This window comes from Terriglobia bacterium, assembly GCA_020072565.1.
Taxonomy (GTDB): Bacteria; Acidobacteriota; UBA6911; order UBA6911; family UBA6911; genus JAFNAG01.
The window spans coordinates 1-115,343 of record JAIQGI010000004.1 but is presented as its reverse complement, the minus strand read 5'-3'; the positions used below and the strand labels follow the sequence as shown (position 1 = coordinate 115,343).

The window sequence follows — 115,343 nt, the reverse complement described above, 5'->3', positions numbered from 1 at the left end:
GGAAGGAAAATGCCGGCAGCCTGCCGGAACCGGGCCAGGACGTCGAAACCGGGCCCGCGATAGCTTTCCACTCCCAGCCGGTGTGCTTCCTCAGCCACAACCTCGTCTTCATCGCGGTTCGTGGTGAGAACCACCACGCCGTCGAGCGAGCGGGCAGCGCGCAACCTCTCGATCGCACGTTCCATGATGGATTTGCCTGCAATGTGAAACAGCACTTTGCCGGGCAAACGCATACTGCCCATGCGAGCCTGAAGAAAGCCGAGAGTGAGCGTCATAGGATACTCTGGGTTTTTGATTTTGAGTCTGGAGTGCGGGGTCGTGCTTGACTTCAAATCCCCAATCCAAGATCAAAAGTTGAATGATTCCGTCCCCCTTGGTTCAGCCTAGCCTACCGCCGCGCGCAGGCTCCCGACGACCCATTCGACTTGTTCCCTGGTCATATCCGGATATAGCGGCAGGCTCAGGAGCCGCCGGCCCAGCGATTCGGTAACTCTCAAATCGGATCGGGACAATGAAAGCTTGCGATAGAAGCTGAACTGGTGCACGGGAGGATAGTGAATGCTCGATTGAATTCCGCCGGCTCTGAGGCTTTCCATGACTCGAGCGCGTTCCACGCCCTCGGCCAGCACAATGGTGAACAGATGATGGGACGATTTTCCCGGGTGGCTCGTGAAGGGGATGACCCAGCGCGAGTCCTGCTCCAACAGCTCACGGTACCACCCGACACGCATTTCCCTGCGGCGGTTCAGCTCTGGCAGCGCCGACAGTTGCACCCTGAGAATCGCAGCGCGCAAATCGTCCATGCGAAAGTTGAAACCCGCTTCCGACACGTCATAGGAAAACTGGTGCCCGAGGTGGCGATCCCAGGTCAGAGAGCTCATGCCGTGCGAGCGGAGCGCTTTGATCCTTTGTGCCATCCGGTCGCTTGCGGTTGTTACCATCCCCCCCTCACCACAGGTGAGATTCTTGTTTCCAAAAAAACTGAAGCAGCCCACGTCCCCCCAAGCACCGCAGCGGGTATCGCGCCAGCTTGCCCCGGGAGCATGGGCCGCATCTTCCACCACCCAGAGACCGTGACGCCGTGCCAGGCTCATCACAGCATCCATGGAGCACGGGTAGCCGCCGTAGTGCATCACGCAGATGCCCCGGGTGCGAGGAGTAATTGCGCGCGATAGATTCTCGGGGGAAGTCAACGGCTGCTCGGGCGAATCCACGTCCACGAAGCACGGAACGCCGCCTGCGTGCCACAGGCAGTTGGCGGCCGCCACAAAGTTCAAGGAAGGCGTGAGAACCTCATCGCCCCGCTCGAGCCCGAGGGCGGCAAACGCAAGATGGAGTGCCGCGGTGCCGCTGGAGACCGCAATGGCGTGTGACACGCCGATGAAATCGGCAAACTCCCTCTCCAGGCTGCGCGCAACCGGTCCGTAGGTCCACCATCCTGAGCGCAGCACCGCAGCTGCTTCCCGGACTTCCGTCTCCGCAAAGCTGGGCGCACAGAGGGGCACGCGCCACTCAGGCGAGGGCGAAGGCGTCGGCTCGCTCCTCAAATTCTTGCTGGGCAAGCTCATAATCCTCCCGGCGACCGATATCGAACCAGAAATCCTCGGAATGGAACCCGACCACTTTTTCTCCGCAGCCCAGGAGCCGGAGCACCAGATCCGGGAAGTCGAGGTATTCATCTTTCGTGAGGTAGCCGAGCACACGCGGTTCATAGACGTAGACACCCATGCTGACATCAAAGGTGTAAAGCGGCTTCTCGCGATACGCGACCAGTTCGTTGCTCTCGTTGGTCTCCAGCACTCCCAGATCGATGCGCACCTCCTTGCGATGCATGGCAAGGGTGAGTGCGGCCCCCGACGACCGGTGGAAGTCACACAGCGACCGGTAGTCCAGCGTGGTGAGCACGTCCCCGTTCATCACCAGGAACGTGTCATTGAGTCCGGCGATGCGGGCGAGTGGACCTGCGGTCCCAAGGGGCCGGGATTCGCGTGCGTAACTCAAGTTCAGCCCCGGGATGCTGCGGTGTCCATTCTGGAAGTACGCTTCGATCAGCTCGCCCAGGTGTCCGACAGACAAGACAATGTCACAGATTCCCTGCCGCACAAGTTGGCGGACGATAATCTCCAAAATCGGCCGCTCCCCAATCGGCACCAGCGGCTTGGGGAAGATAGTCGTGTAAGGGGCGAGCCGGGCGCCCTTCCCTCCGGCGAGTATCACCGCCTTCATGCCTGTCCTCCTCCATCTGCAAGTCGAGTTTCCGCAGCTTCCGTTGCCGCCTCTATGCTTCCATCCACGGGCCTTGAGCGACGACGTTGCTGCGCGCCGTCCGGCCGCGACCGGCAGGAGGAACCTGCGCATCGGCCTGCTTCATGCCGCCCACTGCCGCCACGTTAGAGGAGAGGAAGAGCGCGGTTTCATAACAGGTCATCAACAGGCTGTCGGTGAACTTGCCCAAAGCAGGCCGCACCCTGCGCCCGAGGCGCATTTCAATCAGCCAGGCGGGAAAGTCGGCTCCGGCAGCAATGGTGAGGTTGATCCCTCCGGAGAAACGCGGATTCACTTCAAAGACGGTACCCCGATCTGCGTACCACTTGAGTTGTATGTTGGCCGGGCCACGTATCTGCAGAGCCTCGGCCACACGAACACCCAGATCGATCAACGCCGGGTGATTCCAGGTCTGCCCGCGGTCGGTTACGCCGGAACGAACTACCAGCCTCTCCCGGGGCACGGCGCTGATGATGGCGCCATTGAAATCCGCCAGCACGTCGATCGTGAACTCGCGGCCGGGCAGGTATTCCTGGATCACCGGGTCCGCCACATAGCTCGAGAAGAAGCGCAGTTCCTTTTCATTGTTGATGGGGTGGGCGCCTACGCTGCCCCGGCCCTGCCGCGGCTTCAGAAACAGCGGATAGCTGAGGCTCCCGAAGTCCAGCTCGTGGGGAAGCCATGTGCGCGGTGTGGCGATGCCCTTCTCTGCCAGAAACTGGACCGTCCGCAGCTTGTCATTGCAGATGGTTCCGGTCTCTTGGCCTGAAACCGCCACGCGTACGCCCATCTCCAGAAAGGAGCCGGCATGAGCGCCGAACAGCGGCAGCTCGTCGTCGATCGTGGGGATGAGGAGGTGGATCCGTTCCTTGAAGCAGATCGACCTGATGAGAGGTAGATACTGTTTGTCGGTAGTAAGCGGGACGAGGTAATGGCGATCGCTGAAATAGAGGGCGGGGCTGAGCGCATTCATGTCTGAGGTGACCACATTGCCGCGTACGCCCAGTCGCCTCAACGCCTGCACGAAACCCTGGATCAGCGGTACGCGCCGGCTGGCCGCGGTGATTAGAATGTTGATTTCGCGCATGTTGTCTCCTGTCATGGTGTGGAGGCGCTTGGCTGTCCCTGAGGCATCGTCGATGCCGTTTCCCTGTCCGCCGCTTTCGCGCAGTGCGCCGGTACCAGATCCTCCCAGTACAGGATACTGTCTTTGGCGATTTTGCGGCGCGCCTGCATGCCCGTCACGCGGTCAACCTCACGCGGGTCGATGCCCCCGGCAGGGCGTTTGCACGTGAGCATCCAAGGCTGAACGGTTTGATGAATGGCGATATCCGTCGCAGCCACGATGCTGCGCCGGCTCAGCATCCGGCTCTGCTCTTCCTCTTTGGTGGGATGCTTGCGCCCTGTCCCCAGGCTCGCATCCACAACTGCGAGACGGGCGACCAGTTCGCGGAGTTCCCTCGGCTCGATGCTGACCTTGTGATCGGGACCCGCGCCCGTCCGGTCCAGGGTGAAGTGCTTCTCCAACACCCTCGCGCCCAGAGCTGCAGCAAGCAGGGAGAAAAAGATGCCCTCGCTATGGTCGGAAAATCCCGCGGGCAGATGGAAGTGCTCGTGCAGCGTCTGTATGGTCCTCAGATTCAGCGTGTCCGGCGGAGCGGGGTAAGTCGAGACGCAGTGTAGCAGCGCAATGTCCGGCGCCCCGCACGATTGCAGCGTGCAGACGGCCTCCTCCACCTCGTGCAGGTAGGACATGCCTGTCGAAAGCAGCAATGGTTTGCGTTTGCGGGCCAGGTGACGCAGCAGCGGCAGGTGGGTCAGGTCGGACGACGCAATTTTGAACGCGGGGACGCCGAGAGCGTCCAGAAAATCTGCACTGTCCTCGTCAAAGGGGGTTGAGAGAAAGAGCACACCCCGGCTGTCGGCTCGCGCCTTCAATCTCTCGTGACCCTCCCAGGAGAGCTCCAATCGCCTGAACATCTCATATGCCGACTCACCGCATTCGCCCTGCTGAGCAAACCGGCCGCGGGATTCCACCATCAGCCGCTCGGCCCGGAAAGTCTGGAACTTCACCGCGTCGGCGCCACAGCCAGCCGCAGCATCGATAAGCCTCAGCGCCTGCTCCAGGCTGCCATCATGGTTGATGCCGATCTCGGCAATCACAAGAACCCTGGAGGAAGCACCGATCGGCTTCCCTCCCAACATGAACTCATGCTGGTTCATCTGGACCCTCGAGCTGTCTCAGCACGAGTGGGAGTTGGAGCAGCGATTCGATGACAAAGTCCGCCTCCTCTCCGCTCTCGGCACCCCATATGATAGGTGGCTGCTGCACGCGCACGCACTTCATCCCCACGCCGCGCGCGCCCCTGCAATCCTTCTCGAGGCTGTCCCCGATGAAAAGAGCCTCATCCGGGGGCGCCTGCAAGCACCTCAACATCAGACGGAAGGGGAACGGATGCGGCTTTTCTTTCTCCAGGCCGTATTCCCACGTATAGATAATGCTGTCCACCGCCCCCTCCAGGCCGAGCGCCGCACACTTCGCTTTTTGCACATCAGGAGCGCCGTCGGTCACGATGCCAAGCCGATAGCGGGCGCGAAGCTCCTTCAGCAGTCCGTCATACCCGGTGAACAACCGGATCTGGGGAGTATGCGAACGGTAGATGCTGACCAGATCAGCCACCTGAAATCCCGAGTCCGGAAAACGTGCCAGCACCGCCGGCATGACGCTGCGCCTTCCCTCGCGAGCGAGCGTGGCCATCATCATCTGATGGATTTCATCGCGAGGCCGGCCACAGGTTGCCGACAGGTGTTCCGCCACGGCACGGAAACCGCTGGCAAGGAAATCGCGCTCGCAATAGAGCGTGTCGTCCAGGTCGAAAACAAGAGCCCGCAGCATCGGACCCCCTGGCCTGGACGATCGGCCATTGAAAAACAGGCTCGTAGCTGTCTCCGTTGTCATTCGTCCTCCGTCAGCTATTCGTCATCAAGTGGGATCTGCCCTTCATCATGGCATGCAGGATTCGGGCTACGCGGCGCGTGCCGCCGCCGTCGACCAGAGCATGCCCCCGCGCCGAGAGTTGATGCCTGAGATCTGGATGCCCATTCAGTTCCTGGAATCGGGAAATCAGGTCAGAGTTCTTCAGGAGCGTCCCGCGACCCAAGTCCAGGCAGGCCCCGGCACGGGCCAAAGCCTCGACAGTGCTTGCCTGGTGGCGATCGCAGGAGAGAGCGCACAGGGGAGCACCCAGGCACAGGGCTTCATAAGCAGCCAGGCCTCCCGCAGAAATAACCAGATCCGCATCGAACATGATCCTCAATGCATCCTCTTGCGGGGAGAGCCAGCGAAAGCGGACAGGGTTCCATCGGGTGCGCGTCAACTCCCCCTGCCCCCATGAGCAAAATCCAGGAAGGCCGACAACCTCCAGCTTGGCGTTGGTGGAGCGCAGGCCTCGGAGAACTCTCCCGAAAAGCCTGCGGCCGTCTCCTCCTCCCAGGTTGACTACTACCTTGCGGATTCTGGGACGGATCCGCTTGTCGTTTCGGTGAAAGCGCTCGCAGCCATCCGCCAGGACCAGATAGCCCGTCCCGGTGAAAAAGGTGGTGTCGTCCCGTGGGAACCTGTCTTTTGCAGGCAGGATGCTGCCGTCGAAAACGACATCGGACGCAACCGGCGCCAGCCCTAGATCGTGGATGCTCGCGACCGGAATCCCTCGCAGGCGTGCGGCCGCGATCAGACGGCGCAAGCCCACCCTTTTCCGTGTATCGATGAGAACAGCAGCCGCAGGCTCAGCCGCAGGCCAGGGTCTGCGCGGATCAAAATGACGGTAGTCAAAACCACAATGTCTAACGTGCGCCTGGGACCAGCGATCGTCGGGATCAAGCAGAAACATAGGCCGCACGGCGCCGCGCAGCCGGCGGGCAAGGATCAATGCCCTTCTCAGATGACCGAAGCCGATTGTGGGCCCGGCGGCAGTCCTTACCAACAGAGTTTTGCGAGACCTCTTTTCGTACGAAAGCGTCAATCTTTTGGCGCTCGAATTGTTCATCTGACGTACCTTTGACTGCCCCTAGGTTCCAGCAAGAATCCGGGCGCGCACAGACGCGAAGACCTCCTTGCAGGTCGGAATCAGAGGCGTGACCTCATACTCCAATAGATCTGCCACCAGACCGAAATCTCTCTTCTCATGTGCCTCGATGACATCCTTGAGCAGCGAGGCCAGCTTGAAGTGGTGCTCCCGCGCGTTGCCGCCGCTAACACTCAGAGTTTCAAATGAAATTTGAAACGATTGTTCCAACCGGTCCAGAAGCAGGTTGACCCAATAGAACCCCTCATAAAACTGCTTTAAACTCTCAAAGTCCGGCGGCCCGGAATGAGCACGAAAACTCGAAGCCAATGAGGCAGTTGCCGTCTCTACGCGCTCAAGATAGGTGATTGCTTCCCGGACTGAATCGAGTGCCACTTCCCGCAGTGTCGAGGTAGTAATCTCAATCTTCTCCCGGTCGTCGATGCGTTCCGGCAGGCTGGCCGCCCGGTCGTCCTGGAATAGGGGAAGCCCGTCAATTTGGACTTGCCGAATGATCATGTTCGGAGACAGGTGCGTGGTTTCCACAAGCTTGAGGACTTGTTCCAACGAAATCATATCCGGAGGGAGTGGCGCAACTTCTTGTTTGTCGATATACAGACGTGTCATGGCTTTCCTTTCCACGGATCCAAGCGGCCGGCCTGACCGACAAGGTTTCACGCAAATTCCGGGCCAGACTGCCGCCGGCGGGCGATTTCGGCTAAACCTCATGTGGCTTTGGGTCGATAGAGCGTGCGGCGCTCAACAGGCAAGGGCAGCCACAAAGGCGGGCTCACCGTTGCAGGCGAACCCGCCTTCCCGGAGGGCACCCGGGCGCATGAAAACCACTTCAATCCTCAGCAGAGCCGATGTACGCGGATAGTGGAAGAGGCCCAGATACCGCCCTATCCGGGTGCCACACTTTGTGTGCGATTTTGCGCTAATGCTTTTTGTCAGGCCGACCGATAAGTCGCACTATAGCATCCGGACTGGAATTCCAGCCCAGCAGGCCGATGGCCGGCTGGGTCTGTGAGGGCCTTGTCTGGGAAATGGTACGGATATCAAACCAAAACGAATTCAAGGAGGAATTCAAAAATGTCTTTCAGCATCCTTAATAACATCGCTGGGCTGAACGCTCAGAACTCTCTCAACCTCAACAACGTAAGCCTGAACCGGACATTGCTCCGCCTTTCCACGGGCAAGCGCATCAATTCCGGTGCGGACGATGCTGCCGGCCTGGGCATCGCGGACAGCCTGCGCGCGAATGTGCGCGCGCTGGATCAGGCGATCCGCAACGCCAATGACGGCATATCCGTCGCCCAGATCGCCGACGGCGCTCTGCAGGAAATTACCAACCTGTTGACCCGCGGCTTCTCGCTCGCGGAAGAAGCGGCTACCGATACGGTCGATACCGCAGGGAGAACCGCTCTCAACTCCGAGCTGACCTCGATCAAGAGTGAAATCACACGCATTGCAACCCAGACCAACTTCAATGGCGTGGCGCTCTTCACCTCTGCCGGTGTCAGCCTGAACATTTTCGTCGGCGACATTCACAACTCCAGCTCCATCGCGGTGACTGTCGGCGCCGTCAGTGCCACCAGCGTGGGTGGCCAGGATCTCACCAGCACTGCTCTCGATACCCAAGCTCATGCTCAGTCTGCCATGACTGATCTCAAGACCGCTCTGGGTGGCATTTCGACCAACCGGGCCGGCCTGGGTGCCTCCATGAACCGGCTGCAGTCCGCTGTGGCGGTGCTCCAGAGCCAGTCACAGAATACCACTGCGGCTGAATCCACCATTCGTGATGCCAACATGGCGGAGGAAATCGCCAATCTGACCAAGTATCAGATCCTCGCGCAGTCCGGCATCGCCGCCCTGTCACAGGCTAACGCAAGCAGCCAGTCTGTGTTGGCGCTGTTCAAATAGCAGGCAGCAGCAAGCTGCAGCGAAGGCTACAGGCGCGTCGCCGTTCGGCGGCGACGCGCCGTCTTTCGCGGCTTTTGGCTAATTGCGTGCTGCCGCTTCGTCGATATGAGTAAGGGGGGTTGATATCGGCCACCGGCGGGAGAGTTGTTGACCCGCGAATTGCGGCACTCCTTCTCGGTAAGGAGAATGGTCATGGCAGGCGAAATCAGCATAATAACGGGAGCTTTCGCGGACGCCTTTCAGTCCCCTGCTACGGCGTCTGCCAATCGCTCCGGTTCTCAGCGCCCGGTTGCTCCACCCGGAGCACAGGACGCTCCCGATACGTCGGCGCTCCATCCGAAAAATGACGTCGAAGGTTTGGAGGACGGCCAGGCAGAAGATAAGAAGCTGCTCCAGTCGAAACTGGAACGCGATCCGAGCGAATTATTGGCCGATAACACCACGCTCTCCTTCGAGCGTGACAGCGAGGATGGCAAGATGTACCTTCACGTCAAGGATAAGCGCACGGGTGAGGAAATCTATCGGATTCCCCAGAATTATCTCAAAAATGTAGATTCTCATCTGCGGCAGCTTCACCGGGTGGACGTCCGAATCTAATCGGGAGCGAGCTGAGACAATGTCATCCATTAATCTGATCAATGGCGGCCTCGACGTTCAAGGTATCGTCGACAACCTCATCACAGTAGCAAGCGCACCGATCACAAGGCTGCAGGCGCAGACCAAGACCTATCAGGACAAGATCACCGCCTACCAGACTTTCAATGCCAAGCTTCTCGCCTTTAAAACCAGCGTAGAGGATCTGCTTTTCAAAGGCGAGGACGTCTTGTTAAACATTCCTTCTGCTTTTGCAGATCGCTTCAGCAAGAGCCTCTTTGCTCTCAGGAAGGCGACTTCCTCCGACGATGCCGTCGTGACTGCGACCGCCGGCAAGGGCGTAGTGACGGGCAACTTTACCGTTACGGTCAGCAAGCTCGCTAAGTTCAATTCCTTCGCATCGAACAACTTCGCGTCCGACACCACCACGAACACTGCCACCGGGACCCTGGTCATTCAGAAAGGCACGGATGCGGCCGTCACGATCACGGTCGACGCGACGAACAACACGCTTCAGGGAATTAAAAACGCGATCAATAACGCCAACGCAGGAGTCACGGCCAGTGTCCTGAATGACGGGAGTAGCACACCGTACCGGCTCACGATCACCAGCAACGACTCAGGATCCGCGGGAGCCCTGACCATAACCAATAACCTTAACCAGGGGGCCGGGAGCGCTGTGACTCTCGGCGAGACGACGCCGGCTGACGACGCGGCATTCCAGATCAACGGCGTCAACGTCACCAGCAGCTCCAACAGAGTCACCAATGCCGTCGAGGGTGTGACCTTTGACCTCAAAGCCGAGTCGGGAACCGCCAGCATCACCGTTGAGCGTGACATCGATTCGATCGTGGCAGGCCTCAAGGACTTCGTCGCGAAATATAATGACGTCGTATCTAACATCTCATCGCAATCCCGATACGACGCGACCACAAAGACCTCCGGAATTCTTGCCGGAGATTTCACCGTGAGGCAAACCCAGGCCGACCTCAGCTCGGCACTGTCACAGAGCATAAACTTCACTGGTTCTTCGCTCAGCCTGCTCTCCCAGATCGGAATCAAGCTCGGCAACGACGGGACTCTGAGCATCGACGAGACAAAGCTTCGGGACAAGTTGTCGTCCAATTTCAGGGAGACCGCGCAGCTGATGCTGGCCGACGCCACGGATGCAGGCGGCAATACGATCAGCATGGTCCCCATGTTGCAGGGCCGGCTCAAAAGCCTCACCGATTCGTACGACGGTCCGGTCTTTCATGCCACGGACGCCATCCAGCAGAACATCCGACGGATCAACGACCAGATCGACGAAATGAACGCCCGGCTGGATGTGCAGCGGGAGCTCTTGATTGCCCAATTCTCCAAGGCCGACGAAGCCCTGAGGCAGCTGTCGGTGCTGCAAACATCACTGATCAGCCAGCTGAACTCGCTCAGCGGGCTGGCATAATGCCGGCAAGGGAGCATCGAATGCCGTACAGCCAGGCTCATCGATACCAGGAGGTCGAGATCAAGACCGCAAGTCCGACTGAGCTCGTGGTCCTGCTCTACGATGCCGCCATCGCTGGTCTCCAGAAAGCGCAGGAGCGCCTCGCCGCCCATGACATTGCCGGCCGCGTCCGCTGCCTCAACAAAGTGACATCGATCCTCACCGAGCTGCAGGCAAACCTCAATTTCGAAGCAGGTGGGGGAATTGCCTCTTCCCTGGAGCGCCTTTATCGCTACATGAAGGACCTCGTCTTTCGGGCGAACCTGCAACAGGACACAGCACCCTTGAAGGAATGCGTAAAGCTGCTGTGCAGCCTGCGCAGCGCCTGGGCAGAGGTGGCTCAGGCCGAAAAAGGCAAGGCCAGGCCCGACGGCGCCGCGGCAGCCACAACCGCACCTGCCGCTCCCGCTCTGTCCATGGCAACCCCCGGGCCAGCTGCTTCCGCACTGGCAAACCTCAACATCACGGCCTAGAGATGAATCCCATCGACTCGGAATTGCAGGGCCTGGAAAGACTCTACGATGCACTGGAATGCCGGCTCAACCAACAGTATCGTAACCTGGAGACAGACCGGCCGGCGGATCCCGACCGCGAGCGCCTGATGACCGATCTGGTACAGCGTGCCGAGGAGGCCAGCCGGCGATTCGTTCATCTCGCCCGTGATTGGCAAAGCTCCAAGCCGTCCAACAGGAACCGAAGCGAGGTTGCATCCCGCGCATCCGACCTCTCGGAGCGGGCCCGGCAACTGCTGCAACTGATCGAGAGAAATATCGCCGGCTTTGGCACATTGCAGCGCACGGCCCGGGAATCCCTCCAGGAGCTCAAGCTTGGAGAGCAGTTCCTGCAGAGCGTGCGAGGATACAGGGAGAATCGGCCGAAGTTTATAGATGCCCGTCAGTAGCCGCCCTGGCGGCACAGATTTCCCCTGGAGCAAAAAGCTCCCTTCGCCTAACGGGTAGCATTTTGGATTGCCTCGAACTCAATCTCGCAGCACTCGCACCCCGACAGCCGGAACTCGCCCGGCTCCTGAGCGGAACCGACCTCACGCGCCTGCAGCTTTCCCCGTCACGCAAAGGCCCGCCCACCGCTTTTTATCGCCGCGATGCCGGGGATCCCGTGCCGCTCCACAGCCGTTATGATCCGATGCCGGAAGCACGTCAGTCCCTGAAGGACCTTGACCTTGCTGAAGCGGACTATTTTGTCTTCCTGGGTTTTGGGCTCGGATACGGGCTGGATGCCCTGCTCGAAAGAGTGGCGCCAGAGACCGCGCACATCTTCGTGGTCGAATCGGATCTGGAGATCCTGCTCGCGGCACTTGCGGCGCGTGACCTGACATCATGGCTGGCGCTGCCGAACATCCACTTCGCCTGGCCTGCAGGGGGAAATGAGCTGGCACAGCAATGGAAACAGTTTTTTGATCCCGTGCAGGCGCGCAAGAGCGTATTCATCAGTCATCCACCTTCGCTCGTACTTAAACCGGGCCTGTTCAAAGCTGCTGCTGAAATCATAAAGAGCCAGACACTACAGATCTTCACCGACATCAACACGCTCGTGGGAAAAGCGCCCGTGTTCCTGGACAACTTCATAACCAACTTCTCCCGCGCTTCTTCGTCGCCCGGCGTCAGCGCTTTTGCACGCAGGTTCGCGGGTGTTCCCGCCGTGCTGGTCGCAGCAGGACCCTCCCTGGATCGGAACATTCACGAACTGCGCCCATTCCAGAACCAGGTGTTGGTTCTGGCAGCCGACACGGCACTGAAGCCGCTGCTCGCATCCGGCATCGAACCCCATTTCGTCTTAAGCGGCGATCCCGGTTATGAGAACTACCTCCATCTCAAGGACGCCGTTGCACGGGAGACCTATCTGGTCGCCGAAGCCACCGCGTACCCTGAAACCCTTGCATCGTTCAACGGCCGTACAATTCTCTGCAGGTTCGAAAATTCGTCGCTCCGGACTCTTTCCGAGCTTCTTGCCTCCAAGGGGACTCTGCGCGCCTGGGGTTCCGTTGCAACCATGTGCCTGGATTTCGCCCTGCTGTTGGGATGTGACCCTGTCATTTTTGTCGGTCAGGACCTCGCCTTCAGCGACGGGCGCACCTACTGTTCGGGCCTGCACTGGGAGGAACAGTGGTTCCATGAGGTCGGCAGCCCGGATGCATGGCAGCGCCGCTGGGCAGAACTCCGGGCCTCGAACAGAATCGTGGTAACGGAAGATCTCTTTGGTCGGCCGGTGGAAACCACCGACAAGCTCATGGCCTACTGGAACTGGATCGGTTCCGAGATCGAAAAACATCCGGAAGTCAATTTCATCAACGCCACTGAGGGAGGAATGCTCAGAGACAATCTGGCGGTCATGAGTCTTCATGAAGCCTTGCACCGGTGCGGCGATAAACAGCACGACTTGCGCGACCGGATCCGACGTGTGTTCTCCAAAGCGGCGAGCAGCGGCAGCATTAGGGGCACAGTCATTCTGGCAGCGCTGGAAAAGGAGTCTGGGCAGTTGGAGGCCGTCCTGGCAGAGGGAATTCAACTGTGCACTGCCGGGAATCCGGCCTTAGGGCAAGAGGATCTCGCCCGGTTGGAGCGGGTCAATGAATCGCTGCATACTTTGAGCCGGCTCGCACCGATCATCGACTCCTTCAACCAGCTTGGCAATACACAGTTCCTGAGACGACGCGCTGCGCTGGGAGTCCGATTGCACGGTCCCGCCGGCATCTCAGAGCTCCGGGGAGCCTATCTTGAGTACTTCCAGTCCGTCGCTCGAGCGCGTACCACGATCGATGATGCACTTCGCAAGCTGAATGAAGCCGTGAAGGGTTGCACAGGACGGGGAGCATTTTGATCCGCAATCCCGAACTCTCCCAGTTGCCCACCGCATCACCTGCGTTGAGCCTTTGCTTTTCAATAGTATTTTCGAAACAGAACAGTCAGAAATGGCCGTATGAACCAGGGGAGTCCTCAGGGGTCGCCGGCAGTGGCTGCACGCCCAGCGTGATTCTTCGGCTCTACTCAAGCAGCTTTTTGAGGACGTCAGGAGGTGGGAGCTGAGATTTGGACGCAGCCACATTTTCCCGCTTGATTGCCTCGTAGACTTCCTGACGGTGCACGGAAATGTGGCGCGGCGCGTTGATACCTACCTTGACGCTGCTACTTCCTATATTGAGGATAGTGACTTCGATTTCGTTGCCGATGATCAGGCTTTCTCCCTTTTTCCGCGTGAATACTAGCACAGGTGTCTCCGACTCAAGTCCTTCCACCCGTATGTTGTGGCGCTCAGAGACATGCCCTACACCGTTTCCGCACTGTGGCGCTCCGAGGAGCCGAAGAGCGGGTGGCGCACGGAATATTGGCTGTCCAGGAGAATCACCTGCTTGCCGCACCGATTCTTCTGGTTGATCAGGATCGGAGCCATCAGGTTCAGCGTCGCCTCCGAAGGGTTCTCAGGTATGGTAGCCACCGCGAATACCGACACCTCCTCAGGCTTGTCCGTTTTCAAATCGCACATATCCGCGTCCCCCAGCTCAAATGCGTAGGCGGGGTGGAGCAGGAAGGGATTTACCACCAAAAGAGCGATGGGAGGATCGTCAAGAGACTGCAGGTATTGGAAAGGTTTCAGATGCTCGAATTCCAGGATGGCAAACTTGTGGATCTGAGGAAATCCTGGAATGCCCTCGTCAAAACCGATGATGCTGGCGACAGGAACTTCAATTTCGCCGAAATTGGTTGTCCGAACGGTCAAAGCTTTCGATTCAGTCATCATGGAACCGCGATCAAACGAATAACTGCAATTGCATGAAAACGAGGTCGGAGTACCGGGCTTTTTGCGGCGCGACGCCGCGGAAAATCACTTTCAGCCCCTATGAACCCAAAGCCAGGCCGGCAACCTCGCACATTCTACATTTGCCCTGAGGGCGCTGTCTACGAATTTAGTGGGGAGAGCACCGGCCCTGTTGTCTGCGGCCGGGCGCGGCGAGCGGCGCTTCATGGTATGGCAGAAGCGAAGGGTCTGGCAACGCACCAAGCTCTCCCTTCGGCCTCGGATCTGTAAGACATTGCCACCTCCTGCATACGATTACAGCGTTCCCCCAGGTCACCCTAGAAAATCGAACAGGTTCTTCTGATGAATGAGCGATCCCGCAGTGAGTGCGGCTTGCATTGCAGTCTGCGTTTGGGAAAGTCGGGAGATAGCCTCGGCCATGTTGGCATCTCCGATATGCGATTGGCGCGTCTTGATGTCTGTTTCCTGCGTCTGGCGTGCCAGGGCAGCATCCTGCAGCTTGCTTAGATCCACTCCCAGCGACGTGCGGACCCGGCCCAAGGTGGCGAGGGCGCCGGAGAATCCGGCGAGGGCGGATTGGATGGCAGTTTGATTGCCGCTGCCGATTGCTGTCAGCAAGGTCTCGACAGTATTGAACACCGGTGCGAGGACGGCCGCACCCGGAATGTTTTGGTTCACCTTGAGGCCGTTGCTGATGTCGATCGTGTTGACGTCGGCATTACCGAGGTAGGTGACGGTGTCACCGGTAATTGAAAACGCGGGCGTGGTGACACTCGAGCCCGCAAAAATGTATCGACCTCTGACCTGGGTGTTGGCCAGCGAAAAGATCTGATCGCGCTGGGATCGGATGTCGGCCGCGAGCGTGGCGAGGGTGTTGGCATCGTTGGGACCGTTGGCAGCCGCGCTGCCGCGGGTGAAAATAGAGGTAACCAGATTGTATATGGAGTTAAGAGTCGACTCGCTGACTTGCAGAAAGAAGCCGCTGTTGTCGGCATTGGTCTGGTACTGATCGAGCTGAGACAGTTGATCGTTGAGCTTCACCATCTCGGCACTGTCGGCCGGCGCGATGTGCAGATGATTGAGCCTCTTTCCGGAAGACACTTCCTCATTCGCCTGTTCCGCCCTTTCGTTGAGCATGTTCAGGTTGTCGAGGAGGCTACGATAGCTGATCGAGTCGGAAATACGCATGATTATGCTCCAAGGATATTGATCACGTCTTCAGTCAGAGTGTCGATGAGGCTGATGAATCGGGCGCTGGCCTCAAAGGCCTTCTGGTAACGCATCAGGTTGATGGCCTCCTCATCCAGGCTGACGCCGGAAGCGGCATCCCGCTGATTTTGCAGCTGTGCAACCAGATGATCCTGGGTCGCAAGTCCGTCCACGCTGTTTTGCGTATCTATTCCTATCTGGAAAATGAGGTTGGAGTAAGCCTGGCTCACGGTCGCGCTGTTTCCTGACAAGAGCAATCGGTTCTGGATGTCTGCAAGGCTTTGCGCGTTGGTGTTGGACCCCGGCCCGCCACCGGCGCCGGCGGCGGCAATCTTGTCGGTATCGATGATCGCAACATTGATGGCGCGCGCAGCCCCGAGATTGGAGCCCGGCGTCACCGGCACAAATGGGACAAAGAAATCGCCCCCGGCATTACCATTGAGATCGGATCCCAACGCATGCTGCTGGTTCACGCTCCCGATGATGGTAGCCGCCATGTCATCGAGTGCCGTCAGGTAGGAAGGCAAGTTCGTATCACGCACTTTGAGCTGACCGCCGAGCTTGCCGGACTGAATTGTGGCAGTGATGTCCGCGCCGCCGGCGTGAATCTCAAGCAGACTGCTGGCAGGAGACGTTACGGCCTGCCAGGGATTGCTTTGGTTCCCGGCGACCAGGAGGGCTCCCTGGCGCGTCGTGATCGTGAGACTCCCGGAGTCGTTTTCGAAATAGGATATGTCGACAAGCCCCGCCAGGCGGTCCACCAGTTGCTGTCGCTGATCAACCAGGTTATTTTCGTTTGCCAGGGCACCGCGGGCAGCTTCAACCTCGACGTTCAGCCTGGCGATATTCGCTGAAACTGAGTTGATCTCGGCAACCGTAGCCGAGATGGCCTGATCTTGCTGCGACTGCACCGCCTGCACCTGCGCGTAGAGATCACGAAACCGAGAGCCCAACTGTTCGCCGCGCGCCAGGACCTGTTGCCGCAGCGTTGCATCCTCGGGCGCATTGGCCAGCGAGCTGAAACTGTTGAAGAAACCGGTAATTGTCGATTGGAGCCCCGAACCGCTGCTCTCGTTGAAAAGAGCCTCGATCTGCTGCAACGCTGAAGAGGACGCATCATACTCGCCCTGGTGCTGAAGCTCATCGTTGACGCGATGGTCGAGAAGCCGCGAGCGGTAGGATTGGATTGAGGCCAGCTGCACACCGGAACCATTCTGGTATGTGTACTGCAGCACCGCGGCGCCGGGCACGAACTCGGCCCGCTGGCGCGCGTAGCCGGGTGTGTTTACGTTGGCGATGTTGTTCTGGGTGACGTCGAGGCCCATCTGCTGGGCAAGGAGGGCCTGGCGGGCAATTCCCAAGCTGCCGAAAAGTGAAGACATGATGAAAATCTCCAGCCTTCCTCGACAGGAACGGCCGAAAGGTGAAACAGCCTCTGATGGGCAGAGGAAACCCTTCACCCTGTCGAAATCCCGCGGCTACGCCTTGTCGGAGATCGTGTTGGCCACGGCGGAGTAGGGCTTGAACAATCCCGTGCTTTGATAGGAACTGGTGGCATTGGAGATGAAGTCGAGGAGACCGTGGGAATAATGGAGCGAGTTTTCGACCAGCTTGCGGTTCCGCTGGTTGACGCTCTTGAGCTGGTCCACCATGTGCTTGAACAGCGTCGATTGCGACCTGATCTCGGCAGCCACAGATTGTTCAACACCGTCGGCAAGTTTCAACAGAGTAAACTCTTCGCGCGCGATGTGAAGCGCCTGGCACAACTGCTGGCAGAGCCGCGCCACTTCATTCTCCAACAGCCGCAGCTTGACATTGAAAGTCTCATCGATTTTGTTGCTCTCCAGAATCGCTTCCAGGGGACCGCGCACCAGAAGCGCGGTCTTCCTGCGCGCATGATCGATAAGATCACGGTAGAGCGCGATCTCTTCCCGGACTATGTTCATCAAAGCGGCGATTTGCTCTTCCATCGCTCAAATCCTGAGGTCGATGTGATTCCCGGCTGCGGGCGCATCCGCGGCCGATTCCTCCGCAACTTCATCCGCGACCACGTCGGCGCTGTCCCCGACGTGCCCCTGGTGCTTCTTGGAGTGTCGCCCCTGGTACGGCTCCTCCCGGGCACCGCGATCCAGAAAGTGGCGCGAAACGGGATTAACTCTTCCGAAGTCGTCAGCCATGGCGACCTCCAGGAGCGGCTAGCTAGAAAATCTGGTCGATCAAACTACCGCCCAAGATTTTTTCAGCAACCTGTTCGGCTTTCACGTTGTACGTCCCGTTTTCGATCGAACGCCGAACTCGTTCAACCAAACCCTCTCGCACATCCGGTGTGGAGCGGATCAATTCATCAATATGCTGAATCTCGCGACTGCGAACCGAAAGTTCGACCCGGTCCGGATCGGCGGCAACCGATCCACGATCAACTTTCTGCTGGCGCTGTGCCTGCTGATCCTGGAGTTCGAGCCTGTTCGTTCTTGTTCCCAGGTCGATCAGGGGGGATTTGCCGTTAATTTCCATAGTGTCCTCAAGAGTGTACCCTTCTCGAGCGCTATATCGTCCTCTTGAATGTAACACTTTAGGGCTTCCTGACTTAGCCTCCGAGTCCCAAATCGGGAAAAGGGGAAATTCTGACCTTCCTCACCACGCTTTTGCGTTCATTGCGGTGATCCCGGAAAACTGGACTGCCCCCTGTTCCCTCACTCAGGCAACAACGGTTTCGGATCGATCCGATCCCCGTAACGGCTCACCTCGAAATGGAGGTGCGGCCCCGTTGACCGGCCGGTGTTGCCCACAGTGCCCAGAACCTGCTCTGTCTGCAGCAAATCCCCGGCGCTCACCAGGAGCTTGCCGAGGTGGGCATAGCGGGTCTCGAATCCGCCTGGATGCTGGACCACAACGGTATTGCCGTAACCCTTCTCATATCCGGAAAAAACCACCTGCCCGGCGCAGGCAGCGCGCACTTCCAAGCCTTCAGGAGCGGCGATGTCCACCCCCCGGTGCATGCGCATCTCGTGGGTAAAGGGATCCTTGCGGATGCCGAAGGACGAGGAAAAATGCGCCTGAACGGGCATGCGGAAATCAGGGACCTCGTCCAACCCGCCGCTGTGGAGGCCTGGCCCGGAGGCAGGCGACAGCCTCGGAGCAGACTCATGTTCTGTACCCGGCCCCGCGGCCGGCGCCTGTCCTGATAGTTTGCGGACCAGAATATCCGAAATACCCAGAGCGCCCCTCGCAGCCAGACTTCGGGCTACCTCCTGATCAAAAAGCTCGGTATAGGTGCTCTCTCCCAGGCCTTTCTCGCTGAGGCCCGAATCCTCAATGGTCTCGCGCATCACATTCAGCAGATAGTTAAGGAACAGAGCCTCGAATTCCTTTGCCGCCGACCGCAGCCGGGCGGCATCGTCACCGGTCCCGCTTGCCTTCTTTTGCGCAGGCGACAGGGTCGAGCGGTCAAGAGCATCCATGCCCGCGTGGTTCAACAAGCGGGCAGCCAGCGCATCCTGCATCCCCGGCCTCCTTTCCGCGGTCGTGTCGATGTCAGAGACCACGTGTTCATCAGATAATCTCCAGCTCCGCCTGAAGTGCCCCCGACGCCTTGATTGCCTGGAGGATTGCGATGATGTCCCGCGGCGAAGCGCCGATCGAGTTCAACGCGCGCACGACCTCCTCGACGCTGGCTCCATCCCGAAGGGCTACCGCTTTGGCCTTCTCCTCCTGCGCTGCGACCGTCGTCTGGGGAACCACGGTCGTCTTGCCCCCTGACAGGGGGGCGGGCTGGGAAACGTCCAGGATGGTACCCACCTGGAGGGAAAGGCTCCCGTGAATGATCGAGACCGAGGAAATCTTCACTTCCTTGCCGAGGACAATGGTGCCGGTGCGTTCATTGAGCACGACACGGGCGGGGGAATCCACATCCATCCTGGCGTTTTCTACCAGGGCCATGAATTCCACGACACGATTGGTATACTCCTCGGGAACCTTGATCGAAATCGTGCGGCCGTCCCGAGCCGCAGCCACCTGCCTTCCGACCGAATCGTTGATTACGTGCTCGGCCCGGCTGGCGCTGGTGAAGTCGCTGTCGTGCAGCACGAGCGTCAGCTGGGTTTTGCCGACAAGGTCAACCTCCACTTCTTTTTCGACCAGTCCGCCATTGGGAATCCTCCCGACGGTAGGATGGTTGGTCTGCACCCGGCTTCCTCCGGCGCTCGCGCTGAAACCGCCGAGGGCGAGCTGTCCCTGGGCTACCACGTAGGTGTCGCTGTTGACCGCTTTGAGCGGCGTCATGATGAGCACGCCCCCCTGGATGTTCTCGGCATCGCCGATCGAACTGACCGTGACATCGATGCGGCTCCCCTTCCGTACAAAGGGGGGCAGGATCGCCGTGACCATCACCGCCGCAATGTTCTTGACCCGGATCTGGTCGGGTAAGACAGTGATGCCGCTTCGCTCGAGCATGTTCGTGAGCGTCTGAGTGGAAAAGAACGTCTGGCGCCGGTCCCCGGTGCCATTGAGGCCGACAACCAGTCCGTAACCCACAAGCTGGTTGTCACGCACTCCTTCAAATGACGCGATGTCTTTGATGCGGCTGGCGCCGGGCACCTGGGAATACAGGGCCGGAGACAGAAGGAGCACGAACAGAAAGCCGGTGGCACAAAAACGCTTCATGTCGCCCTCGTCCTAGAAGGGTAGAACCCCATTCAATATTCGATAAAGCCAGCCCGGTTTCAGGGGTTGACTCACAATCCCTCGGCCCTGTACCCGGATTTCCATCTGGGCAATTGCGCCGGAGGAGACTACGTTCCGGGCATTGATATCTTCGGGACGGACAATCCCGGTGAGGTAGATGGTCTGGTTCTCGTTGTTGAGGCGAACCTCCCGCACCCCTTCGATCAGGAGATAACCGTTGGGCAAAACTCCCTTAACACGGGCGGTGACCGTGGTCGTGAGCGTGGTGGCGCGTGTGGTCGAACCCGCACCTTTGAAAGTCGTGGTGCTCTTGCCGTTGACGGCGTTGGAGAGTTCTTTGATCTTCTTTTCGGCGCCGAACAGATTGCTGAATCCTACCTGGGCAGAGCTGTCTTTGTTGCTCGTCGCATCCGCGGCGGAGTTGGCCTGAGTGGCTTCGGAGACGACAATGGTCACCACATCGTTCACCTGGCGCGCCTTGAAGTCGCGGAACAGGTTCGAGTATGATCCCTGCCCCAGCCACAATGAACCATCGCCGGCCTGTTGGGCCGGAGCCCCCGCGTTCGCCTCGGCAACGTAGCTGCCCAGGCTGCCGGCAGCGGTCGTCCGCACCGTCTTCGGCCCACAAGCTGCCGCCAGGATTGCAAGGAGTAAAACCGACAAGAACCGGCAACGAAGCTTTCCACAATCTGAATACATGCTCACCCCCTAATTCGCGACCCGCACTTCGCCCTGGCCCGTAACCACGGCCGTAATCGCACGATCGGAATCGATGTTCCTGACCTTGACCCGGTCTCCCAACTTGCCGCTCTGGAGGGCGCGTGCGAGAGTCGTGACGCTGATGCCGTTGATCTGCACCAGCAGTCTCACCGTCTCTCCGCTGCGAACAAGCCTGACCTCATCCACCCAGTTCCGGCTGAGAAGTTCTCCCGGCCCGAGCGCGCGTTTGGCCGTCTTACCCACCGCTTCGGCAAAGGTGCGGATATAGTCGGCGCGCGGGTCCGCGATTTCGCACATGACTTCCCGGAGGTCGTCGGCCTTCAGCACACTTCGATACGGTACCGGTTTCGCCACCTGGACTACCTGAGCGCGCACGCGCACATCCGCCTTGACCCAAAAGGTCCGGATGGGCTGTCCATCGAAGACCGCCTCGACAGACAGCAGCGTGCTTCTGAAATTCGCGGGCGTCCCCCGGCTGGCGACACGCAGCTGAATATCGACCTGGGGCAGCGCGATCATCTTCAGGTTGTCGATGGCGCGGACCTCGATTTCATCCTCCCGCCACGGAGTTACCGAGGCCAGATGTGCCTTCACGACGGCGGCGATTTCCCCGGCCTCCGCCGTGCGCGTCGCGATGGAGACCCGGGTGAAGTCAGCCCCGGTCATCAGAACATCATCAGGATTCGGGATCTCACTCCGGATCAGGGAAAGGACTTCCAAGCGGCTCAAAACACGCACATCCTTGATGGAGCCCAGCGGCATCCGGGCCAACTGCGTGACGAGCGTTTCCTCTGCCCCACTCAGGTCGGCGATGTCGGCAAGGACCAGCGCGGTGCTCTTCACCGTCGCCTGCGGCCGCAATCGCACGGTGCAGGACGCGGCAGGCGCATTTGCTGAAACGATCCGAACACAGGCCAGGAGCGCAAATAGAGCGGCGCCAGCGGCCAGCAAGCTTCGAACTCTCCCCTCAACCACGGGACGGCAGAACACAGTTTCAGGCAGCAAGGGACGAGCCGGAAGCCGCCGAGACGCGCTCGACGGGCTCCCCGGGCCCGATGGGAATAGAGTGTTGAAGTGACCATCTCTCCGGCCACAGCTTGCGCCAGAGGCAGTCCGAATCGATGGTCGGAGTGCAGAACAGGCAGGGCGTGGTCCGAGGAGAGGGTTCGGAGCTTGCATGGTTCCGGCTTTTACCTCACGACATTGTTAGCTTGAGAGAACATTTCATCAGCGGTCCGGATGACCTTGGAGTTCGCTTCGTAAGCCCGCTGGCTCACGATCATGGCGACCATCTCTTGCACGACGCTCACATTGGATTGTTCAATGAAACCGGAGAGCAGTGTCCCCAGCCCGTCCTCGCCGGGTGTGCCCGTGATGGCGTCACCCGATGCCTGGGTCGGGGTAAAAAGGTTTTTGCCGAGGCTTTGGAGCCCGGCAGGATTCTGAAAAAGTGCGATCTCGATCTTGCCGACCTGTTGCGGCTGCGTCTGGCCCGCCTGGACGACGGAGACGGTGCCATCCGCCCCGATCATGATGCCAACCTGATCCTGCGGAATGGTGATCTGGGGATCGAGCAGATCGCCATCGGAGGTGACGAGCGAACCCTCTCGATTCATGTGAAAATTGCCGTTGCGCGTATAGGCCAGCTGGCCGTTTGGCAGACGCACCTGGAAAAATCCCTGTCCCTCGATGACCAGATCGAGAGGGTTGTTGGTAGACGAAAAGTCTCCCTGGGTGAATATCATCTCCGTGGCGACCGGCTTGGTTCCAAGCCCGATCTGCAAGCCGACCGGAATCTCCGTACTGGCGGTATTCGACGTGCCTGCGTTGCGGACGTCCTGATACAGCAGGTCCTGAAACTGGGTCCGGCGCTGCTTGAAGCCGCCGGTATTGACGTTGGCAAGATTGTGCGCAATTGTGTCGATGTTGAGCTGTTGCGCTTCCATTCCGCTCGCGGCGGTGTACAGGGCACGTAACATAGGTTCTCCTAGCGTGAGAGTCTTTCGATCGCCTTGGCGTCCATATCGTTAAACATCAGGCTGATGCTCTTCTGAATGGCCTCAAAATGGCGCAGAATCTCCACCATGCGCACGGTAGCCAGCACCGGATTGACATTCGACTGCTCCTGATACCCTTGTCTGACAGTCACTCCCGACGCAGGCCTGGCAACCAGGTCGCGTTGGGCAGGCACGAACAGCGAGCTGCCTTCGCTGAGAAGCGAGGCCGGATTGTCGAAGGATGCGAGTTTGAGACGGTCGGTGCGCGTGCCGTCGACGAGGATCTCGCCGTCCTCGTTGATGTTCACTTTCCCGGGACTGAGTACGATGCGCCCGCGCTCGCCGAGGACGGGGAATCCCTCCGATGTACACAGCACCGATCTGGCGTCGGTGGTCAGATTGCCGTTGCGCGTATAGCGCAGGCCGCCTGGCGTCTCAACAGTCAGAAAGCCGTTGCCCGTGAGGGCCAGATCCAGGTCCCGGTCCGTTTTGACCAGATTACCACTGCTGAAATTCGTTGCGCTCTCGGTCAAGACGGCATTGTTGATGGCGGCATCGAGCGCCGGTGCGTCGGGCGATCCCAGCGCCAGGTTCAAGGCGGTAGAGAAGGACTTCTGTTCCTTGAACCCGGTTGTATTGACGTTGGCCAGGTTGTTCGCCAGCGTGTCCAGCGTATCCATCTGAGCCTTTAGTCCGGAGTAGGCTATATATATGCCGCTATGCACGTCTCATCTCCTGTGCTCCCCGCCGGAAGCCGCGTCTTATCGGTGTCGCCACCAGAGCAGTAGCAAATTCCGTGCCATGGGTCTGAATCCCGAAATCGCCTGTTTTCACTGCCATTCGCCATCGCCCGGGCCGGAAAAGCGTCAAGGTTCCGACAGGAACTGGCAGAATTTTCCTACCCGGCTGGGCAACTTTGGAATATGCACGCTCGCCTGCAGATCCGGTCAGGGCTGCCGCGCTCCGTAGCTCACGTCCCGATCCGGCAGTCCTATGCCCGCGCATATCCTCTGAGCACGCCATGAGCCGGTTCCGTCGGGGTCTTGGCATCTACATACTTGCGCAGGCTCAAGATCAGCTCCGCCTCACCCCGGGGCATATTAAGGCGGCGGGCGATCTCGTCGACGGCAACGCCTTTGCGGGCGAGCGTTAGAACCTGATGCCTGCGTTCCAAGGGAGGCGGCACATCCGACGAGGGCACCGACAGGTCAAGCACCTTTTCCTCGACGTCATTGAGGTCGCGGCAGAGCCTGCGATAGATATCCGCCTGCAATTCAACCACCTGGGCCAAATCCTCGGAAACCCGTGCCACCTCTTCACTGAGGGCTTGAAAGCGACGCCGCCAGTGGCGCTGCAGGAGGTAGTACCCGCCTGCCGAGAGCAGTGCTGCCGCACTGAGCAGGCAAAGAAAACCGTCAAGCCAGTTCATAGATACCTCGGACCGCCCGTAGCGCGCCTCATGCGGGCGTGCGGCCGGGCAGCGTAGGAATCATGGTCTGCACTTCCGCAGCCATTCTGTTCAATGCCTGAGCCGTCAGCTTCAAATACGCAGCCGACAACTCGTGTTCCAGGATCAACGACTTGTCTTTTCGGAAACCCACTTCGAGGGCCACCATCATGGCGTCGGCCAGCGACGCGATGGCAGCCAGCCGGCAGTAGCCGGGCGCCTTGGCGAATTCGTGATGGTAAAGGATGCCTTCGACCAGCTGCGGAGGGAAATTCCATTTCAACGCCAGCAGTGCACCGAGGTCGGCATGTGAGAATCCGAAGGCCTGGAGCTCCGCTTCGCAGAAGTCGATCTGGCCACGATAGACATCGTTCAGAATCTCATGGTAGAGATGGCTCTGGTTCTTCAACATCACCATTTTCCCCATGTCGTGGAGCAAGCCGCAGGTGAAAGCCTCTTCCAGCACCGGATACCCGGTGTGCGCAGCAATGGCTTTGGCAGCAACCGCGGCCCCCCAGGAGTGCTCCCAGAACAATCTGGTCGTGAGGTCCCGGGCTGCTGCCGGGCCCATATGAAAGATCTGCTGCACCGACGCGGCGACAATGACGGAGCGGACCGTATCCAATCCCAGGATCGTAATCGCATGGGAGAGGGTGGAAACCTCCCTTTCGAAGCAGAACATCGCAGAGTTGACGATCTTCAGAATGCGCGCCGTCAAGGCCTGATCCTTGGCGATAACCGCTTGGAGCGCCCGCACGCTGACATCGGGATTGTCAATCAGTTGCATGGCGGTCATGGCATTGCCGGGAAACGCAGGCAGATCGCCGGCCTTTCGGGCGATCTCCTGGAGATTCAGCACCGATGTTTGTGTGGTGAAATTCTGGGTTTTTGACGACATCCCCGACTCCTGCCCCTGTGATGGGAGGGTCTTTAGTCCAGCCATTCCGGGATGGCGGCTTTACTCACGCCGGCTTCAGGGTATGGGATTGGTTTTCCACCGGCAGGCTCGGGCTGCAGCCCGCCCGCGCCGCACGGGTTTCCCATGATCGCGAGAACCATGGCGGCATCCTCCTACCCTAGCGACCGGATCCGGTCCGCAGTGCTCTCCACCTCAAGAACTTTCACCCCGTAATTGCCGTCGACCATGACCACCTCGCCTCGCGCAATCGGCTTTTCGTTGACGAGGACGGTGACAGGATCGTTGACCCCTTTTTCCAGTTCAATTACGGATCCGACACCAAGCTTGAGGATGTCGCGCAGTGGCAGCTGGGTCTCGCCGAATGAAACAGCAACTTCGAGCTCCACGTCGAGAATCAGGTCGATGTTCCATCGGGCCTGCGGCTTCTTGCCGGAGCCATTGGCGCCTCCGGGCAGGACACCGGACGCCGCCGATGTCTCATAATGAGGGAGCTGAGCATTAAGAGACGCCAGCAAGTCGCTATGCACAAGCAGCCGGATCTGGGAATCAGGGTGGCTTTCCACTCTCAGCTGAAGGGTAAGGCCGATGGCACTCGAGTAAGAGTCTGCCAGCGTCAGTAGCGCATCGTTGTGTCCGTCCGGAGGGACGGGCGTGGGTGCAGTGGCATGGATCGCCAGACCGCATGACTGCGCAAAACTCTTGCCGGCCGCTTCCAAACCGCCGGCAAAAAACTTCAGACAGGCATCCAGGGTCTCGGGCGCAATCGCCGTGTCCTCCGTACGCTCCCTGCCTGAAAGCAGCCCTCCGAGCCGGGCCAGATCTGTCTGGACCATGACGAGCAGTACGCAGCCGCTGATACCGGAGTCGAATCGGGTCTCCATGCCGGTCACGGCGGCTTTTAACAGCGTTCGCAAGGGAGTCGGCTCAATCGAGATGCAGGCCGCCATCGCCGAACTATGCAACGCGCTCCGGGCCGCCTCGGAAAAGCCCGCGGCCAGGGAGAGCGCCAGCGGCTCAAGAACTTTCTCTTGATCGGTCAGGTTGTAGAGCTTGGAGTTATTCACGAGTACACCTCAGGAAACATATCTGTGGGAAATCTCAAATGCGCGCTTGCCTCGGCTCATGACGAGCCGTCCATAGAACTTGGGCACGCCGCCGACGTTGAGCTGGATCGGGTCGCCCACCGCATGATTGAGCTGGATGACATCGCCTACACCCATGCTGAGGAGGTCTTCGACTACGAGCGCATGATCATGGATCTCGCTGGCCAGAGTTATGCGGGCGCTGCGCAGAATCTCGCTGATTCTCTCCGTCTCGCTCCCCTCCGAGTCAGGGCGACGGGTTCGCCGCTGCTGATCGAAAATCGCCCGGTTGCTCTTCAGTATCACGGAAGGTATGCACAGGTTGAGCCTCCCGGAGTTCTCGCCCACCTTGATTTCAAAACCGATGGCGACCACCGCCTCGCCGGGAGCGACGAGCTGCAGCATCTGCGGTTTGGTCTCCGTCGCTGCCAGCTGCGGATTCACCTCCAGAATCGGGCGCCAGGCTTCCTTCAGGTCGCGGAGCGCCAGCTTGATGATTCCTTCAACGACCTGCGTTTCGATTTCGGTGAGGGTTCGATTTTCCGCGGCCGGCTTCCCAGACCCGCCCAACAACATGTCGATGATCGGGAAAACCAGAGGAGGGCTGAGCTCCATGGCGAGGTTGCCGTGCAACGGGTGCAGCGAGAGCGCGCACAGGAGGGTGGGATCCGCCACGAGCTTGATGAATTCCAGGTAGGAAATCTGGTTGACCGAGTTCAGGGAGACCTCTGCCAGGGTACGGAGGTAGGCTGAGAGGGAGGAGGAGTATTGGCGCGCGAAGTTTGTGTGGAGCTGGTGAATGGAGCGAATCTGATCTTTGGCAATGCGATCGGACCGGCAAAAGTCATATTTGGAGACATTGCGCTCCACTACACTCCCCTTGTCGGTGGAATCCTCCAGCGCAGCCCCTTCCGAGGACATGGTCGAAAACAGCGCGTTGATTTCGTCTTGAGAGAGTATCTTCTCCATGCGCGGCTCCCTAAGCGTTGTCGTCCTGCTTGATTTTGCGCAGCTTGTTCCGCAATCGAAGCATTGCCTTGGTATGAAGCTGCGAGACGCGCGACTCGTTGACGCCCAGGACCTTGCCGATCTCCTTCATCGTGAGCTCGTCGTAGTAGTAGAGGGACACGACGAGTCTCTCCTTCTTCGGCAGGGCATCGATGGCACCCGAAAGCAGATTGCGGATCTCCGATTTGTGAAAGACGAAGAACGGGTCCAACTGCGGCGCGTCGGGGACGTACTTGATCAGTGGCTCGCTGTTGCGATCGTCCTCCTGCGATGCCATTTCATGAAAGCTCCCCAGGTTGAGTCCTTTGATCTGGTCCACGAGTTCAAAGAATTCTTCCAGCGTGATGCCCAACTCGTCGCAGACTTCTTTGTCCGAAGCGGGGCGTCCAAGACGCTGCTCGAGCTCTTTGTAGACTTTCTCAAGGTCTTTGCTGCGCTTGCGCAGCGACCGCGGCGCCCAGTCGAGGTTTCTCAAGCTGTCGAGAATGGCCCCCTTGACGCGCAGTTCGGCATAGGTCTTGAATTTTACACCACGCCCGGGATCGAACTTCTCGACGGCGTCGAGCAGGCCCAGGACACCCGCACTTACCAGATCGTTGAGTTCCACATGGGACGGGAGTTTGGCTGAGATCCGGTGCGCGATGTACTTGATCTGCGGCAGATGCTCCAGGATCAGCGCATCACGGCTCGCATCGTGTCGGATTGCCGCCTCGTAGGCTTTCACCTGACGTGCTGCTTCATGCATGGCATTTCCTCTGATGGGCAAGGCGTTGCCGCCATCGGCCGCCTTGCAGGCTATTCAAGGTTTAGAAACGTATATCCGCATTCGAGAAGACTTCAGTTGATCCAATGGTTGAGAAGCTTTTCCCACACAAACGTCTGCGCCGCCCCGGCGGATTCACTCTGCAGGGCAATCGCATGCGCAAGCTTTCGGAAGCACCGGCTGGCCGGGGCGCTCGGGTAGGAGTCTGTGACCAGAACCTGGCTGCGGACCGCCTTCACCACGTGCGGATCGCGCTCGACATGTCCCATATAGATCACCTCGCGGTTCAGGAATCTCCTGACCACGGAGTTGATCTGGCGAAATACATCCCGCGATTCGTCTTCGTCGGAAACCGAATTGATGAGAACCCGGATCGTCTTGCCCGGTTCCTCCGCCAGGATGATCTTTATGACAGCGTAAGCATCCACGATGGCAGTCGGCTCCGGTGAGCTGACCACCAAAACCTCGGGCGCGGCCAACAGGAAGTGGAGAACGTTGCTCGAAATGCCGGCTGCCGTGTCGATGAGGAGGTAATCCGCATCTCCTTCCAATTCGGTGAAACTCTGCACCAGATAGTTCCTCTGTTCGAGCGTCAGCTCCGACAGACACTGCAGCCCGGAGCTGGCCGGGATGACTCGAATGCCGTTCGGGCCTTCGACCATGATCTCCGTCAGCGTCTTTTTGCCGTACAACACATGGCCCAGGTGGAAGCGAGGGTTCAGACCCAGCAGAACATCGATGTTGGCGAGCCCGAAATCGGCATCCAAAACCACAACCCGCTTCCCCATCTCGGTCAGGCCGGCCGCGAGGTTCGCCACCACGTTGGTCTTCCCCACCCCGCCCTTGCCGCTGGTCACGGCCAGAATCCTGGTTTGGCAGCCCGGGCGTCGGCTGCGGTTAGCGGGTCTGCCCCGGGACAGGTCGGGCACGGCGGCGGGTTTATCTGCCTCGCTGCTCACGGTAGTGCTGGGACAATTCAGCTTGCGCATGCTCTTCAAGTGATGCTCCGAATCAATGGGCGTTGAGAACGATGTCCACGATCTGATCGCCGCGCACGGCATGGAGATCTTCGGGGACCCGCTGGCCGTCCGCAATGTAGGACAGGGGCTTCTGCGTGCGGACCAGTTCGTTGAAAATCGGCCCGAAGGTCGACGTTTCATCCAGCTTGGTAAAAAGCAAACAGTCGGGATTACAGACTCCGAAGCGATCGACGATCTCTCTCATGTCGAGGGGCTTGGTCGTCGCACTGAGCACGAGGTGGCGCTCGATCTCAGTCGACCGCTGCAGGAGTTGCATCAGGTCCTGCACCGCCGCCAGGTCGCGCTGGCTGCGTCCGGTGGTATCAATGAGGATGAAATCGCGCTGGGTGTGCTCGCGGATCGCTTGCGGCAGGTCGGAAGTCTGTGCCACAACACGGAACGGCAGGCCCGTGAGTCCTGCATAGGTCTTCAGTTGCTCGACGGCGCCGATGCGGTAGGTGTCTGTGGTCAGCAAGACGACTTTTTTCTTTTTTTCCAGCGCGAGGCATGCAGCCAGCTTTGCCGCCGCCGTGGTCTTGCCGACACCGGTGGGTCCCACAAAAGCAACCACTTTCCTGGACGGCAGCCCGTCGCCCGCAGCATCCGTACGAATCAGCCCCCGGGCAACATCGGTCACGGCCTTGGCAAGGGCAGGTTTCTGACCGCGTTCCTCGGGGGCAAGATTCAGCTGGGCCTCGTCGAGCAGTTTGTAGGCCAGCCACTCGTCGACCTCATTTGTCACCAGCGCCTGGTAGAGCTCATAAGCCGCCGCATCGGAGAACAGAGAGGCGGAAGGGATCGTCGGTCGAGCCAGTGAGTACAAGGCACGGCGCATTTCACTGTATTCTTTGTCAACCTTCGGCCCTGGTAGCCGGTGCTGAGCCTCCAGCGCCGCGGCGCCTGCCTGGGCGGCATCCTGATGAGTCGGGGCGAACAGATCGGCATCAGAATCGCTTCCAGTGTCGATGGCAGCCACAACCTCGACACCCGGCTTTGCGCGGAACCATGATGAGGACCGGGCGGGGGCCTCTTTGGTGGACAGGATCAGCCCATCGCTGCCGAACTCTTCCTTGACGCTTCGGAGGGCCTCTGCCATTGTCCTGGCATAGAAAGTCTTTATCTTCATCCTAGCTCACCATTCCTACCGAAGTGACGCGGACATTGGGCGGGATCTCGTTGTGTGACAGAATCGTGGCAGCCGGCAGGTAGCGCTCGATCAGCTGACGGACATACATGCGGACATTTGCCGAGCACAACAGAATGGGATTCTTGCTGCCGGCAACCGACTCCACGGTGCGTCGGATGCGCTGCATGAAGTCCTTGGCCAGCCGCGGCTCCAGCGCCAGATATGAGCCCTGTTCCGTGTGCACAATCGCATCTGCAATGCTCTTCTCGATTTCCGGGCTCACGGTGAAGACGATCAGATCGTTCTGTTCATTCTGGTACTGCCTGCAGATCGAGCGCGCCAGGGCCTGCCGGCAGTACTCTGTCAGGATATTGACGTTCTTGGTCATCGAGGCGTAATCGGCAAGCGTCTCGAAAATGCTCACAGCATCACGTATCGAGACGCGCTCCTTAAGTAGGTTCTGCAGGACTTTCTGAACTTCTCCGATCGAAAGCACCTTGGGCACCAGCTCTTCAACGACCTTGGGATGAGTTTCAGCGACCGCATCAAGGAGCGTTTTCGTTTCCTGCCGACCGAGCAGTTCATGTGCATGCGACTTGATAATCTCGGAGAGATGGGTCGCGAGAACCGTCGTGGGATCCACCACCGTGTAGCCGGCAAGCTGGGCCCGTTCGCGTTCCGCAGGCTTGATCCAGCGCGCTTCGAGTCCGAACGCAGGCTCCATAGTGGCCGTACCGCCGATGTCCTCATGCGCCGTGCCGGGATTGATCGCCAGACAGTGCTCCGGGAGCAATTCGCCGCGGGCAATCTCAACCCCCTTGAGCAGGATCGTGTAGGCGCGCGGTTCGAGCTGGAGGTTGTCGGTAATATGGATGGGCGGCACTACCACTCCCAGGTCAAGTGCGATCTGTCTGCGGATGGATTTGATGCGATTGAGGAAGTCGCCGCCCTGGTTGGCGTCGACATAGCGGATCAGAGCATAGCCGACTTCAAGGCCAAGAGGATCGACCTTGAGGAGTCGTTCGATGCGCTCCTTGGGCTTGTCCGCTTCTGCCTTCTCCGCCTTCTCCTTGTCGAAGATGAGTTGCTCACCGTCGCGGAGCCTCTTGGTCCGGTAAGCCATGAACCCCGCCAGTCCCGAAAGGAGGAAGAAAGGAAAAGACGGCAATCCCGGGATCAGCCCGAAGAAAAACAGGAAGCCGGAGCTGATGGCCACGGGCACGGGATTCTTGAACAGCTGGTGGACCACGTCTTCGCCCAGGTTCGACTCTGCGGCCGCCCGCGTGGTGATAATGCCCCCAGCAACCGATATGAGCAGCGAGGGGATGGCAGTGACCAGGCCGTCGCCGATGGTCAAAATGGTGAAACGCCTGGCCGCGTCCGCCAAAGGCATGTCGAACTGAAAGACTCCGATGAGCAGGCCACCCACGATGTTAATGGTGAGAATCAGCCCGCTTGCGATCGCGTCACGGCTGGTAAACCGGATGGCGCCATCCATGGCCCCATAAAACTCGGCCTCGTCGGCGATCAGCTCCCGCCGTAGGCGCGCTTCCCTCTCGTCGATGAGCCCCGCGTTCAAATCGGCGTCGATGCTCATCTGCTTGCCCGGCATGGCATCGAGTGTGAATCTGGCCGTAACCTCGGAGATGCGCACGGCGCCGTGATTGATCACTATGTATTGAATACCTATGAGAACCAGGAAGACTACGATGCCGACCAGATAGTTGCCGCCGACAACAAACTGGCCGAAGGCCTGGATTACCCGGCCCGCAGCATCCTCACCTTCCGAGCCGTGGAGCAGTATGAGACGGGTCGATGCCACGTTCAGCGCGAGCCGGAACAGAGTGATGATCAAAAGCAGGGAGGGAAAAACTGAAAAATTCACCGGCTGGAGTATATACATTGAAACCAGCACGACGATGATCGACACGGTGATGTTGAGGCTGATCAGCATGTCCAGAAGCAGGCGCGGCACAGGCAAGATCATCAGCAGCAGGATTCCCATCACCGAAATCGGGATGACCAGATGCACTTTGCCCAGGAGTTGGGGAATGTCTTGCTTCTGCGCGATGCTCGTCACCTTCACGTTCCTCCGGGCTCAAACTCCTTTGGTCTGATACAGGTCAGGCAACTTCCATGCCACGGTTTCCGCATCAACCGGTTGTTTGAGAGGAAACGGGAGCGAGTGTGGAGAGACTCAGGAAAGGGAGGTGAGACTATCCCCGCCATTTGTTGCGTGTCTTATAGATATAGGCCAGAATCTCAGCGACCGCTTTGTACAGGGAAACGGGAATGTAGGCACCAACCTCGACGGTTTTATACAGCGTCTGGGCCAGCGTGCGGTTCTCGACCATGGGAATGTCGTGTTTTTGTGCCAATTCTTTTATTTTGATCGCCAAAAATCCGACACCCTTGGCGACCACCTGCGGCGCCTCCATCTCCTCCAGTTTATAGGAGAGCGCCACGGCGTAGTGTGTAGGATTGGTAATGACCACGTCTGCGTCGGGCACGGCAGCCATCATGCGCTTGCGCGCCATCTCCCGCTGGATGCGCCGGATGCGCCCGCGGGTAAACGGATCGCCTTCCGTCTCTTTGAACTCGTCCTTGACTTCCTGTTTCGTCATCTTCAGTTGCTCGAGGAACTGATATCGCTGGAAGGCGTAGTCGGCTATGGCCAGGAGCAAGAGAAAGATGCCGACCCTGAGGCAGACCTGATAGCAGATCAGGCCGGTCCAGTAGAGAAGCTGCTTTACGTCCATCAAAACCAGGCGCGGGTAGAGGGGGAGGTACTGCATGATAACCTGATAGCTGAGATACGTGATCACAATCACCAGCGCCAGGCTCTTGACCAGCTCCATGGCCCCGTTCTTGGAGAAGATACGTGAGAGTCCGTTGGTGGGCATCAATTTTTCGAAGTGAAATCCGAGTTGGTGCCAGGAAAAGGTCGTTCCGCTCTGCACGAGGTTCGCGGCCACACCGAGGACGCCGACAACCATCATCAGCGGCAAGACCAGCAAGCCCATCCTCAGCAAGGCTTCGTGCGCGAGGGCACGAACATAGGTGATGGAGAAATCCGGCGGCGGGGTGATCCGCAGGAATTCGCTCAGTTGCCCCTGCAGATCCTGGAGCATTCGATTGCCTGCGAATGAAAGGAAGAGGAGTCCGCCCATGAGAATTACCGCAGCAGGCACCTCGCGGCTGCGCGCGGTCTGGCCCTTCTCGCGCGCCTTTTGCAAACGCCGGATTGTGGGCTTCTCTGTCCTGCCGTCTCTCTGAGCCATGGGTCACATCACCTCATGTGGTGCACGAGGCCCATCAGGTCGCGCGACAGCTGGAAAAACGATTCACCCAGAAAGGTGGGAAGAAAGTAGAAGGCAATGCTCAAGCCGGCCAGGCCGACCAGAGTTTTTACCGGCATGCCGACAATGAGAATGTTGATCTGCGGCGCAGCCCGTCCGATCATGCCGATGACGACATCGGAAATTGCGGTTACGGCCACCACCGGTCCTGCAATCCGCAGACCGGAGACAAAGATCTGTCCGCTGAGCCTGAGGACCTCCTCCACCAGCGGGCCCTTCAACTGCACTCCACCCGCGGGCAGGTATTGCAGGCTCTCGCTGATGGCCTGGAAAAACCAGTGGTGACCGTTGACAAGCAGAAACAGCGTCAGGCCGATGAAGTTGTTCAGGATGGAGATGACCGAGGTTTCGACCGCACTCTGCGGGTCGATGACATTGATGAGAGAAAATCCAAGCTGGAAGCCGATGATCTGGCCCGCGAGCTGAAGCCCGCCGAATATGAAGGAGGCAGTCAGCCCCAACACCATTCCGATCAGCGCCTCTCCAAGCGCAGCAGCAATTACCTGCACCATACCGAATTCAGAAGGAATCAAAGACTGAGGCACCATTGGAGCCAGCGTCAGCGCCACGATCAGGGGGAGGATTACTTTGATCTGCGCCGGGAATGCGCTGCTGCTGTAAAACGGTGCAAAGACCATGATCCCCGCGACCCGAAACAACACGATCACAAAGCTCATGATCTGCGGAATGGAAAACGAAATCGAAAACATCATGCATCCCGAGTGTCAGTGATCCTTGAAGGGTTGTGAGTGATGAGTGGCAAGTGCAGAGTATCAGGTCTTCTCACCCCTTCACCCTATTCAATACGCATCACTCATGACTCATCACTAGCTTTAGAGTGCGAATTTTTCCAGATGTCCGAGAAGTTGGACGGAAAAACTGATCAGGAGATGCATGACCCAGGGAAGCAGGAGGAGAAAAACCAGGAACACGGCCAGCATTCTGGGAATGAGCGACAACGTCATGTCCTGAATGGAAGTAACGACCTGGACAATGCTCACCGCGACTCCCACAACCAGCGACACCAGCAATAGCGGTCCGCTCACGAACAGTGTGATCTGAAGCGTGTCCCTGGCCAACTTCATAACGAGATCCTGGCTCATGTTTTTTCCCGGCTAATAAAAGCTTTTCACTAAAGATCCGATGACGAGGTTCCACCCATCCACCATCACAAACAGCAGTATCTTGAAGGGGGTGGAAATCATCGCCGGAGGCAGCTGCATCATGCCCATGGAAAGCAGGACCGATGCCACAACCATATCAATGACCAGAAACGGAATGAAAAGCACAAAACCGATCTGGAAAGCGGTCTTGAGCTCCGAGATCATGTAGCTCGGGATCAACACGCGCATGGGAATGTCCTGGCTCCTCTGCGGGCGGGGCTCTTTGGCAATGTTCAGAAACAGGAGCAGATCCTTCTCCCGCGTATAGCGCAGCATGAACTCACGCAGCGGCACGCAAGCCTGGTCGAGCGCCTGCATCTCGGTAAGCTGGCCTTTAATCATCGGCTGGAGGGCTTCGCGATTTATCCTTTCGCCGACGGGCTGCATGATAAAAAAGGTCAGAAACAACGACAGACCGATGATGATCTGGTTGGGCGGCATGGTCTGGGTACCGAGCGCCTGGCGTAAGAAGTGGGAAACGATGACGATGCGCGTGAAAGAAGTTACAGAGACAAGAATGGCAGGAACCAGTGACAGAATGGTAAGGAGGGCCAGTATCTGCAGGGGCAGCGTGAGGCCATTTCCATTGGATCCTCCACCGATGCGCAGCTCGATCCCGGAGAAGTTCTTGTCCTGGGCCGCGGGTGCGGCATGAGCGGCAGCAGCCAGCGCAAGCAGGACCAAAACCACGAGGATCGCCACCTTTGTTTTCATTGCAATGTCCAGGTCAAGGCAGATTCCGGCGGTTCGCCGGCAGCTGCTCTCGCGTCAGCCTTCCAGCGCCTTGCGCAGTTGCTGCATTTTGCCGCGAATATCAGGGGGAAGCTCCTGCCGCACAGCGGGGCGGGCAGGAGGAGATTTCTTTTCCAGTTCATAGAGGTTGCGGAAATTGCCGGCCTGGTGTGCAGGAACTTCGGCCTCTGCCTGCCCCGAGGGGCTGAGGGAGTCGGGCACGGCGGCATCCGGCAGCGACGTCAGCAGCGTGATGTGGCCGGGAGTGCTGGCCAGAAGGAACTTTTTGGCCCCAGCCTGCATCATCACAATGCTCCTCTTATCTCCAAGGGGAAGCGTCTCTATGAGCCGCAGGAGGCGTTCGTTGGGACGCTTCACGACATACTGTGGTGCAAATCTGCGGAATAGCAGGTAGCCTGCCAGAATCAGACATATGACCAGGCCCACCCCCCCGACAGTCTTGACCAGCTCTGCCCATCCTGAGCCCGGAATAGAAGCCAGGGCCGCCGTTGCCACAGGCTCGGCCTGAGTGTTCGCTGGGGGCGCGAGGGGCGGAGTTGCGGGCGCGGGCTGCTCTGTCGGGGCTGGAACGGCCGGCTCTGACGAAGCAGGGGCATCCGATTTGGTCACCGCGGGAACAGCCGGTTTTGGCCGGGATGCGTTAGCCCGCTGAGCCGGACGAGGTGGAGCCGGCTCCTCGGAAGTAGACCCGGCCTGTTCTCCCCGGGCTGATGCCGTGGACTCTGCCGGAACAGCCGCAGGATGCTCCGCCGAAGTCTGCGCGCCCGGCGTCGGCGCCGCGGCATCGGACGCCGGGGCCGGCGTCTTGGGTCGGGGCTTGGTTTTCTGTGCCAGCGCTGGAAAGCCGATGAGCATCCCGATAATCACGATAAGCGTCCCGAGACTTGCATAGATCGGAGACCGCTTCGGGAAACGGACCACTACGCCTGCATGCATGACTTCTCTCCTCCTAGGTTTGCACAAAGAAGTCCGTCAACCGGACTCCCGTCTTGCTTTCGATGTCGAGAATTTCGCCAAATGCGACGAGCTTTCCGTTGATATAGACGTCGATGTTCTCGCCGGCCGATTTGGGCACCTCCACAATCGATTCCGGCTTGAGCAGCAGGATTTCGCGCACTCTCATGCTTCGGCGCCCGACCTCGAGGGTGATGCGCATGGGAACATCGAGAACCTCGGAGAACTCTTCCAGTACACCTGCTGTGGTGCGGGCATCCGGACGGACCGGGCTTTCCGCCATTGGGTGGTACCTCCTTAGAGCTGCACAACGAAATCCAAAATGAAGACCTCCACTATCTTCCCCTTGGGTAGGATCGGGTTCACGCTCACCATGATTTCGTTGCGAATCCGGTCTTTTCCTTTGGGAGTGAGTACTTCGTCGGCGGTCTTTGTGCTGAGAAGCGAGAGGATCCTGTCCCGCGTTGCCGCGAGAATGACAGGGTCGTTTGCATACTCTTCTCCCGACTTGGGCTCATCAAGCCCCAGGCGAAACGTGACCTTGACGAAGCGCGTGGAGTCCACGTCGGCAAGATTGACGAGGAAGGAGTCCAGGCTCATGATCGACTTTATCCTGGCGGTTGGGCTGCCGCCTTCACCTTCGCCTTGCCTGCCGGCGGAGCCTTTGAAATATCTCGTTGCCAGAAAACCGCTGGCGGCAAGCAGAACGACGGCACCAATGATGATCCACAATCCCAGCTTGCTCTTTTTCTTGGCTTTCGGAACTGCTGCGTTTTCGCTTTCGGCCATCTCCCCTATTCTCCCATCGGCATAATGTGATTGACTGCCCCAAGCGCTAAAGCAAAGGCCATGCCAAAGGAACCCGTTACCGGAGGGACGGCGAGGCGGTGCGCCCGCAGGCGTGGGCGCAACAACTAAATGGCAGGCGTGGAATGGCTTTGCAGATAATGCCGAGAAGGCACTTAAGTGCGTCAGGCAATGTCGGAGGTGATCATTCAGTCACTGAAAGCCCAGGGTGTCAAAGCGGTCTCATCGGGTTGACAAATTCTTGACCCCGCAACCAGCGGGCCGGCTGCGAAAACGCTATCGCCCCCGGCCCGTTCGGCACAATAATTTAGACAATTCCGACTACCGCTTCAGGTTGATGGCTTCCTGGTAGAGCTCATCCGTCGTGGTAATGACGCGCGAGTTCGCCTGATATCCGCGCTGGGAGATGATCATGCCGGTAAACTGCTCGGCGATGTCCACATTGGAAAGCTCCAGGGCACTGCCGTTCACGGTTCCTCGCCCGCCGGTGCGCGCGACACCCACGGAAGGGGCACCGGATGAAAACGCCTCGACGAACGTGTTTCCTGTGAACTTCAACAGCCCTTCGGGATTGTTGAAGTTGGCGATGCCCAACTGCGCCAGCGGATGCACCTGGCCGTTGTCGTAGATCCCGCGGATCACGCCATCGGCGTCGATGGCCAAGTCCCGCAGAGAACTCGGAGCATATCCATCCTGTGTCACAGAGGATACGGCGGACGCTGCCGCGTTCCCCGTCAAACGAGGATTACCACTCGGGTCAAGCACCCCGAACGTAATATTCAAATTGGAGGCGCCATTGGCAAGCCCGGCAACCGCCAGGGTGGGATTGGTGGCGGGTGCGGTCAGGACGCCGGCGCTGTTGAAAGTGAGGTTTCCAGTACCGATCGATACAGGGGGGGCAGTGGCCAGGCCGCCCGTGTCCACTGCCGGGATCGTGGCATCCCATGACCAGTCTGTGGGACCGGTCTTCGTGAAGGTAAATGTCACTGTGTGCGCCGATCCCAGCGAGTCATAAACCTGAACCGCAGTGGCAAAGGTCGCGTTTGCTGCTGTCTGGCTGTCCAGATTGGCGGTGATGCCAAGGGTGGTGGTAGCCTGGGGAGGGAGACTTCGGTTCCCCTGGATGGTGATAGGTCCAAGGGGTGCACTTGGACTGATGACGCCGCCGGTGGCCATATATCCGGCGACTTTGAAACCTTCGCCGCTGACCAATTCGCCCATACCGTTGATTGAAAAGTTTCCCGCACGCGTGTAAGCATAGCCGGTGCCCGTGCTGACAATGAAAAACCCGTTGCCGCTCACGGCTGCGTCGGTGGAACGCCCGGTATTCATTATGGACCCCTGTGTGAACAGGGGTGAAACCCCGGCGCTGATGGCGCCTAATCCTGTCTGGATCGGGTTGCCGTCCGACGAGTACGATATGCCTCCCAGTAACTCCGCGAACATGGTTCTCGATCCCTTGAAGGCGGTCGTGTTGATGTTCGCCAGGTTGTTGCCGATGACGTTGATGGCCTGGGAATTCGCGCCGAGGCCGCTCAGAGCGGTATAGAACGAGGTTAGCATACGAGTTATCCTTTGGTCTAAGAATTCGTTTGAGGGTCTGTGCCGCTTGTCTTTCCATCCGTCGTGATCGCCGCCAGCTTGTTGATTCCATCCTTGATGGCGATTAGTTGCTCGAGCGAGCTAAAAGTAGCCAGTTGGGCCAGGAAGTCTTCATTCTTGACCGGCTCCATTGGATCCTGGTTCTTCAGTTGTGCTACCAGAAGTTGCAGAAATTCGTCCTTGCTGACATTCGGATCGGAGCCAGTACTTATTGCCTGCGTTTGGCCAGTCGCGGCTGACATCGATCCGATTGGCCAACCCACATTGTTTGAGGATACGACGCTCATCATGACCTCCCGTTGCTCCGTTGCGATATATGCAGCGATCCGGGACTACCGGTTCCTCTGGTGCCGAGAATCAGAAACCGAGGTCCGATTTTTCCGGGTGCGAATCGCCGCCCGCACCCTCTCCCTGTGCACGCCGCGTGCCAGTCTTATTGTCGCTGCGAGCCATCTGCTCCGGACGACAGATCTGCCATTGTTTTCATCATGTTGGAAGAGATGAGGCGCAGGTGTATCTCGTCCGGCGCACGCATGTGGGGTGAGCAAGTTTTGCCGGGTAGGAAAGCCCTGCATCACATGCCCCCTGCAGGACTCGCACATATTTGTTCACGACTATTCTCATTTCGCCCGCAGGGCGCTGCGATCGAAAATAATCGAGGAGAGATGTAAGAACACCTTGAGATCTCCTGGGACTTGACGGATGTGGCGGTAAAGGCTTCGTGACGTTTGGGTCGAAAGCGGGGCCCCGGCATTTCGGCGACCCGGGTCGGCGGCCTGTTACGGCGGAATCAAGCGATGGTGTGGAATGTACTGTGAGGGTTTAAAACCGCAATAGTCTGCGGATCCACGATGAGTTCCTCACCCGGCATCTCCAGCGGCTCGCCCGGCCAGACGGGGAGCCCGGACTCACCTTGCTGTCCGGAGCCGGAGCGCGACTCCTGATGCCCCGGCGACGTGTGCTGGGGCCAGAATCCTTCCTGGACCGCAACGTTTATGCGGTCGACTTTGAGCCCCTGATCCTGAAAGCTCTGCTGGAGCAGATGCAGATTGTGTTCCAGGTAGTCCCTCACGCTCGCGGATTCAGTAGTGATGGTAGCCAGGACGCCGGCTCCGGACGTCTCCGCCCTGATCTCCATCCGTCCGAGCGTGCCCGGTTTCAGCTGAACTCTGATGATATTCTCGCCATCGCGCAGCTGCATCTGGATGCGCTCGGCGAGCTGTGAGAGAAAATCAGGTCCCTGAGAAGGCCCGGATTGTCTCGGCGCCAGAAGCGCCGAGAGCGATTTGAGTTCTGCTGCGGCCGCCTGCTGAGGCCCCTGGGTTCCGGCAGTCCAGGACGTTGCGGTCATGGCTGCCCCGCGTTGAAAGGGCCGGAATGCCACATAGGCCTGTGTCTCGGATGCACTCGTGCGTATCGGCTGGCTGCAAAAAAGTGCACGCTGGCCATCTTGTGAATCCACAAACGCGGATTGGGCAGAATCGAGAGTCGCCAATGGGCGCGCGCCCGATTTGTCCTTGCCCGCTTGGGGAACATCAGGCTGCGCATCGGGAGGAACGCGATGCGAGCTTTCAGATTCGCTCTTGCCTTGCCGCGGATCGGCAAATACCTCAGGCGCTGCCGGAGCTGGAACTGCCGCGCGGCGAAGATCGGCCGGATGCTGGGGCGCTTGGGTCAGAATCCCGGCCTGCTCATTTGCCTGTCCGCGCCGCGGCGAGGGCCGGGTTTCTCTCGCGTTATCTCGACTCTCGAAACCGACAAGAGTGGTCTTGCCGTTCTCACAAAGACTGGGAGCCATGATATCCGGGCTGAAGGCCACGGCCCGAGTATTGGCGGCAATCGCAGTCTCTTCCGAGGAGGAACCCACCGGAGCGACGCCGGTCTGCGGTTGTAGCTCACCTGTTGCGGCCGCGTTTGCAGGCGCCTGTGGGCTGGGCGTCCCAGGGCGGCCTGGTGTGGGATTGACAGCGGGAGGGTCGATAGGAGCTGCAGGACCGGCTGCAGTCTCGGAAGGTGTCATGGAAAGAATGCCGGCGACATCCGTGACAGCCGGAGACGCCGAAACGAGATCGGGCTGCGGTGCCGCTTCCGCCGGCGCCGCTTCCGGCTGTGCAGGAACCTGCGATCTGGATGTGACGGTGCCAGCGGGCGCGGCAGTCGCAGGCGGAGCGGGCAAGTCAAGCGGCACATCGGCATCGGTGGCCGGCACAAGAAGTGTGCTATACAGGTCGTCCTCGGTCGCATCCGGCAAGGCGACGGCTGGGACAGAACGGGTGCTGACGGAAGCCGTCAGTTTAGCCGGCGGCGGGGCAGAGCCTGCCCAGCCTGCTGTCCCGGGATCTTGCGCGGCATCCTCGATCTTGATGTCGACTGATGCGAGAGCCGGCTCGAATTCGCAACGGATGGGAGCCTGTTGAGGTTCGGGAGTCACCAGGGGAGACGGCAGCAGCGGTGCCGTTAAGCTTTCGCACAGGTGATCATTTTTCTTCTCCACGTCACTGGAAGCATTTTCTTTTCCCGCCTGTTTCTGTGGCCCGCCGGAAGCAGCCAATTGATCGATGACCTCCAAGAAGGTGCTGCCGCCATGCTCCTGCTCGGCTTCCGGCATCTGGCTCTCTCGGCCCGATATGGGTGCGGCGTTGTTCGGGAGGATGTCGATTCTCATGCTTCTACTCCGTGTGCGCGCGCAGCGGACATTATTGTTTGAGTGGGAAGCGGGTTACTACGATCTCATCGATCGCCTTCTGCTCTTCCCGTTCCAGAGAAACCACAAACTCTTTCTCCCTTTTGTTCCTGAGGTTCTCGATCATCTTTTTGTCTCGTGACGCCTCGATCATGATCTGCTTCTGCGCCTCCAGCTGTTTCTCGAGCTGCACGATCCGTTTCGCAGACTGTTCCAGCTCCTGCCCCAGGCGGTCGAGAAAGCGGTAATACCATGCGATCTCCCGGGAATCGCAATCCCCCAACTTCTTCAGTGCCAGCTCGGATAACGTCTGGGCCTGCCTCAGGTACAGTGATTCCCGGCCATCGAGCTCTGCCCGGAGCTTGGCACGGATGGTTGAGAATGCAGTGCGCTCCTTTTCCTCCAGGTTGCGCCGGTGCTGCAGCAGAGTTTCGAGACGGAACAAGAACTTCTTCATGTCAGCAGTCCTGCGTGATCTCGATAACCCTGGACATGGCACTCTCTGCGCTCGCGTGCTCGTCGTAGCGCTGCTTGAGAAAGGCGTTGACATGATCAATCTTTTTGAGCGCGATATCGATTTTGGGGTTGCTGCCTTTCACATAGGCGCCGATGTTAATCATGTCCTCAGCCTTCTGATAGGTTGAGATCAGCTCCCGGATTTTGCCGGTTTTCTCGTTGTAAGGTGCCGGGACGAGGTCGGGCATCAATCGGCTGACGCTGGCGAGGACGTCGATGCAAGGGTAGTGGTTACGCCAGGCGAGCTCCCGCGACAGCACGACGTGGCCGTCGAGAAGCGAGCGCATGGCATCCGCCACGGGATCGTTCATGTCATCCCCCTCGACGAGGACGGTGTAGAAACCGGTGATGCTGCCGCCGGAGAGGAAGTTGCCGGCACGCTCGACCAGTCTGGGCAGGAGCGCGAACACAGACGGGGTATAGCCTTTTGAGGATGGAGGCTCGCCGGCTGCCAGACCCACTTCCCGCTGGGCCATGGCGAAGCGCGTGATCGAATCCATCATGAGCAGCACGTGCTTACCCTGGTCGCGGAAATACTCGGCTAGTGTGGCTGCCATCAGGGCGGCACGAATCCGCAATAACGGGGGCTGATCCGAGGTGGAGACAACGACGACCGAGCGGCGCAGCCCCTCCTCTCCCAGATCTTTCTCGATGAACCCGCGGACTTCCCTGCCACGCTCGCCCACGAGGCTGATCACATTGACATCGGCGGATGTGTACCGGGCCATCATCCCCAGCAGCGTGCTTTTGCCGACACCGCTGCCTCCGAAAATTCCGATGCGCTGGCCTTTCCCGCAGGTGAGCAGACCATCGATCGCCCGAACGCCGGTCCCCAAAATGCTCTCGATGTTCTTGCGTTGCAGCGGATTGGTACCGTTCGGTTGCAGCGGATACTCCGAGCCTGCCGTGATCGGGCCGAGAGTATCGATCGGCTGTCCCATTCCGTCTATGATCCTGCCGAGAAGAGCGGGAGATACCGGCACGGTTGCCTGTTTCTTCCTGCAGATGATCTTGTCCCCCAATTTGACGCCGTGCACCTTGAACAGCGGCATCGAGAGCACGTAATTGTCGCGGAACCCGATGACCTCCGCCGGGATCGGATCGGTGCGTCCCTGACCGACGATTTCACACAACTCTCCGACAGATGCCGGCGGCCCCTGAGATTCCACTACCAGTCCGACAGCCCGCTTCACCGAACCAACGGTCTTGATCGGGCTCATGGAACGGAGCCTTTGGCAATACTGATCCAGGTTGAGGGATTCCTCGGTCACGGTGTGCTATTCCCCGCCGCTGAAAAACGCGCGTTCGACTTCACGGAACTCCTCTTCGATACGGGCGTCGATATCGCCGCAATCGGTCTCGATGAGGCATCCGCCGCGTTCCATGGATTTGTCGGCCAGCAAAACCATTTCCCGCTCATTTTCGGCAGGCCGCATGGAAGCCGCGCGCTGCGCGACCACAAAGTTGTAATCTTCCGGGTGGAGATGAATAGTCACCGCTGATTTTACGGCCACATGGCTCAGGGCGACTCTGATCAGTGTCTGAACGATCTCACGATCGACCTGCACTTCACGGTGGACGATTTTTTTCGCCACCTCCAGCGCCAGCTTCACCACGCCCTGCTCCACTTGCGCAAAAAGCGTGGGCTTGAGCCTGCCCAACTCGAGGATGGTGTCGGCGTAGCGCCTCATCATCACTTCAGTTTTTTTATCCGCAGTTTCCAGTCCCGCCTTCTCCCCTTGGAGAAAGCCGCTTTCATAAGCGGCTTTCTCCATGTGGGCAGGGTCGGCAGCAGACTGCGGCCCCTCAAGCCTTCTCCTGGCTCCGGCCGCTTCCATCCAGGCCGGGATGGCCTTCGTGGGGGCAGATTCCTGCTCCTCGGTTAAGGAGAGTTTTGTGAGTCGGGTGTCGGCCAGATCCTGTTTTTTGATGAGTCTCACGGCATTCGTCCGAAAATGTCAGAAATTGGGGGGACCGGATTAGTTCACGTATTCGTCCCCTCCGCCTCCCCTGAGGCTGATCACCCCGTCTTGATCCAGCTTTCGAATCACGGCAACGATCTCCTGCTGGGCGGCCTCGACATCCTTGATTTTCACGGGTCCGAGGACCTCCATATCCTCCTTCAACATCTCGACGGCGCGCTGGGACATGTGATGGTAGAACCGGCCCTTCAGTTCCTCACTCGTGCCCTTGAGGGCGACAGTAAGAGTCTTCTTGTCCACCCGCTGGATAATCTCCCGCATGCCGGCATCATCGATGAGCAGAATGTCATCGAAGACGAACATGAGGTTGCGAATGCTCAGGGCCATGTTGGGGTTGTCGTTCTCGATCTTTTCGAGGATGGCGACGGAAGTGTTCGAATCGAGGCGGTTGATCAATTCGGCCACTGCCCGGACGCCGCCGTAAGACTCGCGACTGAAGTCCCCCAGAGACTGAAGCCTCTGGGACAGGACGCTGGTGATCTTGGTGACAATCTCGGGTGAGATCTGCTCGAGGTTGGCCATGCGCATCACGACATCGGCACGCAGTTCGGCGGGCAAGGAGTTCAAAAGGGCGGCTGCCTGCGGGGTCTTTAGATGGGCCAGCACCAGGGCAATCGTCTGGGGATGTTCATTCTGGATGAACTTCGAGAGCTGGGCTGGGTCCGCTTTCTCGAGGCTGTCGATCCCCACGCTTGCGCTCTGCAGTGCCAGAGTGACGCGGTCCAGAAGCTTCCTGGACGTGTCTGCCCCGAATGCCTTGACGAGAAGCTTCCTGGCGTAGTCGGCTCCGCCTTGCATGAGATAGGAACGCGCCAGAGTCATCTTGTAGTAGTCGTCCAGCACTCCGTCGGCCATTTCGGGATCAATTCGGCCCAGCCGTGAAATTTCCTTGGTGATCTCCTGGATTTCATCCTCCTGGAGATACCGGAAGAGACTGGCACTGATTTCGTCTCCGAGGAGCACCATCAGGATGGCTGCTTTCTTAATGCCGGATATCTGTTCTTCCATATTCAATTATGATTTCTCGTGGATCCAGGCGCGAACCAACTGCGACACCTGTTCCGGATCTTTGTTGGCATGTTCTACAACTCTCTTCTTCAAGACGTCATACTTGCGGAAATCCGCCCCGGCCGCCTCGGTTTCCTTCAAAAGCTCCTGTTCGATGTCGGCCTCGAGTGAGCCTGCGGTGGCCGTCGGAATCTGACCAGGCAGGGCCGCAGCGGCATTCAACGGGGCCCCGGCGGGAAGAGCCTGGGCTTTGCCGCCGCTTTCTCCCAATTGCCTGGGTTGTCCCGGCGTCAATGCCGGTGCGGCAGATGCTATGCCCTGGAAAATCCGCTTGCGCACCGGCCGGACCAAAAGCAGATAAGCGAGCAGGAAAAGCACGAGATAAGCCGCATACTTCATGGCGGGGATCAGGTAATACTGATACCGGATATACAGCGGGAGGGGTTTCCCATCCTCTTCTAGGGCGGGCTCGGTGAAGAAAGGCATGTTCTCCAGGGTTACCGTGTCGCCGCGCTTATCGTTGTACCCGATTGTCGCCAGTACCAGCTTGCGATACGTATCGAGTTCCTCCTTGGTGTGCGGTGCAAAGGTAGCGGCCTGCTTCCCGTCTGCCGCCTTGCTGTAAACGGTCTTGTAGTCGAGGAGAACTGCGAGCGATACCCGTTGAATGGAGCCCTTGGGCTGCACGGTGTGGCGCACGAGCTTGCTGACTTCATAGTTTGTCACTTCGCTCTGGCGCGACCGGTCGGGCGCCCCCGGCACAACCACAGCAGCCACACCCCCCTGGTTGGAGCGTGTCCCGGGAACTCCTGCGGGCGTGTTGGCGCTTCCGACTTTCTCTTCGCTCTTTTGGTGGCTGAGGATTACCGGCGGTGGAGTCGGGCTGAAGGTTTCCTCGGTCTGTTCGGAGCTGTTGAAGTCGACATCGACCGAGGCGTTGGCGTGCACCTTCCCTTTCCCAACGACGGGCTCAAGCATCGAGGTTACCTTCGCGACCATATCCTTCTCAATCTGGGCCTGGACGCCGGACTCATATTCCGAACGTGTCCCTTCGCCCGACGGCAGGCGCGACAGCACTCGCCCCTCGGAATCCACAACCGACACGTTATAGGTCGGCAACCCCTGCACCGCTCCTGCGACCAGGTTCACGATGCCGGAGATACTGCTCTTGGGCAGTTCTTTGCCCTTTCTCAGGCGCACGAACACGCTCGCCTTGGCTTCCTCCTTCTTCTCTTCGAAAAGGGAGTCCTTCGGCAGGACCAGATGAACACGGGCTTCGGTGATTTCTGCCAGACTGTTGATGGTGCGGCCCAACTCGCCCTCGAGGGCACGCTTGTAGTTCACCTGTTCGGTGAAATCGGTCATGCCGAACTGGCTCTTGTCAAAGATCTCGTAGCCGATTCTGCCGCTGTGCCTCAAGCCGGCGCCCTCGATGTCCATCCGCAGCTTGTTGAGATCCGCTTCGGAGCCGGCTACTTCGATCGTCGATTGATCGGCAGAGACCTGGTAATCCTTTTTGAGCTCTTTGAGTTTCCCAACAATCGCTTGGGCGTCTTCGGGATTCAGGTCCCGATAGAGGGCGACATACTCGACCCGGTTCATGAAAAATACGAGGGATCCGAGGCCGACGAGCGCAAGGACGGTGCTGAGCAGGAGAGTCGCGCGCTGGGTGGCCTGGAGGCGAGACCAGATGGCTAGTAACTGATTCTGCAAGCTTGGTTGTGTGCCGGGCACTTCGAAATCTCCACTGGGCAATGAAGTTTCATTCGCAAAATCTCACCACCGCGGTTCCAGGCGCTAGACCTGCATGCGCATGATTTCCTGGTATGCCTGCACGATCTTGTTGCGCACCTGCATCATCATCTGGAACGAGATGTCGGCCTTCTGCACGGCGATCATGGTGGTGTGCAGGTCCTGGGTTTCGCCGGTGATGAGCTTCTGAATTTCGACATCGGACTGCTTCTGCAACTCGTTCGCCGTCGAGATGGCGCTCTTCAGCATGTCACCAAAGCTCGCACCCTCCTCGGTCTTGCCGGGGGCACGCGGCCGGGTGATCTCGGGCAACTGCAGGTTGGGATTAATTTGACCAATCAGGTTTTGTGCCATGAAAATCCTCTTACCGGATGATATCCAGCGTCTTCAGAGCCATATCCTTGGTGGTGTTCACCGCCTGGAGGTTGGCTTCATAGGAACGTGTGGCGGAGAGCATGTTCACCAGCTCTTCCATGGGGTTGATATTGGGATAGGTGACATAGCCATCCTTGTCCGCGTGAGGATGGCCGGGCTCATAACGGCGAATGGGCGCGGATTGATCGGTGACGACCGCCGTCACCTCCACTCCGTTCACAGCTCCCATGGCATCGTCGAGCGCGCCGCCGAAAGTGGAAGACGGCGGGGTCGCGGTGAAGACCACATCCTTGCGCCGGTAAGGTTCCGTTCCCGCGGGGCCGGTGGTGCTTGCGTTCACCAGGTTGCTCACCAGTACCTCGAGCCGCTTGCGCTGGGCTGAGAGGCCCGAAGCGCCTACTTCCATTGCGGTCATCAGACTCATCAGCTAACCCTCCCTTCGTTGATGCTGCTGGCAATGGTCCTGAACTTTGAGCGCAACAGCATCGCCATCATGCTGTAGCCAAACGACGTTTCCCCCAGCTTGAGCATCTCCCGGTCGATGTCCACGTTGTTCTGGTCCGGCCTCATCGTGAGGCCCGGCACTTCGAAGACTTCCGGCTCAGGGGCAAAGGTCCATTCCTCTATGTGTTCGGGGCGCGTAGCTCTCAAGCCTGAAGAGGGGCCGGACAGCAGCTCTTCCATGGTGGCGTGGAAGGAAATGTCACGGGTCTTGTAGCCGGGGGTGTCGATGTTGGCGATGTTCGACGCCACCACTTCCTGGCGTCTCGACAGACGGGTCATGTAGTTTCCCATCGCCTCGATGGTCGCATCTTGAATGAGTCCCACCTTCAATTGCTCCATCCTTCCTGCCTCATACAACGAGGCCCTTCATGGCTTCAAGCAATCCCATTGCCAGAACAGCAAGGTTCAGAAACCAGCCGTTTTTCCGCGATGTGCAGCTGCGACAGGACCGGAAGCGCTCACAACGATGCCCGGGCCTGGGCAACTTTTGCCTGCCTGTCCTGCAGGCCGAACTCGTTCAACTTGTTGCGCAGCGTGCGCAGGCTGATGCCGAGCAGGCGGGCGGCATGAGTGCGGTTGCCGCCGGTGTTTTCCAGCGTCTTCTGGATCAGCTGTCGCTCCATGTCCCGAACGGTCGTGCCTACCGCCGGCGCCGCATCTGCCGGCGCGGAGGGACCTGCCGCGAGCAGGTCTGCGGTCTCGATGATCGTCCCCGTCAACAGCGCCACCGCCCGCTGGATGGCATTCTCCAGTTCGCGCACGTTGCCGGGCCACTGCTGCCGGGCCAGGTTTTCCAGGGCGGCGGTGCTGCACCTCACGCCCGCCTTGCCGAAGGCCTTTGCATACCTCCGGCAGAAGAAATCCACGAGCAGCGGGATATCCCCGCTGCGCTGCCGCAGCGGCGGAATGTTGAGGCGTATCACGTTCAGCCGATAGTAGAGGTCCTCGCGAAAACCTCCGCCGCGCACCAGCAATGCCAGGTCGCGGTTCGTTGTGGCAATCACGCGCACGTCGATCCGCACCGGCTCCTTTCCGCCGATGCGGTCCACTTCATGCTCCTGCAGCACCCGCAACAGCTTCGCCTGGAGGATTGGAGCCATCTCTCCAACCTCATCCAGCAGGAGGGTGCCGCGGTGGGCCAGTTCGAATTTGCCCGGTTTCGAAGCCGAGGCGCCGGTGAATGCACCCCGCTCAAAGCCAAACAACTCGCTTTCCAGCAGGTTCTCGGGCAAAGCAGCACAATTGACGGCCACAAACGGTCCGGAAGCGCGCGGGCTTTCCTGATGAATCATGCGCGCCAGCAGTTCTTTCCCCGTCCCGCTCTCCGCTTCCACCAGGACCGTCGCCGTGCTCGCCGCAGCTTGCCGCGCCCGTTCCAGCACCACCGAAAAGGTCGGGTCCTGGGTGACAATGTCGTAGCTCGGGGCCGCTCCCCGCTCCGGCGCGCTGTCCAGCGCCCGGCGCACTACCGTCTCGAGCGACTCCGAAGAGAAAGGCTTGAGCAGATAATCGAATGCGCCCTGCTTCATGGCATCGACCGCATTCTGGACCGTTCCGTACGCCGTCAGGAGCACGACGGGAGTTTGCGGCGTCGACGCTTTGACCTTCTTCAGGAGGTCGAAGCCGTTCATTTCAGGCATGCGCACATCGGTGATCACCAGGTGGTAGTACCTCTCCCTGAGGCGGCACAGCGCCTCCCTGGCACTGCCGGCGGTCGTGATCGAATAACCCTCGCGGCGCAGAGTTTCGTTGATCGCAATCAGCATCTGTGGTTCGTCGTCCACCACCAGGACTTCTTCCTGCATGCAGACCCTCGCTACGCGGCGCCGGAGACCAGATCCGCCCCCGGCAGAACTATGGTAAAGGTGGTGCCCATGTTCACTGCGCTCTCCACATGAATGAAGCCCGAATGCTGTTCTATAATCTGGTGCACTACCGACAGCCCGAGACCAGTTCCATTCTTGTTGGTGGTAAAGAACGGGTCGAAGATGCGCCCGAGATTCTCGGGTGGAATCCCCAATCCGGTGTCCCGCACTGTCAATTCAACCCCCGCGCACAGAGAACCACCGGGAAGCGTGCTGACATCGCGCGTCCCGACCGTCAGTGAGCCCTTGGCGGGCATGGCTTGGAGAGAGTTCAGGACGAGGTTCAGGATCATCTGTTTGAGCAGCTCGCGGTCGCCGGAAACCCCGCATGCATGCGCCGCCAGCCGGGTTTCAACCCACACCTCGCGCTGCTTCAGAATCGGTTCGGCAAAGCTCAGAATTTCACGAATCAGAACGTGCAGATCTACGTCCTGGAACTGGGGCGCGAGGGGATTGGCGAAGTGGAGCATGTTGGAAACGATGTTGTTGAGCGACCGGCTGCCGATGCGGATATTCTCCGCCCAACGGCCGGGATCGCTTTGCCGCGGCAGTTCCTTCTCGAGAAGCGAGGCAAACAGCTCGATGCTCCCCAGCGGATTGCGGATTTCGTGGGCCAGTTCCACTGCCATCTCACCCATGGCGGCCAGCCGCTCACCGCGCTTGTTGCGCACTTCCATGGCCTTCATTTCCGTGATGTCCCGGATGATATGAAGCGTGCCGGCCTTGGCTCCCGAAGCGCTCTTGAGCGGCGTGCCGGCCGTGGCAAGCATCCTCATTTTCCCGCGTGAGACAAAGGGGATTTCGACTTCTTTATCGCCGGTTTCCCGGGCCTCGAAAGCATCAAGATACTTGCGAATTGCTGCAGACCAGCGCCCGGACCTCTTCCCTTTGGAGGCCGGAGACTGGCCGAGGATCTGGGCCGCTACCGGATTGCAGAGGGTGACTTTGCCGGCCCCGTCCAGGACCAGAACGCCGCATGGGAGGCTTTCCAAAATTCTCGTCAGGTAGTTCTGGACCTCCTCTTTCTCTCGAAGACTCTTCTTTAACTCGCGGTTTTTGGCAGCCAGTTCGTTGGAAAGGCGGCGAGTTCGTGCCTGCAGTTTCTGAAACGCGGTCTCCAAAGATGTGGAGGCCTGGGTGAACATCTGGAAGGCTTCCAGCAGCAGATTTGCCTCCCCGGCTTCCTTATTCTGCGGAATCGCTTCCAGGTTGATCGACTGCCGGTCGAATTGGCAAATCGTCCCGTTCGGACTCGTTCCCATCGGTGCAGCTCCCGTGAAGCACCGGCCCGCCCGGCTCAGTGCTTCTGCATCACAATATCCCGAGCCCCGTATCGCAAGCCGCATGCCAGTGGCGGTCGCCGTGGCAAAATACGCGATCAATTCCTGTAAATGTTGGAAAGTTTTGGCTTAGAGAATCTATCGGATCTCAATTCATCCGAATGTGAGATGGCTGATAGGGAGAATTAGTCAATTTGTTGACAGCTATGAGCCCGAACGGTTGACGTACAGTGATTGAATGGTCCCACTCTTGGAATAGCAACTTGCCACCACCTCTTTCATGTCATTTTTTTGTTATATGAAAATATTGACAAATGTGAAAAATGTGAGATATAAGAAATCCGCTTCAGATGTTGAATCGCAGTGATTCACACAGTCTTGCTTTTGACGCTCAGAAAAATTGATCCGTATGCCGTGACGAATTTCCGCGCCTTAAGTGTCATTTTTTGGTTGTCTGTTCAATATTGGAGGCTGGAATGCGCAAACTCGGACTGGAGGATGTCAAAATTCTGGTTGTCGACGATGAAGCCTACATGCGCGAGATCGTGCGTCAGGCTCTTGAGGGGGCAGGATTCATGGTAGAGGAGGCGTCTGACGGCGCCGCAGCCCTGGAAATGATGCGCAGGTATCCTTATGATGTGATCATCACCGACCTGCGGCTCCCGAGCGTGCAGGGTGAAAAACTGCTTCAGGAAGCTCTGACCATTTTCCCCGAAACGATTGTGATCATCATGACGGGCTATGGAAACATTCAGACAGCCGTGGAGGCCATCCGCGTGGGAGCTTACGACTACCTGCCCAAGCCTTTTCAGCTCGAAGAGATGGTGATGCGGGTTGAGAAGGGGCTGCAGGACAGGCGCCTCAAATCGGAGAACTCCCTGCTTCGATCCGAGTTGCAGGATAAGTTCCAATTCACCAACCTGATCGGCAGCAGCCCCGCGATGCAGCAGGTCTACCGTATGGTGGCGATGGTGGCGCAGAAGACCAGCACGATCCTGATCTCCGGAGAAACCGGGACGGGAAAGGAGGTCGTTGCGCGCGCCATCCATTACAACGGACCCCGCAGAGACCAGCCACTCGTCTGTGTCAATTGTGCGGCAATTCCCGCTAATCTCCTAGAAGATGAGCTCTTCGGCCACGTAAAGGGGGCGTTCACAGGAGCGCATCAGCACCGGCTGGGCCGCTTTGAGCAGGCGAACCGCGGCACCCTGTTTCTTGACGAAGTCGGGAGCATGCCCCTGGACCTTCAGGTCAAGCTGCTTCGGGTTCTGCAGGAGCGCGAATTCCAGAAGGTCGGGGGAACGACGGCCGTCAAGGTGGATGTGCGGATCATCGCTGCCACCAACGAGGATCTGATGGATAAGGTGCGCGGCGGCGAATTTCGTGAAGACCTTTATTATCGCCTGAACGTGATTCCCATCCATATCCTGCCGCTTCGTCAGCGGCGCGAGGACTTGCCCCCTCTGGTCTCCCACTTCGTAAAGAAGTTCTGCGCGGAGCAGCAGGTCCCGGTCAAGAGGGTCTCCCATGAAGCCATCAAATACTTGATAGCCTTCGAGTGGCCTGGAAATGTCCGCCAGCTGGAAAACGCAGTGGAAATGGCCGTCGCGCTTTCCGGAGACCGCGAGCTTCTGGAGGTGACCGACTTCCCGGTCGTGTCCCGAATACCGGGCGAGGACGAGATCTTCCGCAACATCGACATTCCGGAGGATGGGGTAAACTTCAACACCCTGATCTCTGAACTCGAGCGGCGACTCATTCTGCAGAGCCTTCGGGTGACCGGCGGAAACAAAAAGCGCGCGGCTTCTCTCCTTCAACTCAAGCGCACGACCTTCGTGGAGAAGCTCAAGCGCATGGGCCCCGAATCCGATCTCGTGAATTGAGTTCCGCAACCCGTTTCAACCCAGGAAAGGGACGAAGTATACGAAAAGATTCGCGCATGTTTATTATCTTTCGAGGTCAATGTTTTGGTTGCCGATCCCGCACCAAATTAGGCTTCGACGGACGCCTGCTCAGGTCTATCCTATTATGAGAGGGGACTGTTGCGGGACGGCAAATGAGATCCGGATTGGCTTCGACTTTCCATCTTCTTGTATTCTTCTGCCTGGCGGCATTCCCGTCCGGCGCTTTCCGGGCAGGTCAATCGCCACGCGAGGACGCTGCGCCGCAGATCCAGGACTACCGCGTCGGGGTCAAGGTCGAACTGGTCAGCCTGTTCGCCACTGTTCATGACCGGAGAGGCAAGGTGGTCACCGGCCTGAACCAGGACGACTTCATTATTTATGACAATGACGCACGACAGCCCATCAGTCAGTTCAGCCGGGAGTATATGCCGCTGAGCATAGTGATTCTTCTCGATACCAGCAGCAGCATGTCCGGCAAGAAACTCGATAACGCCAAGAAATCCCTCATTCAGTTCCTGACTCGTCTCAATCCCGGCGACGAAGCGATGTTGATGACGTTCAACTCCCGCCCGCTCGTGATTCAGGGTTTCACCCAGGATCTGGACAGGATCAGGCGCTCGATCCGTCGACTGGAAGGTAACGGGTCTACGGCGCTCTACGATGCGATCCTGCTGGGCTTAAAGCAGTCTCAGAACGCTCACAACCGCCGGCAGGTGCTGCTGCTGTTGAGCGACGGCGTCAACACTTATGGCAGTGCCGAGTTAAAGGGGACGATCGCCGTGTTGCGCCGGAGCGCCACGGAGTTGTTTGCCATCGGTCTCGAGACGGATCTGCTGGAGGAACTCCAGTACAAGGCGATCACCGAAACCGTTCTCGATCAGCTCACCTCGTCGGCGGGCGGCGAGTCGTTCATCGTGGTCCAGTCGAAGGAACTCGGCAAGATCTGCGACGAGATCTCCGAGAGGATGCACCATCAGTACACCTTCGCTTATTATCCGCCAAAAGCGCCCGACGGACGGTGGCGCAATGTCAGAATCGAAACCCGGATTCCCGGCCTCACGGTTGTAGCCTCAAAGACCGGCTACTACCCCGCTATGGACGTTGCCAGATAAGATTCGCGGATGATTGGTGAATCATGAGTGAGGCTGTTGCGGTGGAAGCCCATTCAGGACTTATCATTCAATCTTCGAGGTAGGTGTAGGCTTCGAGGGTGGACTGGTAGAGCTCGGTAAGCGAGCCGCTTTCCTCGGCGCTGATTTTGCCCTGTGCCTCTGCCGTCGCGATCATTTGCTGGAAGCCCTCGATGAGACCCGGCGTCTCGTATCCGGCGCCGGCGAGCACCTGCGAGAGGTTTTGCCCGCGCACGACCTTGTCGAGGTGAGCCCTGCCCGCATCATCAACCAGAAAATGCGCCTCGTTGGCCGACCCGAGCAGGTTGTGGTTCATGCCCAGCGACTCCTGATAGGCGCCCACCAGCGGGATTGCCAGGTAATAGGAGTCGTTGATGCCGCCGTGCAGCTCAAGAGCCAGCTTGACGTCCCGGAGGTCGACGAATTTGTCGATTTGCCCGTCGGAGTCACACGTGATGTCGCACAGTGTGGCGCGTTCGGTTGGCTCTTCCGTAAGCCTGGTGACGGGAAGGATGGGGAAAAGCTGATCCAGAGCCCAGGCATCGGGGGTGGATTGAAATACGGAAAAGTTGCAGATGTACTTGCTGGCGAGTATGTTCTCGAGGTCGGCTAACTCCTCGGGGCGCTCCTTCAGCAGGTGGGAGAACTTGATGGCCTTGCGGCAGATTTCCCAGAACAACCATTCGCCGTGCGCGCGATTCTGCAGGTTGAGGTAGCCGAGGTTGAAGAGCGATTGCAGCTCCTCGCGGTGCTGAAGTGCATCGTGATAATACTCCGTGAAGTTTTTCTGGTTGATGTCCTTGTGGAGGTCCATCATCTCCAGGACCACTTCGGAGTCGATCTTGGACAAGTCGACCTCAGGCCCTCCCAATCCCGGATTGAGCGTCCGGATCACATTGGTGATGAAGGTGGCGTGGTGTGCGGCGACGGCGCGTCCGGATTCCGTTACGATCGTCGGGGGCGGCACGTTTTCCGACTCGCAAATCTCGTCGATGGTGTAGACGATGTCATTGGCGTATTCCTGAATGCTGTAGTTGACACTGCAGTCCGACGCCGTGCGGCTGCCGTCGTAATCGACGCCGAGACCGCCGCCCACATTGAGATACTCGACCGGGTATCCCATCTTGTAGACCTTGGCATACACTCGGGCGGCTTCCTTGATGGCGCTTTTGATTCTGCGGATGTCGGTTATTTGTGAACCGATGTGGAAGTGCAGCATTTTGAGCTGCCGCGCCATCTGGGAATCGGTTGCGGACTTGAGGCAATCCAGCAGCTGTATGGTATTGATGCCGAACTTCGAGGTCTCGCCGCCGGATTCCTCCCATTTCCCCGCACCACGGGAAGATATGCGCACCCTGACACCCAGAGCCGGCTTGGCCTGCAGCGCAGTACCTACCTCTGAGATCTTCTTGAGATCGGAAACCTCCTCCATGACAATGATCGGGTTCTTGCCGAACTTGGCTGCCTTGATCGCCCACTCGAGATAGCGCCGATCCTTCACGCCGTTGCATATCAAGAGCGCGTTGGGATGAACCGTCAGCGTGAGCGCTGCCGCCAGTTCGGCCTTCGTACCAACTTCCAATCCATACTCGTAGCGGTGGCCGGCAGCCATCAGGCGCTCGACCACGCTGCGCCTCTGATTCACCTTCATGGGGAAAACGCCGCGGTGGCGCGCGCCGTAGCCGTATTCCGCAATCGAATTGCGGAACGCCTCATGGAATTCCTTGATCTGAGTATCGAGGATCTGGGGAAACCGGAGAAGAAAGGGAGGAGCGACCCGGCGCTGCTGCAGGGTATTGATGAGAGAGATAATTTCGACCCCCATGAGGGGATTGCGCGTGGGGTGGACCGTGAGGCACCCCTGCTCGCTCACCCCGAAGTATCCTGCCCCCCAATTTTCCAGCCCGTAGATCCGCTGCGGAATCTCACTCGGAGACAGCCGCAGGCTTTGCGTTAGTTCTCTCATGGCTCAGGTCACCTCGTCGCGCACCGGTCGGTATCACAACCAGAAAACTAGGCAAGCGATTAGCGGTGAAACTTACCAAACGTGAGGGGCAAAATCAACAGAGGAACGTATACACCCTGATTTTGGATTGCATGTTTTGGATCGGTGCCGATCGATCCAGATCAGGACGAGTGAAATGAAAAATCCCCGATTCAAAGGAGAGATCCGTTCAGGATTTCACGCGCTCCAGGTATTTGCCTTCATTCGTGTCTACACGGATCACTTCCCCTTCATTGACGAAGGGGGGGACCTGTATGACCAGGCCCGTCTCGAGCGTGGCAGGTTTGCTGACATTGCTGACGGTCGCGCCCCGCAGCGCGGGCTCGGTGGAGACGACTTTGAGCTCGACCGAAGGGGGCAAGTCAATTCCGATCGGCCTGCCCTCGTAGAACTCCACCTGGATCTGGATATTGGGAGTCAGGTAGGGGATCGAATCCTCCAGCAGGTCCACGGGAAGGTGGATCTGTTCGAAGGTCGCGGTATTCATGAAGTAATAGTCCGTCCCGTCCGTGTAGAGATACTCCATCTGGTGCATTTCCATGTAAGCCTGTTCGACTCGATCCTCGGAGCGGAAGCGGTGCTCGATGATGGATCCGGTCTTCACCGATTTCAGCTTGGTCTGGACCATGCCACGCCAGTTCCCGGGCGTGATGTGCTGAAAGGAGAAGACACGATACAGCTCACCGTTGAGTTTAATGGTCATCCCACGTTTAATCTGGGTTGCTGCAATCATGAAAAATAAGCCTCAAATGTTTGCCAGGTGTTTATGTTACTCGAATCCCAGGCGCCCCATCAAGATCCGGCATTGATCGGCACTTCTGATGAAAAGCGGCAAGATCCTCACGAGCGTTCCTGTCATTTTTGGCTGCCGGGCGACGGCTCGGGCACGGCTCGCTTGCGGCCTCGGTTGCGCAGCACCTCGATCACGGCCGGGAGCACGGACAGGAAAACGACGATGACGATGACCATGTGGATGTGTCTGTCCACGTCCGGAATTGCCGAGGACAGAAAAAAGCCGGCCAGCAGCATGCTCCATACCCAGAGAACCCCACCCACTACATTATAGGTGACGAAGCGGCGATATTTCATGTTCGCGGCTCCGGCGACTGCCGGGGCAAATGTGCGCACGATCGGCACAAAACGCGCGAGCACGATCGTCTTTCCTCCGTACTTCTCGTAGAAATCATGGGCCCGCTGCAGGTGTTTCCTGCGGAAAAAGAAGGAGTCTTCGCGCCGGTAAAGGGTCGCACCGGCCCGACGGCCTATCCAATAGCCGACCTGATCCCCGGCAATCGCGCACAGCGAGACCGTGGTCAGCAGCAACGGCAAATTGAGATGCCCCATGGCGGCGAAAATGCCTGCGGTTACCAGCAGCGAATCCCCGGGCAGAAAAAAGCCGACAAACAAGCCCGTTTCCGAAAAGATAATGATGCACACGAGCACGGTCCCACCCCACTGGATGAGGCCCTGCACGTCAGTCAGCAGGTGGTACGCGTAACGAATGAAATCCAACATACGATCGTCATTCCGAAACTGCGAATAGTAACCGCAACCTCACGAATCCGATAGTGTCAATTTCGGATTCGGGTTCGAGTACGAAATCCGCAAGCCAAAATATGCAAAATTGCCGTGGAATCCACACCTAAGCTTTATCGGTGGAGCCTCGGATTTCCGCCATGATTTCGGCTTCGCTCAGAACACAGTCCGAGGACTTGGCCTTGGCGAACAGGCGCGCGACCAGGTCTTCGTCGGGCGCAAACCCACGTTTCTGCAGCCAATACTCGATGTTGGACCGCCCGCTCATCGGTCCGATTTCGATTTGCTGCTCGAGCCCGAACCACTGGGAGGGGACTCCCGAATAGACCAGGTTGGCCAGTTCGACGTCTCCCTTTTTCAGCGCCTTGATGACCGCCGCGGCATGCACGCCGGTGGCGGTCCGGAAGGCGTCGGCGCCCAGGATCGGGTAATTGAGGGGGATGGGCAATCCTGTCGCCTCGGAAACGGCCGCACAGTAATCCTTCAGTTCCGTAAGATCCTGTTCCAGGTAGCCCATCAAGCGCATGTTGACCAGGAGCTGGTCCATGGCCACGTTGCCGACGCGTTCGCCGATCCCGAGCGCACAGGCGTGGAGTTGGTCTGCACCCGCTTCAAAGGCCGCGATGGCGTTGATCACGCCCAGGCCGCGGTCATTGTGACCGTGCCAGTCGATCCGAATCGGCAGACCCGATGGAACCACGATCTCGTCGCGCAAGAACCGGATCAGGTTCCTGACCCCGGCCGGGGTCGCATGTCCAACAGTATCGCAGACGACCAGAGCCCGCGCGCCCCAGGAAATCGCATCGGAGTAGAGCCTGCGGATGTCCTCTGGGCGGGTTCGTGTCGTGTCCTCGGTCACGAACATCACCGGTAGGCCTTCCTGGACGGCGAAACGGATCGCCTCCTCACTGCGCTTCAGGATGGCCCCGATATTCCAATCTTCCACATACTGGCGCACCGGGCTGGCGCCGATGAAGGCGGCGACCTCGATGGCAATGCCTGCTTTCTGCGAGATCTCGACGATCGGGCGGATGTCCCAGTGCACGGTCCGGGCCGCGCAGTAAGGCCGGACGCGCATCTTCCGCGACGCGACCTCGACCGCCAGCCGCTCGGTTTCCGCAGCCACCTTCGCACCAGCGCCCGGTAATCCGATATCCGCGGATTGAATCCCCAGCGCCTCAATCAGGTGCAGTATGCGGATTTTTTGCTCGATCGAGGGATTGCGAATCGAGGGCGACTGCAACCCGTCGCGCAACGTCTCGTCGGCAAAACTCGGCTGCCGGCCCGTGAAGAATCGCTCTCCCGCAGAGTTCCAATCGTGAATCAGATCCGATTTGCTGTCCACTACCGGCCTCGGGTTTCCGAATTCCAGTCATCGGGTCGCGTCTCGCATTCGTCCGGCGTTACCCGTTCAATAATAACTCCAATCGGCAAGAGCCGGAATGCACCATTGCCCGCTTGGCGGATTTGCCGCCAAGACACCAGGACGCCAATGCGCCAGAACCATCCTGTCTTGGCGTCTTGGCGTCCTGGAGCCCTGGCGCTGATGAGCCGACCATTCACGTATAGCCCATCAGATTTCGAGAATCTCCGCCTCTTTCTTTTTCTGCAAGTTGTCTACGCGGGTAATGAAGTCGTTGGTCAGATCCTGGACCTTCTTGAGCCCTTCCTTCTCCTCATCCTCGGAAATGCCCTTGTCTTTGAGCAGAGTCTTCAGCTGGTCGTTGGCATCGTGCCGCACCTGGCGGATCGCGACGCGGTGTTGCTCGGCCATGTGGCTCACCGTTTTGGCCAGCTGCTTGCGGCGTTCCTCCGTCAGCGCGGGAATGGGAAGCCGGACCACCTTGCCGTCATTGGTGGGATTCAGGCCCAGATCCGACGACAGAATGGCTTTTTCGATGCTCGAGATCGTCGACGGATCCCATGGCTGTATGACGATCAAAGTGGGATCCGGCGTCGACAGGGATGCCATCTGATTGAGTGGCGTGAGGGTACCGTAATAGTTGGCCTGAATATGATCCAGAATGCTGATGGAGGCTCGACCGGTTCGGATCGCAGCCAAGCCGTGCTGCATCCCCTCGATGGACTTCTCCATCCGCTTTCGCGCCGTTTCGAGAATCTGTCGGATCATTGGAATCGATCTCCTTATGGGATGAACCGGGATGTGTCGGATCGGGCCGGGGAGATCTAGCCGTGCACGGTAGATCCCACTCTGGCACCGAGTACGACGTCCCTGATATTACCATGACGGAGCAGATTGAAAACCACTATGGGAAGTTTGTTTTCCATACAAAGAGTGACGGCAGTCGTGTCCATGACGCGCAGGCCCTTTTCCAGGACTTCCTGATACGTAAGGTCCTCGATTAACTGAGCGGAAGGATTGGACACGGGGTCGGCATCATAGATGCCGTCTACCTTGGTGGCTTTGAGGATGGCCTCGGCGCCGATCTCGATGGCACGCAGGGCCGCGGCGGTGTCGGTCGAAAAATATGGGTTTCCGGTGCCGGCGGCGAATATGACCACCCTGCCCTTCTCCAGATGCCGGATGGCTCTGCGGCGAATGTAGGGTTCGGCAACCGTCCTCATTTCGATCGCCGATTGGACGCGGGTAAACACGCCTCGCTTCTCAAGGGCATTCTGTAGCGCCAGGGCGTTGATGACCGTGGCCAGCATCCCCATGTAATCGCCGCTGACGCGATCCATGCCTGCTGCGCTGACGGAGATCCCGCGGATGATGTTGCCGCCTCCCACGGTTGCGGCCACCTGAACGCCAATGCCGTGAATCTCTTCGATCTCCCCTGCGATGCGGTCGGCCATGCGCGGGTCCACGCCGTATCCTTGCCCTCCCATGAGTGCCTCGCCGCTGAGCTTCAGCAGGACTCTGTGATACCGGGGCGTGCACTGACCTGCCTCCATAAACCCTCCCGCGCGGCCTGGCACCGCCGCACCTATTCGCCGAGCCGGTAGCGCACGAAGCGGCGCACCTGGATATTCTCGCCGATCTTCTGGACGTGGCTGGCGATGTGATCTTTAATGGATATACCCGGCTCCTTGACAAAAGGCTGCTCCAGCAGGCAGGCCTCGGCATAGAATTTTGCCATGCGGCCTTCGACGATCTTGTCCAGTACGTTATCAGGCTTTCCGGTGGCGCGAGCCTGCGCCCTGAAGATTTCCCGTTCCTTGGCCAGCACGTCCTCGGTCACGTCTTCCTTGCGAATGAAGCGCGGATCGCTCGCCACGATCTGCATGGCGATATCATGAATCAGCGCCTGGAACTCGGCGTTGCGTGCAACGAAATCGCTCTCGCAATTCACTTCCACCATCACCCCGATCTTCCCGTTGTGCACGTAGCAGCCGATCAGACCCTCCTTGGTTTCGCGTTCGGCTTTTTTTGCCGACGCGGTAAGGCCTTTCTTGCGCAGGATTGTGACGGCGGCTTCCAGATCGCCGCCGGCTTCTTGAAGTGCGGTTTTGCATTCCATGAAGCCGACTCCGGTCTTTTCCCGAAGCTTCTTGACAAGTTCTGCCGTAATGTTCATCGCCTACCTCCAAAATCTGAACTGAACCCGGCCGCACTGGGGCGCCGCGCAGTCCGACCCGATGGCCTGCTGCGGTGCGAGCCCCAGGCAGCGGGGCCGCCTCCGAGGGTGTGTGATGTGAAGATGACGCGAAGTCGGCGACTGCTAACAGCCTGAGGCCCTAACTCCCCTGTCCGCCGGTCGTCGGACCGCTTTCGTCGACCGCTGGAGTGACGGGCGGTTTCGTCTCGGCATCTTCCGCCGGGGTCGCTACGGGCTCGGCTGACGTGGCCGGTTCGGCAGGCGCGGCAGCGTCAGCTTCCACCGCGGGCCCGGATGGCGCATCCGAATCAGCTTGCGCCCTCGGCTCCGACTTCTTGGGCCGGGCTTTGCGCTGCAGGGTCTTTTTAAAGGTGGTCTTGGGTTTGCCGCCCGCCTCAGTCTGAGGCACGCCGCCTTCTCCCGGCGCCGGCGGCGCTTCTCCGGCTTCTTTCCCTTCAGCTGCCCTGCGCGCGGCTTCAGCCGCAGCCGCTTTAGCCGCAGCTTCGCGCGCAGCCGCGGCCTGCTGGGCCTGAAGCTGTCGCTGTTTCTCCTGCTGTTCCGCCAACTCCTTCTGCTGCGCCTCGAACACGGCACGGCCGTCGAGGTAGGCCTGGGCGATGGTGTTGGTGATGAGGCGGATGGCACGCAGAGCATCATCATTGCCGGGAATGATATAGTCGATCTCGTCGGGATCGCAGTTGGTATCCGCTACGCCCACGATCGGGATTGCCAGCTTGCGTGCTTCCTGAACCGCGATCGCTTCTTTCTTGGTGTCGATGACGAAGAGCGCCTCCGGCAGCTGGGTCATTTCCTTGATGCCCGAGAGGTTCTTCTCGAGCTTCTTACGTTCGCGCTCGAGGCGGGCGACTTCCTTCTTGGAAAGGAGGTCGTACTGCCCGTTGGATTGCATTGCTTCCAGTTCTCGAAACCGCTTGATGCTTTTCTGGATCGTGGTGAAGTTGGTGAGCAGCCCGCCCAGCCACCGCTGATTCACGTAGTACAACCCGGAACGCTGAGCTTCCTCCTGGATGACCTCCTGCGCCTGGCGCTTGGTGCCCAGAAAGAGAATGGATTTCCCCTGGGAGCCGAGTTCAAAAACGAACTGAACCGCATTCTTGAAGAGTCTCAGGCTCTTCTGCAGATCAATGATATAGATGCCGTTTCTTTCTCCGAAAATGTACTCCTTCATTTTCGGGTTCCAGCGTTTTGTCTGGTGACCGAAATGGACACCTGCCTCCAGCAGTTGCTTCATGCTAATCGAGACCAAATAGAACCTCCCTCAGGTTACCGCTTGGAGAACTGGAACCGCTTGCGGGCTCCTTTTTGACCGTACTTCTTCCGTTCCTTGATTCGGGAATCGCGCGTCAGCATACCCGCCCGCTTCAGCTTGGGCCGCAACTCGTTGTTGAACTCCAGCAGCGCCTTGGCAACTCCGAGCCGTATGGCCCCCGCCTGCCCGGCAATCCCGCCCCCGTCGACCGTGACCTTCAGGTCGAATTTTCCCACGTTGTCGGTGACGGCGAGAGGGGAGCGAATGACCGTGCGATGAGTCTCGTTGCGGAAGTAATCGGCCAGTTCGCGCTTGTTCACCTTAATGTCGCCGATTCCCGGTATCAGATAAACCCGAGCGGTGGAACTTTTTCTTTTTCCGGTCGCGTAATATTGAACTGTGGCCAAACTCGAACTCCTTGCCTTAGGTGGAAGCCAGCTCTACCCCATCATTTAAGATATACCTCACAGCGCGAGCACGCTGGGCCGCTGGGCCTGATGCGGATGGTGGGGACCACGATATACCTTCAACTTCTTTCGCATCGCCCGGCCGAGCTTGGTCTTGGGCAACATGCCGAATACAGCATCCTGCACCACCCGTTCGGGGTTCAGCGCCATGCGCACACCGGCCGACACCTCGCGCAATCCGCCGGGATGCCCGGTATGGTGACGATAAAGCTTGCCGGTGAGTTTCTTGCCCGTCAGCCGAACCTTGTCGGCGTTGACGACAACGACATGATCACCCGTATCCAGGAAAGGCGTGTACACCGCCTTGTCCTTTCCCGTCAGCAGCCTGGCCACACGTGTGGCAAGCCGCCCCAGAATCTGGCCCTCGGCGTCGACCACGTGCCACTGTTTCTGCATTTCCTTCTCGCCGGGTATATGACTCTTCATCATCTGCTCCATGGAATATCCGCAGCACAGGATAATCTTTTAGGCTAGCGAACGGAAGCTCAACTGTCAAGAGAATTTGGCCGAACTGACGGAGCGGATACTCTGCTTGGAAAGAACGGCGCCGGGAGGCATCATCCGTGCCCGGGACGCCAAAGAAGAAGATCCCGACGGACCTTTATAATAGCACGCCCCATGCTCCGTGCAAACTTCATATAGAAAAAATTCGGCGCAAAATAAGGCAAAAAACCGGCAGAGGATGAGGCGAAAATCCGGCGCAAAATGAGAGAATCTTGTGACCCATTTCACTGTATTGCGGCGCCAGCACCTCTCTGCGCCGGTCCCGGGAGTTTTTCCAGAAATAGCGGGCGACCTGCCGAAACTATATCTCTGAAAAAAAATGTGAACGTTCCGCCGGGGTTCGAACGATAAGAGAGTCTGAGACGGAACGGCCTGGCCGAGAACATCGGAATCATTGGAAACAAACACCTTGAACACACGCCGTCTCCGGATGTTGGCGGTCGCCGTAAAGGTCATCCCCCTAAAAGGCTTTTCCATCATGAACCAATGGGCTGAATTCTGAGACCTCATGGCACTGACACTATTGAATCGATCTAAACAAGTCGTCGGCCTGGACATTGGATCCAGCAGCATCAAAGCGGTAGAGTTGCGTCCCATGCGCAAAGGTGGATTCGAGCTGACGGGCATGGGCATCGAGCAACTCTCGCCCGATTGCATCGTGGACGGTGTGGTTATTTCCAAGATTCCCGTTTCCGATGCCATCAACCGGATCTTCGTCCAGCAGTCCATCAAAAACCGCCGCGTGGCCACTTCGATATCCGGGCACTCGGTCATCGTCAAGAGGATCGCCCTCCCCATCCAGAGCGATGAGGATCTGGCCGAATCCATCCGGTGGGAAGCTGAGCAGTACATTCCCTTCGACATCGCCGACGTCAATCTGGACTACCAGGTGCTCGGGGAGAGCACGGCTTCTGGAAATCTCGACGTTCTGCTGGTGGCCGTCAAGAAAGAGAAGATCACCGACCACACGAGCGTGATCTCCATGGCGGGAAAAACCCCGGTGGTCGTGGACGTCGATGCCTTCGCCCTCCAGAACGCCTACCAGCTCAACTATGAGCCGGTGACACGAACCAACGTGGCGTTGCTCGACATTGGCGCCAGCATCATGACCATCAATATTGTAAGCGGGAACGACTTCCTGTTCACTCGCGACGTCGGAGTCGGCGGGCGGCAGTACACCGACTTCATCCAGAAGGAGTTCAACCTGAGCTTCACCCAGGCCGAAGCCCTCAAACACGGCGAATCCGTGGAAGGGGTCGGGCCGTCCGAGGCACAGCACGTCATCGAATCCGTGACGGAGATCATCTGCCTCGAGATCCAGAAGACTTTCGATTTCTTCAAATCGGCCACGACGGTCGACCACATCGACCGCATGCTGGTAAGCGGCGGCGCAGCGCACACCCCGGGACTGTTGGAGATGCTGGGCCGCAAGTTCGAAATTCCGGCAGAGAGGTTCGATTCCTTCAAGAACGTCTGCTACGACCCGAAGCGCTTCCCGCAGATTGCGGACCGGTCCCCGGACCTGGCCGTCGCCATCGGGCTCGCTATGCGGAACACCGAGGAATAGAGCAGCCATGATCAAGGTAAATCTGCTCAGAGATCAAACCGTACATACGCAACAACGTGTCACACTCAAACCGAAGACCTCGCCTCTGGGTCTGCTGATGCTGGCGGCGCTGGTTCTGGTCGGCGGGGGCCTGTTCGGAACCTGGTTCTTCCTGCACAGACAGGTGGCGGAATTCACGGCGTACCGAGACCGGCTTGCGGTCGAAAACAACCGCCTGCAAGACCTGCGAAAGCAGATCGTTCAGTTTGAGAAAATGAAGCTCGAGCGCCAGAACCGCATCGACGTCATCGAGCAGCTCAAGAACAACCAGACGGGACCGGTATACCTGCTCAATCATGTGATCCATAGCATCCCGACCGATGCCGTGCTCTGGCTGTCAGCCGTTGAGCAGAAGGGGGATCAGGTGCGCATCACCGGCTTCACGGTGCGCGGCGAGAACATCCCGGATTTCATGAGTAACCTGTCGGCCACGGGCTTCTTCAAGACTGTCGACCTCGAACTCTACGAGGATCAGCAGAAGGACGCGGCGAAATTCACTCTGGTTTGCGTCAGTGCGCGTAAAACGTCCACGGAGTAACTCTGCATATGGCCTTCGAAAACTTCAAACTGGAAAACCTTCCGCGCAAGATACAGATCGCTGTCGTGGCAGTTCTGGCGATCGGTGTCGCTGTCGCCGGCTACTGGTTCCTCCTGAAGGATCTGGTGGAAGTGCGCGGCAAACTTCAGACGGAAATTGCCGGGCTGGAAAAGGCGGTTGCGCAGGCGAGTGACGTCGAAAGGCGGCTGGATCAGTTCAAACGCGACCTGGCGGCACTCGATGTCCGGTTGGACGAACTGCGCCGCATCCTCCCGAGTCAAAAGGAAACCCCCGACGTTCTGCGCGCCGTTCAGCTCATGGCATCCGAAAGCAAACTCAAAATCATTAAATTCGCACCCAAGCCCGTGGCGCCGCGCACTTTCTATGCCGACTGGCCCATCCAGATGGAGGTCCAGGGATCTTACAACGCCCTGGGCGGCTTCTTCGAGAAGGTGGGGCAATTCAGGCGCATCGTAAACGTCGACGATATCAACATAAAAAACCTTGAGGGCTCGACAGATCCCACGCGAACCCTCAGTTCCACTTGTACAGCCACAACCTTTGTATATCGGGAAGATCAGGGCACCGTTCCCGTCAAATAGGATAGAAATGCTCAGGAAATCATTGCATTTATGGTTTGCAGCTCTGGGATGGGTCGCCGTTCTTGTGCCCACTGCGGCCATCGGGCAGACTCCGGCAATGAACACCGGAACCGCCGGAAAACCTGCGTCGATCGTGGAGGCCAAGACGATCTACCGGGGGGCCCGCTATGAACCGAGCAATCGCCCCGACCCATTTCTCAATCCCCTCCTGAGAAAGAAGGGTGGTGCCGCCGACGAGGAAGTCCCCAGAGGGACCCCGCCCCCCGGCATCGCCGGCATGTACAGCAACGAGGTGGAATTGCTCGGCATGTCGTTGGCCACCGCGGGAAAAACGGCAGTTTTTAAAGGAACCGATAAACGAGTCTATTTCCTGCGCGAAGGGGATCGCTTGTTTGATGGCTACATAAAGGCCATCAACATCGACTCCGTACTGTTGATCCGCGAGACCAAGCTGAGAAGCGGTAAGGTCTTGACCCAGGAAATAACCAAGCGTCTCAGAACTTGATAGGAATAGCCGCCATGAGAATGCGATCCTTCGATATCAGGGGCCTGGCCACAACCATCAGAACCCATCGCAGTGTATGGGGCACCGTTCTGCTCGCCCTGCTGCTGCTCGCCTTATCCCCTCGGGGATTTACGCAAGAGCAAGGCGCCGCCCTAAAGCTGCCTAAGGGGGTCGAATCCCTCGACCTGCCGTATCTGGGAGATAAGGGGGTGATGGAGAAGCTGTCCAAGGCGCCGAGTGGTCTCATCACGAATGTCACGACTTCCCAGGAGGGCAAGAATCTGGTGGTCGCCGTCAGCAGCAGCTGCCAGCCGGCATACCAGGAGTTCAATCTCAGCAATCCTTCGCGGCTCGTCGTGGACTTTCTGAATGTCGAGAATAGAGCGTCCGTCCAGAACTACCCCATCGCAGCTGCCGGAGTAAAACAGCTCCGCATTCGTCAATTTCAGAGCACAGATCCCAAGATCGCCCGGCTGGTTTTTGATCTCGATAAGAGCTACGGCAGCCATGAGATCGCAGCCGACAGCCAGGGTGTGCGCATCACGTTCCACCCGGGCGCAGGCCCCGCGGCCGAAGCTCCCAAGACCGCGGCACCGGCTCCGGCACCCACTACCCTGAGTGCCGATTCAGGCTCGAAACGCCCGGTGGCACCCGAAGGGCTCAAGGCCCCGGCCCCGACTCCGGCATCAACCGCCGCAAACGTCGATCCAAGCTCGAGGCGTCCGGCCGCACCACAAAAGCTGGAACAGACGCCGGCCATTGCCGCGCAGCCGCCCGATACCTTGCCCGCCGTCATCCCGGTGATCAGCGATCTTTCCGCGTCTGAAATTCCACAGAGCGCCCTGGCTTCGGCTTCGTCCCAGCCGTCGGTTCACGTTGCACCGCCTCAGCCCCGAGCGAAACCGGCTCCGCAGCAGCCCGCAGCGCTCCCGGTTCAGCCCCCTCCCGCCCCGGCAGCCAATGCCCTGCAGGACGGGTGGGCCGGACCTCCCTTGACACTGGACCTGGTCAACATCGCTCTCGTCGACTTCTTCCGCCTGATGTCAGAAGAGGGCGGCATCAACATCGTGGTCGATCCCGAAGTCAAAGGGACTACTTCGATCAAGATGGCCAAAGCGCCCTGGGACCAGATCTTCGATGTCGTTCTGAGGAACAACAGCCTTGAAAAACAGATAGACGGCAACGTTGTCCGCATCGCTACCAAGAAGACCATCCAAGCCGAGGCAAAACAGGTCGAAGATCTCAAAAAGGCGCAGTTGCTTGCGGCAGACGTGGTAACACGCGTGCGGCGCTTGAATTACGCAGAAGCGGACGCCTTGAATACGGCCCTGAAGGACCAGATGACCGTCCGCGGCACCCTCCTGGTGGACAAGAGAAGCGGTTCGCTCGTGATCACGGATATTCCGAGCTCCGTCGACAACATCATGCATCTCGTCGACCAGCTCGACACCCCGGAACCCCAGGTCGAGATTGAGGCACGCATCGTTTCAGGAACCCGGGATTTCGCGCGCGACATCGGAGTCCAGTTCGGGTTTGTGCAGGGGAACCTGCAGCGGGTTACTGTCGGTGGACCCAATACCTTTGGTACCATCGGCGGAACTCGGCCGTCTGCGACACCAACGAACACGTTTGCCGCCGGGAATCCGAACAATGGCCGGGGCGCTTCGCAGGATACGTCGAGCCAGTCCGGCGGTATAAGCACCGGACCCAACGCAGCCAACAATCCGGGCAATTTCAACGTAAACCTCCCCTCGAAGTTGCCGTTCGGAGGCGCGGGCATCTCGGTGGGAAACATCTTTGACACCTTCCTCCTCGACGCCGCAATCACGGCAGGAGAGAGCAAAGGGCAGGCGAAACTGATTTCCCAGCCGAAGCTGACAACCCAGAACAACAGTCCCGGCTCGATTACCCAGGGTTTGCGTTTCCCAGTTCAGGTAATCGCCAACAACACCGTAACGGTTCAGTTCCAGAACGCCGCTCTTACACTGACCGTCACCCCGCAGATCACCTCGGAAGGCAACATCGTCCTCGACCTCAAAGTTGAAAACAATACGCCCGACTTCACGCGGCAGGTGCAGGGGATCCCCTCCATCCGTATGAGTGAATCCACCACGCGCGTGCTGGTGAGCGACGGCGGGACCACGGTAATAGGCGGCATCCTGATCGACAACGAGCAGACCCAGGAGGACAAGGTTCCAGGGCTGGCTTCGTTGCCGATCTTCGGAAACCTCTTCAAGCACACATCGGTCTCCCACAACACGCAGGAGGTATTGTTCTTCATAACTCCGAAGATCGTGAAGTAGGGCGGCTCATGTTTCAATCCATCCTGTCGAAACTCGTGACCCGGACGGGTGCGCGCTGGGCCATGATCGTGGGTGTCGACGGCGTCCTTCTCGAGACCAACAGCAGGTCTTTCCGGACCCAGGCCGAAGGTCTGGCAGCGGAATACGGCCTTTTCTATCGGGCTTCCCGCAAGGCAGCCGGCGACACCGACATGGGTGGACTTCTCAGTTCCCTGCTCGTCACCCAGCAGGGAAAACTCCTGTTCCAGACCTTGACCGGCGACTACTTCCTCATCCTGCTGCTGGAACCGGATGCGCATGCCGGAAAAGCACTCTACGAGATGTCTCGTCTCACCGAGACAATCGAGCGGGAATTGGTATTCTGACATCGTCGCACCGCACTCGATGCACGACCGCTTCAGACCTCCGGCATCCGACCAGGCGCAGTTTCATCCTTGGCCGGGTGCCGGACGGTACCGGCTCGCGGCAGTGGGTGTTTCGTGGTTTGATTTCATCAAAACTATTGAAGAGATTGAAGAAATCAAGCGCGGCTGGGTTTGACAACCCTCACCTTTGATGCTATCATCCCCGCCGTCAAACCGGGCATCCGGGAAGAAAGCTGGCTGCCGGACAGGAACACCAGTGGCCGGGGCAAGCGCCCGAACAACATCCTTCGATACACTCGCAGTCCAAGCTCGACGTTCCGTCATGCCCCACGTTCTCTGAAAGGTCAAACCATTGGGAACCGAGGAGATTTTGGTTGTCTACTACATGAGGGCACGCAGTTCGAGTCTGAGGTGGTCAGAAGACCTCCAAAGGCCATAGGAAGCGCTCCATGAACATCAAGGAAGTGAAGGATCTCATCCAGGATATCCTGCAGAGCGACATCAGCGAATTCGAGTTGGAACACACCGGAACCAAGGTGAGGTTGCGCCGCGGGTTTGCCCCCGGCGAGGGCACCACCATTTCACATCCTCATGTCCTCGCCAGACCGTTGCCGGCCGGACGTGAAGCCGACGCCTCTGCAGCCGGAGCCCTTGCATCCTCCGCCGCCAGAGAAGAGGCGGCTTCGGAGGAGGGACTTCACATCATCACTTCACCGATCGTCGGCACATTCTATCGTGCACCCGCACCGGGGGCGGAGCCTTACACCAAGATCGGCGCCAAGGTCGAAGTCGGCACGATCCTGTGCATCGTGGAAGCGATGAAACTCATGAACGAGATCCCATCCGACGTCGCCGGCGAAATCGTTGAAATTCATACCGAAAACGGCCATCCTGTCGAATTCGGGCAGAAGCTTTTTGCCATCCGGCAGCGCAAGTAGGCGAGCTTTTCATGTTCCGTAAGATACTGATAGCAAATCGTGGTGAGATCGCGCTTCGGGTCATCTGCGCCTGCAAGGAGATGGGAATCCCAACGGTTGCCGTGTACTCGCAGGCCGACCAGAACTCGCTGCCTGTGCGCTTCGCGGACGAAGCAGTCTGCATCGGCCCTCCTCCCAGCGCGGAGAGTTACCTCAATATCCCGGCCGTCATCAGCGCCGCGGAGATCACCAACGCCGACGCCATCCATCCCGGCTATGGTTTTCTGGCGGAGAGCGCGTACTTTGCCGAGGTGTGTGAGGCCTGCGGATTGACCTTCATCGGCCCGTCACCCGAAGTCATCCGACTCATGGGCAACAAGGAGGCCGCACGCAAGGTCATGCGCGAGGCGGGCGTCCCCATCGTGCCGGGAAGCGAAAAGATCAAGGGCCCGATTGCAGCCGTGCTCGAGCGCGCGGAGGAGATCGGCTATCCGCTCATCCTGAAAGCATCTAACGGCGGTGGCGGCAAGGGAATGCGGATCGTGAATTCGCCCGCCGAGCTGCCGGAAGCCATTGAGGTGGCTCGCAACGAGTCTCAGGCCGCATTCGGCTCTTCAGATATCTACATGGAGAAATATCTGCCGGCGGCCCGCCACATAGAATTCCAGGTGCTCGCCGACCATTACGGGAATGTGGTGCATCTCGGTGAGAGGGAATGCTCCATCCAGCGCCGCTATCAGAAACTGATCGAGGAGGCGCCCTCAACCTATGTCACACCCGAATTGCGCTCGGAAGTGGGAAATCTAGTCGTGACGGCAATGCAGCAGGTAAACTACACCAACGCCGGAACGCTCGAGTTCATTTTCGACGACCGGGGCAAATACTACTTCATGGAAATGAACACTCGCATCCAGGTCGAGCATCCGGTTACCGAAATGATCACTGGCATGGATCTGGTAAAGCAACAGATCCGGATCGCAGGGCACGAGAGATTGGGCTTCCGCCAGGAAGACATCGTCTTCCGGGGCAGCGCCATGGAGTGTCGCATCAACGCAGAATGCCCGGACACCTACCTGCCCTTCCCGGGCAAGCTCACAGCCTTCCATCCGCCGAGCGGTTGCGGGGTGCGCGTCGACACGGCCGCTTACGACGAATGTGTCGTGACTCCCCATTACGACTCCCTGATCGCAAAGCTGATCAGCTACGCAGAAAACCGCAACGACACCATCTGCCGGATGAAGCGTGCCCTGGACATGACAATCATCGAAGGAGTGAAAACCACGATCCCCCTGCACCAGCGCATCCTCAGCGACCAGGACTTTCTTGACGGCCGCATCACCACACGCTTCCTTGACCGCTACGCGCAACGCTGACGCCGATGGCATGGAAGCTTCCCCCGGTTTACCCCATTACCGATCTGAGGCTGTCGGGCAGGACAAGCCACCTGTCAATCGTGCGCGAGCTGGTGCGGGGCGGTGCTTCCCTTGTCCAGATCCGTGACAAGCAAACCCCGGTGCGTGAGCTGCTTGACGACATTCGTCGCTGCGTGGAGTACGCCGCCCGGTTCGGCGTCTCCATCATCGTAAACGATCGCTGCGACCTCGCTATGCTCAGCGGAGCCGCGGGGGTGCACCTCGGCCAGGACGACCTGCCGCCCGCCGCCGCGCGGGTCGTATTAGGGGAAGAAGCGCTGCTGGGGTTCTCGACTCACTCGAGGGCACAGGTGCGGCAGTCAAACAGTCTGCCGGTTCAATACATCGGTTTTGGCCCGGTCTACGCCACTTCCACAAAGCGCAACCACTCTCCGGCCGTCGGGGTGACAGAGTTGCGGCAAGCGTGCCGGCAATCGAGCCGGCCCGTCGTGGCCATCGGGGGCATTGAATTGGAGCACATACCCCGCGTGCTGGAAGCAGGAGCCGCCAGCGCCGCCGTCATTTCGACCCTGATGCAGGCAAAGAGCCTGGCCCGCCGGATGGAGCAGCTTCTGAAGGCTGCGGCCCGGGCATAGATTCCGCTGAGAGTCTCAATCCCAGGCGTTGAAACCACCGATGTACGCTGCGGGTCGCCAAACATGCACGTGCATCGGCGTCCATGGCGGTTCTGTTCCGATGCCATCACAGATTACCCGGCGCAGGCAGCTTCGACTTCCTCGATCGTGCTCGGCGCGTGGGTGCCGAGGATCCGATACCCGGTCTCGGTCACCAGGACATCATCTTCCACGCGTATACCTCCGAAGTCGCGGTAGCGCTCGAGCATGTCATAGTTGATGAACTGCTCGTGTTTGCGCTCCGCCTTCCACTGCTCGATCAGCGCCGGGATAAAATAGATGCCCGGTTCACAGGTGATCACAAACCCCGCGCGGAGCGGCGCGGCCAGACGAAGGTAACAGAGTCCGAATTGCGGACTGCGCTGCGTCCCTGCATAGCCGACGTGCTGTTCGCCCAGGTCTTCCATATCGTGCACATCGAGCCCCATCATGTGACCGAGTCCGCACTGGAAGAACATCGCATGCGCCCCGTGTTCCACCGCTTCGTTTACATCCCCTTTCATAAGTCCGAGCTGCTTCAGCCCCGAAGCCAGAGTCCGGCAGGCCAGCAGGTGGATTTCACGGTGTGGCACACCCGGTTTGATTGCCAGGAGTGCCTTCTGCTGGGCATCGAGGACGATGCGGTACACCTCGTGCTGACGATCGGTGAACTTGCCGCTTACGGGGAATGTGCGTGTCAGGTCACCGGCGTAGTGGAGCTCCGACTCCGCGCCGCAGTCGTTGACTATGATGTTGCCGTTCTGCATCACGTTGCCATGATAGTGATTGTGAAGCGTCTCGCCGTGGATCGAAAAAATGATCGGGAATGCGAGATCCCCTCCTCGCGCCAGAGCGATTCCATGCATGGCGCCGGCGATTTCGCGCTCGATCATGCCTGCGCGCGCCATCTTCATGGCATATGTCTGCATCTCGCAGCTGATATTGATAGCCTTTTCGATTTCAGCGATTTCTTCCGGCGCCTTGATGGAGCGCTGTGCCACGACCGCCTTCGTAAATTCCACCGAGGCATACGCTTTCGCAAAGGAAGGGTGGATCCCGAGCAAGTGCTCAATCTTCAAGATGTTTTCAGGCCGGTAGGCGGGGAGGTAGTGGATCGTGCGCCCTTTGCGCATTGCTTCCTCAATGCTCTCTCTGAGGCTCGCGGCCCGCAACGCCAGGCTCACCCCGACCGATGCCGCCCGGTCACGCAAAAGCGGCTGTGGTCCCGTCCAAACTATGTCCGCAACCGTCGGATCATCGCCGAACAGGGTTTCCGTCCCGCTGTCGACATCCAACGCGGCCGCCAGCCCCGGAGAGTCGAGGCCCCAGTAGTAGAGGAAAGAACTGTCCTGACGGAATGTGTACTGGTTGGCCGGGTAATTCATCGGGCTTTCCTCATTCCCAAGAAACAGGAGGAGTCCCGACTTGACGGATTTCCTGAGTATCTCTCTGCGGCGAACATAGATTTCACGGGAAAACATAAAGGGTCCTTTCAGCTCTGGGTCCGTTCTCCCAGTGGAGAAACGGACGATTTTGTAACAGCAGGCCAGCGGTTGGCAGAAACCGGTTATTTCACCATTCTTTCCAGCACCTCGATCTGTTCCTGAGTCCCGAGGACAACCAGGACACTCCCCTTTTCGACCTTCGAGGCTGCCTTCGGCTGCAGATTAAAAGAGCCATCCGCTTTCCGCATGGCCAGCACCAGCGCACCGGCCACGCCGCGGATGTCGGCTTCCTCCAGACTCTTGCCGACCAGTGCCGAATGCTCGGAAACAGCCAATTCGAAGAGGCTGTATTCGACCTGGCCGCCGTGTGTGACCAGATCAAGGAAATCGCTGGTCACGGGCCGGGTCGCAAGCGCGGCCATCCGGAGGCCTGAAATGAAATAAGGCGAGATGACACGGTCGGCGCCTGCCATGAGGAGCTTCTTCTCGGTATCCCGGAGTCCCGCCCGGGCAACGATGCGCAGGCCTGGATTCAGGGCGCGGGCAGACAGGGTTACATAGACATTGGCCACATCCGAATCCGAGCAGGCGACCAGGCCCTTGGCGGTCTTAATGCCCGCCTGCAGGAGCGTTTCGTCCGAGGTAGCGTCGCCGATGATGTGAGGCGCGCCTTTGAGTTCGAGCTCGGCGGTGGTCTCCGGCTTGCTGTCGATCACGACGAATGGAACCTTTGAGGATGCAAAGACTTGCGACACCTGGTGGCCGACCCTGCCGTAGCCGCAGATGATGTAATGTTGGCTCATTTCTCTGATTCTCTGGTTCATCCTTTTCCTCTTCCGGTACCCGGACATCTCGCCTTCAACGATGATCTCGACCGCACGCCCGCCGGCGTAAACGGCGGTGCCCACTCCGGATACGGCGATAAACATGGTAAAGATCTCGCCCGCGTGCGATAAGGGGTGTACCTCCTGGAAGCCGATCGTGAATAAGGTGATGACTACCATATAAGTAGAGTCGAGAAGGTTCCAGCCTTCGATGAGGATATAGCCGCTGATACCCACCACGACGATGATCAGCAGGAGCAATCCCGCAGGCAGCAATCTCCGAAGGGGATGCATGGCAGTCCGATAAAATCAGCAATCAGGAATAATCATGCCGCCGAATCAGCGGCGCGCCCATTCTATCTGGGAATTCGGCGACAGGATATCAATTTCCAACTCTCCACCCGGCCCCGGATGCCCGAGCCCCTTGCGCGCCCACTGAGACCGCGGTTCATCGTGCCAACGTTTCCGGTCAGGCACCTGCAGGCGTGCGTGTGCGGATTTGGGCGCGATTGATTCTCGGCGACGGTCAGCCGACCGGATGTACGATTCCAGACCGAGATCATGTCGATCTGTCGAAAACAGTAAGCCAGGGAGAGAGGATCGATCTTGAATAGCTGGGGTAGGCCTCGAGGATCAGGTCAGGACCGGCCTGCAGGCTGCGACTGATGCGGAAGCGCGGCGCTTCTCCCGCCGACGGGTAGCCCGCGCCACCTACCGACGGCACCGCCTGCCTGCCGCCGAGGACCATGGGAGCGATGATAAATTGAAACTTGTCGACCAGACGCGCTGACAGGAACGACCAGTGAACCTCACTGCCCCCCTCGACGAGCAGTCCGAGAACCTTGCGCTCCCCCAACTCCCGCAATACTCGATTCAAGTCCAGTCCTTCGGGGCCGTGCTCCACCGGGACGATCTCGGCTCCAGCGGCTTCGAGTTCCCGCCTGCGCTGCAGGGGTGCATCCGGCCGGCAGAAGATCAGGACATGCGGCGCCGGATCCGATCGGAAAAGCCGGGCGCCCGGTGGAGTACGCAAGAGGCTGTCGAGCACCACGGTTATGAGTGGACGGGCCTTGGGCAGCTTGCCCCGGTAGGTGAGTTGCGGGTCGTCCGCCAGGATGGTGCCGATGCCTACCAGCAGAGCATCCAGCTGCAGCCGCAGCTGCTGGCCGAATTTGCGGGCTTCGTCGGAGGTGATCCGGGCACCGGGATTGCCGGCGGCCGCAATCCTGCCGTCCAGAGACATCCCCACCTTGCCGACCACGAGCGGCAGGCCCGTGGTCACATGGCAAGCAAACGGCTCGATATTGCGCCCGGCCTCGGCCTGCAACAATCCCAGTTCAACATCGATATCCGCGGCGCGCAGCGCACCGATTCCTTTGCCGGACACGATCGGGTTGGGATCGACCCGCGCCACGATCACCCGACGGACACCCGCGGCAATCAGTGCCGAGGCACAGGGTGGCGTCCGGCCGTAGTGGACACAAGGCTCGAGGGTCACGTAGGCGGTGGAGCCCCGGGCCTGGATCCCAGCCTCCGCGAGGGCGCGCACCTCGGCATGATCGCGGGTTGCGTATTCGTGCCAGCCCTGTCCCACCACCTCGTCTCCTTGAGCGATCACACACCCGACGGGGGGATTCGGGCTGGCCAGACCTAGTGACTTCCCGGCGAGCGCCAAGGCCCGGCGCATGAACTTCCGGTCTTGTGGATTCACTCTGTTCACCAAAGTCCCGATGCCTCAAAGGCAAAATCTCAACCCGGAGGAGGCTGAGGGCACGTAGGCGGACTATATCGGCGTGGTCTGCGCCCTCCGCGTTGAGATTCTCAGCCGGAGAGCTGGATCCGCAGTCTCCGGACCCGCTTGCGGTCGGCGTCGAGGATTTGGACCCGCATGCCCTCGAAGTCGAACTCCTCACCCGGCGCAGGAATGCGCCCCAGGTAGGACGAGATCAGTCCCGCTACTGTGGAAGCATCGGAGCCCGCGAACTTTTTCCCCGCCAACTCCTCCAAATGGTAGATTTCGGTGCTTCCCCGGAAGACGAAGCTCTTCGGACTCTCCTCGACGATCTCGCTCACTTTCGCCTGGTCCTCATCGCGGATCTCCCCGACAATCTCCTCCACCAGATCCTCGATGGTGACGAGTCCGGCGACGCCGCCGAATTCGTCGATGACGATGGCCGTGTGATCCCCGCGCACCTGCAGCTCCTTCAGCAGCGCCGAAACGCGCTTGGTCTCGGGAACAAACAACGCAGGATGAACCAGGCCGGTGATCAATTCAGAGTCCTTTCCTTGCGAATATTGCGCCAGAAGCTGCCGGATGTAAGCGATCCCGATGATGTGATCGACATCGCCCCGGTAGATCGGGATGCGCGAGTGGCGGCTTGCCACCATGATGTCGCGCAGTTCACCCATCGTAGCATCCTCGCTGCAGGCCGCGATCCTCGTGCGCGGGGTCATAACTTCACGCACGAGGGTATCCCCAAATTCGACAACCGACTGGATGAGCCGGGTGTCCTCCTTTTCAAGGATCCCCTCGTCTTCCCCGATCTCGAGGTAAGCCTGGATCTCCTCCCCGGTGGTCTCCTCGCCGGCAGGGCCGGCGGGGGGTTCAGTTTCATGATAGAGGCGCTGGAAGAGGTTCAATACGTGCGACAAGGGCAGGGCCAGAAGGCGGCACGCTGCGATGAGCGGATTCAGAAAGCGCAGCAGCAGGATCAGTTTCTTCTCGGATTCGTTCTGGGTCATCAGCCGCGGCAGCAGTTGCCGCAGGAGAACGGAGGCTGCCAGTGCGATGGCGATCGCCCAGGCCAGACCCCAGACTGGCCAGCGCTTCATGCTCACGTGGGTGATCAGAATCGCGACGATGATGAGTGCGACCTGGATCCCGAGATGCAGAGGGAGAAAAAGATGGCTCTTGTTTTCGATGACCAGCTCCAGCAGCGGCGGTGTCTTCTCGTCTTCGCGCTCGAGGCTCATCCGCAAGGTCACCGGGCTGGCAGCAAGCAGGGCGCCCTCCAGCATCGACAGCAGAAACAGACCAGTGGCGCCGGCCACGATGCCCGCGATCTCCAGATAGAAGAGTATCATGTCGCGTCTCTCATTTCGGCCAGCGGCCCTTCGTACTCCCTGGTCCGCCGGCGCAGCAGTTGTTGCTGCAACCGGTTCATCCCGCCTGCGTCGGCCTCGTGATTGTAACCCAGGAGGTGCAAAATCCCGTGCACCAGGAGCTTGCGCATCTCCCGTTCCGGCCGGTTGCGCCAGCGGCGCGCCTGGCGCCAGGCGATCTCAGGCGCGATCACGATCTCCCCAAGGAAGGAGGATCCTTCCACTACTTCGCCTTGATAGCCGAAGCTAAGAACGTCGGTCGCGTAGTCACGGCCCAAATACTGCCGGTTCAGACCCCGCATCCTGCGCGCGCTCACGAAAACCACGGCGAGCGTACGCTCCCGCACCTCCAACGCGCACAGGACTCCGTCGCAGAACGCAGACACGGCATACCGGAAGATCTTAAATCGCCTTTGCGTGTTTAGGACTTGAGTTCGTGAGGGGGATTTTATCTGGTCTCTCTTCGACAGCTTTGAAATCATAACCGGGATAGTCGAGGCGATGATGATAGAAGCCCGTCAGGATCTTGAAGAACGACTCCTTGGCCAGACCGATTTCACGCAAAGTGATATCGCATTCGTCGAGCTGGTTGTCGGCCAGAACCGAGTCGACCAGGCGATCTATCATGCCTTGAAGCTGTGCCGGTGACGGATCGGTCAGCGTCCGGGACGCGGCTTCGATGCAATCCGCCATCATCAGGATGGCCGCTTCTTTGGTCTGCGGCTTCGGACCCGGGTAGCGGAAATCCACTTCGTCGATCTCCTGCTCCTTGCCATTGATCGCGTCGAGCGCCTTGCGATAAAAGTAGGACATGATCCGGGTGCCGTGGTGCTGCGGAATGAGGTCGCAGATATCCTGAGTCAGGCCCATTTCCTTGGCCAGTTCGAGCCCGTCCTTGACATGGCTCGCGATGATCAGGCAGCTCATGTTCGGCGACAGCGCCTCGTGCTTGTTGATGCCAAACGACTGATTCTCGACGTAGTACTCGGGCTTGAGCATCTTGCCAAGATCGTGATAGTAGGCCCCGACCCGCACCAGGAGAGAGTTCGCTTCGATTGCCTCGGCGGCAGTTTCGGCGAGCGTTGCCAGCATCAGGCTGTGATGATAGGTGCCGGGGGCTTCCACTGAAAGACGGCGCAGCATCGGAGCGTTGAGGTTCGACAGCTCCAGCAGCCGGATATCGGTGGTGATCTTGAACAACGACTCGAGAGTCGGCAGCAGGGTGGATGCCAGGGCGGACGCCAGTGCGCCACTGATGAACCCGGAGCTCAGCTGCAGGGTTGTACCCCAGAAGGTCATGGGAGCCTGGCGCAGGCAATCGATCCCCAGGATGCATGTCATGTTCACGACACCGATCGTCAGGCCCGCCTTCAGAATCGCAGCCCGGTCCTTGTAGTGCCGGACGCTGTAAACTCCCGCGAGGCTGCCCAGCACGGCATAGGCGGCAATATAGCTGTCCCCGTAAAAGAGGCCGGTAAGCGTCGCCACCAGCAGCGAGGTCATGATTCCCAGATTGACGTCCACGAGCAACGCGACCAGGATCGCACCGAATGCGAACGGGATCATGTAGTAGAGCTGGAACAGCCCTGGGAAAGCCTCCGCCGGCAAGCGCTCGCTCAGGATGTCGGAGAGCCCGGTGAGCAGGCGGATGACGACAAAGACGGCGACCAGCACCAGCAGGATCAGAAGCGTCTGGTGCCGGATCTTCCTGTGGCGGTGCTGGTAAAGAATGAAGGAGCGCCAGAGGCCGTAAAGGAAGGCAGCAATGAAAAAGAAAAATCCGACGAACTGTGCCAGGAATGAATGTGGTCTTTGTTCTCTCCGCAGCGCCTCGAGTTGCACGACCATCGCCGGGGTGACTATCTCCCCCTTGCGCACGATGGGCTTGCCCTGTTTGATGGTAATTTCCACGGGCGCGACCCGGGAACCCGCGGCTTCGCGCCGCACCTCCGTTTCTGTCTGATTGTACAGGAGGTTAGGGACCAGCAGGGTGTCCAGGAAGCCCAGCAACTGTGCGCGGTCACGCGCTGAAAGCTCGGCGAACTCGGATTGGAGCTGCCGCAGGTACTCGCGCGCTGCAGTGCGATTGCGCGCCATGTAGGCTTCCGCCAGAGTGCGCTCTGCAGGCTGCGTATTGTCGCGCACGACGATGCCCCTGCGTTGATCCCGGAGAAACTGTGACCAGCCCTCGTCGTCGACGATGCAACCGCGAAGCACCGTATCCAGGATCCGGACGATCCGCCCTTCGAGCGAAGCATTGAACCTCTCCTGCAGCAGGAGCGGCAAGACCTTGGGGGGCACCGTTCTGCCTAAGCTTGATTCCAGCTCTGGCAGGAGTTCTGCCTTCTCGGCTGCCTCCAGCACACCTTTGGACGGCACTTTTTTCTCGGCCAGGATGTTGCGCGCTGTAGAGAAGGCCTGACCAAGGTCGCGCTCGATCCGGACAATGAGCGCCCCGTTGAAGTCATAGACGGCCTGGCTGCGCTCACGCGCCGCTGCCCGCTCTTGCGCCGTGGCTGGCTGGTCCTGATAAATAACATCCTGCAGGGCGCGAACTTCCGAGGTAGCGACATCCCCTGCCTGGTATTCAGGAACGGAATGATAATGGAACACGACGAGAAGGACGGTCAGCACGACCGCTGCGCCCAATCCCACCAGTAGGTCGATCCGGGTCAGTTGGCTGCGGAGGTTTTCGGAGATCTTTTGAAGAGAATTGTGCCCGGGCCGGTCCCGTTTCCCAAATTTAGCTACTGCAGGCATTTGTCACCCGCCCAAAACCTCATAGTATAACATAACTACGCCAAGCCGGGTGTGCCCCGCCGGCACGTCGCATCCAGCTTTCATCCAAAGCCCTAACGCAGACGAAACAGAGCGCAGCCGGCACTCCCCGCTGCCCTCCGCGCCCTCTGCGTCATTCATTTCTTCTAGCAAATAATCTTGGAGCAGAGCACGCGCGGGGGCTTCCCTGCCGTCAGCCTTGGGACCGCAGTTTTCTTATTTCTTTGGCGAGCGCGGGGACGACGGTGAACAGGTCACCGACGATCCCGTAGTCGGCGAGCTTGAAGATCGGTGCTTCGGGATCTTTGTTGATGGCAACAATGTATTTGGACGACGACATGCCGGCCAGGTGCTGAATCGCTCCGCTGATGCCGCATGCGATGTAAAGTGTGGGCGAGACTGTCTTGCCCGTCTGGCCGACCTGGTGCTGATGATCGATCCATCCCGCATCGACCGCTGCACGTGAGGCGCCGAGGGCAGCGCCGAGCGCATCCGCCAGATCCTGCACAATCGGGAAGTTTTCGGGGCCCTTGATCCCGCGCCCGCCGGAAACCACGATATTGGCCTCCGTCAATTCCACTTTCGCCCCTGCCGCAGACTGGATTCCGACGACCCGAGCCCGGATTTGTTCAGGCTTCAACTCCGGCGTGAAAGCAGCCGTTTCGGCGGTGCGGGAAGTATCGGGCGCACCCAGAGAGAAGACATTGGGCCGCAGTGTCGCGACCGCAGGCAGCATCGCAGGCCTGACCCGGGCAAACGCCTTGCCGGCATAGATTGGGCGCACGCATTCGAGTTGCTTTCCCTCGATGATCCGGATGTCAGTGCAATCCTGTGCCAGGCCGGCGCGCAACTTGGCGGCAACTCTCGGGAGGACATCCCGGCCCATCGCAGTTGCAGAGCCCAGGATAATGCGTGGATTCACCTGCCCGGCGGCCTGACCGATGGTCGATGCAAATCCCTCGGTCGAATAGGAGACGAGCAGTTCGTGGCGTGCCAGCAGGATCTTGTCGGCACCGTGATGCGCGAGATTCATCGCAGGTTCTTTCGGCCCGATGAAGAGGGCCGTGACGGGTTCCTGCAGAGTGTCCGCCAGCTTTCGCGCTGCGCCGACCGCCTCGAGAGAGGGTTTTTTGACCACTCCTTCCCGCTCCTCAACGAAGACCAGAATCCCCTGTGCCATCAGCTTTCCCTCCATCAAATCCCAATAACGAGACACAGATCATGAATGACAGACGAACGGCCGGTCTCTCATCTGTTTTCATTCGTCATTCGTCACTCGCTTCAGATGATTTTCGCTTCCTCGTGCAGCAGCCGGACCAGTGCGGGGACCGTTTCCGCGACATCGCCGGTGAGAATCCTTCCCGGCGGACGCGCCGGCGGCAGTGTGACCTCTTCGACAGCAAGCCTGGGCTGGAGGTCTTGCGGCATCAGCCCCAGGGAATCCGGAGTGCGGACGGCGATGGTCTTTTTCTTGGCAGCCATGATACCCTTGAGCGATGCGTAGCGCGGCGTGTTGAGGTCTTTCTGCGCCGTGAAAACGGCCGGCAGGCTTCCCTCCACGATCTCGCGCGCTCCTTCGATCTCCCGTTCGGCTCGGAACCTGCCTTCTCCGATTTCCAGCTTCACGATCACCGACACCTGCGGCAGGTCCAGCAGTTCCGCGACCACGGACGGCACGATTCCGTTATCCACGCCAATGGCGTGCTTTCCGAAAAGGATTATGTCGGGGCTGAGCTCGCGGCAGACACGTGCCAATGCAGTTCCGATGGCAAGGGAGTCGGCATTCTCCATCGCCTCGTCCTGCACCAGGATACCCGAGTCGGCGCCCATCGCCAGGCAGGTCCGCAGTCCGGCGGTGGCTTTTTCACTTCCAGCGCCGAGGACGATGACCTCACCGCCTGACTTTTCCTTGATTCGGAGCGCCTCTTCCACAGCGTACTCGTCGTAGGGATTCACCACGAAGGAGACATCCGCAATATTTACCGCCTTGCCGCCGGGAGCGACTTTCACCTTGATGGCAGTATCGGGGACGTACTTGACACAGACGATAATTTTCATGCAGCAAGCCTCCTATCTAATGTCGAAGTCCGGTGACAGGCTACCTGTTTCCTGATCTTCAGCGCTCGAAGCGCCTCAACAGAATGCAGGCATTGGTGCCGCCGAAGCCGAAGCTGTTCGTGAGCGCATAGCGGATATGCGCCCGGCGCGCCTTGTTGGGCACATAATCGAGGTCGCACTCCGGGTCCGCGTTGTCCTGGTTGATGGTCGGGTGCATGATCTGATCCCGGATGGTCAGTGCTGTAACCCCTGCTTCCATCGCGCCGGCCGCACCCAGCAGATGGCCGATCATGGATTTAGTGGAGCTCACGGCAAGCTTGCCGGCGTGCTCTCCGAAGACGGTGCGGATCGCGGCAGTTTCGGTTCTGTCGTTGGGCTGCGTGGAAGTCCCGTGCGCGTTGATGTAATCGACCTGATCCGGAGTGACGCCCGCGCCTTTGAGTGCCATGCGCATGGCCCGCACGGCACCGTCGCCCCCCGGCGGGGGTGCTGTAATGTGATAGGCGTCGCCGGACATGCCGTAGCCAACCACTTCGGCGTATATCTTGGCGCCCCTTCCGAGAGCGTGATCGAGCGCTTCGAGGATCAGAATGCCCGCGCCTTCGCCCAGAACGAAGCCATCACGGTCCCGGTCGAAAGGACGGCTGGCCCGTGTCGGCTCATCATTGCGGGTCGACAGCGCTTTCATGGCATCAAACCCGCCCACGCCCAAAGGAGTGATGGCGGCCTCGCTCCCCCCCGCGATCATGATTTCCGCATCCCCGCGCTCGATGATTCTGAAGGAGTCGCCGACTGCGTGACTGCCGGCAGAACAGGCCGTGCACGGCGCCGAATTCGGCCCGCGCGCGCCGAACTGCATCGACACGCGGCCCGCGGCAAGATTCACGATGCTCGATGGAATGAAGAAGGGAGAGATCCGCCTCGGGCCATGGGCGAGCAGGGCCAGGTGTTCGGCCTCGATGCTGCCGAAGCCGCCGATGCCCGAGCCTATGATCACCCCCACAGAGTCCCCTGCCACGCCGTCCCAGCGCGCAAGCCCGGCATCCCGCATGGCGTACTCCGACGCGGCCACGGCGTAGTGGATGAAGGTGTCCATCTTTTTTACTTCCTTCTTCTCCATGAACAGCGTGGGGTCAAAGCTCTTGATCTCAGCTGCAATCCTGGTCGGAAACTGAGAAGCGTCGAAGCGCGTAATCGGCCCGACTCCCGATCGCCCATCCAGCAGACCTCGCCACGTCTCCTGGGTACCGTTCCCCAGAGGAGTCACGAGGCCAACGCCGGTGATGACTACGCGCCGCTTCACAGTCGGGATTTCTCCAGCTAATTGACGTGGGATTCGATATAGTCGATCGCGTTCTTGACGGTCCGGATCTTCTCCGCATCCTCATCGGGGATTTCGATGCCGAATGCCTCTTCGAACGCCATCACCAGCTCGATGGTATCGAGCGAGTCGGCGCCGAGGTCGTCGACAAACGATGCCACGGCCGTGACTTCCCCCTCACTGACACCCAACTGATCCACGATGATGGACTTCACTTTCTCTTCAACAGACGCCATGTAACCACCTCCTTTGAAGGTACAGAAAAGCGGACCGGGACACCCCTATGGAAAAACCCACATTGTAGCATCCGAACCTGCAGAAGCAAGCGCTTCGATTCCTCGGATCTGCGATTCCGACAATGGGGGAAAAGCCAGCCACGGAAGAGATGGATGAGGACCAGAATTGCCGACGCAACGGGCGGGGCAGAGAGCTGCCGAGCAAGCGCTTTCGCCCCATCTGCATCGCCGGCCTCCGGCCAACATCTGGGCGCGAGTCGCGCAGAAGAGCGCATGGCACCGTTTGCCGTGGGACAGGGTGATCCTCGCTCTGGAAACAGGAATGCGACTTTCCCCATCATCCGCTAATCCGGCACACAGCCCTTGGCATAGCTGCCCACTTGGCTCAGCTCGGTTTCCAGTTTGGCGTTGACCTGATTCTCCGCGAACTCCTTTGCGACCCGGATCGCGTTCTTGATGGCGTTGCTGCTGGACCTTCCGTGACAGATGATGGAAACTCCTCGGAGGCCGAGCAGAGGAGCCCCGCCATACTCCGAGTAGTCGAGGCGTTTTTTCAGACGCTTGAAGGATTGCTGGCTCAACAGGGCGCCCACCATGGCCTGAAGAGTGCTGGAGAGCTCTTCTTTGAGAAGCAGCACGACGGCCTCGATTAGCCCCTCACTCGTCTTCAGTGCCACGTTTCCGGTAAAGCCGTCGCAAACGATCACGTCGGCCCGGCCGTTGTATATGTCCCGTCCTTCCACGTTGCCGATGAAGTTGAGGCGGATTTCCTTCAGCGCCTTGTGCACTTCTTTGGTGAGATCGTTGCCCTTGGATTCCTCCTCGCCCACCGACATCAAGCCCACACGCGGGGAGGAGACGCCCACGATCTTCTTGCTGAACAAATGCCCCATGATGGCGAACTGAACCAGGTGGTGCGGCTTGCAGGAGACGTTGGCACCGACATCGAGCAGGACGGCGTGACCCTTGAGAGTCGGGAGCACGGCTGCCAGTGCGGGCCGATCGACTCCCGGGACCGCCCCGATGACCATCTTGGAAATCGCCATGACCGCGCCCGTGTTGCCGGCGCTTACCAGCCCGCTCGCCAATCCCTGACGCACCAGGTCCGCAGCCACGCGGATCGAGGAATCCTTCTTCCTGCGCAGCGCGGCGGTGGGCTGCTCATCCATGGCAATCACTTCGGAGGCATGCCGCAACTCAACGGAGGCGCCGCGCGCCGGCGCCTTCAGGAGAGGGCCCAACAGCGACTCCTTGCCTACCAGGATAACGTGGACGCCATAGTCCCTGGAGGCCTGTATCGCGCCCTCCACTTCACTCCGGGGCGAGTTGTCGCTGCCCATCCCATCAACGGCTATCTTGATCATGGCGGCAAGGGAAGAGTCCCGCGAAGAGCCATTCTGCCTCCGCGGCTAGATCTCTTCCTCTCCTTCCATTACCTGCTGGCCCTTGTAGTAACCGCACTTGGGGCAGGCCTGATGCGGCATCTTCGGTTCCAGACACTGCGGGCAAATGCCCGGGGTGACAGGATGCAGGAAGTCATGCGCCCGGCGCTTGCCGCGGCGCGCTTTGGAATGTCTGCGTTTCGGGTTTGGCATAAATACGGTTTCCCCCTTCCCTCCAAGGTAGCCCGAAAGCCGGCCGCTTCCCCGGAGCTGCTCGCCGGACCTTCGCGGCGGCTTTGACGGATTACTCTTTCATCTTGCTGTGGAAATCCCGGAGCACGGCAAGCCTGGAATCCGTCGTGTCAACCTTGCAGAGGCACTGCCCTTCGTTCAAGTCCGCGCCGCAGGATGGACAGAGCCCTTTACACCCTTCGCGGCAGATAAACTTCATAGGCATTGCCAACTCAATCTGCTCCAGCACCATCAGGTCGACATCCAGACCAAGGCCGTCATAATAGCCGACCTCCATGTCTTCATACTTCAGCTCGACCTCCTCATCCTTCTTCCAGTCAGCCTGAGGAAGGTAAAAAAGGTCGAAGCTGCCGTCCAAAGGAGCGGAAAACTCCTTGAGACATCTGGAACATTGATACCGGATCGCAGTCTGAATCGTCCCTACAACGCGAAGATCTTTCTCTTTGTGCGTCAGGATGAAATCCGTGGCAACGGGCTCCTCCAGAGCGGCGTCCGCATGCTTGAACTGGAGCTCACCGATACCGTACACATGCTGGACGTGCAACGGTTCCAGTGTCAAGCGCTCGATTTCGATGAACACGTACCAGGCTCCTACTCTGGACGAAGGTGCTTATTATAGTCGGGATGCCCCTCTTGTCAAGGTGCCTAAATTGCAGGCACTTACGGCATCGCCGGCACCGGTGTCAGGGTTACGGTTCGTTCCCAGAGCTGCCTTGGATGCGGCTCATCTCCTGGAATACCAGCGACTGAAGCATGCCCCCGCTGCCCGCTTCCTGGGCGTCCCGCAAAACCTTCAGGGCCTCTGTCCGATTACCCTGGGCCATGTATGCCCGGGACAAATCAACCTGGAGATCCTCTTTCGGCAGATCGCACTGGGGATCCTTGAGCATTGCCTGCAGGATTTCCTGCCCCCTCTTAGCGTCACCGGTCTCGACATAGTAGGATGCCATGACTTTCTGGGCAAGGTATCCGACCGTGCGATCCGAAGTATTGATCGCTACCGCCTGCAGCGTCGCGATCGCCTCGCTCTTCAGCCCGAGCTGCTTCTGGCAAAGTCCCAGGTAATAGCGCCCTATGACCCCGATCTTAGACGAGCCGTGGCGGGATGCCACGGAGCTGAAAAACGTGCTGGCAGCACGATACTTGGCCTCGTCACTGCGGAAAATCGGCACCACTCCGTTTGCGTAGGGATCATCTTTCGCGTTTGCGGCATCCACCATCCCATGATAGTAATCCATACCCTTGGCCAGTTCCTGCTGAGCGGCGTTGTCACGGGCATCGAGATAGTGCAGGCCAAAATAAATCCCGACAAGCAGCAGCACAAGCGCGGCTCCTGCCAGGCTGATGATCTTGGCGCGTGCGCGCAAAATCTCGACAGTACTGATCAGCGCATCATGAATCGGATCTGCAGCAATCTCTTTTCGGGTCAGCTTGGTAGTGCTCACAACACCATCCTCGTAAAATATGGGAGTTTAAGACAAGCAAAAAAATATAGCACAGCACGCTGCCTGGCGCAATTTCGATCAATCGGTACGTGCGACTCAGACACTGCGGGCAAAAAGCAACATCGAATGACGAGAAAAACACGCATGGGGTTTGCGCAGGCCGATCGCCCCCGTCGCAGCGGCGGGGGCGAATGCGCTTGCTTGGTATTTCTCGGACCCCCGTCCCTGGCGCGCAGAAAGGGCAAATGTTCTGCGGCTTCTGCGATCCCGGCAAACCCTGCGTTAAGATTTCTTAGATGCGGCTACGCCGCGCCGTGTCCTTCGCTGCTGACTCTTGCTGCCATCGTATGAGTGGCAGGATTGGCATGGAACCGTGCTACAATAGCATCAGCAGATGTTTGCTGGAAGCGCTTCGTTCGAATCAGGACGATGAAAAGCCCCGGCGGCTTGTCATAATTCTGACCCTAAGGCGAAAGCCGACTTCAGCTTCATCCAAGGCGGAGGACGTCCTCGTCGACAACCTGCATTCTCAGCGTGACCTGGCGCGAGAATGGAATGGAAGCTTGGATGGTATTGGTGCCGGACGTCACGTATGAGCAACGGCCGGGCACCGATGAGGCATCATCAGGCTTGATGGGAGCAATTCTCTTTCCGGAATACGCCGGGCGTGGGGCATGCCCGCTCCACCTTGCCGGCCACCATGCGAGAGGGCAGATATGACGGCCACAGGCAGCAACGCGAAAACGATTCTGGTCGTAGAAGATGAGCCGGTTGTCCTGGATCTTGTTAATAACATTCTCCAGGATGAGGGCTATAACGTAATTTCCGCCCGCAACGGCGAGGAAGCTCTGCAAATCGAGGAGAAGCACACCGGCCCCATCGACCTTGTCCTGACGGACATCGTAATGCCTGGCATGAGCGGCGGCGAGTTGATTCAAAGACTCCAGGCTCGGAAGCCCGGGGTTCATGTCTTATATATGTCGGGATACACAAAATATACCGTGGTCAACCACGGCATCCTCGAAAGCGTGGATTCCTTCATTTGGAAGCCTTTTTCTCCGGCGGAGTTGCTGCAAAAAATCCGCGAATTGCTCGACGGCCCAGGGGAAGCAGACTGAGCCCTGTCCGCCAAGACCTCACAATCACCAGTGAACAGTCCATACCGGGGGGCCGCGCGGCGGCGCGGGCCAGGGGCTGCGCGATTTGCCCGGACGGCACAAGCAGAAACTGGTATAATTATTTCGTCACACCCCGGCAAAACTGCTGGTGTTCGCTTTCTCTTGCCGAATGCCATCATGATGCGTGGGCCAGATCGCCGAGACACGCGGGTGGCATACATAACAAATGGTGGATGCAATCCCGGCCGAGGAGCAAACATAGTCCTCTGCACTGTTGCAAAGAGCCGAGGCTCATTGAGGTAGATAACTTGAGTGAAGAACGTTTAAAGATCGCCGTCTTTATCGATTTCGACAACATCGAGATCGGGGTAAAGAAAACGCTTTCCAGGCACTTCGATGTCGGGACGGTTCTGGAAGCGATCAAGGAACGCGGTGAGGTGGTGACAAAGATCGCATACGGCGACTGGAAGCATGCCGCAGATTACAGCCGGGCCATGACCCAGCATGCCGTACACATGGTTCAGCGCAACCTGACGCCGGGCGGGGACAAGAATGGCGCCGATATCACGCTGGCGTTGGACGCCCTCGAGATGGCGTTCACAAGAAGCCACATCAACGCTTTTGTAATCGTCGGCGGCGACAGTGATTTCATCGCGCTCGTGGAGAAGCTCAAGCAGTACGACAAGATGGTGTTCGTGGTAGGAGGACGCTCCTTTACCAGCAGCATCCTGCAGAAGAACTGCCACGAGTTCATTGCCTACGAGAACCTGATCGGCATCCATCCGGTCGTCCGCAAAGCCGCCGGGAAGACGCCTGCCGTAAGTACTGCCCAGTTGCGGGACGCTTTCCCGCCCCTGCGTCGCGCTCTCGAGATCCTGGCGGATCGCGAGGTGTCACCTCAGCTTGGCCTGTTGAAGAGCACTCTGTTGCAGCTCGATTCAACATTTTCCGAACGTGACTACGGCGTCCATTCCTTCCGCGAGTTCATCCAGAAAATGGCCAATGCGGGCTTCGTCAACCTCAAACAGGTGGACCGCAGCCTGCTGGTGGGGCTTAACGATGGTGAGAACGCACCGACGCCGGCTGCCCCGGTCGTGGCCCCCCCTCATGCCGCCGCCGCCGTTCCCCAGGAGGCCGAGCCGGAGTCGGCTCCTGCGCCTGCCGGAGAGCCGGCGGCGGCTCCGGCTCAATACGCAGGAGCGGTCGTTGCCGTCCGCCGGATCCTGGGGCAGATGGGGTCCAAGTCGCACTGGCCCATGTATCTGCGCAGCTTCAAGCACTTGCTCCGGTCAGCCGATCCCTCGTTTGATGAGCGCCGCTTTGGCATTTCCAGCATTCATGACTTGGCCCGCCAGGCGCAGCGCGAGGGTCTGCTCCGGATCGAGCGCAATCGTCAGGGCATCCTCCGCATCTATCCTGGCGACCAGTTCCCGCAAGCCGATCAACCTGAGTCGCCCGGGGAGGCGGAGGAGGCGGCGTCTGTAGAAACGACGGTTCCGGCAGCTGAGGTCTTTCCCGGAACCGATGCGCCGCATCCCCTGGAACCAGCGATCGAGGCCATGGTCGAGTCTCCGGTAGAAAGCCTGAGCGAAGAACCACCTCAGGATGCGCCGGCGGCCGCTGCCGAGGAGAAACCAAGGCGCAGGAGAACAACCGGAGCTCCGTTGACGGCCAGACGCACGAGAGCCACGGCCAGAAGGCCGAGAACGGCCAGGAAAACCGCCGAAAGCGAGTAGCCGGCGCCGGCAGCGCAAACCGCGGCCGCCACAAGACAAATGACGGGCAGGAATGGAACCGCCTGTCGCTCGTCATTTGATGCGCGGCTCTACACCAATCCCCATGCCGGATGTATAATGCGAGGTCCGCGCCTTCCCGACCACACGGCAGAGAGGCCGGCGATAGTCATTACCAGGGCAAGTCATCATGCCTTTCTTTTTATCCGGGTCCTCCCCGGGCCTGATTACACGTGGAGATGAGAATGAGCAATAACTCTTTTAGTGCATTTCAGATGGCACAGACGCAGTTTGACCGTGTAGCCGACCAGCTTAACCTCGATAAGGCAACCAAGGAATTGTTGCGAAATCCGATGCGTGAGTATCAGTTCAACATCCCGGTCCGGATGGACGACGGCAGCGTCAGGATTTTCCGCGGTTTCCGTGTGCAGCACAACGATGCGCGCGGCCCTTCCAAGGGCGGCATCCGCTTTCACCCGCAGGAAACGATCGACACCGTCCGGGCCCTGTCCATGTGGATGACCTGGAAGTGCGCCGTGGTCGATATTCCCCTTGGTGGCGCCAAGGGCGGAGTGATATGCGATCCGCACAATCTGAGCCAGCGCGAGCAGGAGGCCATCTGCCGCGGCTGGGTTCGGCAAATCGCGCGGAATGTCGGGCCGCTGGCGGACGTGCCCGCACCCGATGTCATGACCAATGCCCAGCACATGCTGTGGATTCTGGATGAGTTTGAAGTCATCCATGGCGGCAAATATCCCGGATTCATTACCGGAAAGCCCGTGGGCATGGGCGGCTCGCTCGGGCGCACCGAGGCTACCGGTTATGGGGTGGTCTACACGCTGCGCGAGGCGCTCCATGAGCTTGGCGCCAATACTGAGAAAACAGTCGCAAGCGTGCAGGGCTTTGGCAACGTTGCACAATACGCGATCCGCCTTTATCAGCAGATGGGCGGCACGGTCATTTGTGTCTCCTCCTGGGATCAGAACGACCAGACCTCGTACGCCTTCAAGCTCGCTTCCGGCGTCGACGTGGATGCCTTGCTGGCCATCACCGACCGCTTCGGCGGCATCGACAAGGACAAGGCGCGCAAACTGGGCTATGAGGTGCTGCCCGGAGAGGCCTGGCTGGAGCAGAACGTGGACATCCTCATCCCGGCCGCGCTGGAAAACCAGATCACGGGCGAAAATACCGGCAAGATTCAGAAAAGGGTCAGGATCATCGCCGAAGGAGCGAACGGACCCACAACACCCGAAGCCGACGCAGCTTTGAAACCGCGTGGGATTTTCGTGATTCCCGATTTCCTGGCCAACGCCGGCGGCGTCACCTGCAGCTACTTCGAGCAGGTGCAGAGCAACATGAACTTCTTCTGGGAAAAGGATGAAGTCCTCAACCGGCTCGACACCAAAATGACCTCGGCCTTCCACGCGGTTCATGAACTGGCAAAGAAGAAGAAGCTCTATATGAGAGATGCAGCCTACGTCATCGCGATCAGCCGCGTGGCTCAGGCATGCAAAGACCGCGGCTGGGTCTAAATGAACGACCCGGCTTGAGCGGACCATGACAGAAGTACTCTAAAGGACAGGGAGTCCGGAGTCAGGAGACGGGAGTCAGAAGAAAAGCTCAACAGTCCAGCTTCCGAGCATGGACACATGAGTATGATTTCATCCTTCCGACTCTTGACTCCTGACTCCGGACTCCTGACGGCAATGGGCGAATCAAGGCAGGAACCGGCAGCCAGCGATCGAATCACGCCTCTCGATAAAGTCCTGAGCGTGCTGCAAGAGCGCGCCAAAGAGCTGAAATCCATCTACACGATCGACGAGATCCTTCAATCGGACAAGCCCTTTAGCGAACTGCTTCGTCTGATCACCGAGGCGATCCCCGCCGGATGGCAATATCCCCAGTTCTGTCAGGCAAGAATTATCTTTCAGAACCGGACCATCAGCATGCCCGGTTTTTATGAAACACGCTGGGTACAAAGGGCGCCCATCTTTGTGCAGGGAGAAGAGGTCGGCAGCATTACAGTTGCTTACACGCGAGAGTTGCCGGAGGCGGATGAGGGACCGTTCCTCAAAGAAGAATATCAATTGATCAAGATGATCGCAGATCGGATCGGCCAGGCTGTGCTTCAGCGCGAACTCAGGAACGCAGGGCACGTCAAGCAGTGGAATACCTCGGCAACCGACGTGGCACGGCAAGACTGGCGCATCATCCTTGACCTTTTAAAAACGACCGATCCGGACCTGTTCAAACAGATCGCGCGCAAGATGCTCAATTACCTGTCGATCAACGGCATCGGCAAAGCCAAGGATTTGCTGCGCACCCTGTCGGGCGCACGGGAGCAGGACGAGATACCCTACGACGAAAACCGTCCGCTGCAGAAGGCCGAACCCAGGGACCTGGACGCGATCACGGAAGAGACATTCCTCATTGCCGCACATTACCTCGCCGAGCAGGAACTGCTGTCCTTGATCCAGATCTGGATCAAAGAGGACCGGGTCAACTTCCTCGTTCAGGCGCTCGAGGCCGCTGACACTTCCCTGGTCGAGATCGCGAACGCCATGGAGCGATTTCAGCACACAGGCATCAATTCACGCGAACTGTCGGTGGCAACGCAGGTCGGCCTGAAGACCTCCCTCGTGCGCCGCCTGCTGACCGATGATCTCGACTTCATCGAAACGTCGCGCAAGCACCTCGAGGTGGAGGATTTCTTCGACCTCCTGAAACATACCATCCTGGTGCCGAAGAGCCACGGCAAACTGGGCGGCAAAACCAGCGGGTTGTTTCTCGCTTCGCATATCCTCCAGGGCGCGAAGGACTATTCCGATCTGCTGACCGACATCCGGATTCCGAAGACCTGGTACCTTCCTTCGGACATGCTCCTGCACTTTCTCGCCTACAACAACCTCGACGACGTATACAACTGGAAGTACCTCGATATCGATCAGATCCGGGAGGAATATCCGCATATTCTCCAAGTCTTCAAGAGCTCCAGGTTCCCGCCGGACATCCTACAGGGTATTTCCACCGCTCTCGATGATTTCGGCGACCACCCGCTGATCGTCAGGAGCTCGAGCCTGCTCGAGGATCGCATGGGCGCGGCCTTCTCGGGAAAGTATAAGAGCCTGTTTCTGGCCAACCAGGGGGAGAGGGCAAGCCGGCTGGCAGCACTGCTCGATGCGCTCGCCGAGGTGTACGCCTCGGTTTTCAGCCCGGATCCGATTCAGTACCGCGCCGAGAGAGGATTGCTCGACCAGCATGAAGAGATGGGCATCATGATCCAGGAGGTGGTCGGCACCCGGGTGGGGCGCTATTTCTTCCCCGCCTTTTCCGGCGTCGGATTCTCCAACAACGAGTTCCGTTGGTCGCCCCGGATCAAACGCGAGGATGGCCTGCTGCGCCTTGTGCCGGGCCTCGGAACTCGTGCCGTCGATCGCGTGGCCGACGATTATCCGATCCTGGTCGCTCCGGGGCAGCCCCACCTGCGCGTCAACGTGACGCCCGAGGAGACCATCCGCTATGCTCCCAAGAAAATCGACGTAATCGATCTCGCCGACAATGCCTTCCGGACGATGGAGCTGTCTGATGTCCTGGCCGATGTCGGAGCCCAATACCCCGGCATAGGCAATCTCATTTCCATCTTCGAGGACGATCGCATGCGCACTCCCAACGCGTTCAACCTCGATTTCGAGAGAGACGACGTCGTCATCACCTTTGAGGGCCTGATTGCGCGGACCCCTTTCCTCAGCCAGATGAAGAGTCTTTTCGCGCTGCTGCGCAACACGATGCGCACGCCCGTCGACATCGAGTTTGCCTGCGACGGCAGCAACTTCTACCTCCTCCAGTGCCGCCCGCAAAGCTACTCGCTCGAAAGCGTCCCGTCTCCCATTCCGAGAGACATCCCGGAAAGCCAGATCATCTTCTCTGCCAATCGTTATGTTTCCAACGGCAAGACTGCCGATATCACGCACGTCGTCTATGTGGATCCGGACGGCTACAGCCGGCTCACGAACCTGGCCGATCTGCAGGCCGTCGGGCGTGCCGTAAGCAACCTGAACAAGATTCTTCCCAAACGCAAGTTCATCCTCATGGGCCCGGGGCGCTGGGGCAGCCGCGGCGACATCAAGCTCGGGGTCAGTGTCACCTATTCGGACATCAACAACACTGCGGTCCTCGTCGAGATCGCACGCAAGACGGGCGGTTACGTTCCCGACCTCTCCTTCGGCACCCACTTTTTCCAGGATCTGGTGGAATCGGGCATCCGGTATCTCCCGCTCTACCCCGATGACGCCGGGATCATATTCAAGGAGTCATTCCTGAGAAACTCCCCGAACATCCTGCCCGCGATATTGCCGGAGTACGCCGCTCTTGCCCACACGATCCGCGTAATCGATGTGCCGCGTGCCACCGGCGGACGCGTGCTCCGCGTGCTCATGAACGCGGACCAGGAGGAAGCAGTGGGCATGCTCGCCATGTCGGGCGAAGTCGAGAGCCCGCCCGCGCCGCAGGCCGAGCCTGCCAGCCGGCTGCCGGACGACAACTCGCGCTGGCGCATCCGCATGGCTCAGAAGATCGCCGCTGAACTCGATGCCGGCCGGTTTGGCGTCAAAGGCGTTTATGTCATCGGCAGCACGAAGAACGGGACGGCCGGTCCCGAGGCAGACATTGACCTCATTGTTCATTTCGACGGTACACCGGCGATGAAGCATGAATTGGAGATCTGGCTCGAGGGCTGGAGTCTCGCGCTGGCAGAAATGAATTATTTGCGAACCGGCTATAAGCGCAAGGGTCTGCTCGACGTCCGCATCGTCACGCAGCAGGAGATCGCAAAACAAACCGGCTTCGCTGCCAAGATCGGCGCCGTCACCGACCCGGCCCGCTGCCTGACCGCCAGCAGAAATTGATCCTGTTTTGGATTTCAAGACATGCCGTGCAGAGACGGTCCCCGTGCGGCAAACAACCGTAAATGAACCATCCAAAATCAGGGGGCCTGCATGTCCCACAAAGGCGGCTTTAAGAACATAAAACTGGGGAAAAACGTTTACCGGCAAATGAAACGGCGTGGTCCGCCGGCACCCCCGCCCTCCAATCGCCGGCCGGCCAAAGCTCCGCCTAAGCCGCATCCATAAGATCTCAACGCAGCAAACGCTGAGGCGATAGAGACCGCAGAATGTTTGAGGTTCCAGGGCACCGCTGCGGAGAGGGCGAAGGCGCTCGCTTCACTTCTCTCTCCCATTCGTGTTCTTCGCCTCATTCAGGGCGGCTTTCTCCCAATATCGGAATCGTCACTGATCCCGGACTTTTCTCCCGGTTTCGCGCAAAGTAATGCGATAATTGAAAATTTAGAGGACGCTCCCGCTTAGGTCAGGAAAACCATGAAAGACTCTCTAAAGGTTCTCGGTGTGATCCCCGCGCGGCTGGATTCCAAGCGCCTGCCCGGCAAGGTTCTGCGCCCGATTGCCGGAAAGGCGATGGTCCACTGGGTTTATGAAAGTGCCCGGCGGTCGCCTCTCTTGAGCGATCTGATCGTGGCCACCGACAGCGAAGAAGTGCAGCACTATTGCCTGGACCATGACATTCCCGTGACGATGACCGGCAGTCATCCGTCGGGAAGCGACCGGCTGCACGAAGTAATGGAGCGGACCGACGGGGATGTTTACGTGAATATCCAGGGGGACGAACCTACGTTGCGCCCGGATCACCTCCAGTTGTTGCTGGGGCCGATCCTGGCAGGAGACACGGAGGTGGCGACCCTGATGGTTGCGATCGGCGATGCGGCTGCCCGGGATCCGAACAATGTCAAGGTGGTCACGGATGCCAAGATGCGCGCGCTCTATTTTTCGCGCTTCCCGATACCCTTCGACCGCGACGGGAGTGGCCGAATACGATATTACAAGCACATCGGCCTCTACGCATACACGAGGGCAGCACTGGCTCTATTTCACCGCCTGCCGCAGTCGTCGCTCGAACTCGCCGAGAAACTCGAGCAGCTGCGCTTTCTGCAGAATGGCGTTCCGATCCTGGTTGTGGAAACGCAACATGACACGGTCGGAGTCGACACTGAAGCCGACCTACGGCGCGTGATCACATTATTCGACAAACAAGGGATGACCTAAAAAACTCGGCCACGGATTGCGACGGCAGGCGCACCCAAGCCCCGGTCGCACTCGGTGAAGTCCGTGGCAAGCTCTTGGTCCGGCGGCCTATGTATTTCGTTTACAGCTTCCTGATGGTGATCTGGGGCGCTTTTCTGATACCGGTGTTGTGTCTGAGAGCGTGGCGCCATCGGAGGTCGCCCGAAGGCCTGCGCGAGCGCCTTGGGCGCCTCCCCGACAGCCTGCGCTCCGACGGCCGCCCGACCATCTGGTTTCACTCCTGTTCGGTCGGCGAGACGCTGAGCGTCCAACCGCTGGCCCATGCGCTTCATCGGCGGTTCCCCGAAATACGCTTCGTCTTTTCGACGATTACCCTTACGGGGCAGGCTATCGCAAGGCAGCGCTTCGCAAAATACGGCGAGGGCAACACGTTCTACTTTCCCATCGACCTGGCGTCGATCGCCAACGGCGTAATCGACTGGATCCGGCCTGTCATGCTGGTCATCGCCGATACCGAGATCTGGGCGAATGTCACGCGCCAGATGTGCCGGCGCGGCATGCCTGTGGTTCTCGTCAACGGTCGCATCTCAGCCGCGTCGTTTCGGTACTATCGCTGGCTGCGGCCGGTGCTGGGCCCCGTCTTTCAAAGCTACAGTATTCTTATGATGAAATCCGAGGAGGATGCCGAGCGCATCCGGCGCATGGGTGCGCCGGCGGACAGGGTCCTGGTAACGGGCAATATCAAGTATGACCGCGATCTGGTTGAAAAAGAAATCGCCGAAGCTCAAGCACACGCTCTCCAGGAAGCACTCGGACTCCACTCAGGCGCCGGCCCCTTGATCGTCGCAGGCAGCACGCATCCAGGCGAGGAGCAGACGCTGCTCGAGGTTCTCCGTCGGATCCGCGGGACGCCGGGGCTGGGAAAAACGCGACTGCTCGTAGCACCCCGCCATCCGGAGCGCTTTGATTCCGTGACCGCTCTGGTTGAGCGTGCCGGCTTCGGCGTCCGGCGCCGATCCAATAATGCCGGCCCGGTCCAGGACGCGGAAGTGCTCATCCTGGATACGCTCGGGGAACTTGCGACGGCCTACCGCTTCGCGACGGTCGTATTCGTCGGGGGCACGCTCGCCCACCACGGCGGGCAGAGTATCATCGAGCCGGCCCTTTATGCGAAGCCGATCGTGATCGGGCCGTCGATGGAGAACTTCCCGCAGATCATCGACGAGTTTCGCTCGCGTCGCAGCATACGGCAGATCACCGCCCGAGAGGAGGACGGAAACTCGCAGGTCCGGCAGCTCACCGAGACATTCGTGCGACTGCTCCGGGACCCGGCCGCGTGCGAGGCGCTGGGTAAGGCAGCGTATTCGGTTTTCGAAGGCAACCGGGGCGCAGCCCGACTCACCTTCGAGAGGATGGCAGCTCTTTACGAGGAGGTGAGGGCACGATGAGTGTCGTCGGCCGCATTTCCGTGCGTGAAACCCGGGGGATCCGGCGTTTTTTATATCCGCTGTCGACGGAGCTGCATCTGCCGGAAGTATGTCGGGCGCAAGATCTCGGATTGATCGGCCGGGACGGACAGCCTGTCCCCATGCAAGTAACGCCGGCCGGCGACAACGATGCCGCGCTCTTTCGCCTCGACTTTGCGGTCTCCATGGCGCCGCTGGAAACCGTCGAACTGCGGCTCGGCACCGGGCAGCCTGCATTCCTCTTCGATGACCCGTTGCGGATATCCACAAGGGAACGGTTGCGCAGTGAGCAGCTGCGCTTCGCGATCGAGCTCGACCTGCACGGCAGAGTGCACGATGTGGTCTATGATGAGGTGCGCCACCTGCGAGCACCGAGCCTGCTGACGCGGAACGGGGCGCAGGCCGAGCTACTCAGTAGCTCTGCCTGTGCTGCAGGCCTCTCTCTAGCCGCGCGCATCACCGCCGCCCACCGGTACGCGGACGGCTGCCACGCCCAAACCCGGGCGGAAATCACTGCATGCAAATCATGGCTGTCGCTGGTACACGTCCTCCAAGAACCGCAGCCGGGTGATGAGGTTGTCTTTGCATTGCCGCTCGCAGTCGGCGCGCAGGTCCTTACCTGCGACTTCGGCGTCGGCGGCGGGATCTATGGAAAACTGCAGAGTGGCGTCGCAGCAGAAATCGTCTGGCACACCGATTTTTCCGCCGGCGGCGCTGCCCAATGGTCGCTGTTGACTGCCGGACGGATCGACCACCGCGGCTCGGCAACAAGCCCTGAGGAGTACCTCCCGCAGCGCTGGTTTCATTGCATCGACCGCAATAAGGCGCTGGCGGTTGCCATCACCGCCATCCCGAATGATTGCCGGACGATGACCGTAACCCTGCGCGCCACTGGGGATGTAGTCGTTTCTTGTAAGCTCGGAGACCTCATCTCGGGCCCTGCTGCCTTCGGCGTCTGCTACCATTTCCTCAACGACATCCCGCCTCTTGCGGCCGCCACCAATCCCCAATCGATCCTGCTCCCCCCTCAGGTGCATTTGGATCTGTAGGCTTCTCAAATTCTCACCGCACAGGCCGCGGAGAACGCAGAAAAAATATCAGGAAAACATCTCAATTCTCCGCATTCTCCGCACCCTCAGCGTCGAGCTTCCGGCCCTCAGCGCTTCGCCGAAATCAGGTTTTTGCCGCGCAGCACGGGGCGTGCGAATTCACCGTTTCCGGTCACGTCCCAGACCTGTGGCTCGATCAGGAGTGTGCCCCCAAAGGTGTCGTCACAGCTCATCGCGTGATCGCGTTTGCGGTAGAGAAAGTGATAGCTGATCAGCAGTGTGTCGTAGCTTCGCTGCCAGACGGTATAGTACGGATTGTCAGAGCCGATCCTTGATCCCGCCAGGATCTCGCTCAGCCAGAAGACGTCGTAACTCTGCGGCAGAATCGTGCGATAGACGCAGTGCATCTTCCCCCTGGCGTCGAACACTTCAAGGCGGTAGGTGCATTCCCGCGCATATTTACGGTAGAGCGAGCAGTTGGTGATGAGGTAGAGCGTGTCATACTCGTCCGACACCATGCCGGGGCCGAATCGGTCTGTAGTCAGAACCGGGCAGTAGTCATACTGTTGCTGGAGCGGGACCGGCGGGTCGATGTAAAAAGGCAGATTCGGATCCTCGAAGCCCGCCGCGGGCGCCGTGCCGATGTACTTATAGTTTTTATGCTTGAACCCGAGCAGAGAGATTGCCCGGCGCGGCACCTCGGGCAATCCCTTGCGGGGCGCGAGTCCGAAAAGCCCCGATTTGAGCGCCACGCCGTGACGGTGCGCGTATTCATTGAGATTGAGGAATTCCGGGCTGGTCCCGTCCAGTGTCTCATCCCGGGTAAACACCACTTCCCCGCGCTCGTTGCGAAAAATGAACGTGAAATCGTTGATCCGGGCAATTGTCGACGAGAGCAGACCCAGATAGGTGTCGATCTTGAACCGTTCTTCGAGAAGCGGGAAGGCAATCACCCACGGATCCACGCCGGCCTCGTCGAGTTTCTGCAAATAATCAGAGTTATAGGTATCGGCGGGCACAGCCCAGTGACAGGCATCCGAGCCGGTCTGGTGACTGGTATTGATGTATTGCCGGGTCCCTTTCGGAGCCATATAGTAGTTGGGCCGGTGCAGCGGAGTGTCGCATCGGATCAAATAGAAAGCGCTCTTGACTCCCTCCAGAGAGATATCGCGGAACAACCTGGAAATGTTCTGATAGGACATGTGCCGGGCAGGAACCGGATCGGCTGCTTTCTCAACAACGATCTCCTCCCCGTCCTTGTTGTAGTGCAGCAGGATCCTGGGGTGCGTCTCGCGGTCGTTCTCATTGTAGAACGAAAGTGTGAGTTCCAGTTCCGGTTCAACCGGGTAGTAGCCGCGGGCAAACACCGAATTCGGCGCCCACTGGTCCCATCCCGACTGATGGTTGCGGGTCAATCCCGCCTTGCTGATGTAGTCGGCCCAGAAATGGATGAACGGCTGAACGCGCGTTTGCAGATTCTCGACCTCGAGCTCCAGCCGGAGATAACCGGCAAACTCTCCCAGATTCAGCTCCCGGGTGTCGATTACGGTCAATCCGCCCGGCGGGATGATCCGTTGCCCGGCGGCTCTCACCGTGCCGTCGCACGCACAGATCGTATATCTCACGTCAATGGGAAAAGTAATCCGGTACTTGCGTTCATAGTAATGACTGATCTGCACTACCGTCTCGGTCTCCCCCGAGAATACATCCATGTACGCATTGATCGCGGATATCTGGCCGCCGTAAAGACGGGTGATGACACGGTTTTCGTTCCCCGTGTTCATGAGCGCATGATTCAGCACGATCACAGCGGCGCGGGATGTGGAGGCAACCAGCCACCCGTCGCAGGCAGGAATGGGACCATCGAGCGTGACCGGCTTCACGCGGTCCCCGGCGAAAACCGTCCCCACTACGTTGAGTTCGAACGTGTAGAAGCCCGCCATGGAGCAGTCAGATAGAGCCGGGAGATCCTCCGCTACGCTCGTGTGATCGACCAGAACCGCGTAGCTTCTGACCCCGTACCTGTTGAAGGCACTCCGGACATATTCGGCGCCCCGGCTCACATCTCTTTCGCCTGACTTCAATAGAATGTTGGTCAACACCTTTTCCTGCATCATGGCCGCTTTGCCTCCGTCATGCCCACGAGCTTATAGGAACCCGACGTTGTCCGTCAACCGACGCGGACTTCCGAGTAAAGGAAAGAACATTGGCTGGATGCCAAACGGGACGGAGGCCTGTTTTTCCCTTTGACATTCTACAAAGACTCAGGATAGTCTTGACTCACTTGTAGAATCTCTAGGAGAACCAATGAGCAAAGCAAACGTGGATTTGCTTCAGGGCACGCTTGATCTCCTGATTTTGAAAACCCTGGTGCCTGAACCCATGCACGGCTGGGGCATTTCCCAGCGCATCCAGCAGATCTCCCGGGATGTGTTGCGGGTGCAACAAGGCTCCCTTTATCCGGCCCTTTACCGGCTCGAGCAGCAAGGGTGGATCGCGGCCGAATGGGGAGCCTCGGAAAACAATCGCCGGGCCAAGTATTACCGGCTGACAAAACTCGGCCGCAAGCAGCTCGAGGAGGAAACCGAGAACTGGAACCGCCTTGCTGCCGCCGTCGCCCGCATCCTCCAGACGGCCTGACGCGTGCGCCCGATCTTCTAAAGAGTGGTTCGGCACATCGCAAGAGGATCGCAGCGTCGTCGTATCATTGCGCACGGAAAGCGCTTCGTTAATTGCGGCACTGCCCCTTCTCAAAGGAGGGAATGATGAGCGGATTCTGGATTCGATTGAGGGCGTGTCTTCAAAAGGGTCGCAGCGAACGGGACATGGATAACGAGCTGCGTTTCCACCTGGAGAGGCAGATCGAAGAGAACGTAAGACACGGCATGAACCAGAAAGAGGCACGTTTTGCCGCTCTGCGCAGCTTCGGGGGGGTCGAACAGGTCAAGGAAGTGTGTCGCGAGACGCGAGGAATTCGGTGGCTCGATGAACTGTGGCAGGACCTGCGTTATGGCCTGCGCATGCTACGCAAAAATCCGGGATTCACAGCAGTGGCGGTGATCATTCTTGCGCTCGGAATCGGGTCCAATACCGCGATATTCAGCTTCGTGAACGCAATTTTCCTCCATCCCCTGCCTGCAGCCATCCGAGATCCCGCAAGGCTGGTGTGGGTTTTTGCCACCAGCGAAAAGGAATCCCATCTTCAGAACCTCTCGTATCCTGAATTCCAGGACTATCAGGACCAGCACCGCGTGTTTTCCGGCCTTATGGCCTTCAAGCCTATGGTCCAATTCAGCCTGCGGGTCGAGAATCAGACGGAGCGTGTTTGGGGGGCCCTGGTGTCGGGCAATTTCCTGTCTGTGCTGGGCGTCGCAACCGCTCCCGGCCGCTCTTTCCTGGCAGAAGAAGATCAAACGCCCAATGAGAGTCCGGTGGTCATAATCAGTCATCGTCTTTGGCAGCGCCGGTTTGGCGGCAACCTGGCGGTGATCGGGAAAACGGTCGAGCTTAACCGGCATCCTTATGCGATCGTCGGCATAGCTCCCGAGGGATTCACGAGTCCCATACCCGGCGTTTTGTTTGACGTATATGTCCCGCTGATGATGCAGGCGCAGGTGGCGCCGGCCGCGAATCTCCTTCAGGACAGGAATCAAACGGATCTGGAAGTCATGGGGCGACTCGCCCCGGGAGTGACTTTGGAACAGGCCCAGGCTGCGCTCCAGACACTGGCCCACCGGCTCCAGTCGGACTATCCCAAGACCAACCAGGGCCGACGCATATTGGTCACCGCCGCCACACGAGGCAATCCAAAACTGATACCCGCGGGATTGGCTGCGGCAATGTCCGGTCTCATCATGGCTGTCGCTGGACTGGCTCTGCTTACCGCGTGCGCCAACATTGCGAACATGCTGCTGGCGCGCGCGGCAGCGAGGCAAAAGGAAATCGTCGTGCGCGCGGCGGTCGGCGCCAGCAGGAGCCGGCTGGTCCGCCAGTTGCTCACGGAGAGTTTTTTGCTTTCGCTGTCGGGAGGGGCGGCGGGCATGTTGCTGGCATTTTGGACACTCGACCTGATGCCTGTCGTTCAAGCACCCATCAATTTCCCCCTGGGTTTGGAACTGCGGTTGGATGGAAGGGTACTGGGATTTGCTGTAATTTTATCGCTGCTCACCGGCGTAGTCTTTGGGCTGACCCCGGCTTTGCATGCTTCCAAACCGGATCTGGTTGCGGGGCTCAAAGAGCATCCCCCGGCCTCGGCTCGGCGAACGCGCCTCCTTGGCAGGCGACAGATACGGGTGGCCTTGCAGGTCGGCATGTCCTTAGTGCTGCTCGTCGTGGCCGGCCTGTTCCTGCGAGGGCTCTGGCATGCCCGAAACATACACCCGGGGTTCGAGGCGGAGAACTGCCTCATGGTAACTCTTGACCCAAAGCTCCAGGATTATTCTTCTTCGCGGTGTCAGAGGTTTTATGAGCAATTGCAGGAGCGGCTTCGGGTGCTGCCGGGTGTACGCGCCGCCTGTCTGGCGCGGACCCCGCCCCTGATGATGGGCTGGGGGCGCGATCCCGTGTTCATTCCGGGATACCAGGGTCCCGACAGCCAGCTGCTCGAGTTGGACTGCACCAGTGTGGGGCGGGACTATTTTCGCACTCTGGGAATTCCGCTCCTGAGAGGCCGCGACTTCTCGGCGGATGAACTACGAGGAGAGCCGGCTGCGGCGATCATAAACGAGACGATGGCGCGCCGCTATTGGCCCAAGCAGGATGCGCTTGGCCAGTCCATACGATTTTTTGGTCCGCACGGTCCCTTGCGCCGAGTGATAGGGATTGTCAGGGACAGCAACTATTACAGTCTGGGTGAAGCGCGCATCCCGTACGCCTTCTTACCCCGGCCGGGAGATACCACTGAAGAGACCATCCTCTTTGTCAGAACGGCGAGCGATCCAGAAGCAGCCGTGCCGCTGGTACGCAGGGAGGTTCAAGCACTGGACCGGAACATGCCGCTGTTTGAAGTCAAGACTCTCGCCGAGCATGTCAGTCGGTCCCTGGATGTACCTCGCGGAGGGTCCGTCATCCTGACTGTCTTCGGATTTCTGACTTTGGCGCTGGCCACGGTTGGGATCTATGGCCTGGCAAGTTACTCTGTCAAACAGCGGACACACGAAATCGGGATCCGCCTGGCTTTGGGGGCGCAGCAAAACGAGGTTCTCAAGCATTTACTAAGAGAGAGCATGGTGATGGTCCTGGCGGGAATCGGCTTCGGTCTGGTCGCCGCCATCGCCTGCACGCGTTTCCTGGCCAGCGCCCTGTATGGAATCAGCGCGGCCGATCCGCTGGTGTACGGAACGGTTACGTCGGTCTTGTTTCTCGCAGCTCTTGCGGCCTGCTACTGGCCCCTGCGCCGCGCCACCCGGGTCGATCCCATGGTCGCGCTCAGAGTCGAGTGACCATGTCCGAGCGGGTCGCGGCTGCCGGAGCCAGGTCGGTTATTGAAAGGCGATCCCTGGTATCGGGACGCTGGAGACTCATCCAGCGGCCCAGGCCGGTTTCAGCTCAGGAGGATTCCTTATGTGGCTCAGCAAGATGCGCAATCTGTTCCGCTTCACTCGGTCAATCCGGGATTTGACCAGAATGTGTTGACCCTGAATGTCGGCAAGCCATTTCGCGGTTTCGATGTGGCAAAAAGCATAAGTTATTACCATCAGGTATTGGCACGAATCCGCGCGCTGCCCGGTGTTCTGTCTGCAAGCTTGGCCAGCGATGTTCCTCCGGAGCGGGGCTCCCTGGGAAGGAGGATGCGCGTCGACGAGGCCAACGCATATGACAACAAATGGCACTGGTCAGACTGCATTTCGGGTGATTCGTGGTTTAATTCACGCGATATCTTTCGGTGACGAGGTGCGCTATGAAAAGAACGCGGCTGTTCTTCTCGCTTGGCGTCACGGCGCTGCTCGCAGGCGCCGCAGTTCAACTTTCATCACAGGAGGCCTCCATGCCCGACCTGGCGCGGCTGCAGGCAATGACGGCCCGATTTGCCCCGGTGGAGATCACCGCCGACATTTCAAGTCTACCGGCCGGCGAGCAAAAGGCCTTGGCCAAAATGGTTGAAGCCGGACGGATCATGGACACGCTTTTTCTGCGCCAGGTCTGGTCGGGCAATGAAAACATGCTGTCCCAGCTTCAGAAAGACAACTCACCGCTGGGCAAGGCGCGGCTCCACTATTTCCTCATCAACAAAGGGCCCTGGTCGCGGCTCGACAACAACGCCCCGTTCATCCCCGGTGCGCCGAACAAGCCGGAAGGTGCAAACTTCTATCCGGCCGGTGCTGCCAAGGCGGAAGTGGAGGCCTGGCTCAAGGCACTTTCTGAAGCCGAACGGGCGCGTGCGACCGGCTTTTTCACCGTGATCCGCAGGCCGGCAGGGGGAAAACCCGGTTTTGCCGTCGTTCCATACAGTGTGGAGTATCAGAAGGACCTGGCTCAAGCAGCCGGGCTTCTGCGTGAAGCTGCGGCGCTTACGGCGCAGCCGACGCTCAAGGCCTACCTGACAAGCCGCGCGGATGCTTTCGTGAGCAACGAATATTATGCAAGCGATGTGGCATGGATGGAGCTTGACGCCGGCATCGAACCCACGATCGGACCGTACGAAGTCTACGAAGACGAGTGGTTCAACTACAAGGCTGCCTTCGAGGCGTTCATCACGATCCGCGATGAAGCGGAAACGGCCAAGCTCGCAAAGCTCGGGGCTCAGCTGCAGGACATCGAGGACCATCTGCCCATAGACCCGAAGTATCGCAATCCAAAGCTCGGCGGGCTCGCACCGATCCGGGTCGTCAACGAAATCCTGGCCTCGGGCGACGGCAACCGCGGCGTCCAGACGGCGGCGTTCAATCTCCCGAATGACGAGCGCATGATCAGGGAAAAGGGCGCCAAGCGGGTCATGCTCAGAAACGTTCAGCAAGCCAAGTTCCAGATCGCGCTCATGCCCATTTCACGGAACGTGCTCTCGGCCGCCGATCAGAAAAACGTCTCCTTCGACCCCTTTTTCACCCACACCGTGATGCACGAGTTGATGCATGGGCTCGGCCCGCACGAGATTCACGCCGGCGGACGCACGACCACGGTGCGCCAGGAGCTGAAGGACACTTACAGCACCATCGAGGAAGCCAAGGCCGACATCTCCGGACTTTTCGCACTGCAGTATCTGGTCGACAAGGGTGTGCTCGGTAAGGGACTGGGGCTGACCATGTACGACACCTTTCTGGCTTCCGCATTCAGGGCGATCCGATTCGGCCTCGCTGAGGCGCACGGCAAAGGCATCGCGATCCAGCTCAACTATCTCCTTGACTATGGCGCCTTCAGGACGGCTCCCGACGGCACCTTCGCCGTAGATCCGGCCAGGATCAAGGAGGGAGTGATCGCGCTGACCCGCGAACTCATGACCCTGGAGGCCGAGGGGAATTATGCCAAGGCCCGGGACCTGCTGAAGAAACTGGTTGTTGTGCGCCCGGAAGTCAAGCGGGCATTGGACAGGCTGCAGAACGTTCCGGTCGACATCGAGCCGAAGTTCATCACCGCGGAACGATTGTTCACCGGAGTTAAAAAAAACTAGCCGGAAGCGTGGATCGAGGCAGACTGGACGCGGGTAGCTGGCGGCTCTTGTCTGCGGTTGCCTTTTCGTTTCACGGCATCGGCAAGGCAGGGGAAATTGCCTGCCCACCCATGGCAATTCGGAGTTGCGTAGACGGCATCAATTCTATAGTCTGTATGGAAGGCGAAAGGATACCAAGCATGGAAGAGAGCGAAAAGGAATCCTGCCGGGCTTGCCAGGGGTCGGGAAAATGCGCAAGGTGCGGCGGTGCAGGGAATGTGGTGCAGCACATGCCAACCCCGATTGCCGTAGTTTCGGGTGAGGTTCGCGGCAAGTCGCAATCGTCAAGGACGTGCAGCAGTTGCTATGGAAGCGGATTCTGCCAGGCCTGCAAAGGCTCCGGAAAAGCTTCATAAGCAAACGCTGCCTTCAGGCGCAATGATTGCGGCTCCGAAAAGGGGAATTGTATCGCCCCTGGTGAAGGTCATAGGCGGCATTCGTAGTAGCAGGGCCTCGGTTTTTTGAGGCCTGTGCGACTTCCTACACTGTGTGCGCTCCCCATAGACAGGATAATTCAACAGGAACGAAAGCGCGAAGAGCTGTTCCGGTAACAGCATTGTAAGGAGAATCTCGCCATGGAAAGAAATATCGGATCCCGCCGTTCCACCAAGCCGGTCGTTTTGGCCCTTGTTGTCCTCTTCGGCCTGATGGCATCCTCGACAGGAGCGATGCAGAACTCGCAGAGGAAGCAGCCGCCGGACCCCAGGGTCACCACTCCCAAGGCTTTCTTCGGCTACAACATCGGCGACGACTACAAGCTCACACCCTGGCTCAGCCGCGAACTGGCCGGGGAAGGGCCGCGCAAGGGCATCGTGGACTATGACCGGGAGTTGCAGCGCACCTCGAACCGGGTGCGCGTCTTCTCGAACGGGACGAGCGAGATGGGGCGGCCGCTGATGCTGACGGTCATCACCGCGCCGGAGAACTGGGCCCAGATTGACAAATTCAAAGCCATCAATAAAAAAATGGCCGACCCCCGCCAGGTGGCCTCGGACGACGAGGCCAGGCTCCTGGCACAACAGGGCAAAGCGGTGTATTGGCTGGATGCCGGCATTCACGCCACCGAGCGCACCGGGGCGGAGACGTTGACCCAACTGAGCTATGAGCTGGCTTCGGGCCGGGACGAGTGGACGCTCAGTCTGCTCAAAGACGTGATCGTGGTGATCGAGGGCACCATTAATCCCGATGGGCTCGAGATCGTTACCGACTGGTACTATACCTATAAAGACACGCCCTTCGTGAGCTCTTCGCCGCCCTACTACAACAAGTACAACGGTCACGACGACAACCGGGACTTCATCCGCCTGTCGCTGAAGGAGAGCCAGGCGAGCACCCAGGCCCGCTTTGAGTGGAATCCCCTCATGTATACCGACCTGCACCAGGCCCAGGATCTGCTGTATTTGGGCATGTCGCCGGACCCTTCGAACTTTGCGGAAAACCCGATCTCCAACGCCGAGCTGGGGAGCATGTCCTTCTATGTCATCAGCCAGATGATCGCAGCGGGCTATAAGGGAGTCTTCACCTACGACTACGCGGACATGTGGGATCCCAGCTACAACCACATGTACACCATGATGCACAATGCCAATGGCTCGTGGTGGGAGCTGACGGGTGCGAGCTATGCCACTCCGCGCACCATCACGGGGGGCTCGCATGCGAACAGGCGTACATGGTTCAACCCGCAGCCATACACGGTGCCTCTGCAATGGCGCCTGATCGATGCCGTGAATCTGCAAAAAGACGCCATCAAGAACAGCCTGACCTGGATGATGCGCAACAAGAATGACCTGCTGTTCAACTTCTACCTGAAGGGCAAAAACAACATGGCAAAGGCATCCGGCGAGCCGCCCACCGCCTTTGTCATACCCGCCAAAGGCGGCAACAACGTTAATGTCACCGACCTGATCAATACGTTGCACGTAGCGCAGCACATCGAGGTGGATCGTGCTGCCGCCGCATTCACCGTCGATGGGCAGCAGTTCGCCGCCGGCGATTATGTGGTCCGCATGAACCAGCCGTACGGGCTTTATGCCAAGCTGTTGCTGACGCGCCAGGATTTCCCCATCAACGCCCTGGACCCGCGGAATAGAACCACCACCTACGACATGCAGGCCTGGACCTTGGGGCTGATGTCCGATGTGAAGGTAGCTGCCCTCACCTCCCCATTGCCGGCAGATCTGAGCCTGACTCCGCTCTCCGGCAAGTTGCCTTACGCGGGGACCCTGGCCGGTGTTGTGGCGGCTTACTATGCCGTCGAGCACCAGGCCAGCAATGGCTGGGCCGTGGCGTTGCCGCGGCTGTGGCAGGACCCGGACATGAGCGTTTCTCAGGCGGACGCATCCTTTACCGCTGCCGGGCACACCTTCCGGGCGGGCGATTTTGTGGTGCACACCAAGGGTACCCAGGCCGATCACGATAAGCTGAAGGCTCTGGTCCAGGAGACGGGCCTGACGGCCTACGCGATCAGCGGGGAGGTGCCTTCCGTAGCGCTACATGCCGTCAAGGTAGGGCTCCTGAAGCCTAACGGATCCACCATGCCCGAAGGCTGGACCCGCCTGCGCCTGGACCGCGCCGCCTTTCCTTACACTTCGTTGTCTGTCACCGACATATCAAGCGGCAACCTGGCCGGCTACAACGTCGTCATCATTCCATCCGTCTCTGCCAATGGCCTGATCAACGGCTCATCCGGAGGGAACACTCCTCCGGAGTACCGGGCGGGCATTGGTGCTGCAGGTGTGGCCAATCTGAAAAGTTTCGCTGAAAAGGGCGGCACTCTGGTCCTGATGGGCCAGGCCACGACTCTGCCTATTACGCAGGGCTGGGATATAGGTGTCAGCCAGGCCACAGTCCAGAGACCTGTCTGCAAAGGTTCGATCGTGCGCATCCGGGTGGACCCCACCTCGAAGGTCGGCTATGGCTACGACGTGGAGGAGGCATGCTGGTTCCTGGACAGCGGAACGCCGATTCTCATGAAAACGCCGGGCAGCAGGGCCCAGGTGGTAGCCGCCTACACGGAAAGAGGGGATCTACTGCTGAGCGGCTACATCGGCGGCGGTGATGTACTGCGGGGCATGGCCGCCATTGTCGAGGCCCCTCTGGGCGCCGGTCGCATAATCCTGCTTGCGCCCGATGTGCTGTACCGCTCCGAATCCACGGGCGATTTCATGTTCTTCTGGAATTCCCTGATCGCAGGCGCCAGATAAGCACTCTCGGAAAAAGTCCAACGCTGAGGACACAGAGCGCCACAGAAGACGCAATGCATGCTTAGTGCTGTGGTTCATGAATGCGGCGAGGTATTTTTCGGGACGCGGATGAACGCAGGCCAACGCGCCCGGGGCTTGCCGGCTTCTGCGGCCCGAAGGGCAGCGCTACGCGCTGATTGATTCTTCATCTATTCCGCGATGACCCATGCTATGTTTCTGCCGGCGGCAAGAAGCGATCTATAACCTAATTGTCAGGGAGCAAATGCGATGAGAGTCGAAGGCACCCCTCGCCGTTCCGCGTGGACTGTGCTGCTCGGAGTGAGTTTTATTCTGCTGGCCGCCCTCTTTACCCCGGCCCAGCAGATCACCGACACACGTGACCCGAAGCAGACCCAGGATGAAGAATTTGCCAAGCTCTACAAAGACTGGACGGGCGACTCGCGATACGGCAGCCCGCTCGTGGATCACCTGCCGCGCGTTGAGGGAATCCCGACGCCCAAGGACGTGCTCGGCTACTATATCGGCTCTCCACAGAAACTGACTTATTACGCGGACATGCTGAAGTTCTATCGTGCGCTGGCGGACGCGACGCCTCGTGTCAAAGTGGAAACCATCGGCAAGTCCGACGAAGGCCGCGAACTGATCGTGGTGTGGGTTTCCTCGGAAGAAAACATGAGGGCCTTGCAGCAGAACCGCGACAACCTGGCCAAGCTCGCTGATCCGCGCGGATTGACGGACGAGCAGATCCGGCAACTGATCGCGACGACGAAGCCGAACTACCATGTGATGGGCGGGCTGCACAGCGGCGAGACCGGCCCGTCGGAAATGCTGATGGAGCTCGTCTACCGGCTTGCCACGGAAACGTCAGCGTTCATCACTCAGATTCGCGACAACGTCTACGTGTCGATCACCCCGGCCGCCGACGCGGACGGGCGCGACCGCAACGTCGACTGGTTCTACCGCGGACTCGAAATGTCACAGGCTGCGGCCAGCCCTGCAACAGCGACTGGGCAGGCGGGGCCACCGGCCACCGCTGCCGGCACCACAGCAGGCGGCCAGGCCGGCGGCCAGCGTGGCGGACCGGGCGGCGGACCGGCTGGTGGCGGCATCGGAAGCCTTCCGTACTGGGGCAAGTACGTGTATCACGACAACAACCGCGACATTAACGTGGCACTGGTGCAGATGCGCGTGCTCACGGATTGGTATTACACTGCGCATCCGCCCATCATGCATGACCTGCACGAATCGATGTCCCTGCTTTACACTTACAGCGGCGGTCCTCCGCAGAATCCCAACCTGGATCCGCTCCTTTTCTTTGAGCTGCCCTGGTTTTCCGACTGGGAAGTGGCCCAGATGACCAAGTGGGGCATGCCAGGCGTGTACACGCATGCGTTCATGGACGGCTGGTCACCGGGCTATCTCGGATCGGTTGCCTACAATCATAACGGCATCATGAAAATGTACGAGACGCAATCAGGCCGTGACGGCGGCGCGGGAACCAGGGGTGGCGGCGCGGCCGGAGGTCCCCCCGCCATCGCGGCTGGTGAGGCCAGAGCGGGCGGCGCGGGCGGTGCCCGCGGTGGGGCTGCTGGACGTGGCGGCGCGGCAACCGGTGGCGGTGGTGCGGCCGCAGGTGCGGCGGGGGCAACAGCCGGCGAAGCAAGAGCCGGCGGTGCCGGAGGTGTGAGTGGGGCTCGCGGTGGGGCTGCCGGCCGAGGCGGTGCAGCTGCGGCAGGTGAGGCCGGAGCGGGCGGCACCGGCCGAGGCGGTGCAGCCGAAGCGGGCGGGGCACCGGTATCCCAGGGGGCGGGTAACCGCGGGGGTGCGCCCCAAATCGGCGACCGCGGCGGCGCAACCCCGGGCGGCGGTCGCGGAGGCGGCGAGCCGACCGGCCGTGGCGGGACGCAGGATCGCGAGTGGTATCGCGGCCTTCCCGTGCCGCCCAACGCGGCGGCCACGTTCAGCCGGCGCGATAACACAAACTACATGGAAACCGGCATCCTGTCATCGCTGCAGCTCACGGCCATGTTTCCCAACATCATCGTCGAGAACTTTTACATCAAATCCAGGAATTCGATCGAAGAGGGCAAGACCAAGGCGCCGTACGGCTACGTGATTCCGGTCCAGCGGGACATGACCAGGGCGGCCGAACTCGTCAGGATTCTGCGCATCCAGGGCATCGAAGTCGGGCTGGCGACGAGCGAAATCAAGGTGGGGGACATCACGTTTCCGGCGGGCTCCTATGTCATCAAGCGCGATCAGCCGTACGGCCGCCTCGCCAAGAACCTGCTCGAGAAACAGGTCTATCCGGATTCGAGGCTGGCCACTTACGACGACAGCGGCTGGACCATGGGTCTCGAGATGTTGGTGGATGTAAAGGAAATTGCCGATCCCGCCATTCTGAAAGCAGCGACGGCACCGGTCCCGCAGGTCGTGCTCAAAGGAAAGATCACGGGTGCCGGCACGGCCGGCCTCGCAGTCGCGCACTACGGCTCGAACAACATGATTTCCTTCCGCTACAAGCTCAAAGCGGTCCCGATGAAGATCGCGGAAAAGAGCTTCACGGCGGAGGGCGTCGAGTTCCCGGCGGGATCCTTCGTCGTCACCGGGCCGGTCGGCGCGGATGTGCGCGCGGCCATAGAGGAGTTCGGATTGACAGCAGCGGCGCTGTCCGAAGCGCCTTCGGTGCCGATGCACGACGCCGAGGCGCCCCGCATCGCGATCTACTCCCAGTGGAGCGGCACGCAGGACCTCGGCTGGTACCGGCTCACATTCGACAATTTCGGCATCCCGTATGACCTCATCTTCAAGGAGCAAGTGAAGCAAGGCAACCTGCGCGACAAGTATGATGTCATCCTGATGGCCGCCCAGAACAACATCAACCGGCAGTCGGTGTTCCAGCAGCCGGCCGCTCGCCCGCAGCCCTACCAGAAGAGCGACAAGTACAAGTTCCTGGGCATGTACGGGGAGACACCAGACATGTCGGGCGGCTTCGGCCAGGAAGGCATCGACGCATTCGCGAAGTTCCTGGAGTCCGGCGGCACCTTGATTGCGGCGAGCGGAGCGATCCGGTTCCCGATCGAGTTCGGATGGGCCCACACAATCGACGCGGAACAGGTCACCGGCGTCACCGCACAGCGCCCGATCGTGCAGGCGGAGATCCTGCGGCCCGATCACCCGATCTTTTATGGGTACGCGGACAAGACGATCCCGATCAAGTATGTCGGCGGAACCGTTCTGCGCGTGGGGGTGGCCGACCAGGCCAACATCCTCGGCCGCTACGTCGGCGGCGACGCATCGGTCCTGAGCGGCCTGATGGTCGGCGCCGACAACCTGCGGCTTAGGCCATTCGCCGTCGACGTCCCCAACGCCAACAACGGCAAGGGCCGCGTGATCCTGTTCGCCAACAACCCGATCTATCGCTGGCAGAACCACGGCGAGTTCAACATGATCTTCAACTCCATCTTGAACTGGCATTACGTTCCGCCTCCGCCGCCCCTCACACCAGCCGCAGGAAGCGGGCGCGGCACCGGACCGGGAGGCCAATGATATGAGACAATTATTCTGGTCGTTGGCAATGGCCAGCTTCGTTTTGATGAGTTCATCTGTGATTATGGCAAGAGCCCGTGTGGGCCATGGCAATGAACAGGCATCATATGATGCGATTATTAGACGATATTTCAGCGACTCAACAAACCGAGGCAATCAAGAGGAGTTTTTTAAGCTCTTTGCGACGCTGCCCCCCTCGCGTCGAGTCGAATTATGGCTCAGAGACGAGAAGGAAAATCCCTTGGATGGGGGAAACATAAGAGATGTAATGATAATTCAGGGTTTGGATTGCGTGCCCTGCCTGATGGACATTTGCCTAAGGCGAAGAAACGAGGACCGAGCGCTCGCCATGCATCTCTTAAGCGAGATGGATCGATTCGTAGCAATGAAGGACGCTCCTTTGAGGCTAGATTTCGGAACAGTGCGAGATTACAGCCGTCGCGATTCCAAGGAACGAGGGTGGAACGGAGGCATGGTAGATAGATTCATGCAATTGGATGGACGTAGGATAGGAATTCAGGCGAAGGATCTGCTTTACGGAATCGCTGAACAAGAGAAGGATGAAGATCTCCGTGTTTTTGCCCGTGAGGAGATCGGACTCTTATATGCTGATCTGAGGAAGGCCTCGCTGTCCGAATTGGTTGAGCGTTGGAAGTCCCTCATCACAAAAGTAAGTACCTCCTTTGTCAGGAAACCATTATACTCCAAGGATACCAGTGAATTGCGGCAGCTCAGACGAGTCCTGATGGAATCCGCGAGGGAGTTAATCCCTGTGATGACGAACATCCTTTCTAACGACGGCAGTGCAGCGATCCGCAACTCAGCTTTTGACTTTCTAATGAGAGCAGATGTAGAGGGTATTCGACTACGCCGGCTGCCGGAGGGACGTGAGGCTATCAGGATGATGCGCCAGGCGTTGGCGTCAAAAAGACTAAGACCTGAAAACCAAACGCAAGATGCGCAGTACTACATTTGGCAAAGTCTGGCCGCTCAGGTGTTTGATGATGAGGAGTCGATTGCGGATTTCATGTTTAGGTATGTAATCGGTGAAGCATTCAGAGTCTATTGCGGCGAGGCAACTACGATACCCACGGACCCAACTAAGGCTGTGCCCAAGATCACTCCTGAGATGAAGCGGTTTTTCTCATACCTGACGGCCGTAGATCCCTCCTATCCGAGCTGGGAGTACACTATTGATGGCATCGATGGCGCAGATGCAATCCTGCATTCGCGTTTCAAACAGAAGATAACGCGATACTATGAGTGCTGGAAACAGTTCAAAGCCAATCAGTTTGTTGTTCCTCAAGAGAAGCTGGACCCGGAATTGCTAAACCTTAAAATGCCGATTGCTGAACCCACGAAAAAAGTCGGCAAGGATGGCACTCCCCGCTGAAGCCACGGTCCTGCGATGCGGCTTGGTGGCCCGACATGAGGAGGCGCTGCGGAGCTTGCATCTCAAATTCCACGCCCTTGGCGATACCTTTGGCAAGCAAGCATAAGAAAGCCCCTTCGGGCGGATCGGGGACGGACCAGGGGAAGTGCCTGAAAGCTCGGAGGATAAGGTTCGGCAGAGGCCTCACGGACTTACTTAGCCGCGGTTTTTGCCCCTGTTTTCTGGTTTTAAGGTCTTGGTCGTGGCGGGACGCCTCGGCAACAAGCATTCACCCGGCAAGCTTTGCTGCAAATCCGGTGACCGGAAGACGAGCCCAATATTAGGATCCGTCTTTCCGCCAATTCCTTTCGTTTTTTCTCAGTACCGCGACCGGCCTCGACAAATCGCCCTCTGAGAAGCCCCAGGACCGTTGATCTCCCGAGGGTCCATATCCAGGATACCTCCTCGATCGAAGCATTTTTCGGGATCGTGATGAGTGAGCCTCCGATACATTCCATGAGGTGTGCAGCGTCAAGCTCTTTCTGCAGGTGAGCGGACTCTCACATAGACGGTGGCAACGACGGCAACACACGCGGCCGGGAAATAGGGGACGGCACCCGTTTAGGAAATAGGGGAAATAGGGGACGGCACCCGTTTAAGAATTAAAAGGCTACATAGCCCATTTTATATTTGATGACGTTCTGGAATCGGCGCCGGACCAGGCGAAGTCTTTCTGATGGGAGGCATGAGCATCAGGGAGGGCCTACGAGTCGGGCTTGCGATCGATTTTCGGCCCTATTATTTAGTGCCAAGTAAGAAACGTGGACACCCATTATTTCTATGCATTTCTGAGCCTCAGCGGCAGGAGCTGAGATTTAGGGTTGAGGAAATGCGCGGCGACAATTGGGTGAAACAAATCCGCTGGATCAGACTGGTTGGGCTGTCACTGGCGGGTGTGGAGGACATCGTAGAAACGATGCCGAAATCGGTCGGGCGGCTTAAAGCAGATCTGTAGAGGATCGCACTGCTGGGTGCAAATGGCGTCAGGCCAATTGCAGCGGCGAGGATGCGAAGGCGGCTCGTGCCGTCGCCTCGCCTTGGAGCCAGCGCCTGCCGAGCTGATCTGCGAAATTATGTAGATTGGAAACCAGGCCGGCGGCGAGACGGAATTTGGATCCGAAGCGGGAGACGGTTTCAAGCCACGCGTCGGGATGGGCACCGATCCGCAGCAGCATCGGCGCAAGATCCGCATCGATGGCTCCCCGTTTATCCGACCGCGTCATCCGCCCCGACTTGTCCACCAGATCGAAATATTCGGCTGGAGTCATCTGCAGAATGCCGCGGCGTCCGGAT

Annotated in this window: 105 protein-coding genes and 1 pseudogene (1 of these 106 running past the window's edge); 31 read left to right on the top strand and 75 right to left on the bottom strand. The window is 59.1% G+C overall.

Features of this window, described 5'->3' with window-relative positions; all coding sequences use genetic code 11:
* The 8 genes from LAP85_03645 to LAP85_03610 form a co-directional block, all read right to left on the bottom strand.
* On the bottom strand, positions 1-275 hold the 5' end (the start) of the coding sequence (locus LAP85_03645; GenBank protein ID MBZ5495472.1) for a spore coat protein. Its footprint begins 418 nt before the window's first position; only the first 275 of its 693 coding nucleotides appear in the window; it begins with the start codon at positions 273-275; its stop codon lies off the left edge, out of view.
* A 108-nt stretch (positions 276-383) separates the two neighbouring features.
* Positions 384-1,562: a DegT/DnrJ/EryC1/StrS family aminotransferase gene (locus LAP85_03640; protein ID MBZ5495471.1), complete on the bottom strand. Its 1,179-nt coding sequence runs from the start codon at positions 1,560-1,562 to the stop codon at positions 384-386.
* Positions 1,513-2,226 (bottom strand): NTP transferase domain-containing protein, encoded by a 714-nt coding sequence (locus LAP85_03635; protein ID MBZ5495470.1) that lies wholly within the window; start codon positions 2,224-2,226, stop codon positions 1,513-1,515. Before LAP85_03635 ends, LAP85_03640 begins: the two co-directional genes overlap by 50 nt.
* A gap of 52 nt (positions 2,227-2,278) precedes the next feature.
* A complete protein-coding gene (locus tag LAP85_03630) occupies positions 2,279-3,352 on the bottom strand; it encodes an ATP-grasp domain-containing protein (GenBank protein ID MBZ5495469.1) in 1,074 nt (357 codons plus the stop codon).
* 11 nt (positions 3,353-3,363) lie between these two features.
* On the bottom strand, positions 3,364-4,488 hold the full coding sequence (locus LAP85_03625) for an N-acetylneuraminate synthase family protein (protein MBZ5495468.1): 1,125 nt from the start codon (positions 4,486-4,488) through the stop codon (positions 3,364-3,366).
* The gene (locus LAP85_03620; GenBank protein ID MBZ5495467.1) at positions 4,475-5,224 is read right to left on the bottom strand and encodes an HAD hydrolase-like protein; all 750 of its coding nucleotides are present in this window, start codon (positions 5,222-5,224) and stop codon (positions 4,475-4,477) included. The genes LAP85_03625 and LAP85_03620 overlap by 14 nt, the downstream gene beginning before the upstream one ends.
* A gap of 10 nt (positions 5,225-5,234) precedes the next feature.
* On the bottom strand, positions 5,235-6,194 hold the full coding sequence (locus LAP85_03615) for a hypothetical protein (GenBank protein ID MBZ5495466.1): 960 nt from the start codon (positions 6,192-6,194) through the stop codon (positions 5,235-5,237).
* Between the two features lie 138 nt (positions 6,195-6,332).
* Positions 6,333-6,956 carry a hypothetical protein gene (locus LAP85_03610; GenBank protein MBZ5495465.1) on the bottom strand — a complete coding sequence of 208 codons (624 nt, stop codon included), beginning with the start codon at positions 6,954-6,956 and terminating at the stop codon, positions 6,333-6,335.
* A gap of 465 nt (positions 6,957-7,421) precedes the next feature.
* Here LAP85_03610 and LAP85_03605 point away from each other — a divergent pair, with 465 nt between their 5' ends.
* From LAP85_03605 to LAP85_03580, 6 genes are all read left to right on the top strand, one after another.
* Positions 7,422-8,252, top strand: coding sequence for a flagellin FliC (locus LAP85_03605; GenBank protein MBZ5495464.1), 831 nt, complete (start codon positions 7,422-7,424; stop codon positions 8,250-8,252).
* Between the two features lie 192 nt (positions 8,253-8,444).
* Positions 8,445-8,849, top strand: a complete 405-nt coding sequence (locus LAP85_03600) for a flagellar protein FlaG (protein ID MBZ5495463.1) — start codon at positions 8,445-8,447, stop codon at positions 8,847-8,849.
* Positions 8,850-8,868: 19 nt separating this feature from the next.
* A complete protein-coding gene (fliD, locus tag LAP85_03595) occupies positions 8,869-10,290 on the top strand; it encodes a flagellar filament capping protein FliD (protein ID MBZ5495462.1) in 1,422 nt (473 codons plus the stop codon).
* Between the two features lie 20 nt (positions 10,291-10,310).
* Positions 10,311-10,802: a flagellar export chaperone FliS gene (gene fliS, locus LAP85_03590; protein ID MBZ5495461.1), complete on the top strand. Its 492-nt coding sequence runs from the start codon at positions 10,311-10,313 to the stop codon at positions 10,800-10,802.
* A 2-nt stretch (positions 10,803-10,804) separates the two neighbouring features.
* Entirely contained in the window at positions 10,805-11,230 is a 426-nt protein-coding gene (locus tag LAP85_03585; GenBank protein MBZ5495460.1) for a hypothetical protein, read from the top strand.
* A gap of 62 nt (positions 11,231-11,292) precedes the next feature.
* Positions 11,293-13,167 (top strand): DUF115 domain-containing protein, encoded by a 1,875-nt coding sequence (locus LAP85_03580; protein ID MBZ5495459.1) that lies wholly within the window; start codon positions 11,293-11,295, stop codon positions 13,165-13,167.
* 163 nt (positions 13,168-13,330) lie between these two features.
* On the opposite strand, the gene csrA is transcribed toward LAP85_03580, so the two are convergent.
* The 41 genes from csrA to LAP85_03375 all read right to left on the bottom strand — a co-directional run bounded on the left by csrA (position 13,331) and on the right by LAP85_03375 (position 50,661).
* Positions 13,331-13,555: a carbon storage regulator CsrA gene (gene csrA / locus LAP85_03575; GenBank protein MBZ5495458.1), complete on the bottom strand. Its 225-nt coding sequence runs from the start codon at positions 13,553-13,555 to the stop codon at positions 13,331-13,333.
* 56 nt (positions 13,556-13,611) lie between these two features.
* A complete protein-coding gene (locus LAP85_03570; protein MBZ5495457.1) occupies positions 13,612-14,085 on the bottom strand; it encodes a flagellar assembly protein FliW in 474 nt (157 codons plus the stop codon).
* Positions 14,086-14,415: 330 nt separating this feature from the next.
* The gene (locus LAP85_03565) at positions 14,416-15,291 is read right to left on the bottom strand and encodes a hypothetical protein (protein ID MBZ5495456.1); all 876 of its coding nucleotides are present in this window, start codon (positions 15,289-15,291) and stop codon (positions 14,416-14,418) included.
* A gap of 2 nt (positions 15,292-15,293) precedes the next feature.
* Positions 15,294-16,694 (bottom strand): flagellar hook-associated protein FlgK, encoded by a 1,401-nt coding sequence (flgK, locus tag LAP85_03560; GenBank protein ID MBZ5495455.1) that lies wholly within the window; start codon positions 16,692-16,694, stop codon positions 15,294-15,296.
* Between the two features lie 96 nt (positions 16,695-16,790).
* Complete coding sequence (locus LAP85_03555; GenBank protein ID MBZ5495454.1) at positions 16,791-17,282, bottom strand: flagellar protein FlgN; 492 nt, start codon at positions 17,280-17,282, stop codon at positions 16,791-16,793.
* Between the two features lie 3 nt (positions 17,283-17,285).
* Entirely contained in the window at positions 17,286-17,489 is a 204-nt protein-coding gene (locus LAP85_03550; GenBank protein ID MBZ5495453.1) for a hypothetical protein, read from the bottom strand.
* Positions 17,490-17,511: 22 nt separating this feature from the next.
* Complete coding sequence (gene flgM / locus LAP85_03545) at positions 17,512-17,826, bottom strand: flagellar biosynthesis anti-sigma factor FlgM (protein MBZ5495452.1); 315 nt, start codon at positions 17,824-17,826, stop codon at positions 17,512-17,514.
* A 179-nt stretch (positions 17,827-18,005) separates the two neighbouring features.
* The gene (locus tag LAP85_03540; GenBank protein MBZ5495451.1) at positions 18,006-18,815 is read right to left on the bottom strand and encodes a peptidoglycan DD-metalloendopeptidase family protein; all 810 of its coding nucleotides are present in this window, start codon (positions 18,813-18,815) and stop codon (positions 18,006-18,008) included.
* Between the two features lie 49 nt (positions 18,816-18,864).
* Positions 18,865-19,974, bottom strand: coding sequence for a flagellar basal body P-ring protein FlgI (locus LAP85_03535; GenBank protein ID MBZ5495450.1), 1,110 nt, complete (start codon positions 19,972-19,974; stop codon positions 18,865-18,867).
* 12 nt (positions 19,975-19,986) lie between these two features.
* Complete coding sequence (locus LAP85_03530) at positions 19,987-20,694, bottom strand: flagellar basal body L-ring protein FlgH (GenBank protein ID MBZ5495449.1); 708 nt, start codon at positions 20,692-20,694, stop codon at positions 19,987-19,989.
* A 9-nt stretch (positions 20,695-20,703) separates the two neighbouring features.
* Positions 20,704-21,558, bottom strand: a complete 855-nt coding sequence (flgA, locus tag LAP85_03525; protein MBZ5495448.1) for a flagellar basal body P-ring formation chaperone FlgA — start codon at positions 21,556-21,558, stop codon at positions 20,704-20,706.
* A gap of 347 nt (positions 21,559-21,905) precedes the next feature.
* A complete protein-coding gene (flgG, locus tag LAP85_03520) occupies positions 21,906-22,694 on the bottom strand; it encodes a flagellar basal-body rod protein FlgG (protein MBZ5495447.1) in 789 nt (262 codons plus the stop codon).
* 8 nt (positions 22,695-22,702) lie between these two features.
* Complete coding sequence (gene flgF / locus LAP85_03515; GenBank protein ID MBZ5495446.1) at positions 22,703-23,437, bottom strand: flagellar basal-body rod protein FlgF; 735 nt, start codon at positions 23,435-23,437, stop codon at positions 22,703-22,705.
* A gap of 266 nt (positions 23,438-23,703) precedes the next feature.
* The gene (locus LAP85_03510) at positions 23,704-24,141 is read right to left on the bottom strand and encodes a DUF2802 domain-containing protein (protein ID MBZ5495445.1); all 438 of its coding nucleotides are present in this window, start codon (positions 24,139-24,141) and stop codon (positions 23,704-23,706) included.
* A gap of 28 nt (positions 24,142-24,169) precedes the next feature.
* Complete coding sequence (locus tag LAP85_03505; protein ID MBZ5495444.1) at positions 24,170-25,057, bottom strand: HDOD domain-containing protein; 888 nt, start codon at positions 25,055-25,057, stop codon at positions 24,170-24,172.
* Between the two features lie 173 nt (positions 25,058-25,230).
* The gene (gene fliN, locus LAP85_03500) at positions 25,231-26,142 is read right to left on the bottom strand and encodes a flagellar motor switch protein FliN (protein ID MBZ5495443.1); all 912 of its coding nucleotides are present in this window, start codon (positions 26,140-26,142) and stop codon (positions 25,231-25,233) included.
* Between the two features lie 9 nt (positions 26,143-26,151).
* The gene (gene fliM, locus LAP85_03495) at positions 26,152-27,129 is read right to left on the bottom strand and encodes a flagellar motor switch protein FliM (protein MBZ5495442.1); all 978 of its coding nucleotides are present in this window, start codon (positions 27,127-27,129) and stop codon (positions 26,152-26,154) included.
* Between the two features lie 10 nt (positions 27,130-27,139).
* On the bottom strand, positions 27,140-27,913 hold the full coding sequence (locus tag LAP85_03490; GenBank protein ID MBZ5495441.1) for a FliA/WhiG family RNA polymerase sigma factor: 774 nt from the start codon (positions 27,911-27,913) through the stop codon (positions 27,140-27,142).
* 92 nt (positions 27,914-28,005) lie between these two features.
* The gene (locus tag LAP85_03485) at positions 28,006-28,929 is read right to left on the bottom strand and encodes a MinD/ParA family protein (protein MBZ5495440.1); all 924 of its coding nucleotides are present in this window, start codon (positions 28,927-28,929) and stop codon (positions 28,006-28,008) included.
* A 13-nt stretch (positions 28,930-28,942) separates the two neighbouring features.
* Positions 28,943-30,076 carry a flagellar biosynthesis protein FlhF gene (flhF, locus tag LAP85_03480; protein ID MBZ5495439.1) on the bottom strand — a complete coding sequence of 378 codons (1,134 nt, stop codon included), beginning with the start codon at positions 30,074-30,076 and terminating at the stop codon, positions 28,943-28,945.
* A 1-nt stretch (position 30,077) separates the two neighbouring features.
* The gene (gene flhA / locus LAP85_03475) at positions 30,078-32,147 is read right to left on the bottom strand and encodes a flagellar biosynthesis protein FlhA (protein MBZ5495438.1); all 2,070 of its coding nucleotides are present in this window, start codon (positions 32,145-32,147) and stop codon (positions 30,078-30,080) included.
* Positions 32,148-32,292: 145 nt separating this feature from the next.
* Positions 32,293-33,357, bottom strand: coding sequence for a flagellar biosynthesis protein FlhB (gene flhB / locus LAP85_03470; protein ID MBZ5495437.1), 1,065 nt, complete (start codon positions 33,355-33,357; stop codon positions 32,293-32,295).
* Positions 33,358-33,365: 8 nt separating this feature from the next.
* Complete coding sequence (gene fliR, locus LAP85_03465) at positions 33,366-34,148, bottom strand: flagellar biosynthetic protein FliR (protein MBZ5495436.1); 783 nt, start codon at positions 34,146-34,148, stop codon at positions 33,366-33,368.
* A 120-nt stretch (positions 34,149-34,268) separates the two neighbouring features.
* Positions 34,269-34,520, bottom strand: coding sequence for a flagellar biosynthetic protein FliQ (locus LAP85_03460; GenBank protein MBZ5495435.1), 252 nt, complete (start codon positions 34,518-34,520; stop codon positions 34,269-34,271).
* A gap of 30 nt (positions 34,521-34,550) precedes the next feature.
* On the bottom strand, positions 34,551-35,312 hold the full coding sequence (gene fliP, locus LAP85_03455; protein ID MBZ5495434.1) for a flagellar type III secretion system pore protein FliP: 762 nt from the start codon (positions 35,310-35,312) through the stop codon (positions 34,551-34,553).
* 54 nt (positions 35,313-35,366) lie between these two features.
* Entirely contained in the window at positions 35,367-36,287 is a 921-nt protein-coding gene (locus LAP85_03450; protein ID MBZ5495433.1) for a flagellar biosynthetic protein FliO, read from the bottom strand.
* Positions 36,288-36,300: 13 nt separating this feature from the next.
* Positions 36,301-36,588, bottom strand: coding sequence for a FliM/FliN family flagellar motor switch protein (locus LAP85_03445; GenBank protein MBZ5495432.1), 288 nt, complete (start codon positions 36,586-36,588; stop codon positions 36,301-36,303).
* A gap of 14 nt (positions 36,589-36,602) precedes the next feature.
* On the bottom strand, positions 36,603-37,094 hold the full coding sequence (locus tag LAP85_03440) for a flagellar basal body-associated FliL family protein (protein MBZ5495431.1): 492 nt from the start codon (positions 37,092-37,094) through the stop codon (positions 36,603-36,605).
* Between the two features lie 339 nt (positions 37,095-37,433).
* Entirely contained in the window at positions 37,434-38,675 is a 1,242-nt protein-coding gene (locus LAP85_03435) for a flagellar hook protein FlgE (GenBank protein MBZ5495430.1), read from the bottom strand.
* Between the two features lie 17 nt (positions 38,676-38,692).
* Complete coding sequence (locus LAP85_03430; GenBank protein ID MBZ5495429.1) at positions 38,693-39,004, bottom strand: hypothetical protein; 312 nt, start codon at positions 39,002-39,004, stop codon at positions 38,693-38,695.
* A 500-nt stretch (positions 39,005-39,504) separates the two neighbouring features.
* Positions 39,505-41,379, bottom strand: coding sequence for a flagellar hook-length control protein FliK (locus LAP85_03425; GenBank protein ID MBZ5495428.1), 1,875 nt, complete (start codon positions 41,377-41,379; stop codon positions 39,505-39,507).
* Between the two features lie 31 nt (positions 41,380-41,410).
* Positions 41,411-41,854, bottom strand: coding sequence for a flagellar export protein FliJ (gene fliJ / locus LAP85_03420; GenBank protein ID MBZ5495427.1), 444 nt, complete (start codon positions 41,852-41,854; stop codon positions 41,411-41,413).
* A gap of 1 nt (position 41,855) precedes the next feature.
* Positions 41,856-43,184, bottom strand: coding sequence for a FliI/YscN family ATPase (locus LAP85_03415; GenBank protein MBZ5495426.1), 1,329 nt, complete (start codon positions 43,182-43,184; stop codon positions 41,856-41,858).
* A gap of 6 nt (positions 43,185-43,190) precedes the next feature.
* The gene (locus LAP85_03410) at positions 43,191-43,853 is read right to left on the bottom strand and encodes a hypothetical protein (protein MBZ5495425.1); all 663 of its coding nucleotides are present in this window, start codon (positions 43,851-43,853) and stop codon (positions 43,191-43,193) included.
* Between the two features lie 39 nt (positions 43,854-43,892).
* Positions 43,893-44,903 (bottom strand): flagellar motor switch protein FliG, encoded by a 1,011-nt coding sequence (fliG, locus tag LAP85_03405; protein MBZ5495424.1) that lies wholly within the window; start codon positions 44,901-44,903, stop codon positions 43,893-43,895.
* Between the two features lie 6 nt (positions 44,904-44,909).
* Entirely contained in the window at positions 44,910-46,637 is a 1,728-nt protein-coding gene (fliF, locus tag LAP85_03400; GenBank protein MBZ5495423.1) for a flagellar M-ring protein FliF, read from the bottom strand.
* Positions 46,638-46,700: 63 nt separating this feature from the next.
* Positions 46,701-47,009, bottom strand: coding sequence for a flagellar hook-basal body complex protein FliE (fliE, locus tag LAP85_03395; GenBank protein MBZ5495422.1), 309 nt, complete (start codon positions 47,007-47,009; stop codon positions 46,701-46,703).
* A gap of 10 nt (positions 47,010-47,019) precedes the next feature.
* The gene (gene flgC, locus LAP85_03390; protein ID MBZ5495421.1) at positions 47,020-47,454 is read right to left on the bottom strand and encodes a flagellar basal body rod protein FlgC; all 435 of its coding nucleotides are present in this window, start codon (positions 47,452-47,454) and stop codon (positions 47,020-47,022) included.
* Positions 47,454-47,873: a flagellar basal body rod protein FlgB gene (gene flgB, locus LAP85_03385; GenBank protein ID MBZ5495420.1), complete on the bottom strand. Its 420-nt coding sequence runs from the start codon at positions 47,871-47,873 to the stop codon at positions 47,454-47,456. The genes flgC and flgB overlap by 1 nt, the downstream gene beginning before the upstream one ends.
* A 119-nt stretch (positions 47,874-47,992) precedes the next feature.
* A complete protein-coding gene (locus LAP85_03380) occupies positions 47,993-49,339 on the bottom strand; it encodes a sigma-54 dependent transcriptional regulator (GenBank protein MBZ5495419.1) in 1,347 nt (448 codons plus the stop codon).
* Positions 49,340-49,350: 11 nt separating this feature from the next.
* Positions 49,351-50,661 carry a PAS domain S-box protein gene (locus LAP85_03375; protein MBZ5495418.1) on the bottom strand — a complete coding sequence of 437 codons (1,311 nt, stop codon included), beginning with the start codon at positions 50,659-50,661 and terminating at the stop codon, positions 49,351-49,353.
* Positions 50,662-51,155: 494 nt separating this feature from the next.
* Between LAP85_03375 and LAP85_03370 the strand changes: the two genes are divergently transcribed.
* Both LAP85_03370 and LAP85_03365 read left to right on the top strand, forming a co-directional pair.
* Complete coding sequence (locus LAP85_03370) at positions 51,156-52,562, top strand: sigma-54 dependent transcriptional regulator (protein MBZ5495417.1); 1,407 nt, start codon at positions 51,156-51,158, stop codon at positions 52,560-52,562.
* A gap of 173 nt (positions 52,563-52,735) precedes the next feature.
* Positions 52,736-53,695, top strand: coding sequence for a VWA domain-containing protein (locus LAP85_03365; protein ID MBZ5495416.1), 960 nt, complete (start codon positions 52,736-52,738; stop codon positions 53,693-53,695).
* Between the two features lie 67 nt (positions 53,696-53,762).
* On the opposite strand, the gene speA is transcribed toward LAP85_03365, so the two are convergent.
* The 10 genes from speA to rplM all read right to left on the bottom strand — a co-directional run bounded on the left by speA (position 53,763) and on the right by rplM (position 62,977).
* Positions 53,763-55,679 (bottom strand): biosynthetic arginine decarboxylase, encoded by a 1,917-nt coding sequence (speA, locus tag LAP85_03360; protein ID MBZ5495415.1) that lies wholly within the window; start codon positions 55,677-55,679, stop codon positions 53,763-53,765.
* A gap of 208 nt (positions 55,680-55,887) precedes the next feature.
* Positions 55,888-56,451: an elongation factor P gene (gene efp / locus LAP85_03355; GenBank protein MBZ5495414.1), complete on the bottom strand. Its 564-nt coding sequence runs from the start codon at positions 56,449-56,451 to the stop codon at positions 55,888-55,890.
* Between the two features lie 122 nt (positions 56,452-56,573).
* Positions 56,574-57,233, bottom strand: a complete 660-nt coding sequence (locus LAP85_03350) for a VTT domain-containing protein (GenBank protein MBZ5495413.1) — start codon at positions 57,231-57,233, stop codon at positions 56,574-56,576.
* Positions 57,234-57,360: 127 nt separating this feature from the next.
* Positions 57,361-58,626: a LeuA family protein gene (locus LAP85_03345; protein ID MBZ5495412.1), complete on the bottom strand. Its 1,266-nt coding sequence runs from the start codon at positions 58,624-58,626 to the stop codon at positions 57,361-57,363.
* A gap of 201 nt (positions 58,627-58,827) precedes the next feature.
* Positions 58,828-59,385: a ribosome recycling factor gene (frr, locus tag LAP85_03340; protein ID MBZ5495411.1), complete on the bottom strand. Its 558-nt coding sequence runs from the start codon at positions 59,383-59,385 to the stop codon at positions 58,828-58,830.
* A 56-nt stretch (positions 59,386-59,441) separates the two neighbouring features.
* Positions 59,442-60,170: a UMP kinase gene (pyrH, locus tag LAP85_03335; GenBank protein ID MBZ5495410.1), complete on the bottom strand. Its 729-nt coding sequence runs from the start codon at positions 60,168-60,170 to the stop codon at positions 59,442-59,444.
* A gap of 32 nt (positions 60,171-60,202) precedes the next feature.
* Positions 60,203-60,793, bottom strand: a complete 591-nt coding sequence (gene tsf / locus LAP85_03330; GenBank protein ID MBZ5495409.1) for a translation elongation factor Ts — start codon at positions 60,791-60,793, stop codon at positions 60,203-60,205.
* Between the two features lie 160 nt (positions 60,794-60,953).
* Positions 60,954-62,081, bottom strand: coding sequence for a 30S ribosomal protein S2 (rpsB, locus tag LAP85_03325; GenBank protein MBZ5495408.1), 1,128 nt, complete (start codon positions 62,079-62,081; stop codon positions 60,954-60,956).
* A gap of 17 nt (positions 62,082-62,098) precedes the next feature.
* Positions 62,099-62,491, bottom strand: a complete 393-nt coding sequence (gene rpsI, locus LAP85_03320; protein ID MBZ5495407.1) for a 30S ribosomal protein S9 — start codon at positions 62,489-62,491, stop codon at positions 62,099-62,101.
* Between the two features lie 57 nt (positions 62,492-62,548).
* Positions 62,549-62,977: a 50S ribosomal protein L13 gene (rplM, locus tag LAP85_03315; GenBank protein ID MBZ5495406.1), complete on the bottom strand. Its 429-nt coding sequence runs from the start codon at positions 62,975-62,977 to the stop codon at positions 62,549-62,551.
* Positions 62,978-63,563: 586 nt separating this feature from the next.
* Between rplM and LAP85_03310 the strand changes: the two genes are divergently transcribed.
* From LAP85_03310 to thiE, 9 genes are all read left to right on the top strand, one after another.
* Positions 63,564-64,622 carry a pilus assembly protein PilM gene (locus LAP85_03310; protein ID MBZ5495405.1) on the top strand — a complete coding sequence of 353 codons (1,059 nt, stop codon included), beginning with the start codon at positions 63,564-63,566 and terminating at the stop codon, positions 64,620-64,622.
* 7 nt (positions 64,623-64,629) lie between these two features.
* Positions 64,630-65,199 (top strand): PilN domain-containing protein, encoded by a 570-nt coding sequence (locus tag LAP85_03305; protein MBZ5495404.1) that lies wholly within the window; start codon positions 64,630-64,632, stop codon positions 65,197-65,199.
* An 8-nt stretch (positions 65,200-65,207) separates the two neighbouring features.
* Entirely contained in the window at positions 65,208-65,801 is a 594-nt protein-coding gene (locus LAP85_03300) for a type 4a pilus biogenesis protein PilO (protein ID MBZ5495403.1), read from the top strand.
* A gap of 7 nt (positions 65,802-65,808) precedes the next feature.
* Positions 65,809-66,306 (top strand): hypothetical protein, encoded by a 498-nt coding sequence (locus tag LAP85_03295; protein ID MBZ5495402.1) that lies wholly within the window; start codon positions 65,809-65,811, stop codon positions 66,304-66,306.
* A 14-nt stretch (positions 66,307-66,320) separates the two neighbouring features.
* The gene (gene pilQ, locus LAP85_03290; GenBank protein MBZ5495401.1) at positions 66,321-68,609 is read left to right on the top strand and encodes a type IV pilus secretin PilQ; all 2,289 of its coding nucleotides are present in this window, start codon (positions 66,321-66,323) and stop codon (positions 68,607-68,609) included.
* 8 nt (positions 68,610-68,617) lie between these two features.
* The gene (locus LAP85_03285) at positions 68,618-68,974 is read left to right on the top strand and encodes a roadblock/LC7 domain-containing protein (protein ID MBZ5495400.1); all 357 of its coding nucleotides are present in this window, start codon (positions 68,618-68,620) and stop codon (positions 68,972-68,974) included.
* A gap of 449 nt (positions 68,975-69,423) precedes the next feature.
* Positions 69,424-69,912 (top strand): acetyl-CoA carboxylase biotin carboxyl carrier protein, encoded by a 489-nt coding sequence (accB, locus tag LAP85_03280; protein MBZ5495399.1) that lies wholly within the window; start codon positions 69,424-69,426, stop codon positions 69,910-69,912.
* Between the two features lie 11 nt (positions 69,913-69,923).
* Positions 69,924-71,264, top strand: coding sequence for an acetyl-CoA carboxylase biotin carboxylase subunit (gene accC / locus LAP85_03275; protein ID MBZ5495398.1), 1,341 nt, complete (start codon positions 69,924-69,926; stop codon positions 71,262-71,264).
* A 5-nt stretch (positions 71,265-71,269) separates the two neighbouring features.
* Positions 71,270-71,899 (top strand): thiamine phosphate synthase, encoded by a 630-nt coding sequence (thiE, locus tag LAP85_03270; GenBank protein ID MBZ5495397.1) that lies wholly within the window; start codon positions 71,270-71,272, stop codon positions 71,897-71,899.
* Positions 71,900-72,012: 113 nt separating this feature from the next.
* Here the strand turns inward: thiE and LAP85_03265 are convergent, their stop codons facing one another.
* From LAP85_03265 to LAP85_03200, 14 genes are all read right to left on the bottom strand, one after another.
* Positions 72,013-73,398: an aminopeptidase P family protein gene (locus LAP85_03265; protein MBZ5495396.1), complete on the bottom strand. Its 1,386-nt coding sequence runs from the start codon at positions 73,396-73,398 to the stop codon at positions 72,013-72,015.
* An 86-nt stretch (positions 73,399-73,484) separates the two neighbouring features.
* Positions 73,485-74,480 (bottom strand): potassium channel protein, encoded by a 996-nt coding sequence (locus LAP85_03260; GenBank protein MBZ5495395.1) that lies wholly within the window; start codon positions 74,478-74,480, stop codon positions 73,485-73,487.
* Positions 74,481-74,745: 265 nt separating this feature from the next.
* Complete coding sequence (gene ribD, locus LAP85_03255) at positions 74,746-75,897, bottom strand: bifunctional diaminohydroxyphosphoribosylaminopyrimidine deaminase/5-amino-6-(5-phosphoribosylamino)uracil reductase RibD (GenBank protein ID MBZ5495394.1); 1,152 nt, start codon at positions 75,895-75,897, stop codon at positions 74,746-74,748.
* Positions 75,898-76,007: 110 nt separating this feature from the next.
* Entirely contained in the window at positions 76,008-77,270 is a 1,263-nt protein-coding gene (locus LAP85_03250; protein ID MBZ5495393.1) for a hemolysin family protein, read from the bottom strand.
* The gene (ybeY, locus tag LAP85_03245) at positions 77,267-77,674 is read right to left on the bottom strand and encodes an rRNA maturation RNase YbeY (protein ID MBZ5495392.1); all 408 of its coding nucleotides are present in this window, start codon (positions 77,672-77,674) and stop codon (positions 77,267-77,269) included. The genes LAP85_03250 and ybeY overlap by 4 nt, the downstream gene beginning before the upstream one ends.
* Positions 77,675-77,690: 16 nt before the next feature.
* Positions 77,691-80,048, bottom strand: coding sequence for an HDIG domain-containing protein (locus LAP85_03240; GenBank protein MBZ5495391.1), 2,358 nt, complete (start codon positions 80,046-80,048; stop codon positions 77,691-77,693).
* Positions 80,049-80,259: 211 nt separating this feature from the next.
* Positions 80,260-81,246, bottom strand: coding sequence for an electron transfer flavoprotein subunit alpha/FixB family protein (locus tag LAP85_03235; GenBank protein ID MBZ5495390.1), 987 nt, complete (start codon positions 81,244-81,246; stop codon positions 80,260-80,262).
* Between the two features lie 101 nt (positions 81,247-81,347).
* The gene (locus tag LAP85_03230) at positions 81,348-82,124 is read right to left on the bottom strand and encodes an electron transfer flavoprotein subunit beta/FixA family protein (GenBank protein ID MBZ5495389.1); all 777 of its coding nucleotides are present in this window, start codon (positions 82,122-82,124) and stop codon (positions 81,348-81,350) included.
* A gap of 58 nt (positions 82,125-82,182) precedes the next feature.
* A complete protein-coding gene (gene fabF / locus LAP85_03225) occupies positions 82,183-83,427 on the bottom strand; it encodes a beta-ketoacyl-ACP synthase II (GenBank protein MBZ5495388.1) in 1,245 nt (414 codons plus the stop codon).
* 17 nt (positions 83,428-83,444) lie between these two features.
* Positions 83,445-83,681 carry an acyl carrier protein gene (gene acpP / locus LAP85_03220; GenBank protein MBZ5495387.1) on the bottom strand — a complete coding sequence of 79 codons (237 nt, stop codon included), beginning with the start codon at positions 83,679-83,681 and terminating at the stop codon, positions 83,445-83,447.
* 344 nt (positions 83,682-84,025) lie between these two features.
* Complete coding sequence (gene plsX, locus LAP85_03215) at positions 84,026-85,045, bottom strand: phosphate acyltransferase PlsX (GenBank protein MBZ5495386.1); 1,020 nt, start codon at positions 85,043-85,045, stop codon at positions 84,026-84,028.
* A 45-nt stretch (positions 85,046-85,090) separates the two neighbouring features.
* A complete protein-coding gene (rpmF, locus tag LAP85_03210; protein MBZ5495385.1) occupies positions 85,091-85,276 on the bottom strand; it encodes a 50S ribosomal protein L32 in 186 nt (61 codons plus the stop codon).
* A gap of 91 nt (positions 85,277-85,367) precedes the next feature.
* Positions 85,368-85,895, bottom strand: coding sequence for a DUF177 domain-containing protein (locus tag LAP85_03205; GenBank protein ID MBZ5495384.1), 528 nt, complete (start codon positions 85,893-85,895; stop codon positions 85,368-85,370).
* Positions 85,896-86,004: 109 nt separating this feature from the next.
* Entirely contained in the window at positions 86,005-86,760 is a 756-nt protein-coding gene (locus LAP85_03200) for a hypothetical protein (GenBank protein MBZ5495383.1), read from the bottom strand.
* 716 nt (positions 86,761-87,476) lie between these two features.
* Here LAP85_03200 and LAP85_03195 point away from each other — a divergent pair.
* The 7 genes from LAP85_03195 to LAP85_03165 all read left to right on the top strand — a co-directional run bounded on the left by LAP85_03195 (position 87,477) and on the right by LAP85_03165 (position 98,221).
* On the top strand, positions 87,477-87,878 hold the full coding sequence (locus LAP85_03195; protein MBZ5495382.1) for a response regulator: 402 nt from the start codon (positions 87,477-87,479) through the stop codon (positions 87,876-87,878).
* A 233-nt stretch (positions 87,879-88,111) separates the two neighbouring features.
* Positions 88,112-89,614, top strand: a complete 1,503-nt coding sequence (locus LAP85_03190; GenBank protein MBZ5495381.1) for an NYN domain-containing protein — start codon at positions 88,112-88,114, stop codon at positions 89,612-89,614.
* A gap of 242 nt (positions 89,615-89,856) precedes the next feature.
* On the top strand, positions 89,857-91,143 hold the full coding sequence (locus tag LAP85_03185) for a Glu/Leu/Phe/Val dehydrogenase (GenBank protein MBZ5495380.1): 1,287 nt from the start codon (positions 89,857-89,859) through the stop codon (positions 91,141-91,143).
* A 174-nt stretch (positions 91,144-91,317) separates the two neighbouring features.
* Positions 91,318-94,515 carry a nucleotidyltransferase domain-containing protein gene (locus LAP85_03180; protein MBZ5495379.1) on the top strand — a complete coding sequence of 1,066 codons (3,198 nt, stop codon included), beginning with the start codon at positions 91,318-91,320 and terminating at the stop codon, positions 94,513-94,515.
* A gap of 471 nt (positions 94,516-94,986) precedes the next feature.
* On the top strand, positions 94,987-95,727 hold the full coding sequence (gene kdsB / locus LAP85_03175; GenBank protein MBZ5495378.1) for a 3-deoxy-manno-octulosonate cytidylyltransferase: 741 nt from the start codon (positions 94,987-94,989) through the stop codon (positions 95,725-95,727).
* Between the two features lie 89 nt (positions 95,728-95,816).
* On the top strand, positions 95,817-97,154 hold the full coding sequence (locus LAP85_03170; GenBank protein MBZ5495377.1) for a 3-deoxy-D-manno-octulosonic acid transferase: 1,338 nt from the start codon (positions 95,817-95,819) through the stop codon (positions 97,152-97,154).
* Positions 97,151-98,221: a hypothetical protein gene (locus tag LAP85_03165; GenBank protein ID MBZ5495376.1), complete on the top strand. Its 1,071-nt coding sequence runs from the start codon at positions 97,151-97,153 to the stop codon at positions 98,219-98,221. The genes LAP85_03170 and LAP85_03165 overlap by 4 nt, the downstream gene beginning before the upstream one ends.
* 107 nt (positions 98,222-98,328) lie before the next feature.
* On the opposite strand, the gene LAP85_03160 is transcribed toward LAP85_03165, so the two are convergent.
* A complete protein-coding gene (locus tag LAP85_03160; GenBank protein MBZ5495375.1) occupies positions 98,329-100,338 on the bottom strand; it encodes a hypothetical protein in 2,010 nt (669 codons plus the stop codon).
* Positions 100,339-100,528: 190 nt separating this feature from the next.
* On the opposite strand from LAP85_03160, the gene LAP85_03155 reads away from it, so the two are divergent.
* The 7 genes and pseudogenes from LAP85_03155 to LAP85_03125 all read left to right on the top strand — a co-directional run bounded on the left by LAP85_03155 (position 100,529) and on the right by LAP85_03125 (position 114,011).
* Entirely contained in the window at positions 100,529-100,861 is a 333-nt protein-coding gene (locus LAP85_03155; protein ID MBZ5495374.1) for a PadR family transcriptional regulator, read from the top strand.
* A gap of 122 nt (positions 100,862-100,983) precedes the next feature.
* The gene (locus LAP85_03150) at positions 100,984-103,662 is read left to right on the top strand and encodes an ABC transporter permease (GenBank protein ID MBZ5495373.1); all 2,679 of its coding nucleotides are present in this window, start codon (positions 100,984-100,986) and stop codon (positions 103,660-103,662) included.
* Positions 103,663-103,785: 123 nt separating this feature from the next.
* A complete protein-coding gene (locus tag LAP85_03145; GenBank protein MBZ5495372.1) occupies positions 103,786-104,109 on the top strand; it encodes a hypothetical protein in 324 nt (107 codons plus the stop codon).
* A gap of 11 nt (positions 104,110-104,120) precedes the next feature.
* Positions 104,121-105,827 carry a hypothetical protein gene (locus LAP85_03140; GenBank protein MBZ5495371.1) on the top strand — a complete coding sequence of 569 codons (1,707 nt, stop codon included), beginning with the start codon at positions 104,121-104,123 and terminating at the stop codon, positions 105,825-105,827.
* A gap of 614 nt (positions 105,828-106,441) precedes the next feature.
* On the top strand, positions 106,442-109,069 hold the full coding sequence (locus tag LAP85_03135; GenBank protein ID MBZ5495370.1) for a hypothetical protein: 2,628 nt from the start codon (positions 106,442-106,444) through the stop codon (positions 109,067-109,069).
* 267 nt (positions 109,070-109,336) lie between these two features.
* A pseudogene (locus LAP85_03130) lies at positions 109,337-110,038 on the top strand (hypothetical protein).
* Between the two features lie 2,581 nt (positions 110,039-112,619).
* Positions 112,620-114,011: a hypothetical protein gene (locus tag LAP85_03125; GenBank protein ID MBZ5495369.1), complete on the top strand. Its 1,392-nt coding sequence runs from the start codon at positions 112,620-112,622 to the stop codon at positions 114,009-114,011.
* A 1,022-nt stretch (positions 114,012-115,033) separates the two neighbouring features.
* Here LAP85_03125 and LAP85_03120 read toward each other — a convergent pair.
* On the bottom strand, positions 115,034-115,343 hold a 310-nt coding region (locus LAP85_03120), incomplete at its 5' end, for a hypothetical protein (GenBank protein MBZ5495368.1).

Coding starts and splice junctions, on each gene's coding strand:
- LAP85_03635 (MBZ5495470.1), bottom strand. CDS start 2,226: ATGAAGGCGGTGATACTCGCCGGAGGGAAGGGCGCCCGGCTCGCCCCT.
- plsX (MBZ5495386.1), bottom strand. CDS start 85,045: ATGATCAAGATAGCCGTTGATGGGATGGGCAGCGACAACTCGCCCCGG.
- pilQ (MBZ5495401.1), top strand. CDS start 66,321: ATGAGAATGCGATCCTTCGATATCAGGGGCCTGGCCACAACCATCAGA.
- LAP85_03240 (MBZ5495391.1), bottom strand. CDS start 80,048: ATGCCTGCAGTAGCTAAATTTGGGAAACGGGACCGGCCCGGGCACAAT.
- flgG (MBZ5495447.1), bottom strand. CDS start 22,694: ATGTTACGTGCCCTGTACACCGCCGCGAGCGGAATGGAAGCGCAACAG.
- LAP85_03540 (MBZ5495451.1), bottom strand. CDS start 18,815: ATGCAGGATGCGCTGGCTGCCCGCTTGTTGAACCACGCGGGCATGGAT.
- LAP85_03350 (MBZ5495413.1), bottom strand. CDS start 57,233: ATGTTGGATTTCATTCGTTACGCGTACCACCTGCTGACTGACGTGCAG.
- LAP85_03150 (MBZ5495373.1), top strand. CDS start 100,984: ATGATGAGCGGATTCTGGATTCGATTGAGGGCGTGTCTTCAAAAGGGT.
- LAP85_03430 (MBZ5495429.1), bottom strand. CDS start 39,004: ATGATGAGCGTCGTATCCTCAAACAATGTGGGTTGGCCAATCGGATCG.
- accB (MBZ5495399.1), top strand. CDS start 69,424: ATGAACATCAAGGAAGTGAAGGATCTCATCCAGGATATCCTGCAGAGC.
- LAP85_03570 (MBZ5495457.1), bottom strand. CDS start 14,085: ATGATGACTGAATCGAAAGCTTTGACCGTTCGGACAACCAATTTCGGC.
- flhB (MBZ5495437.1), bottom strand. CDS start 33,357: ATGGCTCAGAGAGACGGCAGGACAGAGAAGCCCACAATCCGGCGTTTG.
- LAP85_03450 (MBZ5495433.1), bottom strand. CDS start 36,287: ATGCATGCAGGCGTAGTGGTCCGTTTCCCGAAGCGGTCTCCGATCTAT.
- LAP85_03265 (MBZ5495396.1), bottom strand. CDS start 73,398: ATGTTTTCCCGTGAAATCTATGTTCGCCGCAGAGAGATACTCAGGAAA.
- fliS (MBZ5495461.1), top strand. CDS start 10,311: ATGCCGTACAGCCAGGCTCATCGATACCAGGAGGTCGAGATCAAGACC.
- fliM (MBZ5495442.1), bottom strand. CDS start 27,129: ATGGAGAAGATACTCTCTCAAGACGAAATCAACGCGCTGTTTTCGACC.
- rpmF (MBZ5495385.1), bottom strand. CDS start 85,276: ATGCCAAACCCGAAACGCAGACATTCCAAAGCGCGCCGCGGCAAGCGC.
- LAP85_03630 (MBZ5495469.1), bottom strand. CDS start 3,352: ATGCGCGAAATCAACATTCTAATCACCGCGGCCAGCCGGCGCGTACCG.
- LAP85_03380 (MBZ5495419.1), bottom strand. CDS start 49,339: ATGCAGGAAGAAGTCCTGGTGGTGGACGACGAACCACAGATGCTGATT.
- LAP85_03155 (MBZ5495374.1), top strand. CDS start 100,529: ATGAGCAAAGCAAACGTGGATTTGCTTCAGGGCACGCTTGATCTCCTG.
- LAP85_03300 (MBZ5495403.1), top strand. CDS start 65,208: ATGGCCTTCGAAAACTTCAAACTGGAAAACCTTCCGCGCAAGATACAG.
- pyrH (MBZ5495410.1), bottom strand. CDS start 60,170: ATGGAGGCAGGTCAGTGCACGCCCCGGTATCACAGAGTCCTGCTGAAG.
- flgB (MBZ5495420.1), bottom strand. CDS start 47,873: ATGGAGCAATTGAAGGTGGGACTCATTCAAGATGCGACCATCGAGGCG.
- fliR (MBZ5495436.1), bottom strand. CDS start 34,148: ATGATGTTTTCGATTTCGTTTTCCATTCCGCAGATCATGAGCTTTGTG.
- LAP85_03135 (MBZ5495370.1), top strand. CDS start 106,442: ATGGAAAGAAATATCGGATCCCGCCGTTCCACCAAGCCGGTCGTTTTG.
- LAP85_03375 (MBZ5495418.1), bottom strand. CDS start 50,661: ATGGGAACGAGTCCGAACGGGACGATTTGCCAATTCGACCGGCAGTCG.
- efp (MBZ5495414.1), bottom strand. CDS start 56,451: ATGATTGCAGCAACCCAGATTAAACGTGGGATGACCATTAAACTCAAC.
- acpP (MBZ5495387.1), bottom strand. CDS start 83,681: ATGGCGTCTGTTGAAGAGAAAGTGAAGTCCATCATCGTGGATCAGTTG.
- flgC (MBZ5495421.1), bottom strand. CDS start 47,454: ATGAGTCTGATGACCGCAATGGAAGTAGGCGCTTCGGGCCTCTCAGCC.
- LAP85_03140 (MBZ5495371.1), top strand. CDS start 104,121: ATGAAAAGAACGCGGCTGTTCTTCTCGCTTGGCGTCACGGCGCTGCTC.
- LAP85_03285 (MBZ5495400.1), top strand. CDS start 68,618: ATGTTTCAATCCATCCTGTCGAAACTCGTGACCCGGACGGGTGCGCGC.
- LAP85_03370 (MBZ5495417.1), top strand. CDS start 51,156: ATGCGCAAACTCGGACTGGAGGATGTCAAAATTCTGGTTGTCGACGAT.
- LAP85_03605 (MBZ5495464.1), top strand. CDS start 7,422: ATGTCTTTCAGCATCCTTAATAACATCGCTGGGCTGAACGCTCAGAAC.
- LAP85_03435 (MBZ5495430.1), bottom strand. CDS start 38,675: ATGCTAACCTCGTTCTATACCGCTCTGAGCGGCCTCGGCGCGAATTCC.
- LAP85_03505 (MBZ5495444.1), bottom strand. CDS start 25,057: ATGTCGTCAAAAACCCAGAATTTCACCACACAAACATCGGTGCTGAAT.
- LAP85_03260 (MBZ5495395.1), bottom strand. CDS start 74,480: ATGCATCCCCTTCGGAGATTGCTGCCTGCGGGATTGCTCCTGCTGATC.
- LAP85_03625 (MBZ5495468.1), bottom strand. CDS start 4,488: ATGAACCAGCATGAGTTCATGTTGGGAGGGAAGCCGATCGGTGCTTCC.
- LAP85_03190 (MBZ5495381.1), top strand. CDS start 88,112: ATGCAATCCCGGCCGAGGAGCAAACATAGTCCTCTGCACTGTTGCAAA.
- LAP85_03510 (MBZ5495445.1), bottom strand. CDS start 24,141: ATGAACTGGCTTGACGGTTTTCTTTGCCTGCTCAGTGCGGCAGCACTG.
- flhF (MBZ5495439.1), bottom strand. CDS start 30,076: ATGAAGATAAAGACTTTCTATGCCAGGACAATGGCAGAGGCCCTCCGA.
- kdsB (MBZ5495378.1), top strand. CDS start 94,987: ATGAAAGACTCTCTAAAGGTTCTCGGTGTGATCCCCGCGCGGCTGGAT.
- LAP85_03445 (MBZ5495432.1), bottom strand. CDS start 36,588: ATGGCGGAAAGCCCGGTCCGTCCGGATGCCCGCACCACAGCAGGTGTA.
- LAP85_03165 (MBZ5495376.1), top strand. CDS start 97,151: ATGAGTGTCGTCGGCCGCATTTCCGTGCGTGAAACCCGGGGGATCCGG.
- rplM (MBZ5495406.1), bottom strand. CDS start 62,977: ATGAAGAGTCATATACCCGGCGAGAAGGAAATGCAGAAACAGTGGCAC.
- LAP85_03600 (MBZ5495463.1), top strand. CDS start 8,445: ATGGCAGGCGAAATCAGCATAATAACGGGAGCTTTCGCGGACGCCTTT.
- accC (MBZ5495398.1), top strand. CDS start 69,924: ATGTTCCGTAAGATACTGATAGCAAATCGTGGTGAGATCGCGCTTCGG.
- LAP85_03425 (MBZ5495428.1), bottom strand. CDS start 41,379: ATGAGAATCGACATCCTCCCGAACAACGCCGCACCCATATCGGGCCGA.
- flgM (MBZ5495452.1), bottom strand. CDS start 17,826: ATGGAAATTAACGGCAAATCCCCCCTGATCGACCTGGGAACAAGAACG.
- LAP85_03585 (MBZ5495460.1), top strand. CDS start 10,805: ATGAATCCCATCGACTCGGAATTGCAGGGCCTGGAAAGACTCTACGAT.
- flgK (MBZ5495455.1), bottom strand. CDS start 16,694: ATGTCTTCACTTTTCGGCAGCTTGGGAATTGCCCGCCAGGCCCTCCTT.
- LAP85_03565 (MBZ5495456.1), bottom strand. CDS start 15,291: ATGCGTATTTCCGACTCGATCAGCTATCGTAGCCTCCTCGACAACCTG.
- LAP85_03250 (MBZ5495393.1), bottom strand. CDS start 77,270: ATGATACTCTTCTATCTGGAGATCGCGGGCATCGTGGCCGGCGCCACT.
- LAP85_03620 (MBZ5495467.1), bottom strand. CDS start 5,224: ATGACAACGGAGACAGCTACGAGCCTGTTTTTCAATGGCCGATCGTCC.
- LAP85_03535 (MBZ5495450.1), bottom strand. CDS start 19,974: ATGAAGCGTTTTTGTGCCACCGGCTTTCTGTTCGTGCTCCTTCTGTCT.
- fliG (MBZ5495424.1), bottom strand. CDS start 44,903: ATGGAAGAACAGATATCCGGCATTAAGAAAGCAGCCATCCTGATGGTG.
- LAP85_03195 (MBZ5495382.1), top strand. CDS start 87,477: ATGACGGCCACAGGCAGCAACGCGAAAACGATTCTGGTCGTAGAAGAT.
- fliD (MBZ5495462.1), top strand. CDS start 8,869: ATGTCATCCATTAATCTGATCAATGGCGGCCTCGACGTTCAAGGTATC.
- LAP85_03365 (MBZ5495416.1), top strand. CDS start 52,736: ATGAGATCCGGATTGGCTTCGACTTTCCATCTTCTTGTATTCTTCTGC.
- LAP85_03440 (MBZ5495431.1), bottom strand. CDS start 37,094: ATGGCCGAAAGCGAAAACGCAGCAGTTCCGAAAGCCAAGAAAAAGAGC.
- LAP85_03460 (MBZ5495435.1), bottom strand. CDS start 34,520: ATGAAGTTGGCCAGGGACACGCTTCAGATCACACTGTTCGTGAGCGGA.
- LAP85_03170 (MBZ5495377.1), top strand. CDS start 95,817: ATGTATTTCGTTTACAGCTTCCTGATGGTGATCTGGGGCGCTTTTCTG.
- fliP (MBZ5495434.1), bottom strand. CDS start 35,312: ATGAAAACAAAGGTGGCGATCCTCGTGGTTTTGGTCCTGCTTGCGCTG.
- fliJ (MBZ5495427.1), bottom strand. CDS start 41,854: ATGAAGAAGTTCTTGTTCCGTCTCGAAACTCTGCTGCAGCACCGGCGC.
- LAP85_03305 (MBZ5495404.1), top strand. CDS start 64,630: ATGATCAAGGTAAATCTGCTCAGAGATCAAACCGTACATACGCAACAA.
- LAP85_03235 (MBZ5495390.1), bottom strand. CDS start 81,246: ATGGCACAGGGGATTCTGGTCTTCGTTGAGGAGCGGGAAGGAGTGGTC.
- LAP85_03550 (MBZ5495453.1), bottom strand. CDS start 17,489: ATGGCTGACGACTTCGGAAGAGTTAATCCCGTTTCGCGCCACTTTCTG.
- speA (MBZ5495415.1), bottom strand. CDS start 55,679: ATGAGAGAACTAACGCAAAGCCTGCGGCTGTCTCCGAGTGAGATTCCG.
- LAP85_03125 (MBZ5495369.1), top strand. CDS start 112,620: ATGAGACAATTATTCTGGTCGTTGGCAATGGCCAGCTTCGTTTTGATG.
- frr (MBZ5495411.1), bottom strand. CDS start 59,385: ATGATCCGACAGATTCTCGAAACGGCGCGAAAGCGGATGGAGAAGTCC.
- tsf (MBZ5495409.1), bottom strand. CDS start 60,793: ATGAACATTACGGCAGAACTTGTCAAGAAGCTTCGGGAAAAGACCGGA.
- LAP85_03295 (MBZ5495402.1), top strand. CDS start 65,809: ATGCTCAGGAAATCATTGCATTTATGGTTTGCAGCTCTGGGATGGGTC.
- LAP85_03160 (MBZ5495375.1), bottom strand. CDS start 100,338: ATGATGCAGGAAAAGGTGTTGACCAACATTCTATTGAAGTCAGGCGAA.
- fliE (MBZ5495422.1), bottom strand. CDS start 47,009: ATGGCACAAAACCTGATTGGTCAAATTAATCCCAACCTGCAGTTGCCC.
- LAP85_03230 (MBZ5495389.1), bottom strand. CDS start 82,124: ATGAAAATTATCGTCTGTGTCAAGTACGTCCCCGATACTGCCATCAAG.
- LAP85_03490 (MBZ5495441.1), bottom strand. CDS start 27,913: ATGCATGAAGCAGCACGTCAGGTGAAAGCCTACGAGGCGGCAATCCGA.
- LAP85_03185 (MBZ5495380.1), top strand. CDS start 89,857: ATGAGCAATAACTCTTTTAGTGCATTTCAGATGGCACAGACGCAGTTT.
- LAP85_03555 (MBZ5495454.1), bottom strand. CDS start 17,282: ATGGAAGAGCAAATCGCCGCTTTGATGAACATAGTCCGGGAAGAGATC.
- LAP85_03310 (MBZ5495405.1), top strand. CDS start 63,564: ATGGCACTGACACTATTGAATCGATCTAAACAAGTCGTCGGCCTGGAC.
- LAP85_03610 (MBZ5495465.1), bottom strand. CDS start 6,956: ATGACACGTCTGTATATCGACAAACAAGAAGTTGCGCCACTCCCTCCG.
- thiE (MBZ5495397.1), top strand. CDS start 71,270: ATGGCATGGAAGCTTCCCCCGGTTTACCCCATTACCGATCTGAGGCTG.
- LAP85_03180 (MBZ5495379.1), top strand. CDS start 91,318: ATGGGCGAATCAAGGCAGGAACCGGCAGCCAGCGATCGAATCACGCCT.
- LAP85_03530 (MBZ5495449.1), bottom strand. CDS start 20,694: ATGTATTCAGATTGTGGAAAGCTTCGTTGCCGGTTCTTGTCGGTTTTA.